At 45.7% G+C, this 115,343-nt stretch carries 110 protein-coding genes and 1 other annotated feature; of the genes, 78 read left to right on the top strand and 32 right to left on the bottom strand.

Annotated features, from left to right (window positions below; translation table 11 throughout):
- Window positions 1-15 precede the first annotated feature (15 nt).
- The 4 genes from LRL21_RS25800 (at window position 16) to LRL21_RS25785 (ending at window position 3,565) form a co-directional block, all read left to right on the top strand.
- Window positions 16-543, top strand: a complete 528-nt coding sequence (locus LRL21_RS25800; RefSeq protein WP_240418651.1) for a sigma-70 family RNA polymerase sigma factor — start codon at window positions 16-18, stop codon at window positions 541-543.
- Between the two features lie 41 nt (window positions 544-584).
- Window positions 585-1,589: a hypothetical protein gene (locus LRL21_RS25795; RefSeq protein WP_240418650.1), complete on the top strand. Its 1,005-nt coding sequence runs from the start codon at window positions 585-587 to the stop codon at window positions 1,587-1,589.
- A gap of 144 nt (window positions 1,590-1,733) precedes the next feature.
- Window positions 1,734-2,351 carry a superoxide dismutase family protein gene (locus LRL21_RS25790; protein WP_240418649.1) on the top strand — a complete coding sequence of 206 codons (618 nt, stop codon included), beginning with the start codon at window positions 1,734-1,736 and terminating at the stop codon, window positions 2,349-2,351.
- Window positions 2,352-2,488: 137 nt separating this feature from the next.
- Complete coding sequence (locus LRL21_RS25785) at window positions 2,489-3,565, top strand: DUF3900 domain-containing protein (protein ID WP_240418648.1); 1,077 nt, start codon at window positions 2,489-2,491, stop codon at window positions 3,563-3,565.
- A gap of 84 nt (window positions 3,566-3,649) precedes the next feature.
- On the opposite strand, the gene LRL21_RS25780 is transcribed toward LRL21_RS25785, so the two are convergent.
- The gene (locus tag LRL21_RS25780; protein ID WP_240418647.1) at window positions 3,650-5,008 is read right to left on the bottom strand and encodes a hypothetical protein; all 1,359 of its coding nucleotides are present in this window, start codon (window positions 5,006-5,008) and stop codon (window positions 3,650-3,652) included.
- A 192-nt stretch (window positions 5,009-5,200) separates the two neighbouring features.
- Here LRL21_RS25780 and LRL21_RS25775 point away from each other — a divergent pair, with 192 nt between their 5' ends.
- Window positions 5,201-6,595, top strand: a complete 1,395-nt coding sequence (locus LRL21_RS25775; RefSeq protein WP_240418646.1) for an MATE family efflux transporter — start codon at window positions 5,201-5,203, stop codon at window positions 6,593-6,595.
- Here LRL21_RS25775 and LRL21_RS25770 read toward each other — a convergent pair.
- Window positions 6,592-8,301: a vWA domain-containing protein gene (locus LRL21_RS25770; RefSeq protein ID WP_240418645.1), complete on the bottom strand. Its 1,710-nt coding sequence runs from the start codon at window positions 8,299-8,301 to the stop codon at window positions 6,592-6,594. The genes LRL21_RS25775 and LRL21_RS25770 overlap by 4 nt on opposite strands.
- Window positions 8,302-8,338: 37 nt before the next feature.
- A complete protein-coding gene (locus LRL21_RS25765; RefSeq protein ID WP_240418762.1) occupies window positions 8,339-9,640 on the bottom strand; it encodes an AAA family ATPase in 1,302 nt (433 codons plus the stop codon).
- Window positions 9,641-10,099: 459 nt separating this feature from the next.
- On the opposite strand from LRL21_RS25765, the gene LRL21_RS25760 reads away from it, so the two are divergent.
- The 3 genes from LRL21_RS25760 to LRL21_RS25750 all read left to right on the top strand — a co-directional run bounded on the left by LRL21_RS25760 (window position 10,100) and on the right by LRL21_RS25750 (window position 13,955).
- The gene (locus LRL21_RS25760) at window positions 10,100-11,812 is read left to right on the top strand and encodes a putative bifunctional diguanylate cyclase/phosphodiesterase (protein WP_240418644.1); all 1,713 of its coding nucleotides are present in this window, start codon (window positions 10,100-10,102) and stop codon (window positions 11,810-11,812) included.
- A gap of 265 nt (window positions 11,813-12,077) precedes the next feature.
- Entirely contained in the window at window positions 12,078-12,917 is an 840-nt protein-coding gene (larE, locus tag LRL21_RS25755; RefSeq protein ID WP_240418643.1) for an ATP-dependent sacrificial sulfur transferase LarE, read from the top strand.
- 45 nt (window positions 12,918-12,962) lie between these two features.
- Window positions 12,963-13,955 carry a 2-hydroxyacid dehydrogenase gene (locus LRL21_RS25750; RefSeq protein WP_240418642.1) on the top strand — a complete coding sequence of 331 codons (993 nt, stop codon included), beginning with the start codon at window positions 12,963-12,965 and terminating at the stop codon, window positions 13,953-13,955.
- Between the two features lie 415 nt (window positions 13,956-14,370).
- Here the strand turns inward: LRL21_RS25750 and LRL21_RS25745 are convergent, their stop codons facing one another.
- Window positions 14,371-16,524: a HelD family protein gene (locus LRL21_RS25745; protein WP_240418641.1), complete on the bottom strand. Its 2,154-nt coding sequence runs from the start codon at window positions 16,522-16,524 to the stop codon at window positions 14,371-14,373.
- Window positions 16,525-16,714: 190 nt separating this feature from the next.
- Window positions 16,715-17,563: a cytochrome P450 gene (locus LRL21_RS25740; protein ID WP_240418640.1), complete on the bottom strand. Its 849-nt coding sequence runs from the start codon at window positions 17,561-17,563 to the stop codon at window positions 16,715-16,717.
- Window positions 17,564-18,026: 463 nt separating this feature from the next.
- On the opposite strand from LRL21_RS25740, the gene LRL21_RS25735 reads away from it, so the two are divergent.
- The 5 genes from LRL21_RS25735 (at window position 18,027) to LRL21_RS25715 (ending at window position 23,535) form a co-directional block, all read left to right on the top strand.
- Window positions 18,027-18,236, top strand: a complete 210-nt coding sequence (locus LRL21_RS25735; RefSeq protein ID WP_240418639.1) for a hypothetical protein — start codon at window positions 18,027-18,029, stop codon at window positions 18,234-18,236.
- A gap of 193 nt (window positions 18,237-18,429) precedes the next feature.
- Entirely contained in the window at window positions 18,430-20,484 is a 2,055-nt protein-coding gene (locus LRL21_RS25730; RefSeq protein WP_240418638.1) for an alkaline phosphatase, read from the top strand.
- Window positions 20,485-20,521: 37 nt separating this feature from the next.
- Window positions 20,522-21,529, top strand: a complete 1,008-nt coding sequence (locus tag LRL21_RS25725) for a hypothetical protein (RefSeq protein WP_240418637.1) — start codon at window positions 20,522-20,524, stop codon at window positions 21,527-21,529.
- Window positions 21,529-22,215: an ABC transporter ATP-binding protein gene (locus LRL21_RS25720; protein WP_240418636.1), complete on the top strand. Its 687-nt coding sequence runs from the start codon at window positions 21,529-21,531 to the stop codon at window positions 22,213-22,215. The genes LRL21_RS25725 and LRL21_RS25720 overlap by 1 nt, the downstream gene beginning before the upstream one ends.
- 3 nt (window positions 22,216-22,218) lie before the next feature.
- On the top strand, window positions 22,219-23,535 hold the full coding sequence (locus tag LRL21_RS25715; protein ID WP_240418635.1) for an ABC transporter permease: 1,317 nt from the start codon (window positions 22,219-22,221) through the stop codon (window positions 23,533-23,535).
- A 130-nt stretch (window positions 23,536-23,665) separates the two neighbouring features.
- Here LRL21_RS25715 and LRL21_RS25710 read toward each other — a convergent pair whose 3' ends face one another.
- Together LRL21_RS25710 and LRL21_RS25705 are read right to left on the bottom strand one after the other, a co-directional pair.
- Window positions 23,666-24,175, bottom strand: coding sequence for a TlpA family protein disulfide reductase (locus LRL21_RS25710; RefSeq protein ID WP_240418634.1), 510 nt, complete (start codon window positions 24,173-24,175; stop codon window positions 23,666-23,668).
- A gap of 82 nt (window positions 24,176-24,257) precedes the next feature.
- A complete protein-coding gene (locus LRL21_RS25705) occupies window positions 24,258-25,067 on the bottom strand; it encodes a methyltransferase domain-containing protein (protein WP_240418633.1) in 810 nt (269 codons plus the stop codon).
- A gap of 306 nt (window positions 25,068-25,373) precedes the next feature.
- Between LRL21_RS25705 and LRL21_RS25700 the strand changes: the two genes are divergently transcribed.
- Together LRL21_RS25700 and LRL21_RS25695 are read left to right on the top strand one after the other, a co-directional pair.
- Window positions 25,374-27,938, top strand: a complete 2,565-nt coding sequence (locus LRL21_RS25700; protein WP_240418632.1) for a type IA DNA topoisomerase — start codon at window positions 25,374-25,376, stop codon at window positions 27,936-27,938.
- A 9-nt stretch (window positions 27,939-27,947) separates the two neighbouring features.
- Entirely contained in the window at window positions 27,948-28,355 is a 408-nt protein-coding gene (locus tag LRL21_RS25695; RefSeq protein ID WP_240418631.1) for a DUF4395 domain-containing protein, read from the top strand.
- Window positions 28,356-28,443: 88 nt separating this feature from the next.
- On the opposite strand, the gene LRL21_RS25690 is transcribed toward LRL21_RS25695, so the two are convergent.
- The 3 genes from LRL21_RS25690 to LRL21_RS25680 all read right to left on the bottom strand — a co-directional run bounded on the left by LRL21_RS25690 (window position 28,444) and on the right by LRL21_RS25680 (window position 31,500).
- Entirely contained in the window at window positions 28,444-29,784 is a 1,341-nt protein-coding gene (locus LRL21_RS25690; RefSeq protein WP_240418630.1) for an N-acyl-D-glucosamine 2-epimerase, read from the bottom strand.
- 156 nt (window positions 29,785-29,940) lie between these two features.
- On the bottom strand, window positions 29,941-31,149 hold the full coding sequence (locus tag LRL21_RS25685) for an MFS transporter (RefSeq protein WP_240418629.1): 1,209 nt from the start codon (window positions 31,147-31,149) through the stop codon (window positions 29,941-29,943).
- 72 nt (window positions 31,150-31,221) lie between these two features.
- Entirely contained in the window at window positions 31,222-31,500 is a 279-nt protein-coding gene (locus LRL21_RS25680; RefSeq protein ID WP_240418628.1) for an ArsR/SmtB family transcription factor, read from the bottom strand.
- A 319-nt stretch (window positions 31,501-31,819) separates the two neighbouring features.
- Between LRL21_RS25680 and LRL21_RS25675 the strand changes: the two genes are divergently transcribed.
- The 9 genes from LRL21_RS25675 to LRL21_RS25635 all read left to right on the top strand — a co-directional run bounded on the left by LRL21_RS25675 (window position 31,820) and on the right by LRL21_RS25635 (window position 39,855).
- A complete protein-coding gene (locus LRL21_RS25675; RefSeq protein WP_240418627.1) occupies window positions 31,820-32,902 on the top strand; it encodes a CobW family GTP-binding protein in 1,083 nt (360 codons plus the stop codon).
- Between the two features lie 355 nt (window positions 32,903-33,257).
- A complete protein-coding gene (locus LRL21_RS25670) occupies window positions 33,258-34,352 on the top strand; it encodes a sulfate ABC transporter substrate-binding protein (protein WP_240418626.1) in 1,095 nt (364 codons plus the stop codon).
- Window positions 34,353-34,590: 238 nt separating this feature from the next.
- The gene (gene cysT / locus LRL21_RS25665) at window positions 34,591-35,424 is read left to right on the top strand and encodes a sulfate ABC transporter permease subunit CysT (RefSeq protein ID WP_240418625.1); all 834 of its coding nucleotides are present in this window, start codon (window positions 34,591-34,593) and stop codon (window positions 35,422-35,424) included.
- Window positions 35,425-35,441: 17 nt separating this feature from the next.
- Window positions 35,442-36,326, top strand: coding sequence for a sulfate ABC transporter permease subunit CysW (gene cysW / locus LRL21_RS25660; RefSeq protein WP_240418624.1), 885 nt, complete (start codon window positions 35,442-35,444; stop codon window positions 36,324-36,326).
- A 6-nt stretch (window positions 36,327-36,332) separates the two neighbouring features.
- Window positions 36,333-37,394 (top strand): ABC transporter ATP-binding protein, encoded by a 1,062-nt coding sequence (locus LRL21_RS25655; protein WP_240418623.1) that lies wholly within the window; start codon window positions 36,333-36,335, stop codon window positions 37,392-37,394.
- Between the two features lie 115 nt (window positions 37,395-37,509).
- Complete coding sequence (locus tag LRL21_RS25650; protein ID WP_240418622.1) at window positions 37,510-38,319, top strand: alpha/beta hydrolase family protein; 810 nt, start codon at window positions 37,510-37,512, stop codon at window positions 38,317-38,319.
- Between the two features lie 57 nt (window positions 38,320-38,376).
- The gene (locus tag LRL21_RS25645) at window positions 38,377-38,589 is read left to right on the top strand and encodes a YezD family protein (RefSeq protein WP_240418621.1); all 213 of its coding nucleotides are present in this window, start codon (window positions 38,377-38,379) and stop codon (window positions 38,587-38,589) included.
- Between the two features lie 129 nt (window positions 38,590-38,718).
- Entirely contained in the window at window positions 38,719-39,306 is a 588-nt protein-coding gene (gene ssuE / locus LRL21_RS25640) for an NADPH-dependent FMN reductase (RefSeq protein ID WP_240418620.1), read from the top strand.
- Between the two features lie 222 nt (window positions 39,307-39,528).
- Window positions 39,529-39,855 carry an RNA-binding protein gene (locus LRL21_RS25635; RefSeq protein ID WP_240418619.1) on the top strand — a complete coding sequence of 109 codons (327 nt, stop codon included), beginning with the start codon at window positions 39,529-39,531 and terminating at the stop codon, window positions 39,853-39,855.
- A gap of 71 nt (window positions 39,856-39,926) precedes the next feature.
- On the opposite strand, the gene trpS is transcribed toward LRL21_RS25635, so the two are convergent.
- The 6 genes from trpS to LRL21_RS25605 form a co-directional block, all read right to left on the bottom strand.
- Window positions 39,927-40,931: a tryptophan--tRNA ligase gene (gene trpS, locus LRL21_RS25630; protein WP_240418618.1), complete on the bottom strand. Its 1,005-nt coding sequence runs from the start codon at window positions 40,929-40,931 to the stop codon at window positions 39,927-39,929.
- 11 nt (window positions 40,932-40,942) lie between these two features.
- On the bottom strand, window positions 40,943-41,125 hold the full coding sequence (locus LRL21_RS25625; RefSeq protein ID WP_240418617.1) for a hypothetical protein: 183 nt from the start codon (window positions 41,123-41,125) through the stop codon (window positions 40,943-40,945).
- Window positions 41,126-41,209: 84 nt separating this feature from the next.
- Window positions 41,210-41,473: a binding site (T-box leader), on the bottom strand.
- 70 nt (window positions 41,474-41,543) lie between these two features.
- Entirely contained in the window at window positions 41,544-42,329 is a 786-nt protein-coding gene (locus LRL21_RS25620) for an SDR family NAD(P)-dependent oxidoreductase (RefSeq protein WP_240418616.1), read from the bottom strand.
- 105 nt (window positions 42,330-42,434) lie between these two features.
- A complete protein-coding gene (locus LRL21_RS25615) occupies window positions 42,435-43,073 on the bottom strand; it encodes a TetR/AcrR family transcriptional regulator (RefSeq protein WP_240418615.1) in 639 nt (212 codons plus the stop codon).
- 18 nt (window positions 43,074-43,091) lie between these two features.
- A complete protein-coding gene (locus LRL21_RS25610) occupies window positions 43,092-43,355 on the bottom strand; it encodes a zinc-binding metallopeptidase family protein (RefSeq protein ID WP_240418614.1) in 264 nt (87 codons plus the stop codon).
- A 59-nt stretch (window positions 43,356-43,414) separates the two neighbouring features.
- Complete coding sequence (locus LRL21_RS25605) at window positions 43,415-43,606, bottom strand: hypothetical protein (protein WP_076228635.1); 192 nt, start codon at window positions 43,604-43,606, stop codon at window positions 43,415-43,417.
- Between the two features lie 392 nt (window positions 43,607-43,998).
- Here LRL21_RS25605 and LRL21_RS25600 point away from each other — a divergent pair, with 392 nt between their 5' ends.
- Complete coding sequence (locus LRL21_RS25600) at window positions 43,999-45,801, top strand: stalk domain-containing protein (RefSeq protein WP_240418613.1); 1,803 nt, start codon at window positions 43,999-44,001, stop codon at window positions 45,799-45,801.
- A gap of 26 nt (window positions 45,802-45,827) precedes the next feature.
- Complete coding sequence (locus LRL21_RS25595; protein WP_240418612.1) at window positions 45,828-47,621, top strand: copper amine oxidase N-terminal domain-containing protein; 1,794 nt, start codon at window positions 45,828-45,830, stop codon at window positions 47,619-47,621.
- Between the two features lie 70 nt (window positions 47,622-47,691).
- Here the strand turns inward: LRL21_RS25595 and LRL21_RS25590 are convergent, their stop codons facing one another.
- On the bottom strand, window positions 47,692-48,582 hold the full coding sequence (locus LRL21_RS25590) for a polysaccharide deacetylase family protein (protein ID WP_240418611.1): 891 nt from the start codon (window positions 48,580-48,582) through the stop codon (window positions 47,692-47,694).
- Between the two features lie 173 nt (window positions 48,583-48,755).
- Here LRL21_RS25590 and LRL21_RS25585 point away from each other — a divergent pair, with 173 nt between their 5' ends.
- Window positions 48,756-49,484 (top strand): phosphonate ABC transporter ATP-binding protein, encoded by a 729-nt coding sequence (locus LRL21_RS25585; protein ID WP_240418610.1) that lies wholly within the window; start codon window positions 48,756-48,758, stop codon window positions 49,482-49,484.
- A 363-nt stretch (window positions 49,485-49,847) separates the two neighbouring features.
- Here LRL21_RS25585 and LRL21_RS25580 read toward each other — a convergent pair whose 3' ends face one another.
- Window positions 49,848-50,825 carry a YpdA family putative bacillithiol disulfide reductase gene (locus LRL21_RS25580; protein WP_240418609.1) on the bottom strand — a complete coding sequence of 326 codons (978 nt, stop codon included), beginning with the start codon at window positions 50,823-50,825 and terminating at the stop codon, window positions 49,848-49,850.
- Window positions 50,826-50,990: 165 nt separating this feature from the next.
- The gene (locus LRL21_RS25575) at window positions 50,991-51,587 is read right to left on the bottom strand and encodes a class I SAM-dependent methyltransferase (RefSeq protein WP_240418608.1); all 597 of its coding nucleotides are present in this window, start codon (window positions 51,585-51,587) and stop codon (window positions 50,991-50,993) included.
- Between the two features lie 317 nt (window positions 51,588-51,904).
- Between LRL21_RS25575 and LRL21_RS25570 the strand changes: the two genes are divergently transcribed.
- The 7 genes from LRL21_RS25570 to LRL21_RS25540 all read left to right on the top strand — a co-directional run bounded on the left by LRL21_RS25570 (window position 51,905) and on the right by LRL21_RS25540 (window position 58,191).
- A complete protein-coding gene (locus LRL21_RS25570; protein ID WP_338044675.1) occupies window positions 51,905-52,132 on the top strand; it encodes a hypothetical protein in 228 nt (75 codons plus the stop codon).
- 23 nt (window positions 52,133-52,155) lie between these two features.
- Window positions 52,156-52,530 (top strand): spore coat protein, encoded by a 375-nt coding sequence (locus LRL21_RS25565; RefSeq protein ID WP_240418607.1) that lies wholly within the window; start codon window positions 52,156-52,158, stop codon window positions 52,528-52,530.
- A gap of 224 nt (window positions 52,531-52,754) precedes the next feature.
- A complete protein-coding gene (locus tag LRL21_RS25560; RefSeq protein WP_240418606.1) occupies window positions 52,755-53,570 on the top strand; it encodes a hypothetical protein in 816 nt (271 codons plus the stop codon).
- Window positions 53,571-53,723: 153 nt separating this feature from the next.
- Window positions 53,724-54,287 (top strand): NUDIX hydrolase, encoded by a 564-nt coding sequence (locus tag LRL21_RS25555; RefSeq protein WP_240418605.1) that lies wholly within the window; start codon window positions 53,724-53,726, stop codon window positions 54,285-54,287.
- Between the two features lie 155 nt (window positions 54,288-54,442).
- On the top strand, window positions 54,443-55,450 hold the full coding sequence (locus tag LRL21_RS25550; RefSeq protein ID WP_240418604.1) for a 2-oxoacid:acceptor oxidoreductase family protein: 1,008 nt from the start codon (window positions 54,443-54,445) through the stop codon (window positions 55,448-55,450).
- 57 nt (window positions 55,451-55,507) lie between these two features.
- Complete coding sequence (locus LRL21_RS25545) at window positions 55,508-57,814, top strand: thiamine pyrophosphate-dependent enzyme (protein ID WP_240418603.1); 2,307 nt, start codon at window positions 55,508-55,510, stop codon at window positions 57,812-57,814.
- 59 nt (window positions 57,815-57,873) lie between these two features.
- Complete coding sequence (locus LRL21_RS25540) at window positions 57,874-58,191, top strand: hypothetical protein (protein ID WP_240418602.1); 318 nt, start codon at window positions 57,874-57,876, stop codon at window positions 58,189-58,191.
- Here LRL21_RS25540 and udk read toward each other — a convergent pair.
- On the bottom strand, window positions 58,127-58,768 hold the full coding sequence (udk, locus tag LRL21_RS25535) for a uridine kinase (RefSeq protein ID WP_240418601.1): 642 nt from the start codon (window positions 58,766-58,768) through the stop codon (window positions 58,127-58,129). The two genes, LRL21_RS25540 and udk, sit on opposite strands and share 65 nt — an antisense overlap.
- 213 nt (window positions 58,769-58,981) lie before the next feature.
- Between udk and LRL21_RS25530 the strand changes: the two genes are divergently transcribed.
- Both LRL21_RS25530 and LRL21_RS25525 read left to right on the top strand, forming a co-directional pair.
- Entirely contained in the window at window positions 58,982-59,377 is a 396-nt protein-coding gene (locus LRL21_RS25530) for a hypothetical protein (protein ID WP_240418600.1), read from the top strand.
- Window positions 59,378-59,480: 103 nt separating this feature from the next.
- Window positions 59,481-60,764 (top strand): MFS transporter, encoded by a 1,284-nt coding sequence (locus LRL21_RS25525; RefSeq protein WP_240418760.1) that lies wholly within the window; start codon window positions 59,481-59,483, stop codon window positions 60,762-60,764.
- Window positions 60,765-60,974: 210 nt separating this feature from the next.
- On the opposite strand, the gene LRL21_RS25520 is transcribed toward LRL21_RS25525, so the two are convergent.
- Window positions 60,975-62,435: a sensor histidine kinase gene (locus LRL21_RS25520; protein WP_240418599.1), complete on the bottom strand. Its 1,461-nt coding sequence runs from the start codon at window positions 62,433-62,435 to the stop codon at window positions 60,975-60,977.
- Complete coding sequence (locus tag LRL21_RS25515) at window positions 62,432-63,115, bottom strand: response regulator transcription factor (RefSeq protein ID WP_076228654.1); 684 nt, start codon at window positions 63,113-63,115, stop codon at window positions 62,432-62,434. The genes LRL21_RS25520 and LRL21_RS25515 overlap by 4 nt, the downstream gene beginning before the upstream one ends.
- Window positions 63,116-63,573: 458 nt before the next feature.
- Between LRL21_RS25515 and LRL21_RS25510 the strand changes: the two genes are divergently transcribed.
- The 5 genes from LRL21_RS25510 (at window position 63,574) to LRL21_RS25490 (ending at window position 70,480) form a co-directional block, all read left to right on the top strand.
- A complete protein-coding gene (locus LRL21_RS25510; protein WP_240418598.1) occupies window positions 63,574-64,434 on the top strand; it encodes an FAD:protein FMN transferase in 861 nt (286 codons plus the stop codon).
- A gap of 19 nt (window positions 64,435-64,453) precedes the next feature.
- Window positions 64,454-66,148, top strand: a complete 1,695-nt coding sequence (locus LRL21_RS25505) for a permuted SH3 domain-containing protein (protein WP_240418597.1) — start codon at window positions 64,454-64,456, stop codon at window positions 66,146-66,148.
- 28 nt (window positions 66,149-66,176) lie between these two features.
- The gene (locus LRL21_RS25500; protein ID WP_275900901.1) at window positions 66,177-66,899 is read left to right on the top strand and encodes an ABC transporter ATP-binding protein; all 723 of its coding nucleotides are present in this window, start codon (window positions 66,177-66,179) and stop codon (window positions 66,897-66,899) included.
- Complete coding sequence (locus LRL21_RS25495; protein WP_240418596.1) at window positions 66,896-68,071, top strand: ABC transporter permease; 1,176 nt, start codon at window positions 66,896-66,898, stop codon at window positions 68,069-68,071. Before LRL21_RS25500 ends, LRL21_RS25495 begins: the two co-directional genes overlap by 4 nt.
- A gap of 126 nt (window positions 68,072-68,197) precedes the next feature.
- Window positions 68,198-70,480 (top strand): hypothetical protein, encoded by a 2,283-nt coding sequence (locus tag LRL21_RS25490; RefSeq protein WP_240418595.1) that lies wholly within the window; start codon window positions 68,198-68,200, stop codon window positions 70,478-70,480.
- A 183-nt stretch (window positions 70,481-70,663) separates the two neighbouring features.
- Here LRL21_RS25490 and LRL21_RS25485 read toward each other — a convergent pair whose 3' ends face one another.
- Window positions 70,664-70,918, bottom strand: coding sequence for a spore coat protein CotJB (locus LRL21_RS25485; protein ID WP_240418594.1), 255 nt, complete (start codon window positions 70,916-70,918; stop codon window positions 70,664-70,666).
- Window positions 70,919-71,103: 185 nt separating this feature from the next.
- Here LRL21_RS25485 and LRL21_RS25480 point away from each other — a divergent pair, with 185 nt between their 5' ends.
- The 3 genes from LRL21_RS25480 to LRL21_RS25470 all read left to right on the top strand — a co-directional run bounded on the left by LRL21_RS25480 (window position 71,104) and on the right by LRL21_RS25470 (window position 74,479).
- Entirely contained in the window at window positions 71,104-71,919 is an 816-nt protein-coding gene (locus LRL21_RS25480) for a metal-dependent hydrolase (protein ID WP_240418593.1), read from the top strand.
- 182 nt (window positions 71,920-72,101) lie between these two features.
- Window positions 72,102-73,268 (top strand): iron-containing alcohol dehydrogenase, encoded by a 1,167-nt coding sequence (locus tag LRL21_RS25475; protein WP_240418592.1) that lies wholly within the window; start codon window positions 72,102-72,104, stop codon window positions 73,266-73,268.
- Between the two features lie 20 nt (window positions 73,269-73,288).
- On the top strand, window positions 73,289-74,479 hold the full coding sequence (locus LRL21_RS25470; protein WP_240418591.1) for an MFS transporter: 1,191 nt from the start codon (window positions 73,289-73,291) through the stop codon (window positions 74,477-74,479).
- Between the two features lie 181 nt (window positions 74,480-74,660).
- On the opposite strand, the gene LRL21_RS25465 is transcribed toward LRL21_RS25470, so the two are convergent.
- Window positions 74,661-75,149, bottom strand: a complete 489-nt coding sequence (locus LRL21_RS25465) for a hypothetical protein (protein ID WP_240418590.1) — start codon at window positions 75,147-75,149, stop codon at window positions 74,661-74,663.
- A 137-nt stretch (window positions 75,150-75,286) separates the two neighbouring features.
- Between LRL21_RS25465 and LRL21_RS45785 the strand changes: the two genes are divergently transcribed.
- Window positions 75,287-75,421: a hypothetical protein gene (locus LRL21_RS45785; RefSeq protein WP_275900900.1), complete on the top strand. Its 135-nt coding sequence runs from the start codon at window positions 75,287-75,289 to the stop codon at window positions 75,419-75,421.
- Here the strand turns inward: LRL21_RS45785 and LRL21_RS25460 are convergent.
- Window positions 75,402-76,307 carry a DMT family transporter gene (locus tag LRL21_RS25460; protein ID WP_240418589.1) on the bottom strand — a complete coding sequence of 302 codons (906 nt, stop codon included), beginning with the start codon at window positions 76,305-76,307 and terminating at the stop codon, window positions 75,402-75,404. The two genes, LRL21_RS45785 and LRL21_RS25460, sit on opposite strands and share 20 nt — an antisense overlap.
- Window positions 76,308-76,479: 172 nt before the next feature.
- Between LRL21_RS25460 and LRL21_RS25455 the strand changes: the two genes are divergently transcribed.
- Complete coding sequence (locus tag LRL21_RS25455) at window positions 76,480-78,714, top strand: helix-turn-helix domain-containing protein (RefSeq protein ID WP_240418588.1); 2,235 nt, start codon at window positions 76,480-76,482, stop codon at window positions 78,712-78,714.
- A 21-nt stretch (window positions 78,715-78,735) separates the two neighbouring features.
- On the opposite strand, the gene LRL21_RS25450 is transcribed toward LRL21_RS25455, so the two are convergent.
- Entirely contained in the window at window positions 78,736-79,014 is a 279-nt protein-coding gene (locus tag LRL21_RS25450; RefSeq protein ID WP_240418587.1) for a hypothetical protein, read from the bottom strand.
- A 268-nt stretch (window positions 79,015-79,282) separates the two neighbouring features.
- On the opposite strand from LRL21_RS25450, the gene LRL21_RS25445 reads away from it, so the two are divergent.
- The 4 genes from LRL21_RS25445 (at window position 79,283) to LRL21_RS25430 (ending at window position 83,457) form a co-directional block, all read left to right on the top strand.
- A complete protein-coding gene (locus tag LRL21_RS25445) occupies window positions 79,283-80,167 on the top strand; it encodes an ABC transporter permease (RefSeq protein WP_240418758.1) in 885 nt (294 codons plus the stop codon).
- Between the two features lie 15 nt (window positions 80,168-80,182).
- Window positions 80,183-81,085 carry a carbohydrate ABC transporter permease gene (locus LRL21_RS25440; RefSeq protein WP_240418586.1) on the top strand — a complete coding sequence of 301 codons (903 nt, stop codon included), beginning with the start codon at window positions 80,183-80,185 and terminating at the stop codon, window positions 81,083-81,085.
- A 22-nt stretch (window positions 81,086-81,107) separates the two neighbouring features.
- Entirely contained in the window at window positions 81,108-82,739 is a 1,632-nt protein-coding gene (locus LRL21_RS25435; protein WP_240418585.1) for an ABC transporter substrate-binding protein, read from the top strand.
- Window positions 82,740-82,893: 154 nt separating this feature from the next.
- The gene (locus LRL21_RS25430; RefSeq protein ID WP_240418584.1) at window positions 82,894-83,457 is read left to right on the top strand and encodes an FAD-dependent oxidoreductase; all 564 of its coding nucleotides are present in this window, start codon (window positions 82,894-82,896) and stop codon (window positions 83,455-83,457) included.
- Between the two features lie 74 nt (window positions 83,458-83,531).
- Here the strand turns inward: LRL21_RS25430 and LRL21_RS25425 are convergent, their stop codons facing one another.
- The 4 genes from LRL21_RS25425 to LRL21_RS25410 form a co-directional block, all read right to left on the bottom strand.
- Window positions 83,532-83,852, bottom strand: coding sequence for a DUF2653 family protein (locus LRL21_RS25425; RefSeq protein ID WP_240418583.1), 321 nt, complete (start codon window positions 83,850-83,852; stop codon window positions 83,532-83,534).
- A complete protein-coding gene (locus LRL21_RS25420; protein ID WP_240418582.1) occupies window positions 83,849-84,310 on the bottom strand; it encodes a DUF2076 domain-containing protein in 462 nt (153 codons plus the stop codon). Before LRL21_RS25420 ends, LRL21_RS25425 begins: the two co-directional genes overlap by 4 nt.
- Window positions 84,311-84,484: 174 nt before the next feature.
- Window positions 84,485-84,952, bottom strand: a complete 468-nt coding sequence (locus tag LRL21_RS25415) for a type II toxin-antitoxin system VapC family toxin (protein WP_240418581.1) — start codon at window positions 84,950-84,952, stop codon at window positions 84,485-84,487.
- The gene (locus LRL21_RS25410; protein ID WP_240418580.1) at window positions 84,939-85,274 is read right to left on the bottom strand and encodes a hypothetical protein; all 336 of its coding nucleotides are present in this window, start codon (window positions 85,272-85,274) and stop codon (window positions 84,939-84,941) included. Before LRL21_RS25410 ends, LRL21_RS25415 begins: the two co-directional genes overlap by 14 nt.
- A 159-nt stretch (window positions 85,275-85,433) precedes the next feature.
- On the opposite strand from LRL21_RS25410, the gene LRL21_RS25405 reads away from it, so the two are divergent.
- Window positions 85,434-86,348: a LysR family transcriptional regulator gene (locus LRL21_RS25405; RefSeq protein ID WP_240418579.1), complete on the top strand. Its 915-nt coding sequence runs from the start codon at window positions 85,434-85,436 to the stop codon at window positions 86,346-86,348.
- 133 nt (window positions 86,349-86,481) lie between these two features.
- Window positions 86,482-86,805, top strand: a complete 324-nt coding sequence (locus LRL21_RS25400) for an LPXTG cell wall anchor domain-containing protein (RefSeq protein ID WP_240418578.1) — start codon at window positions 86,482-86,484, stop codon at window positions 86,803-86,805.
- Between the two features lie 59 nt (window positions 86,806-86,864).
- Here LRL21_RS25400 and LRL21_RS25395 read toward each other — a convergent pair whose 3' ends face one another.
- The gene (locus LRL21_RS25395; protein WP_240418577.1) at window positions 86,865-87,431 is read right to left on the bottom strand and encodes a hypothetical protein; all 567 of its coding nucleotides are present in this window, start codon (window positions 87,429-87,431) and stop codon (window positions 86,865-86,867) included.
- A gap of 216 nt (window positions 87,432-87,647) precedes the next feature.
- On the opposite strand from LRL21_RS25395, the gene LRL21_RS25390 reads away from it, so the two are divergent.
- The 25 genes from LRL21_RS25390 (at window position 87,648) to LRL21_RS25270 (ending at window position 112,585) form a co-directional block, all read left to right on the top strand.
- Complete coding sequence (locus tag LRL21_RS25390) at window positions 87,648-87,980, top strand: ArsR/SmtB family transcription factor (RefSeq protein ID WP_076228684.1); 333 nt, start codon at window positions 87,648-87,650, stop codon at window positions 87,978-87,980.
- 111 nt (window positions 87,981-88,091) lie between these two features.
- On the top strand, window positions 88,092-89,816 hold the full coding sequence (locus LRL21_RS25385) for a SulP family inorganic anion transporter (protein ID WP_240418576.1): 1,725 nt from the start codon (window positions 88,092-88,094) through the stop codon (window positions 89,814-89,816).
- 347 nt (window positions 89,817-90,163) lie between these two features.
- Window positions 90,164-91,033: a class I SAM-dependent methyltransferase gene (locus tag LRL21_RS25380; protein ID WP_240418575.1), complete on the top strand. Its 870-nt coding sequence runs from the start codon at window positions 90,164-90,166 to the stop codon at window positions 91,031-91,033.
- Between the two features lie 12 nt (window positions 91,034-91,045).
- Window positions 91,046-91,288, top strand: coding sequence for an acyl carrier protein (locus LRL21_RS25375; RefSeq protein ID WP_076228687.1), 243 nt, complete (start codon window positions 91,046-91,048; stop codon window positions 91,286-91,288).
- Window positions 91,285-92,625, top strand: coding sequence for a hypothetical protein (locus tag LRL21_RS25370; protein ID WP_240418574.1), 1,341 nt, complete (start codon window positions 91,285-91,287; stop codon window positions 92,623-92,625). The genes LRL21_RS25375 and LRL21_RS25370 overlap by 4 nt, the downstream gene beginning before the upstream one ends.
- Window positions 92,626-92,636: 11 nt before the next feature.
- On the top strand, window positions 92,637-93,797 hold the full coding sequence (locus tag LRL21_RS25365; RefSeq protein WP_240418573.1) for a glycosyltransferase: 1,161 nt from the start codon (window positions 92,637-92,639) through the stop codon (window positions 93,795-93,797).
- On the top strand, window positions 93,787-94,893 hold the full coding sequence (locus LRL21_RS25360) for a radical SAM protein (RefSeq protein ID WP_240418572.1): 1,107 nt from the start codon (window positions 93,787-93,789) through the stop codon (window positions 94,891-94,893). Before LRL21_RS25365 ends, LRL21_RS25360 begins: the two co-directional genes overlap by 11 nt.
- 23 nt (window positions 94,894-94,916) lie before the next feature.
- Entirely contained in the window at window positions 94,917-96,110 is a 1,194-nt protein-coding gene (locus LRL21_RS25355) for a radical SAM/SPASM domain-containing protein (protein WP_240418571.1), read from the top strand.
- A 79-nt stretch (window positions 96,111-96,189) separates the two neighbouring features.
- Window positions 96,190-97,197 (top strand): ABC transporter ATP-binding protein, encoded by a 1,008-nt coding sequence (locus LRL21_RS25350; protein ID WP_240418570.1) that lies wholly within the window; start codon window positions 96,190-96,192, stop codon window positions 97,195-97,197.
- Window positions 97,178-97,981 (top strand): ABC transporter permease, encoded by an 804-nt coding sequence (locus LRL21_RS25345; protein ID WP_240418569.1) that lies wholly within the window; start codon window positions 97,178-97,180, stop codon window positions 97,979-97,981. Before LRL21_RS25350 ends, LRL21_RS25345 begins: the two co-directional genes overlap by 20 nt.
- A 9-nt stretch (window positions 97,982-97,990) precedes the next feature.
- Window positions 97,991-98,791, top strand: a complete 801-nt coding sequence (locus LRL21_RS25340; protein WP_240418568.1) for an ABC transporter permease — start codon at window positions 97,991-97,993, stop codon at window positions 98,789-98,791.
- A 39-nt stretch (window positions 98,792-98,830) separates the two neighbouring features.
- A complete protein-coding gene (rfbF, locus tag LRL21_RS25335; RefSeq protein ID WP_240418567.1) occupies window positions 98,831-99,640 on the top strand; it encodes a glucose-1-phosphate cytidylyltransferase in 810 nt (269 codons plus the stop codon).
- Window positions 99,640-100,734, top strand: coding sequence for an NAD-dependent epimerase/dehydratase family protein (locus LRL21_RS25330; RefSeq protein ID WP_240418757.1), 1,095 nt, complete (start codon window positions 99,640-99,642; stop codon window positions 100,732-100,734). The genes rfbF and LRL21_RS25330 overlap by 1 nt, the downstream gene beginning before the upstream one ends.
- Complete coding sequence (locus LRL21_RS25325; RefSeq protein ID WP_240418566.1) at window positions 100,731-101,996, top strand: UDP-glucose dehydrogenase family protein; 1,266 nt, start codon at window positions 100,731-100,733, stop codon at window positions 101,994-101,996. Before LRL21_RS25330 ends, LRL21_RS25325 begins: the two co-directional genes overlap by 4 nt.
- A 20-nt stretch (window positions 101,997-102,016) precedes the next feature.
- Window positions 102,017-102,268: a phosphopantetheine-binding protein gene (locus LRL21_RS25320; RefSeq protein ID WP_240418565.1), complete on the top strand. Its 252-nt coding sequence runs from the start codon at window positions 102,017-102,019 to the stop codon at window positions 102,266-102,268.
- 5 nt (window positions 102,269-102,273) lie between these two features.
- Window positions 102,274-103,368, top strand: coding sequence for an LLM class flavin-dependent oxidoreductase (locus tag LRL21_RS25315; protein WP_240418564.1), 1,095 nt, complete (start codon window positions 102,274-102,276; stop codon window positions 103,366-103,368).
- Window positions 103,369-103,416: 48 nt separating this feature from the next.
- Window positions 103,417-104,409 (top strand): hypothetical protein, encoded by a 993-nt coding sequence (locus LRL21_RS25310; RefSeq protein ID WP_240418563.1) that lies wholly within the window; start codon window positions 103,417-103,419, stop codon window positions 104,407-104,409.
- A gap of 12 nt (window positions 104,410-104,421) precedes the next feature.
- Window positions 104,422-105,456, top strand: coding sequence for a hypothetical protein (locus LRL21_RS25305; protein WP_240418562.1), 1,035 nt, complete (start codon window positions 104,422-104,424; stop codon window positions 105,454-105,456).
- Window position 105,457: 1 nt separating this feature from the next.
- Window positions 105,458-106,456 carry a phosphotransferase enzyme family protein gene (locus tag LRL21_RS25300; protein ID WP_240418561.1) on the top strand — a complete coding sequence of 333 codons (999 nt, stop codon included), beginning with the start codon at window positions 105,458-105,460 and terminating at the stop codon, window positions 106,454-106,456.
- A 54-nt stretch (window positions 106,457-106,510) separates the two neighbouring features.
- The gene (locus LRL21_RS25295; protein ID WP_240418560.1) at window positions 106,511-106,786 is read left to right on the top strand and encodes an acyl carrier protein; all 276 of its coding nucleotides are present in this window, start codon (window positions 106,511-106,513) and stop codon (window positions 106,784-106,786) included.
- A complete protein-coding gene (locus LRL21_RS25290) occupies window positions 106,783-107,679 on the top strand; it encodes a hypothetical protein (protein ID WP_240418559.1) in 897 nt (298 codons plus the stop codon). Before LRL21_RS25295 ends, LRL21_RS25290 begins: the two co-directional genes overlap by 4 nt.
- On the top strand, window positions 107,676-109,661 hold the full coding sequence (locus tag LRL21_RS25285) for a non-ribosomal peptide synthetase (protein ID WP_240418558.1): 1,986 nt from the start codon (window positions 107,676-107,678) through the stop codon (window positions 109,659-109,661). The genes LRL21_RS25290 and LRL21_RS25285 overlap by 4 nt, the downstream gene beginning before the upstream one ends.
- A gap of 570 nt (window positions 109,662-110,231) precedes the next feature.
- On the top strand, window positions 110,232-110,657 hold the full coding sequence (locus LRL21_RS25280; protein ID WP_240418557.1) for a hypothetical protein: 426 nt from the start codon (window positions 110,232-110,234) through the stop codon (window positions 110,655-110,657).
- 86 nt (window positions 110,658-110,743) lie between these two features.
- Entirely contained in the window at window positions 110,744-112,003 is a 1,260-nt protein-coding gene (locus tag LRL21_RS25275; protein ID WP_240418556.1) for a S8 family serine peptidase, read from the top strand.
- A gap of 159 nt (window positions 112,004-112,162) precedes the next feature.
- Window positions 112,163-112,585: a protease complex subunit PrcB family protein gene (locus LRL21_RS25270; protein ID WP_240418555.1), complete on the top strand. Its 423-nt coding sequence runs from the start codon at window positions 112,163-112,165 to the stop codon at window positions 112,583-112,585.
- Window positions 112,586-113,249: 664 nt separating this feature from the next.
- Here LRL21_RS25270 and LRL21_RS25265 read toward each other — a convergent pair.
- Complete coding sequence (locus tag LRL21_RS25265; RefSeq protein WP_240418554.1) at window positions 113,250-113,846, bottom strand: transposase; 597 nt, start codon at window positions 113,844-113,846, stop codon at window positions 113,250-113,252.
- Window positions 113,847-114,182: 336 nt separating this feature from the next.
- On the opposite strand from LRL21_RS25265, the gene LRL21_RS25260 reads away from it, so the two are divergent.
- Window positions 114,183-115,166 carry a Gfo/Idh/MocA family protein gene (locus LRL21_RS25260; protein ID WP_240418553.1) on the top strand — a complete coding sequence of 328 codons (984 nt, stop codon included), beginning with the start codon at window positions 114,183-114,185 and terminating at the stop codon, window positions 115,164-115,166.
- Window positions 115,167-115,343: the final 177 nt, after the last annotated feature.

Here is a 115,343-nt window from a genome sequence, read left to right as displayed (position 1 = left end):
GAGGCTGGCCGCCCTATGACAGACCAAGAAATGTACCCATTGCTTCTCCGGATGAGCAGTGGCGACAAAGAAGCCTTTCGCACTGTGTATGAGCATACTCAGCATTCGGTTTATCGCACCGTGTACTTTTTGCTCAACAATAAGCAGGATGCCGGTGATGTCACAAGCGAGGTTTACATGGAGCTGCTGAAGTCCATCCCGAATTATGATGCCCGACAGTCCTTCCACCGTTGGCTGAACGGTCTCGCTGTTCGGCAAGTGAACAACTGGAACCGGAAGCTGTGGCGCCGTTACCGCCTGTTCAACCGCAATAAAGAGCTGATACAGGCAGAAACAGTAATCCGGACAGAAGAGCAGGCACTTCATAATGAGACAAGTGAAGAGCTGTTGGCACAAGTGTTGCAGCTGTCCTACAAGCTCCGAAGTGTAATTATCCTGCGGTATTACAATGATTACAGTTTGGAGGAAATCGCTCGGGTTCTGAATATTCCGCTCAGTACCGTCAAGTCGAGGTTACGTCTTGGTTTTAGAAAAGCTTCGTAAAAACACGGATTTAGCACTGTCCGTCAAGGAGGAGACTATTCATGTCCATTGAGCAACGTTTGACAGACGAGCTGAAGCGCCAAGGCAAATCGATCCAATGCCCCGCGGCAGTCGCTATTCGAACCGAACAGCTATTTGATCAAAGATTTGCCGGTAAGCTCTCTGCGGGTAACTCAGCTTCGTTATTTGCTCGACCAAGACGCTATTCTCAAGCTGTTATGATTGCACTATGCTTACTGCTATTCTCGGGAATTGCTTATGCGTCCACCCTGCTGTATCAGTTAAATGACGGAACCTTCAGCTTTCAGGTTTCTTCCAATACACAGAAGACCCTTGATGCTCAGCAGACACAAGTCGTACGGGAGCGTATCAATCAGGTTCGACAACAATTGGCGTCTGGTGAATCTGCAGTGGTCTATGTGCCTGAGTTGAATAAGCTTAAGCTGCCGGCGCTTGTCAAGGTCAATCAGCCGCAAAGCTATACGAGTATAGAAGGGTGGCAACAGCAGCTTGTTGGCAGTGCTGGAGCGTACAAATTACCAGATAAGCTTCCAGAGGGCTTTGCATTTACAGAAGGGAGAACCGTACTCCCTATCGGAGCTATTGACGCAGATACACTGCGCGACAATCTGGAGACGTTGAAGAAACAATCCAAGGATGGAGCTGCTGGAATCGCCTGGAAAAAGTTCGATGCGGACGGAACTCATGCACAAAGCTTTGGCGCGCAAGAAATTCCCAACTTGATTTATCAAAATGCTAAAGGGGATCAAATCCAGATTTATTATCAGCTTATACCTGAGAGTGAAAAGGAAAAAACGATGCAAGCGCAGATAACGGGCATAGAGCAAGTAGAAAAAGTGAACCTGAATGGCAAGGAGGCCTACTATTCGGTTAACAACCATGCGTTTCTGAGTCCATCTGACCTGTCCCAGGCACTCACTTGGATCGGACAGGATAATGGTCAAATCGTGCTTTATTCGGTCCTGAGTGAATCGGTGGGTGTGAGCAAGCAGGATTTGGTATTTACAGCCGAACATATGAAATAATTGATTAGACGTATGGTCATCCCGTGGAAGTTTTTGTCGAATATAACAGGTTCGAAAGAAATTTTGTGACAAAATAAGTTTAATTTTCTCTCAATAGGCCAACAATGACTAAGGAACATTGATTGAACCTTTGGAGGGAATCACATGAGTAGAAATAGAAACAGGGGATTTGCGTTACTGAGCTGTATCCTGCTCTTGTCAGGCTGTGAATGGAGCAACCAGCCGACTATGGCTGAACGCACACCGCAGCACGGTCATCAGGTAGAAAGTACAGCTGCTTCAACAGCAACCGAAATGGCCAAGGATTCTGGAACGATGATCAAACGGATTGACATCATCAACAGTAAGGGGATCAAAACAGGAACTGCTGTATTATCCTCTATTCCAGAAGGTGTCAAGATGCAAGTTGAGGTTGCCGGACTAACACCTGGCAAGCATGGCATTCACATTCATCAGTACGGTGTGTGCACAGGTCCGGATTTCAAGACAGCTGGGGAGCATCTGAATCCGGAAGGCAAGAAGCATGGCTTCAATAATCCTCAGGGACCACACGCAGGCGATCTTTTAAATCTGGAGGTTGGGGCTGATGGTAAAGGTCGTGCGGAGCTCGTTAACAAGATGGTGACGCTCGATAAGGATAAAGCCAATTCCTTGTTGAAGCAGGGCGGTACGTCTCTGGTCATCCATGAAGCGGAAGATGATTATATGACTGATCCTTCAGGAAACTCCGGCGCCCGTATTGCTTGCGGTGTTATCATGTAATTTGTTTTGGAAATGGTGAAGGATTGCTGCATCCCTTAAACGTGTGTTAAGATGTTTAAACCCGCCTTCGGGGCTTTGAGAAGCCCCTAGTGGTGGGTTTTTATTTGGACATTTATCCTCTTAAGGGAGCTGCAGGAATGAAGTTTGACATCGAATGTATATCTTTTTTTGTGATTCAGATCGAGGGGGAAGAAGAGCAAGGCGGGAAGCGGTATAAGCATTATCAGACGCTTGACGGTGACGATTATGCAGATAGCGAGCTCAGCTCCTTTCTAGGTGGAGAATTCTCCAAAATTGCCAAGCGTCATGCTGAACGCAATCCGAAAGCCGAGCAGGTACCTACAAAAATCGGTCGATTCGCTGTGGAGCCGGGCTATGATCTGGACAGCAATCCTAACTATAACTTATTTGCGCGTCTGCGCATGGCGGATACGATGGATGCCTATATCGAGCATGCCGAAGCTTTGGTGCAGGCCTATATGGATACAAGTGCTATCCGCGGCGGGGCGATGTTCGTTGCTCGTGCCAAGCTGAGTCAATTGTTTGACGAACCGTTTATATTTGTATTGAAGTGTGATTTTGAACAAAAAATCGCCCGGATCACGGATGAAAGAAGCTTGCTTAACAAGGTTGAGATGGCGATTAATGCCAAGAATATGAAGTCGATCATGTACCCGCATATGCCGGAGGAAGGAATACTCGAGCCGTGGGAGCTAAAGATCCACCAATCCTCACATGCCCGTTATTTTGAGGACTTCCTGAAATATGTAGAATATGAGAAATCGCAGCCGGAAATATTGAATGAACAGGTGCTTGGTTTTGTTCACCAATATATTGAGCAGGTTTACGAGGACAATGAGGAAGCACGCGAGAAAGAGACCCAGGAGATGGAAGTGTGGGCTTACAGCGAGAAGCGTGAGCTGCAGGAGAAATGGTCACAAGAACAGGTAATGGAGGCGTCCTCGGTACTGATTGAGCAGCAGCCGGAGCTGGAGATGAAGCTGAAGCTTGGCAATATGACGGTTAGAGCGTTATTGGCCGATTTTGGCGACCGTCTGCATATTGCGAAGCTGGGAGATCGTTACGTAGTCGTGTTGGAGGGCGAGGGCCTGATGTTCGATAAAGGCATTTTACCTGTTGAGCTGCTGCACCCTGAGCCACTAGAGCATATTGTGGATCGGATCAAGAGCAAGGCAGAGGAAGAGGCTGGCTAGTACAATAGCAATTCACGTAGAAAAAAGGAACAAGCGTTAAGAGCAGCCTGGTCCTTTTATACGTGATTGTGATGAGCTGAATGACTACAACAGTAAGTAGCTAACTAGCACGCCTGTACCTCCAAACAGCAAACCAAATCCGAGATTCCACGCTGTGATCCGATAGGGATTGACACGGAGCAAGCCACTCACGATCGTTACCGTTGAATTAAAGGTTCCCATAAAGGAAGAGCATAAGCATGAAGTGATAAGTACTATGGCGATACTTAAAGGATTCATGATCACAAGTATCGGCTGCAGCAGGAAGCCGAATAATCCCATGACGACCAAAGGATGAATACCTGCAACTGGTAATAGAAAGCAAACGAGAAAAATGACAATAAGCAGTAAGAATGGCCAATGGGAGATCGATTGAACGGAGCCCTCAACCAGGTGAAACAGCGGGCTTTTGGACACGGCGCTATTGAAAAAACCGAAGGACAGGAACAATACCAATAAATGGCGCAGTCCAACGATGCCCTCTCTCCCATGCAAACGGATGGCGGCGACAAAGCGGCCCAATCGTCGCAAAGCGATAGCCCATACAATAGAAAAAGGAAGCAATACAAACGTCATGGCCGTGAAAAAGGACAGATGTAAAGCGGATTGTAGTAAGAAAGCGAGAGTAATCAGCAGCAAGAGCGCGAACAAAAATGTAATGGTTTTGGGCCATGATGGAGCTTTGGCAGTTGTTTGTATCATGGCTTCGTCCTTGATTCGCCGGTAGCTTAAGCCCCACAGGCCACCAGCTATAAACATCAAGACAGATAAACCGAGCATCCAGGGAAGCAGTGACATATAAGAGATGCCGGTAATGACCACAGCGGTTGCCACCAAGGGTTCGACCGGACTCCATAATGCGACTATTCCGAAGCCGCGTAAGATGGCACTGGCGATGAACCGATTGGCCAAACCCTGCTCTTGATGCTGCAGATGCTTTTTCAGTACCTTATGAACCAAAGGAAGAGCGGCAAAAAACAGAAAAAGGCTTAGCAAATAACTTACAGCTAAGGATCGTACATATAAGCTGCCTAGGTTACCGGACTTCACATGGAGCCATCTGCTCAAGTGCCGATCGTAGCCGCCTATCCGGATGACTCGGTTAATGAACGGCAGCATGTACAAAAGCGAAATTAGCATGACGTTGGATGTCATCAATAAGGGGAGCTGTGAGATCGGAAGCTGCCCCCAGATCATACATGCGATGCCTGCTGCAATAAAAAGTGAGCCTGCAATTTGAAACATTCTGCGGGCGTCATGCATGGAAATGGCTAAGCACACGATCGCAAGGCTACCTTCGGCTATTAAGAGCCAGGTCGAGCCGATCAAGGTCTGCAGTACAAAGGTTAAGACTAATAAGCTGTAAAAAATGGGTCTTGTTGAATAGATCATGGTGGTAATCACGGTTGTTCTCCTGTCTGAGTAGGTATCAGTATTAATTCTTTAGGTATTATAGCATTGAACGATTTAATGAGGTATCCTTTTTATAACGCCAGAATTTATAAGTTTTCAGCAGAGCTGAATATTCTGATATTGCAAGAAAAGCTACATTTAAAACACGGATGTATTGTCACTTAATTATAAAGGAGAATATCGATGAGCTCTTCTAAACCAGCGGCGGCACGTCCCTCTTTAACAGAAGGACCTATCGCCAAAACACTTTTTTTATTTTCTTTACCGATTTTGCTCGGCAATGTGCTCCAATCCTTGAATGGATCCATCAATGCGATCTGGATTGGCAAGTTTCTTGGTGAGCAAGCACTTGCGGCAACGTCAAACGCCAACATTATTATGTTTTTGTTAATTAGTGCGATATTTGGAATTGCTATGGCCGCTGTTATTTTAATCGGACAAAATCTAGGAGCCAAGCGGGTAGACGAGGCTAAAATGGTAGTGGGCACAAGCGCGGTATTTTTTATGGTACTGTCGATTATTGTCGGAGCGATCGGCTTGATTTTTTCACCCGAAATTCTTGATTTGTTGAATACACCGGCAGATGCGAGGGAGTTTGCGATCGCCTATACACGGATTATTTTTGCAGGGGTACCTTTTATGTTTGGTTATAATCTCGTGATGGCCGTACTTCGTGGGTCGGGCGATGCCAAAACCCCGTTTTACTTTTTGCTGCTGTCGGTGGGGCTTGACGTTCTGCTGAATCCGTTATTGATCGAAGGGATGGGACCCTTTCCGCGGCTAGGCATATCCGGCTCTGCTTATGCGACCTTCTTCTCACAATTGGTCAGCTTTGTGCTGCTGCTATTGTATTTGTACAGAAAACAATATTTTCTTCGTATCACCAAGCACGATTTCCATATGCTGCGATTAAAATGGGATATTGTACGCGCTCTCATCCAAAAGGGACTTCCGATGGGTTTGAATATGGTGGTGGTTTCGTTAAGTAATCTGTTCTTGGTCCATTTGGTGAACTCATATGGCTCTGAGGCTTCAGCTGCTTTTGGTATCGCTACTCAAATTTCAAGCTACGTTCAGATGCCAGCTCTTGCGATAGGTGGTGCGGTTACTTCAATGGCAGCGCAAAATATTGGCGCAGGGAATTGGGAGCGTGTCAATCGGATAACATGGACGGGTGTGGCGTTTAATGTGGGGTTGACGGGCGTGCTGGTATCGTTCATCCATTTATTTAACCGTCAAGCCGTCAGCATGTTCCTCCCCGAAGGGAATGCGATAGATATCGGCGTGCACATTAATAATTTAACGCTCTGGTCGTTCATTATATTTGGGATCTTCAATGTGGTCGCCGGTGTTGTCAGATCCTCCGGGTCTGTTATCGTACCGCTGGTCATTTCTTTTATCGCCTTATTGCTGGTGCGGAATCCGCTTGCTTACCTCTTAGGTGGTTTGTACGGATTTGACTCCATCTGGTGGAGCTTTTCGATCAGCTTTACAGTAGCAGCGGTTTTGAACATTCTCTACTATCGATTCGGAAATTGGAAAAAAGCAAGAATGAGGCCGGCAGCTAAACCAGCCTAACGCTTGCGAAATACATCAAGTAGCAGCTCATTGCTCGATGTGGACTGTGTTTCCCAGGTTGCAGCAAAACGGACCTGATGAGAAACACCCAAAATATCGTAGCGATTGACAAGATGCTGTCGGGCATTACCGACAATGAGCGAGTGCAGCCGCACCTGCTTATGAGCACCTAACTCAGCCAGCTGCTGGCGGACGGGTGCACTGATCGTGCCTATACCGTCGGTGACCATGACGAAATCGGCATCCTTGAAGCGGGAGTTGGCTTCCACCATCTCAATTCCCCGTTTGATGGGAGCATCGAAATGGGTGCCTCCGCCAAACGCCAGCTGTGTCAACGCGTAAAATGCCGGCCAGTCCGGCTTGCGCCAGTATAACGTCTGCTCGACCAACTCACCTTGGGCACCAAACAGCAGCAGGGCAAAGTCGCGCCGCTCCAGCATACTAAAGGCGGCAAAGGTCGCGACAAAAATTTGTGCTACCCGCAGCTTGCTGCCGCGCATCGAATGGGATGTATCCAGCATACAAACAACCGGCCCTTTGTGCGGTTCTTTGGTGCGTCCGCTCACATTATAAGTCAGCAGCTTGCGGTCGAGCCACTTCACCAGAAAATACGATTCAAAATCCGGATCAGCGAGCAAACTGGCTTCACTAGGCAGCATATGGGCAATGTCGGCTGATTGCCGCAAATCGTCATAAGCTTCAGGAATATGAGGCGAGCGTTGGTTGCGGCGCTGTATCTTGAGATGCTGCAGGTTGCGGCCGACCTCCTGAAGAAAGGCGATCAGCTCCGGGTGACGCTTCAGCTTGTCCAGCCATTGGAGATAGTTGGCAAATTCCTGTCTGTGCAGCCTTCCAAGATCACTTCCCCAATAGCGATTGGCCACTCTCTGACTAGCTTGCAGCAATTCGTGAACGTCCAGACTTTCCTGCTCTTCACGCCCCAAGGCTTCCTTAAGCGAACGGTTCAGCCATTGTCCCAGCTGCTCCTCGAGCTGTTGATAGGTGTCCTTCTCCCGTTTGGTCAATCGTTCCAACTGCCGTTCTCGCTGCTCAAGCTCGGCTTCGGACTTGCGCAGCTTTAGCTTCAGCTTATCCCGTTTCACGAAATCCGTCCGCATCTCCGTTTGCAGCGTTACAATACGCTCCTTCAACTGCTGAATCTCCGATTCCACCAGTGGCCTTGAATCAAGCGATGCCTGCTTATCCTCAACATTGCGTTTCCCCTGCTGGAGCGTGTAGCCGACCAGCTTCAGTCGCTCCAGCTGTTTATCGCTCAGATGCTCGCTGATCTGAGTGTTGTCCTGCCCGAGACCCGTCTGCCTGTTCTGCAGGCCAATCCCCATCAGCGTTTCATCCTGCTTGCGCTGCTTCACCTCATCGGCATAAGTTGTTGTCAGCCACATCAACGCTTTGAGTGCGGTCTTGAACGAAGCATTTACCTGACCGATTGTGCGTGGACGAATGGAGCGATAAAAAAACTGCCTGCGCAGCTGTCCGACCAGCCAATAGTGAAAAGGTGCAGCTTCCCGGGAACGGTCGATTTCCGGCTTGGGTAAATAAAAGCACATGAAAAAATCGGCAAACAGCTCCACCGAAAACCAGGCCGTCGATCCCTTCGTCTCGCGAATCCATTCCTGCGCTGTGCGCGATGAGTGGACATATCCATCAAATACATAACGGTCTATACGGGCACATTGGATGATCAACCTCACTCACCGCCTATACGTATAATGGTGCTGCCTGCTAAAGTGTGTAGTCGTATTGGACTCCGGGGATTTCACGATCAAACAAGGTGCGGTACAAGCCTTGCAGTGTCTGCAGGATCCGTTCTCCTTGAATCCGCAAATGCGTGTACTTAACAGCGTAACGATCCGTATGGATCAGCAAAAAGTTTTGGTTGCGGATATAGCCGGGCCAATCCTTCTCCCGCTGCTGCCACTGCACCAATTTACCGCGCAGCTGTCGGGCTGTCTCTTCGAGCTCCTGCCTGCATTGCTCAAGCCGATCCTTTAACTGCTCCTGAGCTTCTTTTCCGAGTGCTCCGCCGACTTCCTTCTTGAACTGGAAGGCATGTAGCTCATCCTCCATATCGAGCCATCGTTTTGCGGTCTGATCATAGTCGTAAAGGGGCAGATCCCGCTCAGACTGCTGTTTAAGAGCTTCCTGAAAAGCGGTCTGAAACAATTCCTGCACTACCGTCACATCCTCCGGAAAATCCCACAGCATGTTAGGTGTATACACGGTGTCCCAGACATTGACTACATCACGCCCGTTCAAAGCCGCTGACGTTTTCCACAATTGCCCGATCTTGCGCCAGCGGCGGTCTGATAAGGTGAACTCTTTAGCTTCCATAGCCGTTTTCAACTGGTATAGCATATAGATAAGCGATTCCGGTATGATGACCTGTTCAGACGTCTTCCTGACAGTTTCCACATCCTTAACTGTCAAGAGGGAAGGAAGCGAGTCGGTTGGAAGCTGAAACATCTGCTCGTAGCTCGACATATGCTTCAGGAAGCCAACCCCGTAGCGAATCAGAAAACGGTCATATAAAGCGGCCAATTGCTCATTTTCTTCCGGCAGTTCGTTGGAGGCCGCCATTAGAAAGAGAAGCGGAGACTCTTCTTTGTCACGTCCATTAAAAAAGATTCGTTCATTTAATATGGATAGCAAGGCGTTGAGGATAGCACTGTTAGCTTTGAATATTTCATCGAGAAAAGCGAAGTCAGCAGCAGGCAAATACCCTTCGGTTTGCCGAATATATTGATCAAGCTTCAGCTTCTGCAGCGAGACTGGACCAAATAGCTCATCGGGTGTTGTGAAGCGGGTTAACAGGTATTCAAACCATTCTCCGCTGCCGAACAGCTGTGAGATCGCTCTTGCAAGCTGCGATTTGGCTGTGCCGGGAGGGCCGATCAGCAGTACATTCTCATTGCCCATCAAGCCGAGTACAAGTAAACGAATCAGCTCTTCACGCTCCAGAAAGCGGCTTTCCAGCAGACTGATAGCCTGCTCCAGCTGATGTTGAATTCTTTGAATTTCATTCATTTGAATGTCCGTCCGCTTGTTCAACGACCCTAATCGTTAGCGAACGGGTACCTCCCCTGCAAATATGTCATAGCTTGCCCAAGTCCAGCTTTAATTGTATCAAAATAATTTTAGATATACGAATCACGACAGGAATTCTATTAGTGAGCGTGTTCTCGAGCCGTGCTGCACCTGAGGAAGCTGAATTAACGGACGCTATTGAGAAGCTGCTGTAATAACTTCTACATATTTGGATAACGAAGGATTGTGTGTATAACGCATAATGCTTTTTTCTACAGGATTCGATTAATTTCGTCATCAATTTCCTTCATTTATGATATAATTGACGCTGAAAAGCTAAACTTTAAGTTTTGAGAGGGCTCGCATGACTTACTTCCACAGGGAAGCTCATTGTTGTCTAATAATGAGAGGGTATTTTAGCGGAATCTGCTCATACAGCAGACTGGGGAGAAGGCAATCATGGATTATTTAGAATCATCGCTGCCACTTACGCAGCAGCCCTTATTCGCGCTTAGCGGCGATGCAATTGTTCTATTGGGCCCTAATGGTAAAATTATACAATTAAATGCGGAGTGCAGCAGATTGCCGGGATTGAACTCTAAGGAATGGTTAGGTTGTTCTTTTGAATCTCTGCTGGATAAGGAGAATGGACATACGTTTGCTACACATTTTCAAGGTGCATTGCGAGGCTTGGCAAGCAACCTGGAGATTGAATTTCCTGAACGGGGCGGGCAGGTTACGGAGCTACAGTTGCGCTTAATCCCAGTGAACAGTGATGGACAATTATTTATATATGTGATTCTCAAGGATGTAACAGACCAAAAGAGGGCACTGCAGCTCATCGAGCATATGGCTTATCATGATACATTGACAGGACTTCCCAACCGTACCATGTTTCAAATCCAGTTGACACAAATGATCTCTGCCTCACTGGGCAATTCTGAGGATGATCAGTTTGCAATTTTGCTGCTGGATTTGGAAAGGTTTCAAAACGTAAATGATTTGCTTGGTCCCAATCTGGCAGATCTGCTGCTTAAGCAGGTTGGTGAACGGCTGCAGCTTCTCGTGGGGTTCGATTGTACTGTGAGCCGATTAGGTAACCATGAATTTGCCGTTTTGTTCTCCCGATTCGAGGATGCCTCAGAAATTGTGGAAAAAGCCCGGTCGATTCATGAACAACTGATGGTTCCTTTTTTGGTGCGGGATCGGGAGCTTGTAATTGTTGGGAGTATCGGATTGGCTTTCTACCCGCAAGACGGAACAGACATGAATGCGCTTCTGCTGCATGCGGCCAATGTTCAAGCCATGGAGAAGGAATACGGCGAAGGTGTGTACCGTATTCAGCAAGGGGATTTTGGAGCAAATGTACGGCTTCGCCTAGAGCTGGAGCATGATTTGCGCAAGGCGCTGGAGCGTGGAGAGTTTGAGTTATATTATCAACCACAGTACGATATACAGCATAATGAGCTGATAGGCGCAGAAGCGCTGATCCGCTGGCATCATCCTAAGCATGGCATGGTTTCTCCTGCGCAATTCATCCCGCTTGCCGAGGAAACTGGCTTAATCGTACCGATTGGTGAATGGGTGCTTCGCACCGCTTGCCAGCAAATTAAACAGTGGCATTTGGCAGGATTTCTGCATTTATCGATTTCGGTGAACCTATCGCTTCGTCAATTTCAGAAGCATAATCTGATCGGTGACATTATGCGGATTTTACGCGAAACTGAGCTGGAATCCAGGTTTTTGGAATTGGAAATCACAGAGAGCATGGCGATGGACAATGTTGAGCGCGTGATTCGCAAATTAAATGAACTGAAGGACTTGGGTATCCGGATTTCGATGGACGATTTTGGAACTGGCTACAGCTCACTTCAATATTTACGCAGACTTCCCTTACATAAGCTGAAAATCGATCAATCGTTTATTCGCGATATTAATCATGATGCCGATAGCGCGGCAATTGTAAGTACGATTATAGCGATGGCTAACCATCTCAGGCTGGAGGTTGTCGCAGAAGGAGTGGAAACGGCTCAGGATTTGCAATTTTTACTGCTTCAGGACTGCCGTCATGCACAGGGATATCATTTTAGTAAACCGCTTCCTGCAATGGAATTCGAACGTTTGTTAAACGAAGGGGGGGAACTTCTGTCGCCTTTTTATGTGCAGCCTTGAAAATTTGCTCTTTTTCTTGAGTGTAAAAAGGACTATAATAAAGCGGGATTCCAAAAGTCCCGTTTTACTTATACAGCAATACCCTAATGGCCAGGCTGACCGGAGTTCCGGAAGCTGAAATACGTTGTAATGCTTACGAAGATAGTTTTGCGAAAGCAAAACTCTAAAGCAAATGCTTACGAAGAAAGTTTTGCATTAGCAAAACTCTGAAGCAAATGCTTACGAAGATAGTTTTGCACAAGCAAAACTCTAAGGAGGGATTTCCATGCAAACGATCGAACAGAAATATGAAGAGCTGGGTCGCATTTTACGTGAGATGGATCGGGTCGTCGTCGCTTTTTCCGGCGGCGTGGATAGTGCTTTTCTATTAAAAGCAGCTTTGGAGTTTTTAGGTCCTGAGCGTGTTTTGGCGATAACTGCAGATTCCGAAACGTATCCCGTTCGGGAGAAGGAAGAGGCCATTCTGCTGGCCAAGGAGCTTAATGCGCCGCATGAGGTTATTCATACAAGTGAGTTGGATATTCCTGGATATGCCGAGAATCCGACGAACCGTTGTTATTTTTGCAAAAATTCATTATTCGAGCATTTGATTCCGATTGCAGAGAAAAAAGGCTATCATCACGTTATATTTGGTGCAATTGCCGATGATTTGGGTGAACACCGCCCTGGACTTCAAGCTGCTCATGACCAAGGGGTGCGAGCGCCGCTGCTGGAAGCGGGTATTAAAAAATCGGAAATCCGCCATCTTTCCCGTCAGTTTGGGCTGCGTACATGGGATAAGCCTTCATTTGCTTGCCTGTCTTCAAGAATACCATACGGGGAAGCGATTACAGCTTTAAAGCTGTCGATGATCGATCAGGCAGAGGATTTCCTGATTCAACTCGGATTCCGTCAAGTGCGGGTCAGACAGCATGAAAATCTCGCTCGTATCGAAGTGCCTGCCGCAGATCTGCCCGAGGTGCTGGCTGTAGCTGAAACCGTACATGCCAAGCTGAAAGAAATCGGCTACGCTTACGTGACGATGGATTTAAAGGGCTACCGCTCAGGAAGCTTGAACGAAGTACTAAGTCCCGCTCAGCAATCTGTTCATGCCGAAACCGTATAGCTTAAGTAACTGGATACCATAAAACCAATATCTGGAGGAAAGAAAATGTCAGCAAAACCAAAGGTTCTTATCACGCAAAAAGTGCCGGAAGCGGTTCAACATTATTTGAACGAGCATTGTGACTGTACTTACTGGGACAAGGAAGGCACGATGCCTCGTGCTGAAATGCTGGAAAAGATTACGGATGCAGAAGGCGTATTCCTCTCTGGAGGGGCTGTTGATACCGATCTGCTGGATCGTGCTCCCAAGCTGCGCGTAGTCAGCTCGTCTTCGGTTGGTTACAATCATTTTGATCTGGAGGCTATGAAGGCAAGAGGCGTACTTGGCACGCACACTCCATACGTTCTGGACGGAACGGTTGCGGATCTTGTGTTTGCGCTCATGCTGAGTGCAGGCAGAAGAATTGCAGAGCTTGATGCTTTTGTAAAGGCTGGTAAATGGCAAAAAGGCGCTGTAAAAGGCACCGAGCTGTTTGGAATGGACGTTCATCATGCTACTGTTGGGATTATAGGCATGGGACGGATCGGTGAGGCGATTGCTAAGCGGGCTGTGCACGGCTTTGATATGAATCTGCTGTATTATAGCCGCAGCCGCAAGCAGGAAGTTGAGGACAAGTATGGTGCTCGCTACTGCTCCTTGAATGAGCTGTTGGTCGAGTCGGATTATGTCGTCATTATTACTCCATTGACACCAGAGACGGAGCGTATGATCGGTAAAGAGCAATTTAGTCTAATGAAGCCAACAGCGTTCTTCATTAATGCATCGCGTGGTGCAACGATAGATGAGCAGGCGTTGATCGAAGCTTTGAACAACGGAACGATTCGTGGCGCGGGCCTTGATGTGTTCGAAGTGGAGCCAACTCCGATCGACAATCCGCTGCTCAAAATGCCGAACGTCGTTACCTTGCCGCATATTGGCTCTGCCACTGATAAAACGCGATATGATATGGCCATGCTGGCCGCTAAAAATCTCGTGGGTGCATTAACCGGCGGCGAAGCGTATGTTGTTCAGGAACTGCAAGGCGTAGGTAAAGTATAACCGTCATAGGCAGATATTACAGCCAATCCATACAAAAAGCCCGTCCTTGCAGTCAAGCTGCTTGGGACGGGCTTTTACACGTATTCAGGTGTTGATGACTCCTGCGGGATGTAGTTAGGCTGGGTTCACAGCTGAACTACTACAAAGGGGTTCTCGTTTATTAAAGATCGTAAGGCAGATCGACTTTTAGGTTTATGTATGAAGTGACAGCCAGCAAAAAAGGATGAATAGAGGACATGGGTGTGGGGTGGAAAGTTTACGGGCCGTCTTTGAAGTCGTGTTCCCACCTCCGAGTCTAATTAATGGAACACGACTTCAACAACGGCTGCAGCCCCATACCCATGTCCTCGCCAACGCACCAAGGTATGGGTTTAGACAAGCAATCACCATAAGATTTAGTACTGGTGAAATGGGCTTATCTTATTACAAAATCACCTTGTATCGGATCAACTAAGGGTGAAGCCGTCCCATCATACCAAATCTGCAGTGAATGCAAAGCGCGGGTGCAGCCCACATACAGCAGCTTGGCATCCTGCTCGGTAGCAGGATAATGAACATCATCTACATCAATGATCAATACGGCATCGAATTCGAGTCCTTTAGCCATAAAGGTCGGAACGATGGAAATACCACCTTCATAATGCTGTTGACCTGCCGCGATTAGATTGACTGACAAACCCGCCGCATTAAGCTTCTTATGAAGCGCTTCGCTGCGTGCCTCGGTACGCACAAGAATCGCTACCGTTGAAATTTCTCCGGTTTGCAACTTCTGGACAGCAGTGATGATGGAGGCCGTCAGCTTGGCTTCATCCACCTGAACAATTTGGACCGGGTCCCCGCTGCGGAACACGGGAATGGCTAACGCTGCAGGCTGCTCCAGACCAAGCTTTAATACCTCATTGGCAAAATATATGATTTCCATCGTAGAGCGATAGCTGCGATCCAATTGAAAATAAGCCGTTTTACCTTCTTCAAAAAGCGCCGTAAACTCATCCCATTTACGAATTCCTTGATAGGCATGAATCCCTTGGGACAGGTCTCCCAAAATCGTAAACGATTGGTTGCGGGTATGCAGATTTAACAAAGCTACCTGAAAGGGTGAAAAATCCTGGGCTTCATCAATGACCGTGTGGTCAAAGGTCAGATCTCCATGGATACCTTGAAATTTGCTGCGAATGAAGAGTAGGGCAGCCAAATCCTCGGGCTGAACACGCTTTTTCTTAAGGTGCGCTTCTGTAGAGGCCAGCAATTCCTTAGGTATTTCATTGTAAAGCTCGACGGACAAATAAGCTGGCTTACCCGTGGTTTGGAACAGCTCTTTATAGAACGTAAAGGGGGTATAGGCCGTCCAATGCTTGGCATAGTCGCGCAGCCGACTGGAAGCCTTTTTCTTATAGTCCTTTTTCAGATGAACCTCCCATACCTTCTCAAGCTCCATTTCCTGCCACCGTTTAACGCGCGCCATCACACGCTCGCGCCGTTTCATTAAAGGATCATGCTTGTATTCTACCTCATACCATTGACGCATCGTCTGCTTGCTCAGCTTGACACCGTCCCATGGGCTGTAATCTGCATGAGGCGCTGCAGACGCTTCGAATTGCTCCAGTGCCTGCTCCAGCCATTGCATGAACCTAATAGAGCCCTTCCAGCGGCCCGGAGCAGCGTCGTTCATTACAGGACGGCCTGGTCCGGTTTGAAACCAGTAGCGCAATTGTTCCGAGGTATCGATCAGCTTCACCTCATGCTCCAATAGCTCCAGCGCCCAGTCACTAAATGTAGTTTGCTGAATATCGCCGACACCAAGCTCTGGAAGCACGCCTGAAATATAATCGAGAAACATGCGGTTAGGGGCGAAAATGATCATGCGTTCAGCACGAACCTGATCGCGGTATTGATACAGCAGATAGGCGAGTCGATGCAAAGCCACCGTTGTTTTACCGCTTCCAGCGACACCCTGTATGAGCAAAGCGCTGTTCTTGACAGCACGGATAATCGAATCCTGCTCGGACTGAATCGTGGAAACGATGTCGCGCAGCTTATTATCCTTGTTTTCTCCCAATCGGTAGAGCAGGAATTCATCAGTTACTGCCATGTTGTCGCCGTTTCGATCGAATGTATCGACTACCCGCTGGAGAATTTGTTTGCGAATGACAAGATTTCGTTTTAAAAACACAAGGCCTTCCACTAGTCCATCAGGGGAATCGTATTGAGTAGCATCCAATCCTCCTGTGTACGAATAGAAAAGGGATGCAACCGGTGCACGCCAATCGACGACCATCAGCTCCAGCGTCAAATCCTTCTCAACGCCAACCTTGCCAATATAAAGAGGGATAGGCTCCTTGTGACCGCTTTCCTGAAAATCAAGCCTGCCAAAATAAGGCTCGCTCTGAGCAACAGCCAGATTACGCCGCCTTGAATCACGTATCGAATCCAGCACCTGTTCGGTGTGATCATGGCCGGTGTAGGGCGGAATACTGGCCAGTTCCTGCAGCTGTCGGTCAATTTCCGCGAACGTGTCCGCCAACCGTTTCATTTCCTCGTCATATGCGTTTTGCATGCTGATTTCCAAGTGATAACCTCCGCTCATTCCGTTCATATTGTGTTAGACAGGACGGATATCATATCACAATTTACAGCTATATTGCAATCATTGTATAAAATGTATAATCCCTGCGATTATCCAGAGAGCGGAATCATCCCAAAAAGCCTCGCGCCGTCGGCTTGCCAACGAACACGAAGCCTTTGCATGAGCCGCAGCCTTAATAATGGAACCTCAAAGGCAAGCTTTCTACTCCATGAACGATAAATCCGCGTGCCGGCCGAAGCAAATCCTGATTGATCCGCTGCAGGTTCGGAAGTCGATCCAGAATGACTCTAATTGCAACCCGGGCTTCCAGACGTGCAAGCGGTGCGCCGAGACAGAAGTGGATGCCATGGCCAAACGCAATATGCGGATTCGGATTTCGTGTGATGTCGAACGTATGGGCATTCATAAATTTTTGTTCGTCACGGTTTGCCGATCCAATCCAGGCAACGACCCGGCTGCCTGCTGCAATCGTTTGTCCACCAATCTCTAATTCCTCCTTGGCCGTACGAAACATCGCTTGAACAGGGGAGCGATAACGAAGCACCTCTTCAATCGCAGACGGAAGAAGCTGCGGGTCATTGCGAAGCTGATCCCATTGCTCAGGATGCTCCAACAAGGTAAGAACGGCATTGCCGATCAAATTGGTAGTTGTTTCATTGCCTGCGACAAGCAGCAGCGAACAAAAAGCTAAGATGTCATGCTCGGACAGCTGCTGCTGCTCCTCCTCAGCCAGCAGTAATGCGCTAACCAGATCATCCTGAGGATGAATGCGGCGTTTGGCTATGATCTCGCGGAAATAAGCGTGCATTTCCATGAGTGCTTGCTGGGACTCGGCATTAACTTCTCCAACTACGGCATTTGCTGAGGCTACGACCTCGTCGGACCAATGCTTGAACCGGTCGCGATCCTCGCTTGGTATTCCCAGCAGCTCGGCTATGACGATAACCGGCAGGTTCAGGACTTTCTCCATTGCCGTGGCCGGAAGAGAAGCGGGCTTGATCGGAAAGCACGGTCCGTACATCCTCATAGCCGAACACGGACCAGAACTTCATAGCTTCCATATAAGCAACGGGCTGTCCTGAGCGCATTTGATCATACATGGGATATGGATTTCTAAGCAGCTCCGGGGTTAATAAGATACTCACAAGCTTGATTCCTCCTCTTTTTTATAATATCAGAATTTCTAAGTTTTCAGCGGAGCTGAATATTCTGATATTGCCAGAAAAGCTACATGTAAAACACGGATGTATCTTCACCGAATAGGCTTCGATCAGAAGCTTTTCTTATCACGAATGGCAAGTCCGGGTACTAGGTAATCATATAGCGTATGGAAAGGTGTTATTATTTCCCACCTATATCTGGGCTATACCTTTGTTTACCCGGAAATGGACCTATCACAATGAAATCGTATGAAAGTTTTACGAACGATAGTTTTTTCGTTATGATGTTAACCATCTGCTTAACTAATTGGAGGTTGGGATCATATGAGAACCGAGGATCAAATTAAAAGAAAACGCAATGAGCTGGTTGTTCAGCTGAAGTCGGCAGAGGCTGATCTGGCGAATCTACAGCAGAGCAATCCAGAGAGCGAGGGGAAAATCGATAGGCTTCGTTCAAAGGCTGAGCAGTTGGAGTCCATGATTATGATGCTGGAATGGGTACTGAATGAGCCAAGCGGAGCGTATCATACTTAACTTTTGCCAGCTACAAGCAGGAGGCTCTGGAATCTGTTTACAGCTGCATTTTACATTCAGTTGATACTCTCGATTAAATTTTACATAGTGATAATGTAAGCAGGCATTCCGATAAATCTTTGATAGTTACAATTGAACATATGTCCATTTCATACATATGTTTGGCCAAAACTGTTGGAGGTGTTGAGTCAGAATGAAAACCAAGACTTTAAAACTGATTACAAGTATTGCACTGACGGGAGGATTACTGGTTAACAGTCCCGAGCTGCTTCCGGTTGGCGTTTCAACTGTACAGGCGGCTGAGCAAGCGGCGGCACCATCCGTGTACATCGCTCCAATTGATCGCGCGAAATTTATTGCCGGCGCCAAATTTGATTTCCGCGTCGAACTGAACAATTTGACGACGATGCCGGGTTCCGTGAGCATCACGGTTAACGGTAAGGATGCCGAGCAGTTTTTTGGTAAGCCTTTTGTAAAAACGAACACAAGCAAGAGCCAGGAATTTACGATTCGTGATGTGATGATTAGCGAAGCGGGTACATATGAAGTGGCAGTAAAAGCAGATGGATTATCTAAAACCGTTAAATATGAGGTTGTATTGGCTGACAATGGCGGACAAAAGGCAAAGAATGTGATTTTGTTCATCGGTGACGGAATGGCGTTTCCAGATATTACCATTTCAAGAGTCATGTCCAAAGGGATGACTGAGGGTAAATATAACGGGTTGTTGGAAATGGATAAATTTGATCAGCGTGCAGTAGTTACCACCTCAGGCATGGATTCTATTGTTACAGATTCTGCGAACAGCGCAAGTGCTTATAATACAGGTCATAAATCGGCTGTAAACGGTCTTGGCATTTATCCGGATAACACAGAAAGCTCCCTGGATGATCCGAAGGTAGAGACGCTGGCTGAGATGTTAAAGCGGAGTAAGAAAATGTCTATAGGCGTGGTATCGACTTCCGAAATTGAAGATGCTACACCTGCTGCGGTTGTTTCCCATACACGCCGTCGTGCAGACAAGCCGGAAATCGCTGAAATGCTGTACAAGCTGCAGCCGGAAGTTATTTTGGGTGGAGGCTCTGCTTACTTCTTGCCTAAATCAACACCGGGCTCCAAACGTAAAGATGATCAGGATTTATTCGATATGTTCCAGAAAAAAGGCTACACCATCGCTGAGAACGCAACTCAGCTAAAAGCTGCTAATGCACCGGATAAGCTGCTTGGCTTGTTCCATCCATCAGATATGAGTGTATATTACGACCGTTCTACGAACAATACGGCTGAATTAAAAAGCTTTACAGATCAACCGAATTTGTGGGATATGACGTCAAAGGCGATTGAAGTGCTAAGTAAAAACGAGAATGGCTTCTTCCTGATGGTAGAAGGCGCTAGCATCGATAAGCAGCTTCATCCAATGGATTGGGAACGTGCTGCTTATGACACGATTGAGATGGATAAGGCTCTTGGAGTTGCCAAGAGATTTGCCGAGAAGAATGGCGACACGATGATCGTAGTCACAGCAGACCATGCTCACTCAGTTAGCTTGGCCGGAACGTATTGGGAGGGTGACGGCAAATCGGGCAGAGAAGGCTTCCGTACGTATGAAGAGGCCAAATTCCCAACTTATGTAGATTCTAACGGGGACGGCTTCCCGGATAGCCCGGATGTTGATCGTAAGCTGGGGGTCGTATTCGGATCGGGTACTGACTACTATGAAGATTACAAATTCGATCCCATTCCAACTTCACCGGCTGTGAAAAATAAAGAAGGTCTCTACGTGGCCAACCCGGCTAAATTAGCGAACCCGGATGATCCGGATCGTGATCGTTTCTTGCGTAAAGGTATTCTTAACCCAACGACAGACAGTACAGGCGTTCATACCGCTGACGATGTTCCTTTAATGGCATATGGACCAGGCTCCAGCTATTTCAAAGGTACCATGGATAATACGGAAGTTTTCTTCGGACTGGCTAATGCATTAGGTGTTAATCTGACAGATGCTAAATCTGATGGTAAGAACTGGGTTCAGCTTTCTACTTTTGTTAATGTAATTGGCGGTACGGTTAAATATGAAGCTACCACCAGAGAAGTTACCGTAACGGTCAATGGCAGCAGTGTGGTCCTTAACCTGGCTACCGGCAAAGCGACTAAGGCGGGTAAAGAAGTAGCGCTTGACTTTAAATTTAATAATGGCACGACTTACGTATCGACCAGCTCTTTTCTGGAAGTACTTGCAAGTAAATAATCCAATACAAACTTAGCTTGATCTGGAGGGGATTTGCATGTTACTGGACAGTAAATGCAGGATCACCTTGGGTGCTTGTCTAGTGGGTATGACCCTTCTTGTTTCCGGATGCAATCAACCGGCTCCCCTACCTGTTGGGGGGGCGGTTGATTTGTCTTTTCAGCAGACAGCCGTAGGAGCAGGGAAAACCAATCAGACGAGTTCTAACCAAGGCGATACGAGTAAGAGTTCGAATACAACGGAAACCAATAATGCTCAACCAGCAAAAGCTGAAGTGAACCAGCCTGTGGCAGCTGCACAAGCGAACCCGATGGAAGCAAATCAACCGGATGCGAATAAATCAGAATCCAATCAAGCGGATTTAAAGCAATCAGAGGCGACAACCAAACAGGAAAATAAGTCCGCTGCATCAGAGGCGGATGTCAATAAGTCAGTTTCACCTGAACCTAAGACGGCATCTGGGCAGCTGCCAGCTGTATCTGTTGAGTCGGGAAAGGACGTGCCAAGGACGGCACCAGCAGCAACAGTTGAGCCAGCAGCCGAACCCGTGACTCAACCTGCTCCTTCAGAACCTGTAACTCAGCCTGCTTCAGTTCCAACCCAACCGATATCATCAGAGAAGACTCCTGCAGTAGAAAAGACCGCTGCCAATATCATAAAGGATGCAACCAAAGCAGCCACACTAACCTTCAAGGATTTATATTCAGATATGACCGTTCGGGGTGTAAAGTTCTCAGATAAGCTTACTCAGCTTGCCAATAAAAAAGTGGAAATGACGGGATTTATGGCTCCCCCATTAACCGCTAAGGTCAATTTTTTTGTGCTGACCCGCGTAGCCATGTCGATTTGTCCTTTCTGCTCAACGGACGCTGATTGGCCGATTGATATCGTAGTCGTATCCATGCCGAAAGGAAAAGAGGTTGTTCCGACTGAGCATCAGGTCAAGGTAACAGGAACTTTGAGTATTGGCTCTCAAACAGATGAGACGACAGGTTTTGTAAGTCTGATTCGAATTATTGCTGATAAGGTTGAGGTGTTGAAATAATGCTGCTGCTTGAACATGTGGACAAAAGCTATATCATCCCAGGCAGGCAGCACGTTCCTATCCTGCATATTCCGCACTTTCAAATGTCACCACAAGAAAAAGTAGCATTGGTTGGTCCGAGCGGCTCTGGCAAAAGCACGCTGCTCCATATGATAGCCGGTATTCTACGTCCGACTAGCGGTACCATTCGTCTCCTTGAAAAACAGTTGGACAGCTTGAGCGAATCAGAATTGGATCGATTTCGGGCTAAGCATATCGGTTATGTTTTTCAAAGCTTTAACCTGCTGCCGGGTTTTACAGCAATGGAGAACGTGCTGGCAGCAATGCGATTCGGTCAAGTCATCCCGCCCAAGCAGCATAAGGAACGTGCTGCCGATATGCTGGATCAAGTCGGATTGTCTCATCGGCTTCATTATAAATCGGGACAATTAAGCAACGGTGAACAGCAGCGCGTTTCCATCGCCAGAGCGCTGGTCAATAATCCGGCTCTTGTACTGGCTGATGAGCCAACGGCAAGCCTTGATTATGCAAATGCAGAGCAAGTAGCAGCTCTGCTGAATGACGCTTGTCGTAGTCATGGTGCTGCACTGCTGCTGTGCAGTCATGATCTTGAACTGGCAGGAACCATGGATCGAATCATAAATATACGTGAACTTTCCCAAACGGCAGCAGGGAGGGTGGGGTAACCTATGTCCTTACTACAAATGGCTTGGCGTAATTTGATAAACCGCCGTGTACAGACCTTGATAACAGTAATAGTTATTCTCATCGGGGTATCGATGGCATTGAGCATCATGATGCTCTCGGACGGCATCAAGCAGGGTATTGTCAAAGCTAGTGAGCCTTACGGGATGATCGTCGGTTCCAAAGGCAGCGCCAATCAGCTCGTGTTCAACACGATTTTTCTGATGGATAATCCGTTGTCCAATATTAGCCTGGATTATTATCGCTCGCTAGAAGCAGATCCAAGAGTAAACCAGGCTGTTCCTTTTGCGCTGGGGGATAATTACAAAGGCTTTCGAATCGTGGGCACAAGCGCTGAATTTTTCGCTTTAAGAGGTAAACCGGCAGATCCACCTTATTTTCATCTGGCAGCAGGGAGAATTTTTGACAAAGCCTTTGAAGCTGTTATTGGCTCCAAGGTTGCCGCAGAAACGGGTCTGACTATTGGCGATACATTTGTTTCCGGGCATGGCGTAGCGATGTCCAATGAGCAGGATGAGCACAAGGAAAACCCTTATAAGGTCGTTGGTGTATTAAACGGAGTATCAGCTCCATCCGACAAAGGCATCTATGTAACGATGGATAGCTACTGGGTCAGTCACGGACAGCATGGTCATGATGAAGAGACAGAGACAAGTCACAGTCCGGGCGAAGAGACCAAAGCTTCTGCTGCTTCCAAAACGTCACAGGGCAAACCGGGGCAAGCAGCATTATCCTGGACAACCAATCAGCTGGAAGCACCTCAGGGTGTCACGGCTGCACTGATCAAACCCAAAAGCTATATGGATTTGATGAAAATGTATCAGGAAATCAATCAGGGAGCCAGAGCGCAGGCTGTTTTTCCGGGGCAGATTATTGCCAAAATCTTCGATATGATGGGTAGCGGTGAACAGGTATTGAAATATATCAGCTATGTCGTTCTTGGGATGTCAGGACTGACCATTGTACTGGCTTTGTATGGATCGACCATGGAAAGAAGACGTACCGTATCGATATTGCGGGCTATCGGCGCGAGCCGAGGTTCGGTACTGGCCATCGTTTTGCTGGAATGTGTGCTGATTGTCGCGCTGGGGTGCATCGGGGGTATTATAGGTGGTTATTTGCTAACGGTTGCTTTGTCTATGTATATCGGCTCGCAAATATCAATTACGGTTATTCCGATGTACAACTGGGAGCTGCTGAGTGTCGTAGGAATCGTGGGTTGCATAGGGATACTGGCAGGGATCATGCCGGCATTAAGTGCTTATCGGGTAGAGGCAGCACGATATCTAAACTCACAATAATCATAGCTTTACATCGTGCATTAGCATTATCATTGCAGTTTGCTTGAGCATGTAAGTGAAAATACTACTCCGATCATTGAAGTACAAGGAAACCAAGAGAACAATGATCGGAGAGGGAGAGAGAATACGGTTAACGAAGCAACTGCTTGAATTTGAGCTCTAGCTGCGCAGGGTCAGTGGTTCCGACTAGTCTGTCAACGATGATGCCGTTCCTGTCTACAAAATATGTAGTAGGGATTGCAGCGATGTTGTAGGTTTCGGTAACCGCTGCTTTGGCGTCCAATAAAACCGGGAAAGGTATGTGGTATTTACTGACAAAGTTCTGTGCGTCATCGACTCGGTCCTTGGATGTGACATTAACAGCCAGAATCTCGATCTGATCCTTATACTGCCCATAAAGTCTGGAAAACTCAGGCGCCTCCGCCTGACAAGGCTCGCACCAGGAGGCCCAAAAGTTGATCAATACAGGCTTGCCATGCAGCGAATCCAAGGAATAGGTTTGACCGTTTAAAGCTGTGAGTGTGAAGGCTGGGGCTGTGTAGCCTTTTTTGGGAAGCTGCTTATTTGCGGTTGTCAGCTGTTGAATAACGGTTAACAGCGCCAGACACAGAACAACAGCAAGCACCCATTGTTTTTTCATGGATAGAGCACCTAATTTCGCTAGAGGTAGATGAGAGATCATAGATTTGTAACTGATGATTGTAAACAGCTGAATGGGTTGGTTATGACAGTCTCACACCCTCAACGGCTAGCATATACATCGATAAGGACCGGGCGTCTTTAAGCATCCATTCCCGATATTCATTTTCCGCGGTCACATATTCTTGTTTGGTGATATACCCGTCTCTTTCCATTTGAACGCCTCTGCTTGAAGCGGTATCTGCCCATATTCCGATTCTAGAGAGGAAATCTGGGTTTGTTCGATTCGTGACTTCATGTTGGGGAGTTACCATGATGTTATCAAAGCCAGCTGTATGAAATAGGTGAGGAAGATGATCAGCAATCGCATTATCCATACCGGCATCGGAACGCCATTTCAAATATGCGGAATAGAAAGTAAGCATGCTTGAGGGAGGTTGTGGTTCCCAGCTTATTTTCTGGTGATTATAATCTGCGATCACAACACGTCCACCGATTTTTGCGGCCGATTTCATCCTGGTTAATGCTTGTAACGGTTCAGATAACCATACCAGAACACGAGCGGAGGTGACGATGTCAAACACTCCTTCATAAGTAATATTATAAATGTCCCCTGTTTCAAAAGCTATCCCCGGTGTATTCCCGTGAGCGTGACGGGCTTTGTCGATCAGGTTTGGATTGCTATCCATGCCTATCACACAGCCAGTTGATCCTACTGCTTCTGCTATACCGCGAGTAATCGCCCCGGTTCCACAACCAACATCAAGTACCTTCATGCCTGTAGTGAGTATCTCAGCAAGCCTTGTGTGAGAGTTTGTTAACGATCTGGCATCTAACACGTTGGTCAGCTTTCCTGATAATTCCGCCCGATTATGAGCTGTATTGTTGTCCATTATGATCCCTCCTGGTATTAATGTAATTATCATATCGTTTAAAAGCGTATTGGTATAATATATAATGTACATATATTTTATAGGTTTTAACTATATAGATGCTGCTACAAATTTGGAACAAGCAAACAGCCAGCAATACGACACATGAGCATAAAGCAGCATTGCTACCAGAGAATTAGACATGGTAAACTCATAGATAAAGCTAGATAAACACCGAACCGGGTGTGTTGAAGGTTTACAACAGGTTTGTTTTTCGGGTACGATGGGCGAAGAATGGGTTTGTGTTCATTGGGAGTGAGAGAAGATTTGAAAACGCTAATTATAGCTGAAAAGCCCGATATGGGACGCAATATTGCAGCAGCCATTGATCCAAAAGCAAAAAACTTCAGGACCTATATTGAAGGTGAGCAGTATATCATTACATGGGCCATCGGGCACTTGATAGGACTTGCCGAACCCGATGCTTATGATGACAAGTATAAAAAATGGAATTTTAATGATCTTCCGATTATTCCGGACCATTTCAAGCTGATTCCGAATGCGAGGACGAAGGATCAATTAAAGCAGATCGGGGAGCTTGCCAAGCGAAGCGAAAGGCTTGTAAACGCATGTGACGCAGGGCGTGAGGGCCAGCATATTTTTTCGTTGATTCAGCGGCACTTGAAGCTAAAGCAGCCGGTAAAGCGGCTATGGATTTCCGATTTGACTCCAGAGACGATTCGTAAAGGCTTTGCCGAATTGCGTGAGGGTATTGAATACGAGAATTTGACCAAAGCAGCGCGGGTTCGCAGTGAAGCGGATTGGCTGATCGGCATGAACGGCTCAAGGGCTTTTACAACCAAGCATCAGGTGCTGTTGTCCGTCGGGCGGGTACAGACCCCGGTTTTGGCTATCCTGTATGACCGTCAAAAGGAGATCGAAGCGTTCAGCTCGAATAAGTTCTATGATGTTGAGGCTCTGTTCAAGCAACAAGAAACCGAGTATAAGGCGTTATGGCAGGGCGAACGGATTACCGATCCGGCGAAAGCCAATGCAATTGTTGAAAAAGTAAAAGGGAAAATGGGGACTATCGCCAGCTATGAGGTCAAGGACACGAAGGAGTATCCGTTTAAGCTGTATGACCTGACGCTGCTGCAGCGGGAAGCGAATGCGAAGCTTGGTTTTTCCGCCAAAAAGACGCTTGATACGGCGCAGGCGCTGTACGAGAAGCATAAGGTGATCAGCTATCCGCGGACAAATTCCAACTATGTGACCGAAGCTAATATTCCCGAGATGTATAAGGCGCTGGACCAACTGAAGGGGACCTCTTACGGCGAGCTTGCCGAACAGGCAGACAAGCGTCTTGTGCATAAAAACAACAAAAGCATATGCAACCCGACCAAGGTGGAGGATCACCATGCAATTATGCCAACGCATAAAAAGGCTGGCGGGTTATCCAATGACGAGCAGCAGGTTTACGATTTGATTGTACGGAGATTTCTGGCACAGTTTTACCCTCCCGCGGAGTACAAAATCCACACGGTGTTAACCGAGGTTGAGCGGGAAATGTTTAAGAGCACGATCAAGCAGCTGCTTTCCTTGGGCTGGAAGGTCATTTATGCGGATCAAAAAAAGGGTAAGCCGATGTCTCGCGGCAAGGCAGATAAGACGGACGAGGATGAGGTCCCGGAGGAAGAGATCACAACCCCGTTCAGCTTGCAGGCAGCTGAAGCTGTAAAATGCGCAAAAATTGCAGCTAAGGAAAAAGAAACCCAGCCGCCTAAGGCGTATACAGAAGGAACGCTGCTGAAGGCAATGGAAGGCGCAGGGAAGCAGATTGAGGATGAGGAGCTTCGGGATGCGATGAAGGATTCAGGCCTCGGAACCCCTGCTACGCGTGCTTCTGTTATTGAGCGGTTGAAGCAGGTAGACTACATCGTGATGCAGGGCAAACGAATCATCATCACGCAAAAGGGACGCACAGCGGTCGAGCTGATTCGATCCGCAGGTGTGGATCTGCTGACTTCGCCGGAGATGACGGGTCATTGGGAACGCAGGCTCAACGAAATTGCCCGCGGTGTTGCGTCTGACGAAGCTTTTATGGCGAACGTGAAGAAGTTCACGAACCTGATCATCGAGAAGGTTCGGGTGCAGTCGAAAGCAGCCAAGCAAGCTTTCGAAAGCGCAGCTGGTACGGCGAGCGCAGGCGCGAAGCGGACGACGCGCACGCGAAGCAGCGACGGCGGTGCGGAGGCGAGCGGCAGCGCAGGAGCGGCCGCAGGCGCGAAGCGGACGACGCGCACGCGAAGCGGCGACGGCGGTGCGGAGGCGAGCGGCAGCGTGGGAGCGGCCGCAGGCGCGAAGCGGACGACGCGCACGCGAAGCGGCGACGGCGGTGCGGAGGCGAGCGGAAGCGTGGGAGCGGCTGCAGGCGCGAAGCGGACGACGCGCACGCGAAGCAGCGACGGCGGTGCGGAGGCGAGCGGCAGCGCGGGGGTGGCTGGAGGCGCGAAGCGGACGACGCGCACGCGAAGCGGCGAAGGCGGTGCGGAGGCGAGCGGGAGCGCTTTGCCGAGCGCAGCGCATGCTGCCGCGGCCCGCGGCGGCATAGCGGCCTGCCCGCGCAGCGGCTGCGCGGGGCGGATCATCGCCGGCAAGCGCGGCTATGGATGCACGGCATACAAAGCCGGCTGCGGCTTTGTACTCTGGAAGGACAGCTTAGGTGCTTCGCTATCTGAAGCGGATGCCCGCTCTTTAATCGAGCGAGGCCATACAGCTGCAATCCGCAGAATCGATGAGAACGGCAATCAGACGGAAGCCAGATTGTATCTATCAGACACCAATACCGGACAGCTTGCATTAGAACCAACCATTACGACAAATCGGAGGTGACGGTTAATTATGAAGGAAATACCGATTCCATACGTACGTTCCAACCAGGTGGGTATTGTGCTGTTCGTGCTGCTGGCGATCTTGCTGCAGCAGCCAATTTTAATTATTATTTTATGGGCCCTTCAAGTGATACCGATGGTGCTGGGTCTGCGTGCAAACCTTTTTATTAAGATTGCCAAGCCCTTCTTGACCAACAAAATACAAGGAGCACAGACTGAATCGCAAGAGCTGCTTCGCTTTAATAACTCGATTGCGGTTGTGTTGTTATCGATTGCTGTCATTTGCTTTTGCTTCAGTTGGTCTTCTATCGCGGGTTATTTGTTTGCGGCAATGGTTGGGATCGCGGCCTCCATTGCAATCTGCGGCTTTTGTATCGGCTGCTTTTTATATTATCAGTGGAAAAGCAGAACCAGATAACAGCTGTTCATATTCCGTCTCATTCATATGTTGGAAAACTGAAAAGCCGCTCCGTTCGCAGCTGTTTGACTGCAAATGGAGCGGCTTTTTATGGATAAGATTCAACCTCGGCTTGGCAAGGGCTAGCCATTTCATTAGCCCGATTACTTGGAAATAACCACAGCTTCGGTGTATCCTTAAGCTTTGATACGGAAAGTATGAACGGTTCTGTGGGGAATTGCCCGCTCTGAAGCAGCACATTGCAGCCATCAACTTGTATAACCCCGATTTGTACATCGGATCTTATGCCTGCCTGAATCACCTTATAGTTATCGCTTATTGCAGCTGAAGCAGGATCGATTCTTTTTTGGAATTGCAGCAGCAGTCTATCCCTGCCTTGACGCTTAATTGCCATTAGCTTTGGTTTTTCATCGTACATATAGGCTCCGAGGTGATATTCGTATGCAGTCCAGGTCCGGTAGCCAAGTGACTGACTATGTGCCGAGAAGCTCTCCAGCCAGGCTCGGCTGCGCCGCATAGGGCGAAGCGAACCGATATCCGTCTGCAAACTAAGAGGCAGATCAGGGTGTACCGCTCGAATCCGTGCAGCAAATGGCTCATAATACTTAATGTAGTTAGCAGGCAGCCGCCAACGCATCCAATCCGGCCAATGGGTTTGAATGACGTGGATATCAGGCTTGACATAAGAGATCATCGAAGCGGCATCAAGTCCATGAAATTCCCTAACCTTATCTACAGAGTCAGCCCCGGCATTGACACCAAGCGACCAGGTCGCGATTTGGATTTCTGGCCGAGCTTCACGAACGCCCCCTCGACCATTAATTAATTCATTCAAAAAACGATTGACAGTCGCTACGCGAAATTCGATCCAGTCTCTGTAGAGCGAGGTGTTTCTTTTGTAGTACAAGGGTGAGCTTTTTTGTTTAAAATCGGGAATTTCACTGCCATATTGCTGCTTGAACGCAGCTCTGGCATAAGGCCCGACATCGCCATACACCCCGCTTGCAATCCCGTTCCACTCTGGGAAATAAGGCTCTGCTATCTCCAATCCATCAAACTCATGGGCCTTCACCAAAGCGGCCATCGTCAGCTTTTTCCACTCTACATAACGGTAGCTGTGGGGAGAGAGGCGAAAATATCCATCATTTACCGGCTTAAGCAGTGTCATCTGCCAATCGGGCCAATCCTTCGGCAAGTGATCCGTAATATAGGTTCCATTACCAAGCAGCGTAGCCCAAACCATGATACCCCGTGCCCGAAGCAGCTCAACCAGCTTGCCGTTCACCTTATTTTCATCCGTTACAAAATAATGGACCGAGCGATATCCAGCTAGCTCCAGCTCATCGACAATACTTTGTTCGGAACGACCTGTATAGTAAGGGAAAACCGGATCAATTTGGATGGAACGACCTTCCCATTTGTGCATCATAATTGCCCCTTTGGTTGACTATATAAGAAGTTATGCCATTTATTCTGCTTGCCTGAATAATTCCGGGTTGTGATGTTCGTACCAAGCTTATTCGACAAGCTGAATGGATATGCCTGCTTCTATACTAACGCATACTGGTTCTAAGGGGCAAAGTGTTTACGCGAGCTTTTGAGCTTCTGCTTTAAGCAGACTTTGCTGCAGAGCTTTCCGTCTTGAGTGTGAACGGGAAAGCCCAAGAGAAGCAACAGCGGTGCCGGCAGCTACAGCAACACCCGCGGCTCCGATCCAGCTTATCGACGAAAGTGATGCTTTTTCCACGATGACGCCCCCGATTCCTGCGCCTGCTGCCATTGCGAGCTGCAGCACCGAGCTGTTTAAGCTCAGCATAATCCCTGATGCTTCCGGAGCAAGACTGATCAAATGGTACTGCTGCGTAGGACCGGAGGACCATGCTGCGAACGACCATAACATGAGCAGAGGGAAGACAATAGCGGGGGAATGAGCGGCTAATGATAATAGGATAAGTGCCACGGTATGAAGTGTCATCCCACTGATCAAGGTACGGGGAACCCCCCATTTATCCGTACTGAAGCCTCCAAACTTGGAACCGATCAGGCTTGCGATCCCAAATGCGAACAATCCTGCGCTTACACCCTGCTCGCTCATTCCTGTTATGGTAAGCAGAAATGGAGAAATGTACGTATAGGCAATGGCGTAGCCCGAAATCCAGAAGAACGTAATGGACAACGCGACGGCAATTCGTGGCTCTTTAAGCAATGCCAGTTGTTTGCGCAGAGGTACAGGTGCCTCGCCATCTGTTCGTGGAATGACATAAGCAATAATGAGTATGGCTAGCAAACCGAGTACCCCAATCCCCCCAAAGATCATTTTCCAATTATAGACCGATGCGACAACTCTGCCTAACGGAACACCGATAATCAGCGAGGTGCTAAAACCCATAACGAGCGTGGCTATTGCGCTGCCCTGCTTCTCAGGAGGTGCCAATTTGGCTGCAACAGTCAATGCGGTAACGACAAATACTCCCGTGCTCAGCGCCAAAATAATACGTGATCCAATCAGAAAATCAAATCCGGGTATGGCGACGGCGATTCCATTGCCAATAACGAATACCGCCAGTGAATATAGCAGCAGCTTACGTCGCTCAACGCGGGCAGTAACGGCCATCAGAAAAGGTGTGCCAAACGCATACGCCAGAGAAAATACGGTAATAAGCTGGCCGGCAGCAGCTACTGATACTCCACTGTCTGCTGCCACTTTATCCAGAATGCCTGCAATAATAAACTCCGACGTTCCAACCAAAAAGCTGACAATAGCCAGCATGTAAATTTTCCATGTATTCGACATGACCCAAATGGCTCCTCTCACGTTTACAATAATTTTATATTTCTAGATATATAGAAATAACAAGCAAAAAAATTATTCAAGCAAATACGGGGCATATTTGTGCGCCATTTCGCGATTCACACTATAGAAGATATAGGTTCCGTCCTTGCGAAGGTCCAGTAAGCCGCATTCGGTTAATTGCTTCAGATGATGAGACAGCGTGGAGCCAGCGACAGATTCCAGCTTGCTTCCAATGTCGGAGCAGCACAGATTCTTTTCATCAGTAAGCAGCATAGCGATTTTGAGTCGGGTTGGCTCGCCAAGCGCTTTGTATACTTTAACTGCTTGCCGTAGGTCTGCATGTTCTTCCATCAATGTGATCGCACCCTTTTTTTGATTGTTATTTCTATATTCGTAGAAATTAAAATATCACAGCTTAACTCGAATGTAAATAGAAAAAAAGAGTACAGATAAATTTTAATTTTATTATAATAGTAATAATTACAAATAATTGACTTTTTCGAAAAAGGAAGCTACAATTCTAACATACTGCCAGCGAAAGAAGATGCATCAGCTTACGAAGTCAATTTTCTACGAAAACAAAGTGGATGCTTACGAAGTAAGTTTTCTACGAAAATAAAGTAGATGCATACGAAGTAAGTTTTCTACGAAAACTTTAAGGAGACTAATCATGATAAAAACAGTACCTGTACATATACTTTCCGGTTTTTTAGGAAGCGGGAAAACAACGTTATTAACGCAAGCTTTGGACTATTACAGGCTGAGCGGGAAGAAGCCGGCTGTGTTGATGAATGAGCTTGGTGATGTGAATTTGGACGGTATGCTCGTGGATGACGAGGTGCCAATGACAGAAATGCTGAGTGGCTGTATTTGCTGCACGATACGCGGAGATCTCGGTATGGAGCTGAGAGAGTTGATCAGGGACCATACTCCCGATGTTATTTTCGTTGAATGTACTGGCGCGGCTAATCCTATTGAAATCCTGGATGGAGTTACGGATGCCTCGTTGTTGACTGAGATGGAGCTGAAATCGCTCATTACGGTAGTTGATGCAGCGCAGCTTCTTGAGCGGCACAGTAAAGGGCATGGCAAAACCTATAAGCTGATGCAGGATCAGATTCGCTGCGCTTCCGAGCTTATTTTGAATAAAACGGATTTAATCAGCACGACCGACCTTCTCACGCTGGAGCAGGCTATTCGTGAATGGAATCCGACAGCTCCCATGACGGCAACGATCCGCTGTCAGGTTGATTTGGGGATGTTTGATCGTTTGGATGGCACTGACGAGAAGATGGCAGCCCCGACTTCAGGAGCACCTATCGAGCATGATCATCATACTTCTTGCAGCAATCCCTCCCATGACGATAATCAACACGATGAGAGCTGCGGTCATGCTGCACATTCACATAGTAACGACCAGGCTCATGAATATGAGGGGTACTCGCATCATCATTCTCACGATCATGTAATGGTATATACGCATTATTTTCAACGTCCAATTGATAGTGAACAATTCGAAAACCTGGTAAGCAAGCTGCCGGCTGAGATTTATCGGGCCAAAGGCATTTTGCGTTTCTCCGATACATCAAGCCCGTTTTTGTTTCAATATGCATATCGGGAGATGGATTTCATCAAAATTACGCCGAAGGAAGAGGTTCCAAGCGTAGCTGTATTCATTGGAGAGCATTTTTCGAAAACCAAGCTGGTAGCTGATTTAGCCAATTTGGAAAATGCCGTATCCAGTGAGAATTGAGAGATCTTGAGTCATCATATTGAATCGATATCGATTATCCATAAGAAACCGTTTCTCGCGCCGTGCATATACAGCAGAGAAGCGGTTTTTATTTGTGCAAAAGTGGTGCTGCGATCTTAAAAAAATTTCCAAAAACGCATTGACACCAATGTCTGACGATGCTAATATACTGAATATAAAACATAGTAAACACATCGGAATTATGTATCGTCTACCGGACAACCGGAGCTATATAGTAATAATTTCGAAGCAAACCGGCGCATATCATAATAGACATTCTACATAGCGGCTGGTTTTACTATCCTGTCTAGCTTATTTATAAGATATATTGATACTTAAGGGGAGAGATTAATTTATGAACAAACATTGGGGTAAGCTTACGTTAATCAGTGCCATTTCGCTGTCTTTATTAGGACTGACTGCTTGCGGAGCAGCAGCTCCAACCACGCCGGCAGCTCCAGCGCCAGCAGGTGACAACAAAGCGGCTGCAGTGACACCGGCGCCAACACCGAAACCACCCGTTGAAATTTTAAATGTATCCTACGATCCTACACGTGAGCTTTACACAGAATATAATAAAGCATTTTCCGCTTACTGGGAAAAGAAAACAGGCCAAAAAGTAACAGTAAAAGCTTCACACGGTGGCTCAGGCAAGCAAGGACGTTCGGTTATCGATGGATTGGCAGCTGATGTTGTGACATTGGCGCTCGCTTATGATATTGATGAAATTCAAGGAGCGGGCTTGATTCAAAAGGATTGGCAAAAAAAGCTGCAGCAAAACAGCACACCATATACCTCAACCATTGTATTCCTCGTGAAAAAGGGAAATCCGAAAGGGATCAAGGATTGGGACGATCTCATCAAGCCAGGTGTTGAAGTCATTACTCCTAACCCCAAAACGTCCGGGGGCGCACGCTGGAACTATATAGCAGCCTGGGGCTATGCATACCAAAAGTTTAATAAAGATGAAGCCAAAACGAAGGAATTTGTTCAAGCTCTTTTCAAGAATGTGCCAGTGTTGGATTCAGGTGCTCGTGATGCCACAAATACGTTTGTACAACGCGGCATTGGTGATGTGTTGCTGGCATGGGAGAACGAAGCTTACCTTTCTATCAATGAATTTGGTAAAGACAAATATGAAATTATTACACCATCGCTGAGTGTATTGGCAGAGCCGCCAGTAGCGGTTGTAGATAAAGTTGTCGACAAAAGAGGTACTCGTGAAGTGTCCCAAGCGTATCTGGAATACCTGTACACAGAAGAAGGTCAAAATATTGCAGCTAAAAACTACTACCGCCCTCGCTTGGAGTCCGTAGCCAAGAAATATGAGAATCAGTTTACGAAGGTAAAGCTGTTCACAATCGATGATGAGCCATTTGGCGGCTGGACCAAGACCCAGGCAACGCACTTCGCAGATAAAGGCACATTTGACCAAATCTACAAACCATAAGTCATAAACGACAATCATTCATTCCACATGTGCGGTAATCTGCAGAGGTACCGTATATGTGGGATGCTTACGATGTGAAGTTTTCCAAGGAAAACCAAGTTAATGCTTACGAAGAAAGTTTTGCTATAGCAAAACGAAGTTGACGCTTACGATGTGGAGTTTTCCAAGGAAAACTAAGTTGATGCTTACGAAGAAAGTTTTGCTAAAGCAAAACTCTTAAGTCAGAGGAGAGGAATCCATGGCAAGTAAATGGAAAGAACGAAGTGTACTGCCCGGATTCGGGCTATCAATGGGATTTACCGTACTCTATTTAAGTCTGATTGTTTTATTCCCTTTGTCAGCGATTTTTATCAAAACCTCGGGTCTCACCTGGATGCAGTTTTGGCAAACCATTAGTGATGCCAGAGTGGTCGCTTCCTACAAAATCAGCTTTGGGACTGCATTTGGGGCTGCGGTTATCAATACGATTTTTGGATTTATCGTTGCCTGGGTGCTGGTCAGATACTCGTTTCCAGGTAAACGCTTTGTCGATGCATTGGTGGACCTGCCGTTTGCACTGCCAACAGCAGTAGCCGGGATAGCGCTGACGACGATTTATTCGAAGAACGGCTGGATCGGTAGCATTCTGGAACCGCTTGGATTCAAGGTGGCTTATACGCCGATTGGTATTATGATCGCTTTGACATTTATCGGTATCCCGTTTGTGGTTCGAACCTTGCAGCCAGTAATTGAAGAATTGCAAAAAGAAACCGAGGAAGCTGCGGTTAGCCTAGGCGCTCATCGATGGAAAACCTTTATTAAGGTCATCTTTCCAGAGCTGCTGCCAGCCGCGCTAACCGGATTTACATTAGCCTTTGCCCGTGCTGTCGGTGAATATGGCTCTGTCGTATTTATCTCGGGCAACATGCCGATGAAGACAGAAATTGCTCCGCTTCTGATCATGACCAAGCTTGAGCAATATGATTATGCAGGTGCTACAGCCATTGCACTAGTCATGCTGGTGATATCGTTCTTTTTGTTGCTGGTCATTAACTTCATCCAATGGCGGGCTAACCGCTTTAATGTAACTTAGAAGCAGGAGGAAACACCATGGCCGGATATGTGGCAACCGCAAAAGCAGGTTCGGTTACTCTGGACAGACCCAGACATATTACTGAACCGGCGGTCGTAAAATGGGTTTTAATTAGTATCGCTTTGCTGTTTTTGGGATTTTTACTCGTATTGCCGTTAATTTCAGTGTTCGTTGAAGCGTTTCGTAAAGGTGCTGAAGTATATTTCAAGGCATTGACGGAACCGGATGCGGCATCAGCAATTCGTTTGACTTTAATGACTGCTGCAGTTGCGGTGCCTCTAAATTTACTGTTTGGCTTGTCCGCAGCATGGGCAATCACTAAATTTAATTTTAAAGGTAAAAACCTGCTTATTACTTTGATTGATCTGCCGTTTGCCGTATCTCCAGTCATTTCGGGTCTTATCTTTGTACTATTATTTGGCGCGAAGGGCTGGTTTGGTCCGTGGCTCGATGATCATGACATTAAAATTCTATTTGCGCTACCGGGAATAGTTCTTGCTACTGTGTTTGTGACTTTTCCTTTTATCGCCCGTGAGCTGCTCCCGATCATGCAGGCTCAGGGAGTTCAAGAGGAAGAAGCGGCGGTAACGCTCGGCGCCAAGGGCTGGCGCATTTTTTGGAAGGTGACATTGCCCAACATCAAATGGGGACTGCTGTACGGAATTATTTTGTGTAATGCGAGGGCGATGGGTGAATTCGGAGCGGTTTCTGTCGTATCCGGTCATATTCGTGGGGCTACGAATACGATGCCGCTGCATATCCAGATTCTCTACAACGAATACAATTCTGCAGGCTCTTTTGCGATGGCCTCTTTGCTGCTGATGCTGGCGGTAGTGACGCTTGCAGTTAAAAGCGTCATCGAATGGAAATTTAATGGAACTAAGCAGATAGAAGGGGAGTAGGGAAGCATGCATATTGTAGCCAAACACTTGATGAAAAGCTTTGGCAGCTTTCAGGCCACCAAGGATGTCAGTTTTGAAATCGAAAAAGGCAAGCTGATTGGTTTGCTGGGACCCAGTGGCGGTGGCAAAACAACGGTTCTCCGTATGCTAGCTGGACTCGAAGATCCGGATTCGGGAGAAATCTTGTTTCATGGCAAAAAAGTCAACGATATTCCTCCGCAGCAGCGCGGCATCGGCCTTGTATTTCAAAACTATGCTTTGTTCCGGCATATGAGTGTATATGATAATATTGCATTTGGTTTAACGGTACAAAAACGCAGCAAGCAGCAGATCAAGGAGCGCGTCACGGAGTTGGTTGAGCTTACAGGCTTGAAGGGTCTTGAAAAACGACTGCCTCATCAACTATCTGGAGGTCAGCGTCAACGAGTAGCATTTGCCAGAGCCATTGCGCCTGAGCCGCAACTGCTGCTGCTGGATGAGCCGTTTGCCGCCATTGATGCCAAGGTTCGTAAGGAATTACGGACATGGTTGAAAAGTATGATCAATCGGTTGGGTATAACGACGATTTTTGTTACACATGACCAGGAAGAAGCTGTTGAGGTTGCCGATCAGATTATGATTATTAACCAAGGCAGATTGGAACAAAAGGGGTCTCCGATAGAAATTTATCAGCACCCGCAAACTCCATTTGTCGCAGGTTTCATCGGTGAATCGAACCAGGTGAGTGATATTCATCGATTTAAAGGCTTTCATAACGTGGCAGTCAGTGAGGCAAAAGCTACGATTCGACCGGAATTTGTGGAAATTGGTTTTCCAAATGAGATCTCGATTCCTTCCGCGGCAGAAACCGGTATTGTCAACAATATTTATTTTCGCGGCACGAATTGGCAGGTTGAAGTAGAGGTTAACGGTCAAATTCTGTTTGCTTATCGCTCCCTGGAGCTGGAAACATTAAAACCTTCCGATTCTGTGCAAGTGCTGATACATCGCGTTTATTTATTTCATGAGCAGGAGCATCTGACGGTAGAAAATGCACTCAAAACCGATCCGTTGCCGGTTCATATCTAAAATAAATCGGGCTTGGACGTTTGGTAAATGAGATGTACGTGGAATACTAGTAGGAAACCAGCACAAGCTTTGTTTACCAAACATCTAGGGCTTAACACAGAAAGGGAGAGCAGCCATGGAGCATCATATTACAATAAGCAGTGACCAAGCGGAATTAGCAGCTACGCTGCACTATCCTCCATCAACAGGAGATAAAAACCCGATAATCATCATCGCACACGGTTTCGTAGGCAATCGGATTGGTGTGGATCGATTATTTCTAAAGGCCGCCAGAGAATTCAGTAAACAAGGATTTATGGTACTTCGCTTTGATTATGCAGGATGCGGCGAGAGCACAGGCAATTACGGTTCAAGTGATGTGGACGCTATGATTGCACAAACCCGACATGTAATAGATTATGCACTGCAAATCGGGTGCGTTGATCCGACACGTGTCATTCTGCTTGGACATAGCTTGGGCGGTGCAATTTCGGTCTTAACCGCAGCGAGAGACAAGAGAATCAAGTCACTTGTACTATGGTCTGCAGTCGCCTATCCTTTTAATGATATTATTAAAATTACAGGTAAAAAGGTATATGAGGATGCGGTGCAATTCGGAGCAGCTGATTATTTGGGATATTCGTTCGAGCCGCAATTTTTTGAATCGCTGTCGAAACATCAGCCTTTTGAACAATCCAGGAAATTCAATGGGGACGTATTGCTGGTGCATGGTACCAATGATGATGTCATTCCGGTTGATTATTGCTTCTTGTACCAAAAGCTGTTCTGGATGAGATCTCAGGGACAATGCGATAAAGAAGTGATTTTTCAAGCAGATCATACGTATTCATCGAATCAATCCTATTCCCAGCTCCTGTCGACAACCCAAAACTGGTTAACTTCAATAGAAAAACAAAAAAGTGATTGGCATGATTGGACTATTTAATAGTTACGCTTCAATTCCGACTATGCACATGTTATTAATATGAGTGGAGGTTATGATATGGCAAAACCGTTGGAAGTTGATGATATATGGACACAAAGAATACTTAATTCCGTAAATGGTCTGGAATATGGGACTGTGCAAATCGTGATTCATGATGGTAGAATAGTACAGATAGAAAGAACCGAGCGCAAACGCTTTGAAGCCGAAGCTGGAGCTCGCGATCGAGAGCATAGCGGAGTGAACAGACAGCAAATCCGTAAAAATAGCTAATCGCAATTATAGTTCACTGTTCATTCCTGTTCATTGACGATGGATAGGCATTACAATGGGGAGCATTGATTAATATTCATCCAGGTAACTATTGTGCATGAAACGATTTATATAAAAGGAGTGATCTCAATGGCACGTATTGCAATTATTTCTGGTAGTCCTTCTGCCACATCACGTTTAGACGGAGTTCTTCAGTTTGTAAGCAACGCAATTCTTGAGAAAGGGCTGGAGGTTCAATGGGTAAATGTAAGGGAACTGCCGCCTGAGGATTTATTTTATACTCGCTTTGACAGTCCTGCGATCACGAATGCCAATCGGATAGTTGCCGAAGCCGATGCAGTCGTTGTTGCTTCACCGATATATAAAGCATCTTATACAGGAGTATTAAAAAGCTTTCTGGACCTCATACCGCAAAAAGGTCTGGAAGGTAAGGTGGTGCTTCCGTTGGCAATTGGAGGTACGATTGCTCATCTGCTTGCTATCGACCATGCTTTCAAGCCTGTATTATCTGCATTGGGAGCACATCACATTTTGAACGGTGCATTTATATTGGATTCCCAGGTTATCCGCGCCGAGGACAACAGCTTCACGTTTGTTCAGGAAATTGAAGAGAGATTACAGGGTGTAGTGCAATCGTTCATTTCCGAAACGGTATGGCGTAAAGAAAGAACAGATGCGAATGCGATTGATTCGGTTAATGAATTACCGGTTACTTAAACTTTAAACGAACTACCAGTCTTGTCTACCTGACATCGGGAGGCTTCAAGCTGCATTTATTGCAGGGAGAAGTCTCTTTTTATAATATCAGAATTTATAAGTTTTCAGCGGAGCTGAATATTCTGATATTGTAAGAAAAGCAACCTATTGGACACGAATGTATCTTCACCGAATAGGCTTCGATCAGAAGCTTTTCTTATTAGATTTAGGAGGTGAATGACTATGAATGATGTGATAGTCCAAGACCAAACGGAAATAGAAGTAAGCGAGGCAGATGCCCTTCATTTGCCAGACATTCAGTTTGTCAATTATTGCTTTCAAACCTTTGGGCTTAATCGTGGTATTTATAATACCATTGATCAGTGGCTTTACAGCACGGGTTATCGTGAAATTACGTCAAGACGCAGTCAAATTATCAGTTTCCTCAAAGATATTCAACAAAAACATGGGAAAGACCAGAGCAGTGTGCTTCGGTTCGGCAAGGGCGGTTTAACGAAGCAGTTGTATGATTTTATACATCTGCCCAAATCTGTTTTTATGTACAGCTAATTCCGTTACGGCGGGAATTGATACGAATGTAGGCGGCCATCAAATGATGACCGCTTTTTAATGTTATATAATTAGTTTTCAGTATGCTGTGCGAAATAGGCGATTCCCATGGCTTCACGTACTTCCAGCATTGTTTCACGGGCCAGTTCTCTTGCACGCTCGGTACCGCTTATCAAAATTTCGTCAATTTGCTTAGGGTACTTGCTAAGGGCTTCACGCCGCTCATTCATCGGTTCCAGCAGCTCGTTAATTTTGACAGTAAGTCTTGTCTTGCATTCGGAGCAGCCGATGGTCCCTTGGGTGCAATTGTTGTAGATATCATCTGCCTGCGGAGCATTAAAGGCTTGATGGTAGCTATAGATCGGGCATCTGTCAGGATGGCCCGGGTCATTCTTGCGAATACGCCCAGGATCGGTTACAGCCTTCTGTATGAGCTCTTTGACCTGCTGTGGGTTCGAATCCAGGGAAATGGCATTGCCGGAGCTTTTACCCATTTTACGGCCCCCATCAAGGCCGGTTAAGCGTGGAATTTCGCCGATCAAGGCTTGAGGCTCGGGAAATACCGGTCGATAGAGGTCATGAAAACGGCGTATGATTTTTCTCGTTTGTTCGATGTGGGGGACCTGATCCTCGCCAACAGGGATGAGCGTTGCGCGGCAGATGGCTATGTCTGCTGCCTGACTGACGGGATAGCCAAGAAAGCCGTAATTCAACTGCTTGTAGCCCCGTTCAGCCGCCTCTGTCTTAATCGTCGGATTATGACGTAGAGAGTTGACCGTGACAAACATCGAAAAATAAACAGTCAGCTCGGCTATTTCCGGGATCATGGATTGAATAAATAAGGTAGAACGGTTGGGGTCTATGCCAGCCGCCAAATAGTCCATAGCTACATGACGCAGATTATCGCGCACTATTGCAGGATGATCGAAGTGTGTGGTCAATGCCTGAACATCGGCTAACAGGACAAAGCACTCATAGCTGTTTTGCAATTCAACCCGATTTTTCAAACTCCCGACGTAATGACCAAGGTGCAGCTTGCCGGTAATACGATCTCCAGTTAAAATTCTCTCTTGCATTGAAATTCCTCCTAAGAGCTTTGCGAAGCAAAGCTAGCTTCGTAAGCATCAACTGAGCTTTGCGAAGCAAAGCTGGCTTCGTAAGCATCAACTGAGCTTTGCGAAGCAAAGCTGGCTTCGTAAGCATCAACTGAGCTTTGCGAAGCAAAGCTGGCTCCGCAAGCATGAATGGGATTGCGAGCAAACCTATACATACATCCTTACGATCTGAGATACGCCAACACCAGCCATCCTCCATGGCCATCACCCCCTTTTATGAAACGCAAAAAAACCTCATCGCAAAGGACGAAGTTATCGTGGTACCACCTTTATTCATCTCCGGTATGAAGATGCACTCTCAAGTACGGACAGGCTCATCAAGAACACTATCGATACAGCCCTCATGGTAACGGAGAGGGAATCCCGGCTTTGCCTACAAACAAATACGTTCGGCCAAGCGACTCCGAAGTCCATTCACACGTCGGCCGGGGATGGTTCGCACCAAACACCATCTCTCTGAATCCCGCCTCTAACGGCTACTTACCCTTCATCATCGTCGATACGTTATGAAAGGAAGTATACGCCGGCATGAGGGAATCGTCAAGTATGAACAGAAACTTGCTCTTGGTCTGTTTAATTGCGTGGTCGGAGAGTTCGTTCAACAATTCCAAGTGTAAACTGACGAGAAAATAATCTGGAAACCTGGGCTACCCAATAATTTTGGCGTCCGGAAATAATATGGCTGCGGCCTTTTTCCAGTGCTTTCAGAGCGTTGTGTACAACGGTGCTGGGCGATTGTCTAGAACCAACGGATGCTTCATCCGAACCGACGATATCAAAAAATGAGGTTTCTGTGGCACCGGGACAAAGTGCTAGAACCTTGAGCCCGCGTTTACGATTCTCGGCCCAAAGGGCTTCACTAAAAGAGAGCACAAACGCTTTGGTTGCTCCATAAACGGCCATATAAGGATCGGGCTGAAAGGCGGCTGTGGAAGAAACATTAATTAAAACACCATCCTGATTGCGCAATAAATCGGGCATGAATGCATGCGTAATATCGACTAAAGCAGAGACATTGAGCATCACTTCCTCATGCTGTCGTACTCCTGAAACTTGTTCAAAATATCCATAGGTGGCAAAGCCTGCATTGTTAATTAAAAAATCAACCTTTAATTGTTGCTTTTGAACCTCTTGGAATAAAACTTGTGGAGCATCAGGTGCAGATAAGTCAATAGCGATTACCGTAGTCTTAACGTTGTAAGCTTCTGTAAGCTTTTCAGCTAGCACCTTTAGCTTTGAATGATTGCGAGCGACCAAAATGAGATTGCATTTTTTGGCTGCCAGGGAATAGGCAAAGGCTTCACCAATGCCTGATGATGCACCTGTGATGAGTGCTGTTTTATTTGAATATTTGAACATAATATTGAACCTCCTTGGAATCTTTGTTTTATTTAAGAAACATTGTTTCTGGTGGGCATGAATTACTGAAGCCATCTGTACCCAGACCTCAGTGTACTCACTATTTTATGATTGTCGTGAAGATTTCTTAAATGCTTGGAGCGTATTATTCAGTGTGAATGCATAGATTTCTTGGGCTATGTTTAAAGTAGAAAAATGACCGGCAAATTGAAGATGGATCACTCCATGTAAAGCAGACCAAAGCATCTGGACAACAAGTAGGGGATCATGTTCTTCAAATACACCTTGCTCAATAGCGCGAATTACGGTTTGTTTGATTCGGTAGAGGGCAGTTGCAGTACTTTCAATGCTTTGTTCATCCGGCTTAAAATCAGATAACGCCCCGCCAAACATCATTTTGTAATAACCAGTATGAAGCTGTGCAAATTGCCAATAAGCCCAACATATAGCGCTCAAATCATCAAGCACATTGGCAGTGTCCGGTACTTGTTGAAAAGATTGTGTCAATAGCCGACATCCATCCATGTACATTTCATTGGCAAGACCGTCCTTATTGCCAAAAATATTGTAAATGATTTTAGTTGAACAATTTAATTTTTGAGCAACTCTGCGGACCGTCACGGACTCAGGGCCTTCCTCTAAAAGCAGGATACATGCGGCATCAATAACATTTTTACGGAGCAATTGCTGCTGTTGAAGCTTCACTTCAGAATAGGTCTTATAGGCATTTGGTGGGTTGGTCATCGTGTAATGAAGCTCCTTTCAATCATGATCGATCATCACATCGTATGCTGTGTTGGCAAGCGCATTAGCGCCAAGCAGCATGCCTTCGAACGCTTGAGGCGTCATCGCTTGATCACGAAATTCCTCCGTATGTAGAAGCTCTCCGCCATGTGTTACCTGGATGAAGGGGGGAATAGCGGGACAATGCCGGAATACGTTCCCTAAATCAATTGAACCATGGTCGTTGCCGCTCTGAATATCCGTCTCATTGATTCCCAAATCCACCAAATTAGCTGTAAACAAAAAACCTCCAGGGCTCAATATGCTGAGCTCAGGAGGCCATGAATGTTAGAGTAGACGTTTTATTGGACTTCTTTGCGATTCGGTTCCGTGATTAATCGATTTTCTAAAGATTTTTTTATTTTGTGCATGCCTTCAATTTCAAACTGATGGTTTTCACGAAAGCGAACACCTGTCAAGGCAAGTGCTTCATTTAGAGTAAGCTCTACCGAAATCGTCTGTTCTTGTCCATTATTTTGTTGTCCGTAAGTCATTGTTCATCGCTCCTCACAAGCTGATTTATGATGCTGGATTGTGCCTAAACATATAAATTCATAGCGACAATTAGAGTGCCGGATTTGTAAGAAAAGCTTGATATTGCTTGATTTAAATATAACATAACGTGTAATGTTAAGCAAGGGCTTCTGCAAATAAAAGTCATTTATTTTCGAGGGAAAAATCGGAAAATCGGCCTCAGTTTTTAATCATAATTCAAGGAGAAACGGTTCACGCATGCTTTGGAAGAAAACGGTTACAGCAGTTTTGTTCACGATTTTAACACAGCGTTTTTTGCCGTTTCAACTGGACGGCTGCAATTCGAACATGGTACTATGCATAGGAGATCATGGTTCGAAAACAAATATTCACAAAAAAGGAGTTACCGCACATGTTTCGAATGGTTGCTGCCGCAAAAGCAACATTGCTAATGAGTACTGCCCTTGCAGTTGGAATGATGAACGTTCCCCCGGTTCATGCTGTTTCCGTATCCTCGATCCAACTTCAATTGTTTGCTGGAAATTCCGAAGCTATCGTCAATACTCAAAAGGTTAAACTGGATGAACCGCCAGCAATTATTAACGGACAATTTTATTTACCCGCCAAATGGGTTGCAGACGCACTTAAGATTCAACTTTTTTGGGATCATGAAACGCAGACTGCACAGATGTTGACTTCAAAGGCATTCATCCAATTCAATCCGTCACTAAATCAGATACAGATTAATGGCAAACCGATTCCATTCGAGACTGTCGCCGAGATCCGTAATGGGCGGCTGCTTGTAAAGCTGTCCTGGCTTGCTCCTTATACGAATATGACATATCGCTATGATTCTGCATCCCAAAGTGTAGAAATAAGTGATCTTGGGGAGCCCGCTTCCGCTTATAAAGAATCAACGCTTCACAAGGATGATACTCAGCCAAATTCAAAGCCAATTGCCAAATTCGCATTAGGGAAGGCTTCCTATCGATTAGGTGAGCCTGTGACCTATACAGATTTAAGCTATGATCCCGATTCGGAAGGACTTCCAGGCTATGACTGGAGCGGAAAGCAGGAAGTGTTTTTTAAACCGGGCACTTATACAGTAACGCTTAAAGTGAAGGATGGTAAAGGAAATGAAAGCGATCCTTTCTCCCAGACGATAACGGTGCTCGATGTTCCTTATATTAGTGAGCAAGCGTATCCATTTTATTTTAAACCGATAGGCAGTTTATTATCCAAGGAGTCAGTAGCATCCATTGCCGCCAGACAGTCCTTGGAGAACCCAATCATGTCAGTGCTGCCAAGACCATCGGAGGAACGGCGTTTGCTTCTTGGGAGCAGTACAAAGCCAATTGTTGAGAAAGGATTTTTATTCAAGGAAAATATGAATGGACGTGCCCGTCTGTACACCCAATATATCAATGGGATGAGCAGCGCCGCACAGCTCGCCATTATGATTCGCAATCAAAGCGATACACGCCCGGTCACCGTCCATACAACAGCTGTGGCTGAGTCTCAGGCCTCCGTGTATACACCCCTTCTCGGAAGTAAAACCGTTGAAAGCTTTTTGACGAATCATTCGGAGCCGAGCAGTATTACGGTTAATCCAGGTGCTGCCGTGTTGTATAAGGTGAGCCAGGAGTTAAGCTCAGGACAGGGCTTTCAAGGGATATACGATCTGGAAACAGATGGAGCTGTCGATGTATCTTATGTAATGATTTCACCCGGTGAGCAGCCTTATCAGCTTGGAGCTTATCGAGCTGTTCAATCCAAGGATGTGCGGTATACCGTATCTCCGGTTTCCGAGGTAAGCTTCCAGTTAGATACAAGATCGCTGAAGGAGCCGATTTCATTTAGTATTGGTGACGGTTCTATTGAACCGATTCCGGGTAGAGTCACTCAGGAAATGAGAGCCGACTCTGTGCAAGCAGTGACCTATGGAAGCAATGCCGGAGTCCGTTATCGGATTGGTCTGGAATTTAACGGTAAAACTGCAGTCGCTTTATATCCACGTGGTGGTTTTTTTGAAGGCTCGGTTCGCGTCAATGGCAATGTCATTTCGATGCCTGCAGCTGGATTAACCTCTAATGAAGCCTTGCTGATTCATCGTACAACAGTTTCTGAGAAGAAGATCGAGATCGAGTTGATGGCTTCGGAAAGCAATCAGCTGCCGGTAGATTTTATTGTTTATCCGCTGCCTGATAAGCAGTAGCATTTTATCATAAAGGAGTTCGTCAAGTGAGATCATCTCTATGCAAAAAGTGGTTCGCCGTGATGGGCACATTGATCCTATTCTTCAGCTGTTTGTTATCGAATTCTATGATTCCTTATGCTTCCGCAGCCGAGGCTCCGGTCCCTGAAAGTAGATCCATACTGTTGTATTATGGCAAAAGTGAAGCTTTCCTCAATGGTACCAAGCTTGCTTTGGACGCACCTGTTGTACAGATCAACAATCGCACTTATATGCCTGCTGCGATTCTTCCATCATTGCTGGGTATTCCTGTGGAGTGGGATGCTGCTTCTGGAAGTGTTCAGGTAACAACGCCAGCAGCATTTATTCAGCTTCAGCTTGCTGCCAAGCAGCTGCGTGTTAATGGGAAGACGGAAAATTTTGAGCAGGCTGCATTCATGTTGAATGACAGACTGTATGTGGAATTAACTTGGTTAAATCGTTTTATCGGATTCAAAGCGACAGTTAATGAACAACTTCAGCGATTAGAGCTGTTGTATATTAAACGGGCTGAGGCTGGCAGCTTGTTCAATGATACGATGCCGAATACAAAGCCGGTAGCCAGATTTTCCGTAAACAAGAAATCGTATCGTTTGGGTGAGCCGATTATTTATTCGAATACGAGCTACGACCCGGATGGGGATACTATTAAAAACGTCGAGTGGACAGGCAAAGCCGAAGCGATTTTTCAACCGGGTTTGTTCAAGGTTTCGCTCTCCGTTACGGATAGCAAGGGTACCGTTAGTGAGCCATTCTCCTATAACGTAGAAATTGTGGACGAGCCGTATCTGGATGAATTTGAATATAAGGTGTACCACGAGCCAGTCGGAACGTATGTCAAGGAAGAGGAAGCGACGCTTCGTTCTTACTTGCGTGGAATCCCGCAGCTGCCTAATATCGCAACGCTTGAAAAGGACCGGCCCTTGATCGTAAGCGATAGCCCGGAAACCTTTACGGAAAAGGGATTTTTGTATCAGGAAAAGGTGAATGGAAAAGCAAGGCTGTACGCGGATCATGTAAACGGCATGAAGGAAAAGGTGCAGTTCGCGATCATTGTCCGTAATCCAAGTCCCGATAAGCCAGTAACGATCAAGACTACGCGTCATGGCGAGGTGCATCCCTCGATATATGCGAATCTGATCGGAAATGAGGCCTCAATCGAATTTTTGCAAAGTGACAGCTCGCCGGAATCGATTACGGTAGCACCTTATCAAACGATGTATTACAAAAAAATGCCGGAATTTTATCCCGACCAAGGGATGAACGTGATGTATGATGTCGAAACAAGTGGAGAAGTGTATTTTTCGTTCGTTGCCATGGACGCTGGTGCTGGCATTGAATCTGTCGGTATGTACAAGCAGCTGGATTATACAGGGAATGTGCGGGGAACGTTCGATGGCTCTGATGTGTCCTGGAACGTCGATCTGACCGGACTAAAGAAGCCGTCCTCACTTGCAATTGGAGACGGTACGTCCGATCAATTCGTGACAGGGGTCGATGCCTACGTGAAGGAGCATTCACTGAATTTGGGCAACTATGGTGTTGTTTATAAAATTCATATGGATCATCCACCCAAAATGGCGCTGCTGCTTCTGCCGCGGGGAGGCGTATTTAGAGGCCCCTTCGAGATTAACGGAAGTATCGTTCAAGCGCCGCCATCCGGCATTATGATGGATTATCAAGGTTATACCATATTGGCACGCACAGACGGCACAGAGCCTTCGCTCGATATCGAATTTACACCAGCAGCCGGCTCTGCGTTTCCCGTGGATATCATTTTTTACCCATTGGAGGATAAATAAAGTAAGCTGCACATATAGAGGAGAGAGGCCGCTAACAGGCTTCTCTCCTTCAAGTTTGTGGGACAAAAGTTTACTGTGGCATGGGATTATCTACCTTGACACTGTCATTGATTTGAAACAGCTGAGGAATTGTGACCAACTCCATATGGGCTTCCTGGAGCTTTTCGATAATTCTCGGAAGTGCTTGTACAGTTCCGGCCAAATTCTCACCTTCGCCGCCAGCTCCATGCTGCAGGATCACTGCTCCTGGTACAACATGACCTAGCACATTATCTGCCACCTGATCCGCGCTGAGTCCCTTCCAGTCCAGTGAATCTACATTCCAGTTAATAATGTGGTACTGTTGACTGGCCAGCCATAATATTTGCGATTCCGTTACGTTGCCATACGGCGGACGAAAAAGCTTTGGCTTGGCGCCGGTAATCCTGGCAAGTACTTCTTCTGTTCGATGGATTTCATCCCGGAATTGTGCGTCGCTCGTTTTGGATAAATTCGGGTGCGTGTAGCTGTGGCTGCCGATGATGTGCCCTTCATCCTGGATACGGCGGATCATTTCGGGATGCGCTTCGGCACGATTGCCAACAACAAAAAATGTCGCCTTCACTCCATATTTATTGAGGATATCCAAAATTTGAGCGGTAAATGTTGTATCCGGAACATCATCGAAGGTGAGCGCCGCCTGACGCAAGCTTCTGGGTCCATTGAACAAAAAGGTACTGCGATATTTGTGATGCAGATCGGCCAATGTCAGCGGCGTATTCACGCGTTCTTTGTTCTCTTTTCCGGCCAGCAGGTGGGGAGTGGGGGATGATTCTTTTTGAACACTCAGGTTTTGCGCTATGGATTGACCTGACTGGCCTTGCTGCTCCATCTGTGCGTTATTAGCTCCACATGCACCTGTTCCGAGCAGAGATGCAGCTGCCAGCAGGAATAATCCGATCTTGGTGCCTGAGCTGTTCATAATAACTCATCCTTTCTTAATCGCGGTTTTCCTTATTTTGTGCTGAAATGCAGTTTTTATGTATGAAAACAAGGAATAGAAACACCTTTTAGTAATTAAAGTTTTTTTGTTGACGCAAGATGTTATATAATAAAGATTATTGCCGGGTCACAAGGAAAGGGAGAAGGAATCGGATGATTATTGTACGTAATTTATCTAAATCATTTCCACCAGATCACCAAATATTAGACAAGCTAAGCTTTCAAGCGGACGAGGGTGAGCTTATTGCTTTAGTTGGAAGCAGCGGCAGCGGCAAAACAACACTGTTTCGCTGTTTATCCTTGAAGCTGAATTGGGACGAAGGTCAATACATATACCAAGGGAAAGATATTTCAGGAGTGAACGGGCTGGAAAAATTCAAGCTGCGCAAGGATTGGGCCTTTCTGGAGGAAAAGCCTGATTTGAATCCGCGTAAATCTGCCTTGAAAAATGTACTTAGCGGTTTGTTCTTTCACAAAGCATGGTGGCGCATTCTTTCGGGGACGACATCCGGTGATGATCATATGACGGCGATGGACTATTTGGACAAGGTTGGTTTACTGGATAAGGCACATGATCCTGTTGAAAAGCTGAGCGGCGGGGAGAAGCAGCGTGTAGCGATAGCCAAAGCTCTGATCCGCGGGGCAAGAGTTATTTATGCAGATGAACCTATTTCCGGATTGGACCCGGAGGCGGCTTTGCGTGTTATGGAGGATCTGAAAGACATTTGTAACAAGGATAAGGTCACTATTTTTTGCAGCCTGCATCAGGTTGAAATGGCCGAGAAATTTGGCTCGCGCATATGGGGTCTGGCCGAAGGCAAGCTTGTCGTTGATATTGCCGGGAGAAGGCTGACACAGCGTGAAAAGAACCTAATCTTTTAAGGGTGAGATTGGTGAATACGTGCTGCTGCGCGGCCGTAATGTTCTTCCGATCGTTGTTGTTCACGGATTTTTTCATTTATGGGATGAACAGGTGAAAATCCGTGAACAAAGACGAACGCTTCGCTTCTACAGAACACCACGGTCGCTCCGCTTTTTATTCACCAATCTCCAAGTTGTAGGAGAGAGAACTAGCACAATCTGAATACGGATTGTGCTGGATTTGAAATTCAAATAATAAATGACAAAAAGAGCAGTTTTCTGATATTCACAGAAAATTGCTCTTTTTGTTCTGGTCTTAGATACAACCTCTTTAATAAATTCATTCTGGTACTAAATTATGTAAAAATAACGGGTAAGATTTTCCTACAAACTGCTTTCGGCAATACGGCGAGCTATCATACCGCCATGAAGTCGTCCCGATTCAATAAACACTTCGTTGGCATCGCTGCCTGAGGCGGCAACACCTGCAATGAACAGGCCGGGAATTGGGGTTTCCATGGTTTCTGGGTTATGTATGGGAGCAGTGGATGCCGGATCCATCTGTACGCCAGCGGATGCGAGCAGTCCGCGGTCAGGACGAAAACCGGTTAATGCAAGTACAAAGTCATTATCCAAAAGCTGCTCGTTATCTCCTGTCCGAACAAGAATGGTCTGATCATGGATCTGAATGATTTGTGATCCGAACAGCATTTTGATTCTGCCCTTTTTGATCATACTTTCAAATACAGGAAGAACCCAAGGCTTAATGCTTGAAGAGAAGCTATCACCCCTATAAACAATGGTGACATCTGCACCTGCTCGCATTAAATCCATGGCCGCATCGATAGCGGAGTTGCTTCCACCGATTACCGCAACCTTTGTACCACTGTAAGGGTGGGCCTCATGAAAATAGTGGGAGACTTTGGCGGATTCCTCCCCAGGAATGCCAAGCATGTTCGGATGATCAAAATATCCGGTAGCCACAATGACATAACGGGCTTTGATCATCGAAATGTTATTGAATCGATCATTGAGCTGAAGCTCAAAGGTGCCGTCATCTGTCTTCGTAATCGATTGAACAGCATGGTACGACTGAATTCGGACGTTGCTGCGCAATGCTGCATTTCGATAATAATGTAGCGCCTCGAGGCGCGATGGCTTTTCGTTGGGGGTTGTAAATGGAATGCCGCCTATTTCTAGTAAATCCGGGGTGCTGAAAAAGTGCATGTAGGTCGGGTATAAGTAAATAGAGTGGGCAATACTGTATTTCTCGATTATCAAAGGCGCATAACCCAGTTTTTGCAGCTCCAGGGCTGCAGACAATCCACAAGGGCCTGCTCCGACTATAACAATCTCTTCCAAACCGTGACACCTCATTTCTTTCAAATCAGTTACAAGCCAGCAGGCTTTGTATTCCATAGTAACCGATTCTATAAAACGATGCAAAAAGAGATATCCATCAGGAAAGACGATGATTTCGTCGTGAAACAGGCTTTGAAAAATTGCGGAAGCCGTATGATCATGAGGCTAGTGACGGTTGGTGCCAGTTGACTGTTTTTTACGGCATACATAGACAAAAGCAGGTGGAACATTGAGCATAACGAATTGTATGGCCTCAATGTCAAAATGCTTGCTTAACTGTCTCTTCATCTGGAGTGTATATTGGAAGGCGATAAAGAGACCATCCGGTTTTAATGAATTAACGATTTGCTCCACCAAATCGTTGCGTACCTGCTGCGGGAAGTTTGCAAAAGGAAGCCCGCTGATAATACAGTCAACATGTTCAAGGCCTTGCTGACGTACAACGCTGTGAATGCTTCTGGCGTCGGAATGGGTAGTAAAGCCCGGATGCTGCTGCTCCAATTGGTTCCGAAGATGGGAGTCACGTTCAAATAGCATAACCTTGGTGTCTTGCTTTAACGAACGTTGAATTGCTTGCGTAATGACACCTGTTCCTGCCCCAAGCTCGGCTACACTCGTAATTTCATTCCATTGCACAGCCGATACCATTTTGTTGGCAAGATGCCGGGAGCTGGGAGTAACGCTTCCAATTGCTTTGGGGGTTCGGATAAATTTATAGAAGAACAACATTTTTTGAAGCGCCGTTGTCTCGTTTGCGTTCATTTAAAAATCCCCTTTTCGGTTCATTAAAGCTATTTGTAAGCATAATGTTTTCAAGCTAATTTGCACACAGACCAGAGTACCGTATTGGACTGGACTAAAGTCTGGTTTTCCAAAGTCTGGGTGCATAGGCTCTACTTTTATTAGTGTCTATCATACTACGAAAATGAATTTTCGCCTAATTTTTGTTCAAATAAATTTACAATTTGTGTAATAAATAATTAATATTTACAAAAATCTTAAAAGCATGCAGTCTGAATAATATCATTGGGTTAGGGTATGATATTGTCGGTAATAAATTATCGTTCAAAGGAGAATATATGATGATGGAACCGATATCTACCAAAGAGCTGGAATATGTCACGGATTCAATGTCTAATGAGGATTTGATCATCAAACAATGTGCGACACTCGCAGCAAGCACACAACAGCATGCTACCCATTCGCTTTGTATGGACATTATCAATGCACATAATCAACATTATAACATCCTGATGCAGACTCTTCATCAGCATCTGCCAATGGCTCCTACACAAAACTTTAACTAGAAAGAGGTGACCTGAATATGAACATGAATACAGGCGTTTTACCGGAAAGAGAAATGCTGCTTACCATTCTGTGCGAGCTGAAACGGACAAGCCGTGAGTATACAACTGCTGTGATGGAATCCAATTGCAGCGCTATCAGACAAACACTTACTTCCTTATTGAGCAGTACCCTGGAATCACAGGCGAAAGTGTACGGATACATGAAACAGCACAATATGTATAAAGCATCATCTCCGGTGCTTCGCCAGGAAATTGACAAGAAAATCAGGGAGCATCAACAATCCCAGCAGGAACAAAGCCAATTTGTACAAAGCAGACTGCAAGGACGGCAGCCATACGGCGCTCCATTTCCCAATTATGGGAATACTCCCTCTCAGCATCAGTCTTTCATGATGTAGTGCCTGATAGCGCCGTGGTGATACGGCGTGTGAACGACCCAGATAAACGTCTTGCGTACGTATGATGCGCAAGGCGTTTTTATGTATCTGCTTACTGCACGCACGGACAAGCATATTTCATATTATGCTTCATAAAGTTACAATAGACATACAAACTAGCAGGATCTATCTGCTAGATTCAGAGGGTTTTAATCATTTCATTAATGAGAAGAGGTGCTCGTTCCATGCTGGAATGGAATCGTAAAGAGGAGACTGCCGGAATGATTCGATTCATCCGAGCCCGATTGCCGCTGCTGGTCATGGCTTTTTTGTTTGGGAATTTGATTGCTGTCGTTTTCACAGCACTGGAGCCCTCTGGAGCAGATCTGCGATCAGATACTTATACATATCAGAAAACAACACAAAACGGGATTAAGCTGCATGCGCTGCGCACTCGGCCTAATAATATTGCGTTGAAGCATATTCAGTCCAATGTAACGTTAACCGATGAGTTTGGGATCAATGGCGGTTTTTTTTGGAATGGAGATTTACTCAGTATTGCCGTTATTAACGATCAACCGTTAGTGGGTCAGCAGTGGGACTATGGATCGGGATGGTATAATATTGATGTTCCGAAAGGCACTTTGGTATGGGATGAAATTACGGGCAGCTTTAGCGTACAAGTCGCAATTGATGCCGAGCAGCTTCGTGTAACAGACAAAGGACATTATTGGGCACAAGGTGGAGTCAGCATGTCTTTGCAGCAAGATGATCAGTGGGTTCAGCAAGCTTTGGCAGAGGATATGCCCGCATTTGCAGAGGCACGGCTTCGTTCAGGTGCCGTTTATGACAAGTCCCAGAATCTATGGCTGCTAGTTTCGGAAACTCCTTGTACGGTAGAACAATTTCGCACAGCGGCGATAGAATGGGTTGGCCGCACTCAGGTTGTGGATGGAGTATTTCTCGATGGAGATGGTTCTTCGCAAATGCGCAGTGCACAGATTCAACTTAAAGGAGACACGAGAGAGGTGTATCAAATGCTTGCGCTCAAGAAAAAATAAAGCGTTGAACGGCTTTATTTTTTCGATAGACATATACAGCAGCTCACAAGCAAAATGGGTCTGGAAAGATAGCTGCAAACAAGCTATGATAACGAATAGCTGCCGTAATTGGCGCATACATACTGGATGCATCTGGAGAGGTGGAAGAATCGAATGGCGATTAATTTTTGTGTGGAATGCGGCCAGCCTATGGAAATGCGGACTGTAGATGGCGTAGAACGTCGTGCATGTACGAGCTGCAGCGCAGTTCATTGGGGATCTTACAGTATCGGGGTTGGAGCCCTTGTTATAAAAGACGATAAAGTGCTGCTTGTTCGCAGGGCGCAAGAGCCTGGCAAAGGGAATTGGACTAATCCTGGTGGTTATATCGAGCAGCTGGAGCCTATTGAGGAAACGGTAATCCGTGAGGTACTGGAGGAGTGTGGAGTCCAAACGAGCGTTAAAGGAATTATTGCCCTGCGTGACCAGCCGCGTGCTTCCGTACATAATTTGTATGTGGCTTTTGAAATGGATTATATAAGCGGAGAGCCTATACCCGATGGTGTCGAAGTGGATAGTGCCGGATTCTATTCAATGGAAGAAATGCAGTCGATGAAGGTGGCAAGCTTCACACAATGGCTGATCGATGCAGCATTGCGCGGTAACGGAGCTGGCTTGCAGCATGATCGAGAGCCGATTGTGCCGACAAATGGCAACGGGTTTTTTAGGGTTTTGTAAGGCGGGACAGGCCATTCTCAAGTCTTTGACTTTGGAGATGGCCTTTTTTTATAAAAATATTTTTGCAATAGAGGAATTTGTCGATCTATTCAGAATATAAATAGTATTTAGAAAACTAATCTATTTTTCAGTTTATTCTCGAAAGGGGTCTTGCAATGGTTACGCTACCAAGAACAAATGAACTGGGTTTTTTTGAAATCAGATTGGAATCAATTGGAGGACTCGGAGCTAATCTGGCTGGCAAAATGCTGGCAGAGGCTGGTGTGGTGGGTGCCGGCTTGAACGGTGTCAGCTTTTCCTCTTATGGTTCGGAGAAGAAGGGCTCTGCGGTCAAGGCGCATATCCGGTTTTGCGATATCAACACGAATATTCGGGATACCTCGCCCGTGGAGCGGCCGCATGTTGTCGGCGTATTTCATGAATCTTTGTCGAAAACGATCAATGTAATTAGTGGCATCTATGAAGATACACTGGTGCTGGTTAATTCGACGAAAACTCCGGAAGAGCTGAAGGCCAAGATGAATATGAAGGGCGGAACGATCGCTGTTATTGATGCGATTGGCATTTCTCTAGAGGAGAAAAATCGGGTTAATATGGCGATGCTGGGTGCGTTATTCCGGTTGTGTCCGTTTCTCAATCCCGATACGATGAAAAATGTTATTCGCAAATCGTTGGAGAAGAAATACCCGTTAGCTGTACAGCCGGCATTAAACACATTTGAAAGGGGTTACAACGAAGTCGTATTTCAAACCTTTGAGCTGGCTGATGGGGATCAGATGCCTTCATATATTAGGCAGGATACCCCTGTTCTTGGATACGGGACACAGGCTATGGGTGGTGTCATTACGAATCCCGGTAATAGTATATTAAAGGATCTGAGTATATCGCGGGCAGGCATGATGCCGCATTTTGAGGATGATAAATGTATTCACTGTGCAGCCTGTGACACGGTCTGTCCTGATTTTTGCTTTGTGTGGGATGAGCAAGCAGATAAAAAGGGCAGGCCGCAAATGTTCCTCCAGGGAATTGATTACCAATACTGCAAGGGCTGCTTGAAATGTGTACAGGCCTGTCCAACGGAGGCACTTTCCAGTGCCAGGGAAGCTGATGGCTATGCAGATGAGCATCGCGTTCCTCATCGGTTCGATTTGGCTGCAACCTGATTCGTGTAAATCGCATATCATAATCCATTACATGTAAATTGAAGGGTGGAGAACCAAGTGGCAATTGAGATTAATAAAGAGATTCCTCAGGGTACGGTGGAGCAGCGGATCGTATATGAATCCGGTAATGAAATGGCGGCATACGCCGCGCACCAAATCAATTATCACATTATGGGATATTTTCCGATCTCGCCTTCCACAGAGGTTGCTCAATTTCTTGATATGATGAAGGCAAATGGACAGCACGATATCAAGCTGATCCCGGCAGATGGCGAGCACGGTTCAGCAGGAATTTGCTATGGAGCGTCCACAGCCGGCGGTCGTGTATTTAATGCGACAAGTGCGAATGGGTACTTGTACATGCTGGAGCAAATGCCGGTGCAATCGGGAACCCGTTTTCCGATGGTCATGAACCTAGTCTGCCGCTCCGTATCCGGACCTTTGAATATTCACGGAGACCACTCCGATTTATATTATGCTTTGAATACCGGCTGGCCTATTGTGATGTGCCGTGATCCACAGGCTGTGTATGATATGAATATTATGGCACTCAAGCTGGCTGAGGATGCTGAAGTCCGCTTGCCTGTCATTGTTGCGTCCGATGGGTACTTCACCTCGCATCAAAAACGTCGGGTACAAACGTTTGCCAAACGCGAGGATGTACAGGCTTTTATTGGAGAACAGCCGCCAGTGGGCTTTGCCGATACGTTAGACCGCAACAACCCGATTACTGTCGGGCCTTACATGAATGAACCCGACTATATCAATAACTGCTACCAGCAGTCCATGGCGATGTACAGGGCGGAGCAAGTCTTTGACCGAATTCGTACTGAATATGCGGAGCTGACAGGACGCGATTATCCGGTTCTTGACTTGTATTGTATGGAGGATGCGGAGGTTGCTGTGTTCCTGATGAATTCAGCATCGGAAATTATTAAGGACGTAGTGGATCAGCTCCGTGCTCAGGGCATTAAAGCGGGTTCCATTGCTCCCAATTTGATTCGTCCATTCCCGCAAAAGGCGATCGCGGAAGCCTTGAAAAATGTGAAGGCAGTCACCGTAGGCGACCGTGCTGATTCTTATGGTGGTCATGGCGGCAATATGGTCAATGAAATCAAGGCTGCGCTGTTCACGCTCGGCAATCATGATACGATGGTTATTAGCCGTATTTATGGTCTGGGTGGCAAGGATTTTTATAATGAGGACGGTCATGCCTTATTCCAGTTCGCTATAGACGCGGTGGAAAAAGGCAAAGTAGAAGTACCGTTCGATTATTACGGTCATTCGGTAGGGGATCCGAATCGGACTATGAAACGTGTTCTAAACCCGATGAAATACGAAGATTTAAATACAGGGCTGATCACGGTCAAGCAGGATGAAGAGACGAAGAAGCTGAATGTTCGCATTCCGCCTTTGCGTGCTCTAACGAAGAAGCCAAAACGAATTGCTCCGGGGCATGGCGCTTGTCCGGGCTGCGGTATTTTCTCAGGTCTTGAATTGTTCTTCAAGGGGATCGAAGGCGATATCGTAGCGTTGTTCCACACAGGCTGTGCGATGGTAGTGACAACAGGGTATCCGTATTCGTCACATAAAGCGACCTATATTCACAATCTGTTCCAAAATGGTGCAGCTACCATGTCCGGTGTCGTTGAAATGTTCTGGGAGCGCAAACGCCGCGGTGAGCTGGATGCATACAATCTGCCTGCCGATTTCACGTTCGTGATGATCACTGGAGACGGTGGTATGGATATCGGGATGGGGCCAGCCATTGGTGCGGCGCTGCGAAATCATAAAATGATCATTCTGGAGTACGATAATGAAGGGTACATGAATACAGGTGCCCAGCTGTCCTATTCCACACCCATGGGCCATCGTACATCGACCTCCAATGTAGGCTCCAAGCAGGGTGGTAAGGTATTCCATCACAAGGATACTGCACAAATTATGGCAGCAACCCACATTCCTTATGTATTTACAGGCTCGGAGGCATTTTCACAGGATTTGGTTCGTAAAGGCGCCAAGGCCCAGTGGTATGCCCAAAATGAAGGATTGGTGTACGGCAAGATTTTGATCGCTTGTCCATTAAATTGGTTGTCTGAAGACGAGAATGGATCCAATATTGTTGGCGCGGCAGTAGATTCTTGTTTCTTCCCGCTGTATGAGGTGGAGCATGGGGTCACAACGATAACATACAATCCGGAGGATAAGAGCAAAAAGATTCCTTTGTCAGAGTGGCTCACTACCATGGGTAAAACGAAGCATATGACTAAACCCGAGTACGAGGATTCCTATAAAGAATTCGAGAGGGAAGTGGAGCGGCGCTGGAGTATGCTGAAGGCTAAGCATGAAAGCCCGTATCTGTAACCTCGTAGAGGCAAAAGGCATTCTCTCCGAAAGAGAAAAATGCCTTTTGTTTGTGGAAAATGGAGGAGATCAGGTTGCCTTATGTGATGAAGCATGCAATTACATCAAAGCTGTATACCTGTATGCTGGTTAACGGCTATAGGCTGCCTTATTATGGAACCAAGTATTGGGATGATGAAGAAGCTGCCCAGTTGGGCTACCATGATTTTTTGAACCTGCAGGGTGTCGCTGAGCCTGCTTCATGGGAACTGCTGGAGCTAACCGAAAATCAGTTGAAGCTGTGCAATGTGAAGCTCAAAAATGATTCGCGTTTTATCCTTCATTGGGATGAAGTGAAGCAAGCGGCGGCTGCAAGTATTTCTCCGTCAGAACCGTAAGCAGGCTGATGCCGACTTCGTTGTGCCCACCCTCGGGTATGATGATGTCGGCATATTTTTTGGAGGGTTCGATAAATGCTTCATGCATCGGTTTTACGGTGGACAAATATTGATTATAAACGGATTGAATGCTGCGGCCGCGTTCTTGAATATCCCGCAGGACGCGACGGAGAATACGTACGTCCGGATCTGTATCCACAAACACCTTGATATCGAGAATACCACGTAACAGCTCGTCCGATAAGACATGCAGTCCTTCTATAATAACGATTGGATTCGGAAGCAGCTCAATCGTTTGCTCAGAGCGTGCATGATGGGCAAAATCATAGGTGGGGGAATGCACAATTTGGTTAAGCTTTAGCAACTTTATTTGCTGGAGCAGCAGCTCGTTATCAAAAGCAAAAGGATGATCATAGTTGATCAATTCGCGTTCAGCCAATGGTAATTCGCTATGGTCGCAATAATAATTGTCCTGGGAAATGAAAGTAATTTGTTCACTGCCGAGCTTGTCGATGACGGAGCGGGCTACGGTCGTTTTGCCCGATCCGGTACCGCCTGCAATTCCGATGATAAGCATAAATAAGTAATCCTCCTGCGTGGACGCTTGGTTTAAGAGTTAATCCCGTTATTCTATCATAAACAGATAATGAAGACGAGAGCTAAAGGAAGGTTAGCTCAGTTCTATAGCGTACAAGCAAGGATTGTGGTATGCTCTTTGGCAAACGCATTTTATACTTGTCATAACCAATTATCCCATCATACGGTTTTGGGCATTGAGGAGGTACTTATCATGAATAACGATTTTATCCAGATCAAGTCCTTGCAGGGTGATTTGAAAATTTCGCACAAAAAAAGAGATTTTGGTATTACCGTGTCCACCGAGGAGCTGGTATACCAAAAGCCTCATGTTAACTATTATTTCAAGCTTGCGCACATTACAAGTATTGTTCCGTTTGATACTTTCGAGAGCAAGAAGATCACTTTTCATAATCGGCGTTCCTCGGGTAATGAGATCATCACGATGTCTAATGGCATACCGCATTATCGGTTTCATGTGAGTCAGGCTTATGTGCATAATCGCAGCGGTATATTTCAATTGGGAAATGCTCAATTTATATTGCCTATTGTGAACGATCTGCTTAAAGCGATTACCAAATATGCGGGTTTAAATGGAATTGAAATTTAAAATCTGAATACGATGAACGTGGAAGAGGAAATACAGGGAGGATTAACTATTGACTGCACACGCATCAACCGCAAGTGTCACTACCCAAAGCAAGCTGCCAGTTATGGCCAGCGTAGTTATCGCTATGCTGGTCGCTTCTATGGATACGACCATTATTAACACGACAATGCCAATTATTGCCAAGGAGCTTGGCGGGTTTGAGCTGTATGCATGGAGCTTTGCCTCGTATATGGTCGTATCAACAGTTGTCGCCCCCGTAGCAGGACGCATATCCGATCTGTACGGACGCAAAACGATATTTGCAGTAGGAATAATCATTTTCTTGTTAGGTTCTTTATTGTGTGGATTCGCTAATACGATGTTACAGTTAATACTGTATCGTGCGGTACAAGGGATCGGCGCGGGTGTGATGATGCCGTTTCCTTCGATAATTTCGGGAGACTTGTATCCACCTGAAAAAAGAGGCAAAATACAAGCATTTTTCACGGCCATGTGGGCGTTATCTGCTATTTTGGCGCCTATGCTTGGGGCATTATTCGTACAGTATACGACCTGGCGCTGGATTTTTTATATTAATATTCCCTTATGTCTGATTTCATTGATATTGCTCAGAGCTTATAAGGAAGTGTACATCCCGAAGAAATCCAAGGTGGATAGCTTGGGTGCAGTCCTGTTTGCTGCCGGAGTCAGTATGCTTCTGCTCACAACCGTTGTTGAAAACTACATATGGGCTTATGCTGCTGCTGGAGTCATTATCCTTTTTGGATTTTATTTGTATGAACGGCAGCATCCTTCACCGATTGTTCCCTTAAGCTTGCTTGCAAATCGCCCGATTTCGGGAATGAATATGAATTCATTTCTTGCATGTGCCGCATTATTTGGCGTTTCGAGCTATGTGCCGCTATTTCTTCAGGAGGAAGGTCACAGCTTATTTGTCAGCGGCTTGGCCCTGCTTGGGGTATCGTTTGGATGGATGGTCGTCGCGGTTCCGAGCGGCAAATGGACAGTAAAATGGGGCTATGGGAAGCTCATTATTATCGGCAACGTCCTGCTGATCTGTTCAGGAATAATGCTGCTTTTATTGAAGCAGGGGACAGGATTCTGGTACGTATTTTCGGCGATGGTTGTCCAGGGACTTGCCTTTGGATTAATCTTCACGGTGGCTACGATTGGGTCCCAGCAGCTGGTGGATGCCAATCAAAAAGGAGTTTCGACTTCCATGCAGTTGTTTTCGCGTAATATCGGAACGGCTGTGGGCGTGACGGTAATGGGTGCCTTTTTGACAAAGGGCTTGGATGTATACAGCGGGTTTCATGCCTTATTCATGTATGGTTTTATAGCCAGCTTGGTGGCTCTCGCTTCGTCATTAGTGCTTAGAAAGGTATAGATGCAAATTGGCAAACAAAAACTAAGGAGGCAGCTCCATGACGAAAAAGGCTCTGGTTATTAAAAGAAAAACCGGACTCCAGGCATCATGCTCGTCACCGTCAGTACGATATGAGCCATTTGCAAAGAAAGACCGGTTATATTCCACAATTTAAGCTTGAGCATGCTATTCACGAAACCATAGAATGGATGTTGAAGCAAAAAGCAATAATTATGCAGGAATCCATACCTGGAACGAACAGCCCTGGCCAAACTTGGAGGTGACATGGATCGTGCCATGATGGGATTCGACAATCGATTGAGTAATCGATAAACCGAGCCCCGCACCTCCATATTGGCGTGCCCGTGAGGAATCGCTGCGATAAAATCGATCAAATACATAGGGCAGATGAGCTTCGCTAATTCCGGGGCCATTGTCGTTAACTGACAGCAGTACGCCCTTATCTTTGCGGGTTAAGGAAATCTCGATATGACCGGTTTCAGAATCGGTGTGCTGGACGGCGTTTTGAAATAAATTCAGAATGACCTGCTTCATATTGTCTGTCACGAATTTGCAGATCATCTGAGGCTCAATCCGCAAGCTAAGCTTGCGCGTTCCCGCCAATATATGAAGCTGTGGCTCCATTTCCCGAATAACCAAATCCAACGAGCCTTCTTTTAGCAAAATTTGCGGAGTCCGATCGAGCTTAGCCAAGAGCAGCAGATCATTCACTAATTTATTCAGCCGCGCGGACTCGCTGTGCATGCTTTTGAGAGCTTTGTGCAGCTGTTCGGGATTGTTGGCTGCGCCGCGCATCAGCACCTCCAGAAAACCATGAATAGAAGTCAGTGGTGTACGAAGCTCATGAGAAGCATCTGCGATAAAACGATGCATTTGCTCCTGGGTTTCTTTTTCTGCCTGAAAGGAAGCCTCCAATCGCTCCAGCATCCCGTTGAACGATTCGGCCAGCTGATCGACCTCAAGCTGTCCTTGATGAATCGGAAAGCGATGATCCAAATTTCCTGCATTGATTTGCTCTACAGTGTTGCCCATATTGGACAGCGGCACCAGCGTCTTGCGAAGTAAGGGCAAATATCCGAGCAAACCAAACACCATGGCCGCAGCAGATAGCAGCAAGAAGGTAAGCATCTGGCGAATGAGCAATTCCTTGAGTGGGCCTGTCATCGTACTTACCTGAACTAATCCATTCATTTGACCCGGACCGGTGAACACGGGCTGCAGCACAACGAGGTACTCGACTCCGTTCTCATCCAACATTACCCGATAGTTCAGCTCAGGCTTTTTCCTGAATTTTAATGCATCGAGATATTCCTGAGTATCCAGTCGGGGGCCATTTTCTATTCCTGAACGGCTAGCCATTGCTGTGTAATTACCAGCAGCATCAATATAGGCGATAGACGTTTCCGGCATAAAGAAAAAAGGTGCTCGCGCATTGCCACCCTCGTTCGTCCTGCCGGTTTGCTGCCAGGCGTCGCGAGGCAGCGATAGAATCTGACTTTGGACACTGGTCGCTTTATTTCTGTATATAATGTCTTTCATAAATACATATTGCAGCACCCCGATCAGCACAAGCAGAGCGGCCAGTATAATCAATGAGCGGGACAATAGCTGGATTTTTAACGAGTTTGGGGCAAAAAATTGTTTCCATTTAAATCCGGTTTTGTCAATCATGAAAGATCCACCCGATACCCCGATCCCCGTAAAGTCCGAATCAATTGGCGATCCTTGTCGTTAAGCTTATCCCTCAAGGAACGAATATACACCTCAACAATGTTTTCCTCGCCACCGAAATCGTAACTCCATACCTTTTCCAAAATCATTGATTTACTAAGTACAAGACCATGATTCAATACTAGAAATTTTAACAGCTCGTATTCTGTCGGGGACAGCTCCAATACCCGGTTCTCCAAACTAATTTCTTTGCGGCGATCATCAATTCGGAAAGGGCCGATAACCACCTCACCAAATAAGTTGGGAAATTGATTGCGAATTCTTGCGTGAATGCGGGCTAACAGCTCATCGAAGCTGAAGGGCTTGACCATATAATCGTCAGCCCCAAGCGTTAGACCCTTGACACGATCGTCGACCTCATCTTTGGCGGTCAGCATAATCACGGCCACATTCTCGGTCTTTTTGAGCATCCGGCACACTTCAAAGCCGTCCATTCCCGGCATCATGACATCAAGTATGGCAACGTGTGGTTGAAACTGTTTAATTATATTAATGGCCGCGATCCCATCTTGGGCGCACCTTACTTCAAAGCCTTCATTTTGTAACCCTAATTCCAGAAATTGCAGAATATTTGGCTCATCATCGACAAGCAATATTTTAATACCTTTAAGTGGTTGCATTCTTTAATCCCCCTCAAGCAAGTGTTATGGTAATAGTATCTGTTTCTGAACTGAAATGCCACTGAAAGATAACTGAAAATACGTTGAAAATGTGTTCTTCAGCAATTTTTAAGGTATCATTCAGGTGGCACTCAGGTTACTAGGCTTTAAGAAGAGTAAAGTGAAAGAAGTGGAAAAAATTATCAAACCATAAGTGGAGGAAGGTACCTCTAATGTATCATCCAAATAGCCGGCAAGTGGTTTGATTGATATCCGTTTTTTAATGAAAAGTACAGACTGCCCCGACCACATTTGGTCGGGTTATTGGTGTTTTCTGAACGTTAGCTGAATGTTTGCTGAATGCTTGATTAGTTAATAGCCTAAATCTCTTCAGCAATCTTTCAGTCAATCATCAAGTTCATTTCAGGTATGACCTTCATAATGAACCTATCAGCAAGGCAGGGAAGAGGGGGAGGTTCATGATAGCCAACACATCAAATCACTTTTCCGAAATGTTTCATCGTTTTCATTTTCAAGCTTTGAATACGAATGTGGATATTATGATTTGGGCTGAATCTCAGGAAATCGCTGTTATAGAAAGGCTGGCGGTGGAATGGTTCAGAGACACTGAATTGCGATTTTGCCGAAACTATCCTCAAAGTGAATTAAACCATTTAAATACGCTGTCAGGGGAACGCTGCAAGGTTTCAGATCAGATGATGGAGATTTTGGCTCTCACTGAAACGTATCGGAAGGCGACCCATAATACGTACAATCCGCTGGTGAGCTCATCCTTGGATTCAGATTTGCATCTTTCGCTCGATTCGGACACCAAATCAGTACGCCTTCCCGAAGACTCGACTCTGGAACTGCAAAGTATTGTTCAGAACTGGATCTTATTACGATTGGCTGATATGTTTCAGCACCGGATGAAGCTCAAGCAGGGACTGCTTCGTGTCGGGGAATCGTACAAGGTATGGGGTCGACCCGTTGACAGCTTTGATCCCTGGGTCATTGGGATTAAGAAACCCGGACAAACAACGGGACTGCTTGCAACAGCTACCCTTTCCGAAGGAGCTATTGCTACCTGTACAACGCAGGATACCGAATCCAATTTCTGGAATCAGTGTACGGTTGCGGGTATGGACCCGGTGGAATGTGGAATCTGGGCACAGGCTATAGCGAAGCTTGGTTCGGAAAAAGGATTGTCACTAATAGCTCAGCACGCCGCCTATTGTGAAGTACTATCGATCGATGAGCATAACAAGCTTCATTATTATGGAGATAAAGCTTCAATTGGTTCCAAATGGAATGAAATGAATGTTGATTATTATCATTAGCAGTTAGGGAGGCAGCTTCATGAACAAGAAAAAAGTGATTATTATCACATTGGCGGCAATATTGGTATGCGGTGGCGGTACATACGCCTATTTGAAAAAGGATACGCTGCTCGGAACGAAGCAGGTAGCTGTGCAGCAAACAACCTACACAGTGAAAAAAGGAAATGTACGAACAGCGATTTCCGGTACGGCACAGCTGGAGCCTCAGGAGCAGCAGACGATTGTCCCTCCCAAGGAAGGTATGATCAAAACCCTCAATCTGACCAGAAATCAAACCGTGAAAAAAGGCGATTTGCTTCTGGAGGTGTCGGATTCAAGTCTGGATGAAAAGCTGGATTCAGCAAAACTTACATTAAGCGGATATGAGTCGGATATGCAAGATTTACAGACACAGGCAGGAGCATTAAAAACCTATGCACCCGCAAGCGGCAAATTAATTTTGGCCACAACGGCCAGCGAGGGAGCCGGTGTCTCCAAAACGACGAAGATTGCTACGATTGCAAGCATTGATACGTTAACAGCGGCTCTCCCTTTTCTTCAGGAGGAAGCTGCGCAAATCAAAACGGGTGATTTGATCCAGTTAACGATAGATGGTTATATGCTGACCAAGTCAGGCGTTGTAACGTCCGTATCCCAATCCGTTAAGTCGGATGCCAAAGGAAATCATCTGGTTGATGTGAACATTCGTGTGGACAACGATGGGACTATGGATGCCGGACAAAATGTTAAAGGTGACATTACGGTCGACGGCTTGAAGCTGGAATCCAAAGTGCAGGCGGCGCTGCAATATAAAACCTCAGTGAACGTGATGGCCGGCGTTTCGGGTAATATCGATCAAATGGCAATCAAAGAAAACCAAATGGTTAATAAAGGAGATCTAATTAGTACGATTGTGAGTGATACCCTGCAGAAGGATATTACCAATAAACAGAATCAAATTACCCAATCATTGAAAAGCATTAAGGATTTGGAGGACCAACTGGAAAAGCTGAAGGTTTACGCGCCTTTTGACGGCGTATTCTCAACTGATTTTGTTGATCAAAAGAAAAATGTGCTGGCATCCTACCCAGTTGGAACGACTATAGCCAGCAATGTACAGTTGGGTGCAGTAGCCAATCTGAATACACTGCAGCTCCCCGTCAAGGTCGATGAGCTGGATCTTCCCAAAATCAAGGTAGGCCAGAAAGCTGAGGTTAAGGTGGATGCCATTCCCGGCAAAGTTTTTAATGGGGAAGTTACCCAGGTATCTACCGTAGGGACAGTTACGAACGGTGTAACCTTTTACACTGCTGTTGTGACGTTGACCAATGTATCAGAGCTTAAGTACACGATGACCGCGACGGCTGATATTCTCGTAGAAGACAAGAAAGATGTGCTTGTTGTACCTGTAGAGAACGTGAAAACACGCAACGGCAAAAAGACAGTTTCGTTGAAAAAGGCAGATGGAACGATTGAGGCCGAGCATGAGGTTAAAATAGGCGCAAACAGCTCCACGCTTATTGAAATTACGGATGGTTTGGCTGCTGGCGATGTGCTTGTCAATCAGGCATCGGGTACGCAGCGCAAGCTTTCCCAAAATGAAATCGACGCTATGAGGAATCAATTCCAGCAGGGTGGACGAAATGGAAACACCGGAGGAGCTACCGGCGGCGGTGCTGGTGGTGGTTTCCCAGGGGGAGGCGGAGGATTCCCAGCTGGCGGAGGCGGCCGATGATTAATGTTCGAAGGGACGGTGATAACCAATGAAAATGATCGAACTGACGCAAATTAGGAAAACTTATTTTCGTGGAATTGAAGAGCTTCACATCTTAAAGGATATTTCACTTTCCGTCGGTATTGGTGAATTTGTGGCAATTGTTGGTCCCAGCGGATCTGGTAAATCGACATTAATGAATATGATTGGCTTACTGGATGTGCCTACCTCCGGATCGTACAATCTCGATGGAATTGCCACTGAAAAGATGAAGGACGATGAATTGGCAGGCTTACGGAACCGTAAAATCGGTTTTATCTTTCAGCAATTTAACCTGCTGCCGCGGCTGACAGCTATTGAAAATGTGGAGCTGCCAATGATTTATGCCGGGATTCCCAAAAAAGAACGTAGAGAAAAAGGGATGCAAACACTGGAATTACTTGGTATGGCACAGCGTTCTCATCACCGTCCAAGCGAATTATCCGGTGGGCAGCAGCAGCGGGTAGCCGTTGCCCGTGCCTTGGCCATTGGTCCTTCCTTGCTGCTGGCGGATGAGCCGACCGGAGCTCTGGATTCCAAGACCGGGCAAGAGGTACTTGAACTAATGCTTCAATTAAATGAAATGGGTAACACGATCGTGTTGATTACCCATGATCTGCATATTGCCGAAAATGCGAAGCGGATTGTCACGATAAGAGATGGATTAATTGTCAGTGATATGGAGAACGAGCCTGAGTTGCGACAAGTAAAGGCGCTGGAGGCAACACTATGAGAATGACGGAATTGCTGCGGATGGCGCTCAAAACCGTGAGTGCCAGCTGGATGCGAACATTGCTTACGATGCTGGGTGTTATTATAGGTGTCAGCTCTGTGGTGACACTCGTAGCGATCGGGCAAGGAACATCTGCTCAGATTGCCAAGCAGTACGAAAATATGGGTACGAACCTGCTGGTCGTAAATTTATTGAATACGGGCCGTGCCACACAGCTGGATTATCAGGAAATCATGACCTTTGAACAGTTTCCGGAGATCAGCGCTATGGCGCCAACCGTTACTTCCAGCATCAACATCAAATACAACACAACACAAGACTCTTACACGGTCATGGGGTCCAATGAAAGGTACATGACCATTTTGAAGGCTTCGCTTAAAGAAGGACGATTTATCACGGAATCGGATCTGGATCTGCGAACGAATGTAGCTGTTCTTGGCACTACAGTGGCCAAGGAGCTGTTTGGAAATGTCGATCCGTTGGATAAACAGATTAATATCAACGGCTTTCAATTTACAGTCGTAGGTGTGCTGAATGCGAAGGGCTCCACGATTGGCGGTGCTTCTGCAGACACCTCTGCAATCGTCCCGCTCACCACGGCGCAACGCCAGCTGAATCTTGGCGCTATAAGGACGACATATGTTGAAGCGACTACGAAGGATGACATTACCCAAGCACAGGCAACCTTGACTTCATTCCTGACCTATAAGTTTAAAAATGCCAACGGCTTTCGCTTTACGAATCAAGACCAGCTATTATCGGCAAGTACAGAGGCTTCGAACACGTTAACGAGCCAACTGGTCAGCGTCGCTTGTATTTCCCTCTTGGTTGGGGGTATAGGGATTATGAACATTATGCTGGTTACGGTGAGTGAGCGTACGAGAGAAATAGGTATCCGTAAATCGATTGGTGCCAAGCGACGCAACATTTTGCTGCAATTTCTTTTTGAAGCTGTTGTAATCAGCGGCTTGGGAGGATTAATCGGACTGGCATTAGGTGTTACTCTGGCTAAGATATGGCCATATTTTAACCCTAAGCAGCTAACGGTTGTTTCTTTTGATATCAGCTTGTATGCATTTTTGTTCTCGGTTCTGGTAGGTGTCGTTTTTGGCTTGTATCCTGCCAACAAGGCTTCCAAGCTCCGGCCGATAGACGCTTTACGTACCGATTAATTTATTCAAAGAAGAAAGTGTTGCTGTGCAAACTCAGATGATACTTACGAAGAAAGTTTGCTATGCAAACTCAGATGATGCTTACGAAGTTAGTTTGCTACGCAAACTCTAAGGAGGAATTACTACATGGTTGTTCAATTACCTGATGGGAAGCTGTTACATAAGGGGCGCATAGCGGTTCTTATTGTATCGATACTTTGCTTGATATTCTACTCATGGTCTACTGTGATTACTTATGCGGGTAAGGAAGGCGTGTTTATTAACAATTCAGTTTATTTTACGCTTGAGGAGGTCTCGATTTCCAAAGGTGCTGACTCACAGATGATGCGATTCAATGTGAAGCTTAACAATGATGGCGATAGTGTGGTTGATTTTAATCAATATGGAATTAAAGTGACCTCAACCGCAGGTGGAAGCTACTATGCCCAAATGAGCCAAGCGGCTAACGCCCTCGTTTCACCACACACAGTGGCAGGCTACTATTATGTTGCAACGATTCCCGGTGCGCTTCAAACAAGTGATTTAAAGGTGACTGTATTTCAGCGCAGCGGTTCCAGTACACAGGATATAGGCTCACTTTCAGTAGCGAATGCAGATTCGTTAGGTGAGCAAACTCAGCAGCTGTTGTTGAATCTGGCTGATGTAGATACCTCGTTGACTACTAGCTCTTATGTATCTATCATGACGACTAAGGCGATTACCGTTCCCCAGGATGGAAAATGGACCGTGCTAATAGACGCAGCTGTAACTCCGACAGGCTCGGAGACGATTACCCTGCCATCAGGATTAAAATATTTGCTTCGTGATGGTCAAGGCAGAATTATGGTATTGACATCGAATGCTATAGAAGGCAATTCAATTAATGCAGGTCAAACCAAGCATGTATTGTTAACCGCGACCACGGATTCTGCACCGGTTACTGATAATATGTCATTAGAGCTTTCGCTTGATAATACCGGTATTAAATCATTTGGCAAGCTATCGTTGTCTTCCATATTTCAATTAGTTAAAATGGGTGACCGCACTCCATACCTTATTCAAGGTCGGACAGGTGTTACCTTGGAGCTGCAAAAAGCTGAAGAGCAGCTAATCTCTACGAAAAAAGGTGCATTAGTTACGGCTGTTATTCACAACGATAGCAAGAGCACTTTACAAACACCTTCATTATTAGGGACGTTAATCTCCAGAGAGGCAGCGTTATCGGTAAGTGCAGAGACCGTTGTTTCGCCAGAGGCTTATATTGCACCTGGAGAATCCGGGATTTACCGGTTCGCAGTTGTGCTGCCGGAAGGGATAGCAGCTGACAAACTTCAATTCCTGGTATCCGACACTGGCAAAACTTCAGGAACGTCTGCTTCCACATCCAATAACTCGACTTCGTCCAATACAAACAATACGAGCACATCAGGTTCAACTGGAGCCGCGACAACAAATTCTACCGGGGCTGCAACGAGCACAACAACAAACAGTACCTCATCTAATAATTCATCCAGCAATTCATCCAGCTCATCGGCTTCTCAATCGAACAGCTCTTCTTCGATTACAAGCTTATTGCCAATAGCAATCGTGAGCCTGCAAGAAGGACTTGCAGCCGCTGCTAATTTGAACTCGATTCCGCAGTATGAGTTAGGGCAGCCATTCACTTTCGCAACAGGCAGCCATGTCATTGATAATAATTTGGAAGTTTCCATGGTGGAACTGAATGGACACACCAACGCGGATAATGGTTATCAGACGGTTATAGCCAAATTTAAATTTTTGAACAAGAGTAACGATACGCTGGCATTGCCAACGTTTGATACGACTTTAACTGATAGCTCGGGAACTATTTTCCCAGGAACACGACAAACGACATCTCTTACGCAGCTAATTCCTGATTCAGCTTATGTTTACAGCTATTCGTACATGCTGCCGCCATCGGCACAAGGAACCTTTAAGCTGAGTATTCTGGACAGCACTAATACATTAAAATTGAAGCTGCCTATCGCCGATTACAAGGTGGCAGTTAATCAAGCGGGTGAGGATGATCCAACTGCAGTAAGCAAGAAGCTCTCCTTCTACCCATATACTGTAAATATTGAAGAATGGAACTTGTCATCGGTATTCAGCTCCAATGCTTACACGTATAAGCTTAAGTTAAGTCTAGATATCCAAAAGGCTCCAGAGGTTATTGTTGATAATACGTTCGCTCAAATGGAATTCGAGCTTGTGGACGGCAGGGATCGAGTTTTGGGCAGTACGACTCAACAGCTTCAGGGTACAGGTAAATTGATCAACGGAACACAGACGATCACCTTTACCGATATCAAGTCTGAGCAGCTCGATTATCCATTGACTCTTCATATTTATGAGGACATTACAACCCCAACCGGAGTTGCCAAAAGGTTGATAGCTACCTTTAAACAATAAAAAAACTTCAATCATTGGCTCTTGCTGCAGATATCTGCTTCAAGGGCCTTTTTTCTTAAAAGGAATCCTCCCAATCGATCATATATCGGGATGAAGCTTGCAGGTGTATAACAGCATAAATACCCTGAGCAATGGCAATTTAACCAATAAGCTCAGGGTATTCATTGTGGGGTTAGATGTTCATTACCTTGTCCAAGGTGCTTGGCCCCATGGCCAGACCTCATTAAGGCGGGGTTCATATTTATAAACTGCACCATTCGCAATAGCCAATTGGTTGCGAATTTCTTTACGTTGTTCACACAATTCATCATGCTGGGTTAATGCATTTGCATCCTGGGGATGCGAGTCCAAATATATAATCATGTCGACTAAGGCCAAATCGACTGCTTCCAATTGCTCTAATAATTCGCTGCTGTTTGCTTTAGATGACGTTTTCATAGGATTAGCTCCTCTTTTATATTGTAATGTTCTTCTAAGAAATATATAAACCTAATCTAATAATTTAAAACAGCCTGAGAATGATTAACAACCATTTTCATTTGTTAGCTCAACTATTATCGCTCGAGTTATATGAACATGTGTTCGCCTAAATGGGAGAAGCATGTTATACTAACAAGAGCTACATGCATTACGCACATCATGATATTGAAAGGAAGCGTACGAATGTTATGACGGGACGAACCCATCTAATTGTAAGCACAGGAGTCACTATGTCCCTGATGCAGCTGATTGGTCAGGGAGTTACACTGCCGGGCTTTGCCATTGCATTGGTCAGCTCACTGCTTCCTGATATTGATGAGCCTAACAGCCTATTATTGCAAAAGACGGTTCCCAATTCCCTGATCTTAAAATTGAAGTGGCTGCTAGCAGCTATCGGGGTAGGGTGGACCCTATATGCTTACCTGCAATCCTTTTTTCTTCCTTACAGCTATGGGATCGGCGTATTGTTAATCGCGATATGTTTGGCCAACCATCGCTTGTTTCGTCAATTGCTGATGGCTGCTCTTGGTGGTCTACTGCTGTATTTGGGTGCTGATGGCGGTCCTTGGCTGGCTGCTGTCGGAGCGCTGCTTATGGTTTGCTCTGTGCTTCCGCACCGCGGCTTGACGCATTCCATTTATGGCATTTTAATTTGGGGCGGTCTGCTCTATGCTGCCTCTGTTCAGTTGGATATTCCATTGTGGATAGCCGGGGTAGTTTCTTACACACTGCATTTGCTCTGCGACATGTTAACGAAGCATGGTATACAGCCACTTCCTCCATTCAAGTGGAAGCTCAAGATTCCGATGATGAGCACAGGTAAGTTCAGTGGCTTTCTAGTGGAAAATGTATGTATCACACTCACACTGGTCTTGCTATGGAATGCGTTTGTGACTCCGTTGGGCAGCCAGGTAAGAGCGATCTGGGATTCATTATGGTTTCAATTCGGCGGGATGTAAGGTGTTGGGTGATTCTCTTGGATGCAATTAGATAAATTTGATTTTGCTATAGTTACCCTCAGGTAAGTTGATAAAGCTGCGGTCAGTTATTTTAAAATGAACATCATAAGGATATAATGATTTGGAACCAACAAAGAATATACGGATGCACAGGATGCATACATAGAAGCGGAGGCGTACTAATGAATTCCTTTCAATTTCAGAATCCAACTCGAATTATATTTGGAGCCGGTACTGTAGACAAGCTAGGCGAGCAAATGGCTGAGTATGGAAAAAGAGTATTATTGGTATATGGCGGTGGCAGCATCAAAGCCAATGGGTTATATGATCAGGTACAGCAGCAGCTGCAGCAAATCGGAGCCGTCGTGCATGAGCTATCCGGGGTAGAGCCCAATCCTCGTGTATCAACAGTTCGCAAAGGCATTGAGTTGTGCCGCGAGCATACACTTGACTTTATATTAGCCGTAGGCGGCGGAAGTGTTCTTGATGCAGCCAAAGCGGTTGCTGTGGGTGTTCCATATGAGGGGGATGTATGGGATTTTCTGATGCACAAGGCACAGATCACATCAGCTTTGCCGCTCGGAACCATTTTAACTCTTTCAGCAACAGGCTCGGAAATGAACGGTAATTCCGTTATTACCAACTGGGAAGAAAATCTAAAAAAATCATTCGGAAGTATTCATGCTTATCCGAAATTCAGTATTCTGGACCCGACCTTGACGTATTCGGTGCCTGCCAATCAAACAGTCAATGGGATTGTCGACACGATGTCTCATGTCTTCGAGCAATATTTTTCACCAACAACCAATACGCCACTTCAGGAGCGGTTGTGTGAGTCCGTTCTGCAAACCGTTATCGAGAATGGGGAAATTGCACTGAAACAGCCTGACAACTATGAGGCACGTGCGAACCTGATGCTCTGCGGAACCTATGCACTGAACGGCGGTATGATCAGTGTCGGTATGCAAAACGATTGGTCCACACACATGATCGAGCATGAAATTAGTGCCATTTATGATATTGCGCATGCAGAGGGCTTGTCAATCGTATTCCCTAACTGGATGAAATATGTATTTAACGCACGTCTTGATCGTTTCGTTCAATTTGCTGTACGTGTGTGGCAGGTTGATCCGGCAGGCAAGACCGATGAGGAAATTGCACTCGCAGGTATTCAAGCAACACGCGATTACTTCACAAGAATTGGTGCCCCTGCAACTCTTGGCGACTTGAAGATTAATGGAAATGAGCTTGAACGGATGGCCAAGGAAACTGTTCGTTTTGGTTCGGTAGGTTCGTTCAAAACCCTGGACGCGGCTGCAGTTCACGAAATTTTGGAATTGAGCTTGTAATTGCTATTAGGAGAACCAGCATGAGCACCTTAAACAGCACGACGCCCTCCAGGGCGCAGCATATTATTTTTATTATAGTTACGGTATCCTTCTGGGCATCACTGTACACGTACGTCCCAATTCTGTCTCCTTATTTAGAACACCTGGGCGCGTCTTACAGTTTCGCCGGATTGGTATTGGGAAGCTACGGTCTTGTGCAAATTGTGCTGCGCCTGCCTCTCGGAATCGCCTCTGACCGGTTGAAGGCGCGAAAGCCGTTTATGATGCTCGGGATGTTGGCGACTTCACTAAGCTGTCTTTGCTTTGCTTGGGGAGAGCATATGGGCTGGGCACTTGCCGGAAGGATCATGTCCGGTATCGGCGCTTCCACCTGGGCGGCTTTTACTGTACTATATGCAAGTTATTTCAGGCAAGAGCATATGACGAGGGCTATGGGGTTAATCAGCTTGTTGACAGCTGCCGGGCAGCTGCTGGGGATGAGTATCAGCGGTTATCTGGTTGAGAAATGGGGATGGAGCTCCACCTTCTGGGCAGGCAGCTTTATCGGTATAGCAGGCTTGCTGGTGAGTGCGGGTATTCGTGAACCGAAGCAAAGTATTGCGCTGCAGCCGATTCGTCTCAGCGGCCTGCTGCAGGTGATGAAGGAGCCTCTTCTATTGAAGGTTTCTACGCTGTCGATATTGGCGCACAGTGTGCTATTTATTACGATGTTTGGTTTTACCCCATCGCTTGCCATTGCTCTTGGAGCCAATAAGTTTGATTTAACCTTGCTCGTATTTGCCTTTATGATACCTCACGCGATGACCTCCTTCCTGTCGGGGAGAGTACTGGCACCCAGATTTGGGTCGTGGCAAGTAGTAGCGGTTGCATTTGTATGCAGTGCTTTATGTACTATAGTGATGCCATTGGTAAACAATTTTTCCATGCTGCTCATTACACAAATATTTAACGGTTTTTTTCAGGGTCTTCATTTTCCTTTATTGCTGGGGCTCGTTATTCAGCATATCCAGCCGGAGAAGCGTGCAACAGCGATGGGCTTTTATCAAGCTGTTTATGCAACCGGCATGTTTGCCGGGCCCTTTATGGCGGGATGGCTTAATGAATTTGGCGGTCTGAATAGTGGATTTTATTTTGCAGGAATTCTTGGATTCGTAGCTGCGGCTTTGACTTGGACCTGGAAGAAATCGCAGGCTGAACATGAGCTTGGTTAAGCTATGAAATACACATAACCCCCGACTCCATTTCAGGAAATCGGGGGTTATTTCTGCGCAATTATTGATTATTTCCCGGGTAAGCGCACAACTCGATAAAACAGTACGAGCTTCGACATTTTAGTGCCGGTTCGCACCAAGAATCAACAGATTAAGCAAAAATATGTTCTGGATAACGCTTTCAATCCCCAACATCGGTGATCAGGGAAATAACTTTTTGCAGACGGATGTACTCATTTTTCTCTAGACCGGATCGGAAATAGCTGTACAAATAGGCAGCCTCATCAAAGCTTAAGGCGGGATGGCAAACAATTTCCTGAACAGAAAGCGGATTATCAATCAGTATTTGCCATTCACCAGCTCGCTCGGCAAGCGGAATTGTCGCCATAATATCGGATTTAATGGATACGATCTGTCTGAGCTCATCCCAGATGTGAAGCCAGGATGGGCTGAAAACGCCGGGCTCGGGAAATAATCGCTGTCCTTTATTTAGCCAGCCTATAACCTGCTCAATCTCCGCATCCTGCATAAACTTCAGCTTGTGCTTGATCCCCTCCAATAATTGATGAAAAGCGGAATATCCGCCGTTGTGCACCATTTGCTGATAATCAGCCTGCTCCTGCTCTGACTCCGCATAAATCAAGCTTTCCCAAGCGCTAGATTTCATCATTCGTTCAACCCCTTGACGTGGATACATGCACCGTATGAATATAGATTTAGTATAATTATGAATTTGATAAAAGTCTAGAAGTCCGGTGAATAAGTCTCGCTGCGCGGCCAAATATCCTTCCGATCGCTGTTGAAATCGTGAAACTGGATGAGATTAAGGGGTTTATTCACGATTTCAAAGGCGAACGCTTACGCTTCTCCAGGATCATTTGGCCGCTGCGCTCGTTATTCACCGGACTTCTAGCGGGTATTATTATGGAGCGGACTGCCTGAGCCGCAGCTTGCCATTGGCAGCATAAATGCCTGTGAGGATCAGAGCAGCTCCTACGAAATGGTAGATGTGAATACTTTCTCCGGTAAAGGCTGTAGCAAAGATGGTACTGAATAGGGGAATGAGATTGAGGAATCCGGCGCAGCGGGCAGGTCCGATGAGCGCAATCGATTGATTCCACGCCGAGAATGCGACTAAGGAAGCGAATACCCCAATATAGACGATACCTGAGCCGATACCGAGTGAAATATGCAGTACAGGCTTAACGAGCAGTGCTTCAACAATGGAAAGAGGAATCAGCAATACAACAGAAATCATAATCGTATACACAAATAATGCTTGGGCCGGAACCTGTTTGGCAGAACGCCGCATTCCTACGGAGTATAACGCCCAGCATAAAATCGCCGCAAGCATCCATAGATCGCCTTTATTAAAGGAAAGACCAACAAGCACATCCCAACTGCCGCGAGTGATCATCCACAACACACCCAGCATGGAAAGACCAATGCCCGGTATCGTTTTCAAGCTAATTGACTCCTTCAGCATTACCCAAGAAACCATAATGATCAGAATTGGTGTAGCTGCATTCATAACCGCCGCGTTGATCGAGCTCGTGTACTGTACAGCCATATATACAAGCGTATTGAAGCCTGCAACTCCGGTCAGCGATAGGAACGTGAGCATTTTCCATTTTTCTATAATTAGGGCACGATGCTTCCAGGCTTCCTTGGCATATAGGGGTGTTATCACGATTAACGCAATACACCAGCGCAAAGTAGCTAATAGAATGGGTGGGATATCCGCCACAAGTACTTTTCCAACAACAAAATTCCCGCCCCACAGACAGGTTGCCAATATTAATAACACGTAGGGTGATCGCCAGTTCATGATTGTAGAGCTCCTTTTCTTGCCGCGTATAAGTGACATTAGTGTAAATGCAAATAGTGAGGAATTGCAAGTTATTTGTATTGTGCAACAATAGGTTCTTATTGACCATTAAATGTTCGATTTATTCGTCTTATAATTGAATTACCAATTTAACCCAAAGGTGGGGTTGCGAATGAAAAAAGTATGGTACCAGCGGATGTTATGGTCGTATATTCCGATGTTTATGATTGTTGTCTGCTTTTTATTTTTCGTATTTTTCCAGACACTGGCAGAGCAAAACAAGAAGGACCTGTCTATGGCTAACCAGGTATTTACCCGACAGGTATTATACTACATTGACGCGACACTGCAATCCATTGATTATTTGGTTATTAATGAACTGTTGAATAATGAGCTGTTCAAGCAATTTTTTGAAGAAACGGATTCTGGTGATGTGCTGTTGAACTATAAAATTGCCGATAAGATTAAAAATTTGAAGCAGATGAATCCGTTGATTGATTCGATCTATCTGGTGCGTTACCATGACCAGTTTGTGTATAACGGCAATATTTTGAATGGCAGAGAAAGCTTTACGGACGCTGCTTTTGTTGATCAAATGAAGCGGGATCCCTATCCGAATCAATGGTCAAATTTGCGTAAATTTCGCGAGTTTGTAAGGATGGATACCAAGTCGGTTGTCAGTCTGGTTCGCCATTCCCCATCAAATGTAGAAAAAGGGGTGCTTGTTGTCAATGTGAGTACGGCCCAGCTGCAGAAAAAGGTGCTGGAGCTGTATCATAACTCATTTCGGTTCGTGAGCTTGTTCGACCGGAATGGGGAGCTGCTGTTCGACGACGGCCGTAGCCGGGATTCACAAATAGAGGACAACCAGATGATCTCGGCCGAAGCCTCAACTTACACAGGCTGGGTTATACGCAGCGGCTTGATGGCGGGGACGCTGATCAGTGTGGCCTCAACAGTTTCGGGATTTTGGATCGTTCTGGGAATTATAGCTTTTACACTGGGTATGATTTCGATTTTATATGTCACACGTAAAAACTATAAGCCGATCGACGAGCTGCTCTCGCGTATTCATGCCTATTCGCATCCGATGAAACCGATTATAGGTGGAGATACAATAGATGAATTTAAGGTGATTGGCACCGCTTTGGGAAGCCTGATGGAGCAATCGAACCGGATAGCCCAGCAGTATGAGGATGAGCTGCGAGTGCGTAAGAAATTGTTTTTCCACGAATTACTGAGAGGTGCACCGAAAATTCAGCTGACTGAATGGAGCACACAAATGCGCAGACTCCAGATGAGCGATACGTTTGAGCAACAGCTCGTTATTGTCGCAGAGATTGATCGGAGCACTGAATTTATTCAGGCTTATAGCGAACACGATCAATATTTGATTAAATTCGTAATGGCAAGCGCTTTCAAGGAGGTAATGGATAGTCATAGGATATCAGTTTGGATTGAATGGACGTCAGATCACCAGCTCAGTGCCATTGTAAGCAGGCCGAATGAGGAGGAAGCGACGAGCGATCTGATTTTTCATGCCTGTGAGCAAGTTCAGACCTGGTTAAAAGCTAACCTCAAATACACCGTCACGATAGCTTTGGGTACGATAGCAGAGCAGCCCGTTGATATAGCTCATTCCTATAAAGCTGCGCTGAGATCGCTGCAATATAAGGCCGTGCTTGGTCATAATCGAATTATTCTCCAAAAGGATTTGGAGCTTCACTCCCAGGAGGATCGTCTCAAATATGTTCAGCTTTTGCTTAAAATGATTGAAAGCTTCGGTATCTATCAAGAAAAATGGCAGCAGTGCCTGGAAGCCATTTTTTGCGAAATGAAAAAAGATATGCTTTCCAGGGAATTTATATTGATCGTGTTGAATGATTTGATCTGCTCATTAAAAAAGGAGCTAAGCAAAATGCCGAAGACCGGCAGCTGGATGGAGGAAGGAGAGCTGGAGAGGCTGGAACAGGCTATGGATCAGTTCGAAACGTTGGAAGAAATCCAACAGCAGTTTACCGAGGTTCTGAATAGTTGGTATCAGCGTGTGGAGGCATTCCATAATCGTGCACAGCTTCATGATTTACTTAGGGAGCTTAAACAATATATTGAGCAGAACTTTATGAATCCAGAGCTGTCGCTTGACCATCTGGGGCAGCAGTTTCGCATGAATGGCAAATATATCAGCTATGTATTTAAAGAAGAGTTCGGGGAAAAATTTATCGATTTTCTGACCCAAATCCGGATGCGACAAGCACAGCAATGGCTGTGTGAGACCGACTGGCCTATTCAGGATATTTCCGAAAAGGTAGGGTATGTCAATTCGATCTCATTTCGCCGAGTGTTTAAAAAACATGCGGGTGTATCACCCGGGGATTATCGCAAGGTGAAAAGTGTTTACAAATGATGCTTTTCAAATTATTACGAATTAAGTATGGTCTGCGAAAATCGCTTGCAGCATCCGTTGTCCTTGCAAAAGAAAACAGTTTGCCAACAGGAAAATGGATTGTTGATCAAAGACCAAGGGACCTCTAAATTGAAAATAAGCTCTAAGACCCCAACTATTGTAAAATTTAAATGAGTAAAGGAGGCCAACTTCACCAGCGAGTCCCAAAGGGATGATGGGTCCCCGAAAATACACAGCCTCACCACCAAGCATCACGCCAAAAGTAAAATGCTGTACCAACGCTGTAGAACCAACAACCATACAGCGAGTCCCAAAGGGACGATGCGTCCCCGAAAACTGGTAGCCTCACCACCAGCATCACACCAAAAGTTAAGCGTGTCCCGTAAGGGACGGAGCGAGCCAAACCGCACACAGCCTCACCACCAGCATCACACCAAAAGTAAAGCGCGTCCCGTAAGGGACGGAGCGGTCCAAACCGCACACTGTTTCGCATACCACCAAGGGAGTCCAGAGGGCCAAGCCCTTTGGGGCCCTCCCTTAGGGGAGGGTTTGGGAGGGGGAGCTTTCCATTAAAAGACACTGGCAACTGTATCTAATCGTCATTCTTCCGCTGCTGTACCTGGTCATCTTCAAGTACATCCCCATGTTTGGCGCCCAAATTGCATTCAAGGATTACAACGTAGTCAAGGGAATGTTGGGAAGCCCGTGGGTGGGATTGAAGCACTTCGAGCAGTTTTTTCAATCACCGAATTTTCCGGTTCTGATCCAAAATACATTATTTTTAAATCTCTATGCTCTGCTAGTGGGGTTTCCAGCTCCGATTATATTGGCACTGGCACTGAATGAGCTTCGGCAGGGGCTGTTCAAAAAAACAGTTCAAATGGTCACCTATGCGCCTTATTTTATTTCTACAGTGGTCATGGTTTCCATGATTATTATCTTTTTATCTCCACGGGTCGGTTTTGCTGGCAGTGTTTTGAAAGCGTTTGATATGGAGTCCGTAAATATTCTCGGGCTGCCGGAGCTGTTCAGACACATTTATGTGTGGTCAGATGTTTGGCAGCATACCGGCTATGGGGCAATCATTTACATGGCTGCACTGGCAGGAATCAATCCGCAGTTGTATGAGGCGGCTAAGGTGGACGGGGCATCGCGCCTGCAAAAAATATTCAACATCGATATTCCCGGAATCATGCCCGCGGCGGTCATTTTACTTATTTTAAACGTGGGTCAATTAATGAATGTCGGATTTGAAAAAGTATTTCTGCTGCAAAATCCGCTGAATACCGGTACGTCCGAAGTGATATCTACTTATGTTTACAAAATCGGCTTGATCGGCGCCAACTTTAGCTTCTCCGCAGCAATCGGTTTGTTCAATTCAGTAATTAACCTGATTTTGCTGCTGTTTGTGAACTTCATCGCCCGAAAAAGTTCCGAAACCAGCCTATGGTAGAGGAGGCCTGAGAACATGTCCAAATCGAATGCAATTCGTGAATCCCATGTAGATAAGCTTTTTCTGGCTTGTATTTATGTATTCCTGGGGGCTGTGCTTATAAGCGTACTGTACCCGCTTGTATACATTGTAAGCTCCTCCTTCAGTTCACCGCAGGCGGTAGTTTCGGGAAGAGTGTGGCTGTTTCCTGTTGATTTTAGTCTGGCGGGCTACGAGGCTGCGTTCAAAAATCCGCAAATAATGATCGGCTACCGCAATTCCGCCTTGTATACGATTGCTGGCGTCTGTATTAACATTATTTTAACGGTAATGCTCGCGTATCCATTAGCAAGAAAGGATTTTAAGGGCCGGAATGTGATCATGGTGCTGCTGGTCATTACGATGCTGTTTAACGGCGGGCTGATTCCCTACTATATGACGGTGAAAAGTGTAGGGATTCTCAATACGCCATGGGCGATGCTGCTGCCGCAGGCAATGGCGGTATGGCAGGTGATTATTGCCAGGACTTTTTTTCAAACGACGATACCGGAGGAATTGTATGAGGCTGCAGAGCTTGACGGGTGCAGTGATTTGCAATTTTTGTTAAGGGTCGTACTTCCCTTATCGAAGCCGATTATCGCAGTATTGGTGCTGATGTATGCAGTGGGCCATTGGAATGCTTATTTTGACGCGCTAATTTTCCTCAAATCCTCCAATCTGTTTCCGCTGCAAATCATATTGCGCAATATTTTGATTCTTAATAACATTGACGCTTCTTCGATGATGATCGATGCCAATCAAATGGCTGTTAGAGAAGGCCTGAAGGATTTGCTAAAGTTTTCCTTGATCGTCATCTCCAGCTTGCCTGTGCTGATTTTGTATCCTTTTATTCAAAAGCATTTTGTTAAAGGTATTATGATCGGGTCTCTTAAGGGATAAATTGAAATGAGGGAGCGTTATTATGAATAAAAAAATCACGGCATGCTGTGCATGGGCTCTAAGCCTGATGCTGCTCGTTACGGCTTGCAGCGGCAATCCCGAGGGGGATAAGGAAGCGGCACCCAAGGATGGCAATGCCCCGATAACTTTGTCTGTGTTCAGTGGACAGCGGGCGGATGTGGAAAATTTGGAGACGAATACATTCAGTAAATATGTCGAGAACAAATTGAATATCAAGTTCAAATGGGAGGTTGTTCCCAATGCCGGCCTGAATGACAAAAAGCAGCTGCTGCTGGCAAGCGGGGATTATCCGGAGCTGTTTTTGGATGGGAATTTGACACAGGCTGAGCAGTTGAAGTATGGGCAGCAGGGTGTGTTTATTCCACTGAATGACCTGATCGATCAATATGCGCCCAACGTAAAAAAAGCGTTCAAGGACATCCCGTATTTACAAAAGGGGATTACGGCGCCGGACGGTAAAATATATTCGATACCGCAGATTAACGAATGCTATCATTGCTGGTATGCACAAAAGATGTGGATCAACACGAAGTGGCTGGAAAAGCTCGGCTTAAGCATGCCAACCACGACTGAGGAATACTACCAAGTATTGAAGGCCTTCAAAGAGAAGGACCCTAACGGCAATGGCAAAGCAGACGAAATTCCACTTAGCGGCGCAGGGGATCCAGCAACATGGCATGGCAATATTGACGGATTTCTGATGTCGGCATTTATTTATAACAATTCCGCAGATTATTTCACGATGAAGGATGGCAAGGTGGATTTTGCACCCAATAAGCCAGAATGGAAAAAGGGCTTGGAATATATGAATCGTCTATACAAGGAGGGTCTGATCGATCAAGCCTCATTTACACAAAATCAGGATGGCTTGAAGCAGCTGGGCAATAATCCGGATACGGCGATCCTCGGCTCATTTACGGCAGGACACATCGGGATGGTTGTCGATACGGCTCCAGGTAAAACACGACATAAGGATTATGATGCGGTTCCGCCGCTCAAAGGGCCGGATGGCGTGCAGCTGAGCGGGTATTTTGCAGGGGTTGGCAACGGGACGTTTGCTATTACCAACAAAGCTTCAAAGGAAAAAGCAATAGCAGCCATGAAGCTCGCCGATTATATGTATACGGAGGAAGCTGCTTTGTTATCGATATTTGGACCGGAAGGAAAATGGTGGTCCAAAGCCAAGCCAGAGGAGAAGGATGTTCGCGGACGTCCAGCCAAATATATAACGGCTCCGGAATTTGATTCGATTCAGCAGCAAAATGAACATTGGAGCCAGATGGGGTCGTCGCTGCGGACACGTGATTATCGGGAATCGTTTGCCGTGCCTCAGGATCCACTCGGAAATGGCGGCTATGAATACCGGCTGTATTTGGCAACGCAAAAGTATGAGAAGTACCAACCAAAAGAGATGTATCCGATAAGCATCTTCATGGACCCTCAGGATGCCGATGCAGCGAATCAGCTGCGAACAACGATCAATGCCTATGTCAAAACGTCGATGGTCGAGTTTATTATTGGCCGTAAAAATCTCAATAATGACTGGGATGCCTATGTGAAAGGACTTGATGGTCTGAATCTGCCGCAATATATGAAAATTTACCAAAAAGCCTACGACAGTGTTTATAAGTAAAGCTTCTGATCGAAGCCTATTCGGTGAAGATACATCCGTGTTTTAGCGGTGATTTTGACTTTGATCGGGGCTTTGTGTAGCATAGAAATTACCGACAAGCTATAGCTGCATCAGTGGAAATAACAGGAATAATAATTGAAGGGAGAAGTTCAGAATGTACGATATTATTGTAATTGGAGCGGGTCCTGCAGGGGCGAGTGCGGCGTTATTCGCGGCAAAAGCAGGGAAGAAAACATTGGTTATCGACAATGATCAAAGCATTACCAAACGTGCCTGGGTTGAAAATCATTATGGTGTATCGGAAATAACCGGACCGGACCTGATTGAACTCGGGAAAAAGCAGGCTGCCAAATTCGGAGCCGAATTCATTCAAGGAAAAGCGATTCAAATCGCTAAAGCCTCGGAGGGCTTTCAGGTTGGGACCGAAGGTGCACACTATGAGGGCAAGCATCTCATTCTGGCAACGGGTGTACTTACCGACCTTGCGCAGCAAATCGGGATTGAAACCAAACCGGCAACTGAACCTCGCATTAAAACGATATATGCCACTACACCAGAAGGCAAAACTTCGGTTGAAGGTATCTGGGCAGCGGGAACAGCAGCAGGTGTGAGTGTGCATACGATCATTACTGCCGGAGATGGCGCAAAGGTAGCGATTAATGTCATTAGTGAAATCAACGGTGAGCGTTATGTTGATCACGATATGATTAAATCCTGATCATTTTGTATATGTAAATTTAAGCACATTAAGAATGCTGCCGAATGAATTCGTCAGCATTCTTTTTTGTAGGGCTAATACGTTTTTTTTGTTAGTAAAAGGTTTTCGATCTCTGCTGCGAATCCGGTTTCCTCCTCATAAAATAACTGAATCACTAGTTGATTAGGGTCAAAATGATGATACTCTTCCAAGTAAAGGGCCGCACCATCTATAATGTCCTGCTCCGATAGCTGATAGTTCTTTTGATTGTTGGATGTATGCAGAGTTGCTGTAATTCCTTTTCCTTCCTCGTGATGCAATTCGGCTTGAATATTTTCAATAACCTCATGGTAGGTAATGGCACCAAATACACAGGTTGAATCGATGAGATCCTGTTCATTAAAAATAATTTTCATCTGTTTTTCTCCCTGTAATTTTTAAACCATCTATAGCCGAAGTAGATGATAACACCCCAAAAAAGAATCCCGATGAGCGAAAAACCCCCCCCTCCACCACCAAAACCAAAAGGATTCAACAAATGTCCAATGATAGCTCCAGTTGCAAGCCCTCCTAAGAAACCACCCCAGCGACTTGTTGGGCTCGCCTGTTGTCCCGATTGATTTCTTGGATTGCGTGTTACATTGCTGGAAGGGGATCTTGGTCCGGTCGTATACCCATTTCCTGGGGTAGCCCTATTACCTCCTGAAAATGATCCAGAGGGTGAACGATAGCTGCCTCTATTTCTTGATAGGGGTTGGATTTGCTCTTGATCAGACTCTTGAATCTGAATGGAAGGACTTTTGATTTCACTGGCTGAAACGGTTGACAAATGGAAACATAAAAGAAGGGTCAGACAGCCTAAATATTTCTTCATTCCAAACCTCCTTCGAATGAGCTGTTTGTAACTAAACCTATATTTCCGCATCCTTTCCCTGATTATTCACGTATATCCAGATCACAGTTATAATAGAAGAAATAGTAAATAAACCGCAGCTCCGATTAGCGGAACTCCGGTTTATTTATTAGTCAATTTGCGTCTTAACAACATCTACACTCCGCTCGGCATCACTTTGATTTCGCCATCCAGCTTCGGGAGAAAAGAATGGTTCGGATTAAAGGTGAAAATCCGTTTGACCTGATAAGAGAGCATAACGACAGCCGTTAACGCCTCACTTAATGACAGGCGAAGCTCGGGACAGCTTCCAATGAGCTGCTTGGATTCTTGCTCAAGCTCAGGGCTACCGGATATCACCTTAAGGACACCTTTGGCAACAGACTGATCGATAATATCGATAAAAAATTGCGCATGATCAAAGCTGCAGCGATTTCGCAGCCACTGATGCGTATCAAATATCACATAATTCGTTGTAATGAGCGGACGCTCCAAATCATCAAGGTCAAGAAAAAGCGCTCTTGCCCGATTGTAGTCGGTTTGTTGTTCATCCATGAGGGCTGTCAATGCGGTCTGATCCAAAAAAACAGCCTGATGGTAATTTATTTCCTCAATCCTCGGCATACGGTTCACCTCCGTAGCGGTTAAATTCCCTGCTTGTTAATTGGTCCAGATAGAGCAAGGGATTGCGCTCCAGCTGTTGAATGGTAATGATTTGCTGTGGCATGGTTTGGGCTTGCACCCAATGCTGCTGCAAAATATCATTAATCACGGCACTTACCGTTGTTTGCTGTTGTTCTGCAAGATCATGACACTTATCAAGAAGAACGGGATCGAGATCGAGAATAGTGGCTTCTTGTTTGTCCTCGGAACCGGATATGAGTTGACTGGCAGCTGTTTTCCATTGTTCCAGACGGCTATGCAGCTTTTGTTTGGCATTATCCATCAAGTAAGCACCTCCTTATTCTGTATAAGCTTCGAATAAACTTTTCTTTTTCGGGGTATATCGGATAATGAACGGTATATGTATTGACTCCATAATCTGATAATGATAATCTTTATCAATAAGAAGTAGCTTTGCAGTTTTTCTACCACATTGAGGTGTATGAATCTGAAAATATTAGAAAAGATTGAAACTTTCATTGTTCTTGCCGATTGCAGTTCGTTTACGGAAACTGCGAGACGTCTTTATTGCTCCCAGCCCACGATCAGTAATCATATCCAACAGCTGGAAGAAATGTTCAAAACGACACTGTTCCACCGTTCAGGCAAAACCGTGCAGTTAACGAAGCAGGGTGAGATTTTGCTGAATTATGCGAAGCTCATGACCGAGCTGGTTGATGAAGCGTCGATCAAGATCAAAAATGTTTCCCAACAGGAATCGATCCTGTCGGTTTATGTGAGCAATTATATTGCCGGATATTTTTTTACAGATATTTTGATGCATTTTCATGTTGCTTTTCCGAAGCAATTACTTGAAGTCTATACACATTGCTATGAGGATTTGGTGCGTTGTCTTCGTGAGGGCAGGACGAACCTTGCGTTCATGCCGATTTATGCAAAGGATGAATATATACATAATCAATACGACATTTCGGTGCTTTTTGAAGATGATTTTTTACTCATTTTACCAGCAGGTCATCCGTGGGCCCTTAGAAAGGTAATTTACTGCAGAGATTTGCAAAATCAAACGATACTGCTGCCACAAAGCCCATATTTGCAGCAGTACATTGCCGAGCAGTTGGAGAAGCATCAGGTTAAGGTGCGGTTTTTACAAATGAGTAATTTTGAAATGATCAAGAGAGCTGTAAAATCTCAGCTGGGCTTAGCTTTTCTTCCCTATACAACGGTCGCAGATGATAAGAAAATCGGTGAGCTTGAGGTCAGGAAGGTAGCTTCGTTGAATCTGAAAAGGACGAACGGTTTTGTAGTGCGCAAGCAGGCCAAGCTGACACCTGCGGAAATCGCTTTTTGCAAGGACGTGGAACGATACTTTCATGTGAAACAGAGCGCTCTTTAGAGAAAGAGCGTTTTTCATTTTGTGTCCGAATTCGTTCTATAAGAATTGTTTGATAATGAATCAGAAAATTTTATGATAGCCAATAACCGCTTATATACAGCGTTATTATCAATAATGTGGTCAGTAATATCCATTGATTGATATTCATTATCATTTGGCTTCGGTTGATCCGACCGTATGGAAAGGCAAAAACATCATTTCCTCCTGGTTGACCAAAGAGAATGGCACTACGGATCAGCTGCAGCTGGTCACGTTCAAGCAGCAGTCTGCCAATCAGACGGCAAAGGGAAATGACAGTCAGTCATCAACACACAACCATGCTAGGCATACCGGCGATTCGGATGCAGCCCAGACGGCCGGCTCGCCAGGGTTTCCCTACTTTCCTGCAGCCATTGGGGCGGTAATCGTGCTGCTTGCAGTATGGCTATTTGCTAAGAGAAAACGGAAAATGGTATAGCTTAAGCATGTTCATACAATGAGGCCCACTGTGATAAACGGATGCAGCGGGCTTTTTTCTCATGAATTCACACTGGACTCAGTATCTTTGCGGTAGCTGGCCAAAGCTTGATTAAACCGGGAAAAATCCTTTGATAACAATCGCAATTTATTTTTAATAGTGGTCTGTTTCTCAGGACTTTTCCAATAAAATAACTCGTCCAGGCAACTATCGATTTGTTCCCTCAAGTCAAGAATATAACGTTTTTGCGGATGCAGCAGGGACAAGGCATTTAAATCCTCCGCAAGCTCGTGACTCAGAAATTGAAGGTTTCGTTTGGGCAAGGCTTTGGATATAGGGAAAATATCGGGTGTGTTATCCATACGATAATTACGACCAGGGACCTGTCTCCAGAATTCAGTCCATTCCTGATAAAGCCCCGTTTCATATAGAAAAAATCCAAGAAATCCGCATAGCCATGCCGTGCAGCTTGTATTTCTAAGGGTACAGCCCCTTCCATCAGCCAGATGAACACATCCGCTGCAGCATGAACCCCCATTCATAATACATACCTTGCATACCTGTTCGGAGCCAACCCTTTGTAAAAAATCAAGGCCTTGATCAATAACAAGCTGTCTAGTGGTCATATGATTAATTCCTCATTTGTATTTAAGTATACCTGCTCGATATGTGATCTAGTTAATACTAAATATCTTGTTATTTGAATATAAGGAGTTTGCATAAAAAAAGCAAGCTATTGTTCCTGCTTAAAAAAATGTCGATTAGTGTGGATGAAAGTTGTACAGGAATCGTTTTATGATATGATAATATTTATATATTTGAATCTATGAGGAGAAATCACTATGAACCTTGAGCTCCAGCAATTTAAAGCTGATTTTTACAAAGCGTTGGCCCATCCGATGAGAATTCGCATCCTTGAAGTTCTTTGCGAGGGAGATAAGAATGTCAATGAGATACAAGCTATTATCGGCAGTGAAGGCTCAGCAGTTTCGCAGCAGCTTTCAGTATTAAGAAATAAAAATGTTGTCTATGGCAGCAAAGAGGGGACAACGGTGGTATACAGCCTACGTGATCCCTTGGTGAAGGACTTGCTGCAGGTTACCAAACAAATATTTGATAACCATCTGGTGGGCACCATTTCGCTTCTGGAAAGCATGCGAGCCTCAGAACAATAGGCTCTTTACACCGGTGTAAGGTTCTTCAGAATGAGGTATTGATTTTTTTGTTTATTAGTCTTATTATTGCTATATATTCAAATAATCAAATATATGAGAAGAAGGGTTGTTATGAAGGGGTATGGGAGATTTGAAGGCTATAATTATCAAATGCTGCGTCGAGACCTCATATCAGGATTAATAGTCGCCGTTGTTGCCATCCCTCTTGGGATGGCTTTTGCTATTGCCTCCGGGGTAAAGCCGCAGTTTGGCATTTACACGACAATTGTGGCCGGTATTCTTATCTCACTGCTTGGTGGCTCCAAATTCCAGATTGGTGGTCCGACAGGCGCGTTTATTCCGATTTTATTTGCTATTGTGATGCAGTATGGGTACGAAGATTTACTGATAGCCGGTATGATGGGAGGCATCCTTCTGGTCTTGATGGGGATATTGAGGCTTGGGGTGTTGATCAAGTACATTCCGCGACCTGTCACGATCGGATTTACTTCGGGTATCGCCGTTATTATCTTTACGGGTCAGATTGGTAATTTTCTGGGGCTGACAAACTTGGAGCGCCATGAGGGTTTTGTTTCGAACATGAAGGAATTGGTGCTGCATATATCTACGGCGAATGTGTGGACTATGCTAACAGCCCTTATCAGCTTAGGGGTTATTCTTGTTATGCCCAAACTGAGTGCTAAAATTCCGGGTTCATTAGTAGGGTTAATTGTTTCGGCAATCGTAGCGGCCTTATTATTCAGAGGTGAAGTGGCTACAATCGGATCAACCTATGGGGACATTCCAAGCACCCTGCCCAGCCTCCAGCTACCTCAGCTATCCTTCGATAAAATCATCGGGCTGCTCCCGTCCGCTTTTGTCATTGCGATGCTTGGCGGGATTGAATCCTTGTTGTCGGCTGTTGTCGCAGATGGAATGACAGGCAGCCGACACAACAGCAACAAGGAGCTGATCGGTCAAGGAATCGCGAATATGGTGACTCCTTTATTTGGGGGGATACCGGCAACAGGCGCGATTGCGCGAACAGCAACGAATATTAAAAATGGTGCCGCATCGCCTATGTCCGGTGTTGTACATGGTATTGTTGTATTATTGATCCTGATCTTATTTGCTCCGTTGGCCTCGGCCATTCCTCTAGCCAGCATGGCACCGATCCTGATGGTTGTGGCCTGGAATATGAGTGAACGTAAGCATTTTGCAGAAATACTCAAAACCAGAACCAGTGACTCTGTTGTGCTCGTCATCACGTTCCTGCTTACGGTATTTACAGATTTAACAATGGCAGTTGTAATTGGATTGATTATGGCAGTGCTTCTGTTTGTCAAACGGATGAGCGATACGCTGGGAGTAGCCAAGGTGCTTCCAGATCCGTCTCTGAAGCATGAAAAAGTAAAATCCTATATGGTGAGCGAAGGCCATGATTGCCCACAGCTGAGTATATATTCGATTGACGGTCCTTTATTTTTTGGTGTAGCGAGCACGTTTGAGCATTCAATTATGGATTCCCTCCAAGAACATCACCGAATGCTGCTGCTTCGTATGGCAAGGGTACCCTTCATGGACTCGACAGGAGCGGCGAACCTGGCCCATATTGTGAAGCATGTTACCCATGCAGGCGGGATCGTGCTCATTTCTGGTATTCAACATCAACCAAGAGCTTTCATGAAAAAGACAGGCCTTGATGTGGAAATTGGGCATGACCATTTCTTCGAGCATACAGGGGAAGCCATCAATTATGCTCTGAAAAGGCTCGATTACAACAAATGCGTGGGCTGCCAACATTTTGCCTTTCGGGAATGTGCGGCGTTATCAAGTCCTGCCCAAAAGGCGGAATAAGAATCTCATGGGTCAAGTCATCGTAACAGAATTTTTTTAAATACAAACAGGTTCCATCATAAGCAAATGTTATTCATAGATCTAATTTTCGTTCAAGCGAAGATTAGGTCTTTTTTCTATTTCCCAACTGATGGTTAACGAATGGAATTCCTCTGAAGGATAGGCTATTGGCCGCCTTGACTATAGACATATCAAGAAAAGTCCAAGTTTTTCAAAAATGTACTAATGCATGAAAAGCTTTTTTACAAAAAAGTCCAATTGATGGTTATCTGCCGCTTCTGTTAAGCTTGAGCAATCATTCAATAACCATCATTTACCATTAATATCAATTTTATGGGGGTGTGAACGTGCAGAGTGATTTGAATCATAGGGGGATCGATCATAGTATTAAGCATCATATACATACACCCGATCATCCGATATTCATCAGGCTGTTGGAAGCCGTATATTGGATCTATTTCATTGTATTGTACCCCATCTATTATGTGTGGAATAAACGTGATTTTACGAAAAACAAGCTTAAAAATCCGTTCTATGTCAGCAAGCTTGTACGATTAATCGAAAAGCATCCACGATTGTACGAATGGTCGATGTTTGTGTTGAACTTTCCCAAACCTACCTCTGTGTATGGTTTCTTGCCACCGCTTAAAGGAAGGGTGCTGCAGGTTGGCTGCGGGACCGGACTGCTTAACAAGCATGTAGGCAAGCAGCAATCAAAGCAAATCGTAAATTTGGACATTAACCCTCATTATCTGGAATATGGAGTTCGTAAGGGGAGGTATGATTCTTACCTGCTTAGTGGGATTTATGAGGTTCCCATGGACGATAAAAGCTTTGATGTGATTATATTTGCCCGCTGCTTTCACCATATTCGCCATCATAAAAAGGCTTTTGCCGAGTGTGCCCGACTGCTGCGGGATCATGGTGAGATCTGGGTCGTTGATCCGGTTATTTTGGAAGAAGCCGAATCCGGCAAGTCGATGACTGAAGGTTATATGGTGAATTCATCGATTGATGGAGTCATATGGCGGTTCACCAAAGCCGCTTTGATCAAGCATATTATTAAAGCTTTGCCCTCCCAGCTTAAGCTGATATCTGTTACGGATGCCAGACAGCTGCATATGACGAACTATAACCGGAAGTATGCCCAAACAGACATTCTGGCCGTTATTGTCAAAACCAGCGATTCGGCCATGATTCATAAATCAAACAAATAAGGAGTGAAGTTCATGCTTCAGGAAAAAATTATCGGGATTATCAGCGAAATCAAAAATGAACCGGAGCTGCTTCAAAATTTGCAGGGAAGCTCGGATGTGCTAAATGATGGAGGATTGGATTCACTGCAGCTGATTAATTTCATACTGCGGGTAGAGGATGAATTCAATATCGAAATTGATTTTGATGAATTTGACATGGTCCATTTGAATTCGATTGACACGTTCTGCTATTTTATTGAATCCCAAAGCGCATGACAGGAGCAGAACGCTTACCCCGTATTCATTGTGGAACCTTCGATGCCGAGACCTGCTGGCGAGATGAAAGATTAACCAGACTGCCGTCCATCCCTGATCTACAGACACGTAACCTGGTGAATGCTATGGATGAGCTCTTGTTTGTATTTTGCCGGGATCAGGATGTGCTGTTGACCCGCTATGCGATGGATGCAGCGCACCGTCATTATTTGCAAGATATCGGCTTCCATTTTGTCTGCAATAAAGTGGATCTGGACAATTCCGATCTTGCAGCATCCAGAGAAATGAATATATTCGAACGCTTGACGGCGACATTGCCAAATCCTCTGTTCAATCAACAACTGCCGAAGCATGCTGAATTGGAGCCCTTTGCGATTTTGAATGGCATGGATGTACTGGCTGAACAGCAGGGCTGGACGGTTCATGCACCCTCGCTTGAAATTGTGAAGCATGTGAATTCCAAAGCTTATTCAACAGAGCTGAAAGATAAGCTCGGTATTCGGAACGTAAGTCAATTTGTAAGGAGCCATGTTGAGCTGGATCGTATTGGCAAAAAACTGCTGGATGCAGGTGCGTTCTTGATTAAGGATACCTTTGGTGTATCCGGTAAAGGGAATCTGCTGATTTCTACGGAAAGCATGCTGAGCCGGGTGAGTGCCTACATTTCCAAGCAGGAAAAAACCGATAAGGAAACTCTGTTTATTGTGGAGCCGCTGCTGAATAAGGAATTGGACTTCTCGTGCCAATTTGAAATCCTGCCGAATGGTGGATTTCATTTGATTTCGGTGCAGCAGGTGCTGAATGCCGATTTTGCCTATCAAGGCTCGGTAACAACAGCGCCTCCATTGATGCGGCAGCTGGAGCGGGACGGTTATTGGGAGCTGATGCAGGACGTTGCCGTCCAACTGTACAAGAGCGGTTATTTCGGGCATGTCTGCGTCGATTCGATGATTCTTCAGGATGGCAGCATAGTTCCGCTAGTTGAAATCAATGCGAGAAAATCGATGAGTCTTATCAAGCATCAGCTTGACAACTATCTGAGTGCGCATTCGCTTGAAGGTTATTTGACCTATGTATCGATGGTGGGCTCGAACCCGATTTCTTTTGGGGATGTGCTGCATGCAATGGAGTACGAGGGGCTGTTGTACAAGGACGGACGCCGTCATGGAATCATTCCGTTAAGTGCGAATACGTTTAAGGTGAATCAACAACCAGCTGGACGTTATAAGGCGCGCATGTATGTATCGATTGTAGCTAGTGATTTGACGGAAGGGGAGCAATTAGTCAGTAGGCTGCGTTCACTGCTGTCAACGCTCGCCATCACAGTATCCAGTTAGGGGATGAGGTTTTGAAGCAAACGCTCGTAACCATTCTTTGCTCCGGTTTTGGTCTCGGCTTTTATAACCCGGGATTAATCGTCAGCTATCAATTAAGGCAGAAGCAGATCGCAACGGAGGTATTGGTTTTTGAAAGCTTTGTACAGCAGGATAAGCAGGATAAAATACTGGACAGCAAAAAGGCCTACCATGATAACTTCGCATTAGCGTTGGTGGCAACGAAGATTCCGAAGGATATTCGTGACAGTATCGATTTTGAGCAGGTTGATCAACTGCTGGAAGCATGGACTAAGGAGGGGAGGCGTGATTTTATAGCATTATCCGGACATTGGGTCTACATACTGGACCTGTACCGGGCCAAGCTGAAGGAGGGAAGTAAGGACAATAGTGAGCACGTATTGCAGGTCGATTTGCTCTATGTGGATTCCGATTTATCTCCATCGTGGAAAGGCTTGAGGAAGTTTAACCCGCTGTATAATGAGCCCTACAACGACGTATGGCTCTACCAGGCATCGAGCGGCATCATCGCCTGCTTCATTCCTGTGGGAGAAGACGCTGTCATCCCATTAAGTGACCGTCATCATCGGTATGTGATTCATGGAGGCGGCTGGGGAATGGGAACGTATCAGGGTAAGATTCCCGAGCTTCAGGAGCTTGGCTTCAAGCTCGATATTGTTGCTTATGAGCGGGAGGAGACGCTGGATCCGAGGTCGGGTGACCGTTATTTCATGAATGCCCCTTCGTGGACAGCTTGGCGGAAAGGCCCCAAAGGAGAGCACGATCTGCCGTTATTTGCTGAAATTAAGCCGATGGAACAACCCAAGTATGCAAATCTGGAATCACATCATGGTCTCTACGACGTTATCCGTCAAGCGAAAGCAATCATTAGTAAGCCCGGGGCAGGGACTCTGATGGACTCTCTAGCTTCGGCAACTCCCGTTATCATGCTGGAACCGTTTGGTTCCCATGAAAAGCGTAATGCCGAGCTATGGGCGCTTAAAGGCTTCGGTATCTCGTACGAGGATTGGAAGCAAAGCGGCTTCTCCGAGGAGATTTTGCATGAGCTTCACTATAATCTAATTCAGCAAAGATCGATTACACCAAGCTATACGGAGGTGCTTATTCAAGCTCACCACTTACAAGAACAAGGGAGGATCGTTCATGCTGATTAAAACCGAAACGATACAGCAGCAGCCGGGTCTGGATCGCGGTATTCCCAAATGGGTATTCCTCCAGCTGCTCGAATCCTGCAACCTGAGATGCAAAATGTGCTTTGAGTGGGGAGATAATGGCGCTTATAAAGAAAAACCGGAGTTGAAGAAGCTGGATCTGGCAGTAGTCAAAAAAATTATTGAGGATTGCAGTCCGGCAAGGCCCTATTATGAGCTGTACGGTGGCGAGCCATTAATTTACCCCTGGATCGACGAAGTCTTGGAATCGATTAAGTATCATCACAGCAGCGTTCATTTTCCGACGAATGGTACCCTGCTGGAGCGTCACGCGGAAATGCTGGTTGAGCATGCACCTGAACGGATATGGGTCTCACTGGATGGTCCTGAGGAAATTAATGATGCACAGCGGGGAGAGGGCGTTTTCCAGAAAGCAATGAAGGGTATCCGTAAGCTGTACGAGGTGCGTGAAAGCAAAGGCTCGATCTATCCAAAAATCGGGATCAGCACCGCGGTAACACCGATTAATCATCAGCATTTGGAACGTTTTTATTTCGAAAGCCTTGATATGTCCATGATTGACTGTATCAGTGTAGAGCTTCAGCAGTACGTTACGCAGGAGCGCTATGAGCATTATGCCACGGTGCTTAAAGAGCAGTTCGATGTCCCTTCAGCGCCTATTGCTCGAGGCTTTATCAGCAGTCCTGCGCACTTCAGCAGTATTGATGCCAAGGATTTGGCCAGACAGCTCAAGCTGATCGAGAAGTTTTGCAAGGATAGCGGCCGTTATTTCAATGCTTACCCCAAGGTTATAAGCGAAGACAATATTCGCCATTATTTTAATGCCAAATGGGAGCAGGTTACCAATATGAAAAAACGCTGCGTGTTTCCCTGGATCAGCACGGAAATCAATGCAAGAGGTGGCGTAACCTCCTGCCATAATTTTTATGATCTGACGCTCGGCAACGTTAATGAACAAGGTTTATTGGACATTTGGAATGGTCCGAAATATAAGGAGTACCGCGAATATTTGAAAAAGCAGCTTTTTTCCATATGCCCCGGCTGCTGTCTGTATTACAACGAAAAACCGAGCCATTAATTCAATATTTGGAGGGATGGACGATGCAGCCAAAAACGAGAACGAAGATGGATCAAAAATCTTTTGAAATTCTCAAACGCACGATCCGTAATATCGCAGTTCCAATCCGTGAGAAGGCTCATAATCCCAAATACAAAACAGTGCTGCCCGAGTTTGTGGCGATCAAGCTGACCAATCGTTGCAATTTACGCTGCAAGCATTGCTATCAATGGAACGAATCAGGCTATCATCACCATATGGATACCGCAGAGCAGAACCTGGACATCGATATCAAAATCATCAAGCAGCTGCTCGATGATACCAAGGCGTTACAATCGAGACTGTATTTGTGGGGCGGTGAACCCATGTTCCATCATCGCTTTGCCGAAATCCTAGATCTGCTTAAAGAAGATTCACGAGAAACAACGATTTGTACCAACGGACTGCTGACCGAGAAATTTATCGATTCGATTAATGAGATATCCGAGAATTTGGAGCTGCTCATAGCATTGGAGGGCTTTGAAGCTGACCATGATTTGATCCGTGGCAAGGGCTTGTTCAAGAAAACGATGGAAACGATAGATTTGCTGTTGAAGATGCGCGAAAAGGGGTTATTCAAAGGACGAATTTCCGTGCACAGTGTTATTAATAATGCTAATATTTATTATTTGTATGATCTGATGGAAAGCTTTGAAGCCAAAGGGATTGACCTCGTGCTGCTAACTTTCCCATGGTATATCTCGAATGAAACCTCAGTGAAAATGGACGATTATTTCAGCGATCACTTTGACTGGCTTCGCCCTCTGGATGAGCATCAACGCAACAGCTGGCACGCCTTCAAGTATAAAATCGACACCAAGCATCTGGACCCCTTGATGGAGCAGCTGAACAAAATGAATGAACGTGTATGGGAAACCCGGCTGCGTTATCAGCCAGGACTGGAATTCGATGAAATCAAAGCCTTCGTCACAGGGGACGAGATGACAAGCCGCTGTGCAACAGACTGTCTGGCGCTGGCTACAAGAATTGATGTAACACCAAACGGCAGCATCTCCGCCTGCAAGTTTTTCTCCGAGTTTTCCGTAGGCAATTTGCATGAACAAAGCTTGACGGAAATATGGAATTCGGAGGCCTACGACAAAATACGTGAAACGATCAATAGCGGAGGGCTGACACCAGCCTGCTCCAAGTGCAATGTACTGTATTTACACGGAGTCTCCTCGTTAAAGCACATTTAATTTATGTTGATAATAATTAATGATATTAATTAAAATATCACTTCCAATGGGGAGTACTCACCAAGCTAAAGGAGACCTGATGATGATTATTGAAGTGAACGGGCTGTCCAAATCATTCAGCTATTACAATAAGGAATTGGGCTTGAAAAGCTCGTTCAGCAACCTGTTTCGGAGAGAAAAGCTGATCAAGGATGCCGTATCCAATATTTCGTTTGGAATCGAGGAAGGCGAGGTTGTCGGGTTTCTTGGACCTAATGGAGCAGGCAAGACAACTACACTAAAAATGCTTTCTGGTATTTTATATCCAAGCGGCGGCAGTGCAACTGTACTTGGATATACGCCTTGGGAGCGCAAAAACGATTTTAAACGGCAGTTTTCGATTGTTATGGGTCAGAAAAACCAGCTTTGGTGGGATTTGCCAGCCAACGAATCCCTTTATTTGAACAAATGCATTTATGAAGTGGATGATAAGCAATACAACGATACCTTGGGTGAGCTTTCGGAGCTGCTCGATGTTCAGCATTTGTTAAAGGTGCAGGTACGCAGATTATCGCTCGGTGAACGCATGAAGATGGAATTGATAGCCGCTCTGATTCACAAACCAAAGGTGCTGTTTCTTGATGAACCGACGATAGGTCTCGATATTTTGTCACAGCGCAAGATTAGGGAGTTTTTCAAATATTACAATCAGGACCGGAAAACAACCATTTTGCTGACCAGCCATTACATGAATGATATTGAGGATTTGTGCAAACGAACGATTATTATTAACCATGGTAAAGTGATTTTTGATGGCAGCCTGAACGAAGTGAACAACATTCTCGGGCACAAAAAAATCATGAAGCTGGTGCTGTCCCATCCCGTTGATGCTCAGACGCTACAGCAGGTCGGCAATGTGAAGGAGGTCAAGGACCTGCTCGTCACAATCGAATTCGAAAAGCACGATATTAAGCGATTGTCACGCTGGGTGCTAGATCATCTGCCTGTTGTCGATTTTACTATTGAGGACATTCCCATTGAAGACGGTATTGCGATGCTGTATCAAAGAGGCGGTGAACTGCATGCTCATGCCGAGCAAATATCTTAAGAGCTTTTCGCTTGGTGTGCAAAAGGTTCTGGAATACCGCACGAACTTTTTCCTGAGCCTGTTCAGCTGCATATTCCCGATTATTATTCAATTTTTCTTTTGGAAAGCCGTGTTCGCAAGCTCTAATCAATCGATGGTGTTCGGTTATTCCTACAATCAGTTGATTGCTTACTCTATTCTAGCGATACTGATGACCAAGCTGATCGGGACTGGCTTTCAGTTCGAAATTGCCCGGGATATCAAGGATGGTGGATTGAACAAATATTTGATTAAGCCCATTGGTTACTTTGCTTATCGGATCTGCTGCTTTCTGGGCGAGAAATCGATTGAGATGCTGGCCATCTTGTCGATTTCTATGGTGGTGGTATGGGTATTGAATCTGTGGCTCGGGTTCCCGGTCCACAGTCAGCAGGTACTGCTGTTCTTCTGCGTGGTGCCCTTTTCGCTGCTGCTGAATTTTTTCATTTATTACAGTCTGAGTGCGATAGCGTTCTGGTTTATCGAATCCAACGGAGCGTTCAAAACCTTCGGACTGCTGGCTACGATTGCGAGCGGGGGATTATTTCCGCTTGATGTGTACAGTCCGGGCATGCAAAAAATATTGCTGATGCTGCCATTCAATTATGTGGTGTATTTTCCGATTCAACTGCTTAGCGGCAAGCTTTCCATGGAGCAGATCGGTCAAGGATTGGTTATGCAGATCATGTGGATTGCCGTATTTGCACTGTTATCGAGTATTCTGTGGAACACTGGAATGAAAAAGTATGTTGCCGTAGGAGGGTAGACCTGACTCATGAAAACGTTGAAAAAATACGGGTACATCTACCTGATTTTCGTAAAAAATTGCTTTATTGCACAGATGGAATATCGGATCAATTTCCTTTTCGCCAATACGATCGAGATTGCTTACCTGTGTATCAAGCTGATTTATGTGCTGGTTGCGTTCCGGGTAGGCGTCGTCATTAATGGGTACACCCCGGATGCACTGCTGATGTATGTAGGCTCATTTACGATGATGACCGGGTTTTACTGCTTATTCTTTTATTCCAATTTTATGATGCTGAGCAACCATATTCGCGACGGTACGCTGGATATGCTGATCACCAAGCCGGTCTCGCTGCAATTCATTGCTACGCTGCGCAGAATCGATTTTGGGTACTCGTTTACAAATGTAGTGGCCGGCATAGCGATGATCGTGATCGGCTGGAGCCGAATGGGGATTCCGGTAACGCCTGTTAAGGTGTTCGGGTTTATCGCTTTTATATTCGTGGGTGTGGTGCTCAAATACGCGATTTTCCTGATTCCCTCGCTGATATCTTTCTGGACGGTCAACACCAATGCGGTTAATCAGATGTCGACGGCCATTTGGGATATGAATCATGTACCGATGAACATCTATGGACGTTCGATCCAGCAGGCGGGCATGTTCCTGTTTCCGGTGTTTATCATCACCAACTTTTCACCCTTGTACGCCATGGATAAGCTGGATATCTCCTATATGGTTTGGTTTATTGCGGCTCCGATTGTGTTTTTGTTCATTTCCCGTAAGCTCTGGAACGTGGCCATTCGTAGTTATACCAGTGCAAGCGGTTAATTAGCGATTATCTGATAGAAGAAGCGGGGTGGACCCATAATGACCAAAATCGTATTATTCGCAGGCGGCCTGGGTACCCGATTGGGGGAAGAAACTGTGCTTAAGCCCAAGCCGATGGTAGAGATCGGGGGCTTGCCGATTTTATGCCACATCATGCAGGGGTATGCGGCTTACGGATTCAAGGAATTTATCGTCGCACTTGGCTACAAGGCTGAGGTGATCAAGCAGTATTTTTTGAATTATGTGTATCTGCAAAATGATTTTTCGATCCATATGTCCAGCTCTGCTGTTGAGGTGAAGAAGCAACCGGAGAGGGATTGGATTGTTCATCTTGTGGATACCGGACTTCACAGCATGACGGGTGGACGCTTGTATCGGTTAAGAGATCAGTTGAACACGGAGACCTTTATGGTGACGTACGGTGATGGCGTGAGTGATGTGGATATGACGCGTCTGATGGATTTCCACCGTTCGCATGGCAGACTGGCAACCTTGACACTGGTACGGCCGCGAGCGCGATTTGGTACCGTTGATCTGCAGGGAGATCAGGTCATGCGCTTTAAGGAAAAGCTGGATACAGAGAGCTGGATTAATGGCGGTTTTTTTGTATTTGAGCCGGGTGTGCTTGATTATTTGAGCAGCGATGAAGAGGTGCTGGAGAGCGACGTGTTGACTCGCTTGGCTGAAGATGGGCAATTGATGGCTTATCGGCATAGCGGTTTCTGGGAGTGCATGGACACGATGAGAGATAAACAGCATTTGGAAAGCTTGTGGGCCTCCGGTAATGTGCCTTGGAAAACCAGTCGTATGGCTGGAGATCAGAATACTGAAAAGGAGCGGTGCCTTTGATGACCGGAAACGGTATTATGCTTGAGGATCTGGCTTATATATTTGGGCAAACAGAGAAAGCGGGCCGATTTGCAGGGAAAACGATTGTGATCACTGGCTGCGGCGGATTTATCGGCTTTTATTTAACGCATTACTTCGTCTACTTGAAACAGCAGGGAATCCAATATCGATCACTTATCCTGCTGGATACGTTCCGTTCGGGCAGACCAGCATGGCTGGAGGAGCTTTCGCGTAATGAAGCCGATATCGAGGTATACAGCTTTGATATTGCCGTCGATAAGCTGGACTCGATACCTGCAGCACATCGGGCGGACTATGTCATTCATATGGCGTCAATCGCATCTCCTACCTATTATCGCCAGTTTCCGATTGAAACGATTCATGCGAATGTACTGGGACTGAACAATCTGTTGGAATTTTACCGTCATCGCCCGCTGGAGGGATTGTTGTTTTTCTCCAGCAGCGAGGTGTATGGTGATCCTGTGCAGGAAAGCATTCCAACAGCGGAAACCTATCTGGGCAACGTGAGTTCACTCGGTCCGCGTGCCTGCTACGACGAGTCGAAGCGTATGGGTGAAACGCTGTGTTATGTGTATCATCAGACGTACCAGATGCCAATACGGATCGTCAGACCGTTCAATAACTTCGGACCGGGTATGGCGGTTGGGGATAAAAGAGTACCTGCGGATTTCGCCCAGGCGGTGCTGTCGCATGAGGATTTGGTGATCCATTCAGATGGGACGCCTACCCGTACCTTTTGTTATATTGCTGATGCGATTGCGGGTTACATTAAGGTATTGACCTATGAACAATTCGATTGCTTCAATATCGGGATGGATCGACCGGAGATTACAGTGCTGCAGCTGGCCGGTATTTTTCGCAAACAGGCGTTAGAGCTATGGGGTTATTCAGGTGCAATCCGCTATCGGCCATCGTTGGAAAAGGATTATTTAACCGGCAATCCATCACGCAGATGTCCCGATATATCCAAGGCGAGACAACTGCTCGGCTTTCAGCCCGGAATCGATGTCGAGCAGGGAGTAAGACGGTATTTGTCCTTTCTCGCACAGGAAAGAGAAGAGGTTCATTCATGATCGCGGTAATGGGCTTGGGGTTCGTAGGACTGACCACGGGGTTGGGGCTGGCTCATCGTTCGGGTCAGCAAGTATTTGCCTATGATGCGGATGTGCGTAAGCGGGAGCTGTACAAGGGCAAACGGATTTCTTTTCATGAGCCACACCTTCAGGAGCAGCTGGAGCGATACGGCGGAGACCGATTTATCGTATGCGATACGATGGCAGAGGCTGTAGCTGAAGCCGATACCATTTTTATATGTGTTGGAACGCCCAGTTCATTGAGCGGTGAAACCGATTTGGGTGATCTGCAGCGTGCAGTCCGTGCATGTCTGGATGCATTGGAGCAGCTATCACAGCCCAAGCCTTACCCTGTTATCGTGATCAAATCGACGGTTCCAGCGTCCACGACAACGGATGTTGTCCAATTGCTTTTGGAAAATCAGGGCTATCGGATCGGGGAAAATATAGGCTTGGCCCATAACCCGGAATTTCTGCGTGAGGGCTCGGCATGGAATGATTTTGTGCAACCGGATCGCATTATCATTGGAGAGGTTGATCCTATAGGAGCACAGCGGGTACGTGAGCTTTATGCGAATTTTGGAGTTCCCATCCATGTTGTATCCGCGCATACCGCCGAATTTGTCAAATATGCCTCCAATGCACTGCTGGCTACCATGATCAGCTTTGCTAACGAATTGTCGATGATCGCAGCCCGGATTGACCATATAAATATTACGCAGGTGTTTCACCTGCTCCATGAAGACAAGCGATGGCAGGGACATCCCGCAAAAATGACAGACTACGTATTTCCTGGCTGCGGTTTCGGCGGTTATTGTTTGCCCAAGGACACGTTATCCTTATATACACATGCAGGCCATTACGGACATGAGGCCGTGATGCTGAAAGCGGTGCTGCAGGTCAATGAGGATATTAAAAGGCATATTGTCGAGCAGATTGCTGCGGCCGTTCAACCTGAGGATACGATTGGCATCCTCGGATTGTCGTTCAAACCGGAAAGCGATGATGTCCGAGGTGCGGTATCCAGGGATATTATTGGACTGCTGCTGGACCGCGGCTATAGTCGAATTGTAGCTTATGATCCAATGGCCATGGAAAATTTCCGCAAATCCTTCGGATTACCCATTAAGTATGCGGACTCTGTAGAGGAGGTTGTGAATCGCAGCGAGGTACTTACTATTATTACGGCATGGAGGGATTTTAAAGATAAGCAAAACCTGTATCAAGGAAAAAAGATCATCGATGGACGGCATTATTTATAAGAGAGGTGTTAACCATAACCATGCCAAGGACAACTCACGATACGGAGCTTTTGGATATATTGGAACGGGTGCTTAAGCAAGAGCGTGAAGTGCTGGAATCGATTGGACCTGATGATGATTTGATCGAATACAATCTGAACTCGATCCTTGTCGTTGAATTGGTGGTCGAGCTGGAAATCGTCTATGGCATCGAAATTGATGATGATGATTTGTTAACTGAGAATGTATCCACGCTTCGCCGAATTCAGGAACTGGTCGGCAAATATCAATAAATCAAATGAATCGGCGGGTGACGCATATGGAATTTTGCTGGATGCTGCCGGAAGGTAATTTGGAGACGATTCTACAGCAGACACAGCTTGCGGAGGCAGGCGGGTTTCAATCGGTACTGCTGATTAACGCCAACTCTTATATGGACCCCTGGATTATAGCTACGGTGTTAACGCAGGAAACAGAGCGAATCCGTATTCTCGTTGCGCAGAACACGAGCTATTGTTTGCCGACGACGACTGCCAAAGCTTTTAACACATTAAGCTTGATTTCAGCTGGACGCATTGATTTGAATATGGTTACAGGCAGCTCACAGGTCGAGCTTGGAAAGATGACCCGGGCCGGTGACCACGCCTCACGTTATAAGCGAACCAAAGAATTCATCGATCTTTACCTCCGTTTGCAGCAGGGCGGGATTACTCATTATCATGGAGACTGCTTCGATGTGCAAAATGCGGAGCTATTTCCTAAACGGGACGCACCGACTGGCAGGCTGTTCATGGCTGGCAGCTCGCAGGAAGCGATGGCTATTGCGGCTGAATTTGCTGATGGTTATCTGGTATTCGGACATGAGCTGGATGAGATTGAGCAGCATTTTACAAGCTTTCGTGAATTGGTACCTGAGCTTCGTACGAATCTGGAGCTGAATCCAAATCCGCATTGTGGAATCATGATCGACATTATTGCGCGGGAAACGACGGAAGAAGCGTGGGAGGCTGCCTATCATTTTTTGGAGAGTGCCAGCCCGTTTGAAAAAAGGATGAACCGTCTGTTTCGCAACAACAGTGACTCGGTCGGTATTTCCAAATATCATAATTATTATTCGCAATCCAAACATGCACCATCCAATTATGCACAAGCAGAAGGCAGTCCTTCGTCCACACTATGGCCAGGTTTGTCACAGCTGAATACTTCGAATGGCTTTTCCATTGTCGGATCTTACGAGGAGGTACGGCACACCATAAGCCGATTTCATACGATTGGCGTGAATTATTTTATACTATCCGGCTTGATTAGCACGCAGGAGCTGGAGCGGATCAGCAAGCATATTGTCCTTCCCTTCCAGTCCAGACATCTACCTATCGGTAATGTCAGCAAGTGAGCGTAAAGGGTGGAAAGGAGTCGTTAGGCCAGCATGTCAATGTGCATTGTGAATGATTTTACAATTCAGTCCGGACATCATTGCTTGTTTTCGGGATTGCGTCACCTGTTGATCAGAGAACGTCCCGAATTGGACATGGAGGTTGCGGAGGCAGACATTTATTTTCAAAGTGACGGCATGAATCTCGCATACAACGGAAATTTGAGCACGATGTGGCTTGCATCTCAGGAGACAATCCTCCAACAGTTTGCCGCTTGCTACGGGCTGTGTGTCCAATTTACGTTTGAGGTCGGTGCTGCGGTGCTGGACATCTTTCGCGAGATTTTACAGGAAAATCGGGTAATCCTGATTTTTATGCGCAGTCCTTATTTGGATTATCATGCTGTTTTTCGTGACGGTGAAGAGCGTAATCATATTTTACTTTTATTTGGAATCGACGAAATCAATCAAGTCGTACAGGTGGCGGATACCTCCTTTCTGGATGGTTCCGGACAAACGTTATCGTACACAGGTCCGTTATCGCTGTCACAGCTGCTTGCTGGAGTATGGGGATACACCTGGTTTGAGGTCAATCCTTTTCAAAAACCCGCTTTGAATGCCGATGAACGGTATCACAGGGCAATCGCGAGCATCAAACGCTTTAATCGAAGACATCATTTGCCTGAAGGATGTTATCAAGGGCTAGAGGCCTATAGAGCCTATGTGGCTGATTGGTCGCGGTTAATTGACATGAAGCCTGCGGAGTTTACGGACACCTGCAAAAACATGTATTACTGCCTGCGAATCGGTGGCATCATGCATCAATTGGATTACTTCGAACAATTTATCGGGAAGCATAGGGACCGAGTCGGAGATTCGGAAGGGATGCTGTTGCAGCTTCATAACAACCGCAATGAATGGAAAAAAAGTTTATACCAGCTGTACAAAATCGGATTGTCCATACAGCCGCATAAGCTGCAGCCGCTCCAGGAACGATATATGTCGCTGCTTCAGACGCATGAGAAATGGCTGGAGGACTTTATGGACAGAGCTGTCCAATGAAAGGAGATCGCGATGATAACAGATAACCGTGTGGTTAACCTCCCACTGGAGGTTCCTATTATCGATGTGCATTCGTTTCACGCATTTTCTCAAGCCATCATTCTTACACGCAAGGACAAATCGCTGCCGTGGATAGTTACCAACTATATTCATATATTCGGCGTTCCGCATTTTGATAAGGGCAATTTCATTCACCTGGCTACTTCCTCTCATTTTCACAGCCTGCCTTACACTTATGTCTCCAAATTACACACCGATCAGTTGCGGTCATGGTTCACTGACAGTATCGAATTGTTCATGGATTGTCTGAACAAGCAGCAGTATTTGGCGATCGCGCTGGATGAATTTTATATTCCTGGCATGCACGCTTATCTTAAATACCATCTTGTCCATCATGTATTGGTACATGGGTATGATTGGGAGCAAAGGCTGTTCCGAATTGCCGGATTTTTTGGCGATCCACCTGTATTTACCACCAACCGGACGCTCAGCTTTGAGCTCTTTCAAGAAGCGCTTGCCCATGCGGGTCCGGTAACTCAGCGTGCCAGCCAAACACTGGAAATTATCCAGTTTCCGTATCAGGCTCTGAACACGCCCATATTCGAATTTGACATCAAATTAATTATAAGATCGTTGGGAGAGCACCTGTTATCCAAGCCGGTAACGGAAAGGAATCCCAAACGAATCGATTTCTGGTTCGGCTTAAGAGCCTATGACTTACTGATTCAATTTTTGGAGTTGGAACGCGATAGCGACAAACCAATCATCCACATGAAAGCTTTACAAACATTGGTGAATCATAAAAAACTGATGATAGAGCGAATGAAATATTTATTTGCCAACTGTTATATGACCGATGACAGGTTTATCGCGATGGCGGAGCAGGTATTAAGAAAAACGATGATCGTTCACCAGCTTTGTGTCAAGCAGCGTATTGTGCAAGACCCTCGCAATATCGCCAGAGCGATTCATGGGATTGAAGAGCTTAAAGCCTATGAGAAGGATTTTCTGGAACAACTGCTCGACCATCTGGAGAACGCGAACTGATATGGGGACAACCAACAATCAAATCGACGAGAAAGTGTTGCTTGATGCCGGCAGCAGGTTCGCTGAGTCAAATACCCGATTTATACCATTGGAAAGCTTTGAGAGCAGCGTATATGCCTGGGCTGATCGAGGAAAACGGTATGTACTCAAAATCATAGACCAGCAGCGCCGGACAGAAGCCGACATTCTGGGGGAAATCGATTTTGTCCACTTTGCGGCGGAGCTTGGCGTACCGGTGGCAAGGGCGATTGTCTCGTTAAACGGCAGTTATGTAGAGTCAATCGGCGGTCATTCAAAGGATGGTTATTGGGCATACGCATTGGAATGGGCCGCTGGGCAGCCCGCGAATCCGGAGGTATGGGGACCGGAGCTGTTCAAGCAGTGGGGGCAACTGCTCGGCAAGCTGCATCAGGTTACCTCACAGTATAAACCGTTCAGACCGGAGTGGAAACGGCATCGATGGGATGAGGATGAATTATATCATGCTGCGTTGTTGAAGGTTGCTGCTGATCCGTTGCTTGGCAAAGCCTTGAACCCCTGCCTGCTAAGGCTTAAGCAGCTGCCTGAGCACCCGGACCAGTTTGGATTGATCCATAATGATCTGCATCATCGCAACTTTCATGTTCATGAAGGTAGGATGATCGTTTTTGATTTTGATGGGATGGCCTATCATCATTATGCCAGTGATATCGCTGTCGCCATGTATTACGCTATCGATGGTGATCGCTCTGCAGCAGATAAAGCGTCGTTTGCGAAACTGTTTATGCATCATGTATTAGAGGGCTATTCTCACCATCAAACCGTAAACAAGGCACTGGTGCAAAGCGTACCGGATTGGATGCTGCTGCGCCATCTGCTTTTGTATACAACGTTTCTGCGCAAGTGGGAGGGAATGAATCGCAATACGATGCAAAGATGGACATTAAATCGGTATCGAACAGATCTCAGCATGGGTAAACTGTTTGGTGGTATTGAGCTTGATCATACTAACTGGATATAAATGTAAAATAATATTGAGCATATAATTGATATAGGAAAAGAGAGGGATCATAGAATGAGCCAAACGATTGTAAACAAGGACTCGGTTATGGATTTCGTCTGCAGCAAGGTGCAGGAGGTATTGCAAACGGATGAAGCCCTGACTTTGGATCAGGATCTGGCCAGTCTCGGGATGGATTCATTTAATTCCATGAACCTTGTCATCGAATTTGAAACAAGATTTGAGCTTGTTTTTGATGATGAAGAGCTATTATTCGAAAATTTTGCCACTGTGCGGAATATGGTTGATCGGATCTGCGCCAAATTAGACGTGGATTCTTTGGAGCCATGAAGCAGCAATGGGTGGATTGCTTTATCGACAAACTGCTGGCTTTATATCCGCAGGTGCATGCTTATGCAGCGATGATTGACCGATGGGCTTTTATACCTGAATGGTCGGAAGTGGATGTGGACTTTGACTTGACGCGTGTATTGGCGACGGAGCGGCAGCTGTTTGAGCTGTATGGGATTCGACGGCAGTACAATAGCGGCTGGATCGACGACGCGCTGCGGAGCGGCCTTCAGGTGCTGCTTCCCTGTGATTTATTTTATTTGCCTCATGCCAAGGTTTTTTACGGTCAAGAGCATGCCGGACATTACATATGGGTGCAGCAGCTGCTGCCCAATGGTGAGTACCGAATTTACGATGATCATCCCGCCTTCCAGGGTGCGATGGCTGGCAAAGCTTTGCGACAGGCGCATGAAGCGATGAAACTGCCTTATCAAGCTCTTGAGCCGAGGTGCAGCGAGATTTCGGAGGAGCAGGCACTGATGTATATGGGCCGGATGCTGCAGACGGATACTTTTCACCTCGGTTCCTTCGCCAACCAACTGATCGCTTCGGATTTGCCACCGATCCGCAAGTGCGAAATTCTCAAAGGAACCCGACATATGCAGCATCGGTTAAGTGGTTTGATCCGCATATTTGATATGACCCCACTTCCACCCGGCCCTAACGATGAGATGGTTGCTGTCCGTCAGGCAGTGTCAAGTTATATGGATGGCTGGCGGGCCACAGTCAATCTCGCCTTAAAAGGTTTGCTGCTTCCCGTAGACAAGGTCTGGGGTCGACTGGAAGAGCGGCTTGTTAAGCATACCGAGGGAGACCAAGTATTAGCGGATACAGTGATTCAATTTAAGGGAAAGCTTACCTCTGTTTATCAACAAGGAGGGGGATTGCGATGATGTTCTCTTATTTACATATGGCTTGGGGTATTGTGCTGATGAAATATCATGATCCCGATCAGCTTCAGCTGTTCATCCACACAACACATGACATGCCTGTATGGACCTGTAAAAACACAGGGTTTGCAGGAGAGACTATCACAAGTATAGACATACCGGTTTGTGTAGAGGATACGTTCAAGGAGTGGAAAGAGAAGCTGCGTGAAGCTCTAGCTCCCAATGAAGCAGCAAGTGGTGTATCTATTACTTTCGCACGGAACACCGAAGCTATCTCGGCTTCAGAATTGGAGGTTTCCTGGAAGAGTGAGCTTGAGATCATCATGGACATCGATAGGCAGCAGAACTCGTATTTGCATAACGAAATATCAGCCGATCGTTTTAAGGGGCATTTGATGAAGGTTTATGAAGCCCTGCTTCGTGATGAAGAGACACCAATTAAGGATATAGATATGGTTGTGCCCGAAGAGCGTTTACAACTGCTCTATGCTTTTAATCAAACCCAAACTGATTATCCGGAGGATCAAACGATTCACTGTCGTTTTGGGATGCAGGCGGCTGCTTATCCTGAACAGATTGCGGTTGTATGCAACAAAGAGAGCATCAGCTATGCGGAGCTGGATCGGAAATCGACACAATTGGCAATTAAGCTTCAAAGTAGGGGGGCAGGACGGGGCAGCATTGTGGCCATTACAGCAGATCGTACGTTGGAGATGATCATTGGGCTGCTGGCGATATTGAAATCGGGTGCAGCGTATTTGCCTATTGACGTTCGGTCACCAGAAGCCCTTACCCGTATGATATTGGCAGATAGTGGAGCCTGCATCGCTGTGACGCAATCCTTGTCTAATTCTATCGGTGTCGAGCTGCTTAATCCTTACGATCCGTTGTCTTATGAAATTGAAAATAGTAATGGATCCAACCTTTTAGAGAAAGGCTTCGCGACTGATCTGGCTTATGTCATCTACACTTCAGGAACGACAGGCACCCCCAAAGGAGTCATGGTAGGGCATCAGGGAGTTGTTAACTTCTGCTGCTGGTTGGGTGCGAAATACCACATCGCGCGGAATACTCGAATGCTTCAGTCTGCCAACCTGACGTTTGACGCTTCGGTGGAATCCATATTCGGACCTTTACTTAACGGTGGAACCGTAATTCTTATAAGAAGCGAATTGCTGCTCCATAAGGCAGCTTTTCGCAATTTTATCGATAAGCACCAAGTACACATCTTACCGCTCGTGCCTACCTTGCTGCCACTGATTGCAGACGATGATCAACTGGAAAGCGTTCGAGTCGTCATTACAGGTGGAGATATTTTGGAACGGGAGCTTAAGGACCGCATCCTTCAAAGGGGATATAAGCTGTACAATCATTATGGACCGACAGAGGCGACAGTGGACGCTCTGGCCACGGATGTTGAGGAAGACAGAGTGACTTTGGGCAGGCCGATTGCCAATACGAGGATCTATGTGTTGAATCGGTGGCAGCAGCTTTGCCCGGTTGGTGTATGGGGTGAAATTTGCGTAGCAGGGGACGGATTGGCTGCAGGATACCTGAACCGTGAGGAGCTGACGCAAGAGAGGTTCGTCGTGAATCCGTATGAATCCGGTCAACTTCTGTACCGAACAGGAGACATAGGAAGATGGCTGGAGGATGGAAGAGTCGATTATGGCGGCAGAATTGATGATCAGCTTAAAATCAACGGTATTCTGGTGCACCCCGAAACCATTCGCAAGCACCTGATGACGCATTCCTCTATTCATGATGCCTGTGTGCTGGGTATAGGTAATAGTGGCAGTAACAGAAAATTATTCGCCTACTATACGACAACGGAGCCTGTCACCGCCACACAGCTCAGAGAACATCTAATGCTGTACATTTCCCCAGGTATTCTTCCCAGCAAATTCATTGAGATTACTCAATTCCCTGTTAATCTGAGTGGCAAGATCAACAAGCAGGCATTAGTTGAAATGATAGGAAAATGATAGTTTGTACGAATGGGATAGCCTTGAGGTTATCGGCTTTACCCACAATTTAAGTTTTGATGCGGTCAAGGTACTAGTTACAGAACCATGGGTAAGACCTGTCTGATGAGATTCCCACACAAACAAAAGTAGCCAACCAGTAAAAATTGGCTGACCTCATAGATTTATTAACCCTGTTCGGACCTTGCAATGAACCTCCTCCCATACACAGCTCTGTTAGCCATTCTTGCTGGGAGTACCAGCGCTCTGCGTAATCTTTGGTTCCACCAGTCTACTACTTTAATTTCCCGATAGTTTGAAAAATATGTAAATATATGGTGTTTATAATCCGCGTACCCCTGTCTATTAAATATTCTTTTGAGTGTCGAAATATAAGCCATATTACCCATTATTGGCCTATATTACATAAATAATGTATTTTTATATTGAAGAATTAAGGAAGAATTGTCGAAACAATAGTTCTTTGATAACTAAATAAATGTATAAATATGTTATATATTATATTTATAGTTAAATATATAATATTATTGTTATGTATTTAGTTAAATAAAAATTGGGAGATGATAAACCGTGCCAACTCGCAAGATATTTGTTGGATTATTATCACTGTCATTAATTTTAAGTAGTTCTTCTGCATTCGCTAAAGAATTAGGTGATCAGAAAACTAAAGTTACGCCGAGCGATATTAAAATCGCGAAAAAGGAAGTTATTGACTTAAACCAGATTGTTAAAAAAAAGGAAGACTACACTAGATTAGAACCACTTAAAACACGAAAGAATAATAACGCTTCAACATTACAGGATCTTACATTTAAAGGTAAGCATATAGGGGTTATTGGGGAGAAGTTTAATAAGGGAAATGCAACTGATCTCGTACCTGTTCGATTCGAAATTTTAGAGAATGTTAACGAAGTAGAATTCGAGAAAAAAATTAGTCAGGTGGAAATCTTGAAGACACAAATTTTAAAAGGACAAAATATCATACTTATGAACTGATAGTAAATAAAATTCAATACCAATATTTAGATACTCTAAAGGAAATTGAACTAATAGGATTGCCAGACTCGGACGCTAGAATAGCATTGGAGGATGCGACGCACTTTACTGGAGCTACCCAGGCCAGAAATGATTTTGGAGTTACAGGCGACTTAAATGGAAATCCAAATTTGTATAATACCAGTGATATCGTTGTCGCCGTTGTTGATACAGGAATAGATGCTAACCATGTGGATTTAGATGGAGGCAAAGTTATAGCATTTTTTGATGCAGTAAATAACAATACAACCAACAGCTATGATGATAATGGCCACGGAACTCATGTAGCAGGAATTATTGCAGGTACAGGAGATGGAAATTCAAACAATCGCGGATTTGCTCCTGGAGCTGCTCTAGTAAGTGTAAAAGTATGTGGAGCAACCGCAGCAGCTGGCTGCCAAACAAATGATATTATTCAAGGTCTTAATTGGTTGTTAGCAAATCGCAATACATTCGATATCGTAAATATAAGCATAGAAACTTTTGGAACCCAAGCTCAGTCTCAAAATGTAATTGATCTAATTAATCAGCTAAATAACACAGGGAAGACTGTGTTTGTTGCTGCAGGAAACAATGGACAAGCGGGATATAATACTTTGAGCACTTATGCAAAGCATACTCCCTACTCTGTAGGTAATGTAAGAGATCCAGATGAGGGAGGATGGGGTTTAAGTGTGAGTTCATCTCGCGGTACTGGATCAACTGGACCATGGGTAGTTGCACCTGGGCATAACATTCTGGCGCCACTAGCGAACAGCAATAATGGGTATACCGAAAAGACAGGCACATCAATGGCCACACCTGCTGTTGCAGGAATTCATGCATTGATGCTTGACGCATTTTATACTACTGGTGTAAATAATGGGGGAAGTTTGATATTAGGTACTAGAAATCTTGGAGTGCCAGGTTTTGATAAAAATTATGGGAATGGTGAAGTGCTTGCTTATGAATCCATTCAAGCATCCCTTGGACAACAAGTTACTAATTTCAACGACAATCGGCTTTACTCCGTTGTGCAAGGAGCTGCTACGGCTGGACAATGGGATTTGTATACATTTACGCTTCCGTCGGGTCAACCATCACTTAATCTCAATTTACTAATTACTGATGAAGGGCAACAAGATTTAGATTTGTTTCTCTGGATTCCGGGTACAACACTTAATGATGCTCCTCAAACTTCTAGTGTACTTCCAGGCTCTATCCCACAAGATTTCATAAACTGGTCGAACCCTGCTGGGGGGGAATATATCGTTGGCGTAAGGTCTATAATGCAAGCAGCAAACTATTCTCTAGAAATTTCCTATTAAGATCGAAAAAATTATAACAATAAGCCAGTAAGGATGTCCTTATTGGCTTTTTTATAGGTATTGATTTGATTCCATTCCCCATTATAAAAAGTCCTTGCTACTTAACTAAAACTAAATAATGACTTACGATAGAGAAGAATACATAAAAGGAGTTGAAAAATGAAGATGATGAAAATTAGTTTAATTTTCTTTTTGTGCCTAGTGAGCTGCTCACCAATAGATTCAACGAAAAACGAAAAATACGAAATAGTTAGTACTCCTATTTTTAAAAATTGGTTCAAAGAAAATTGTGATCAATGCTTTGACTTAGAAAATCAATATACCAATCCTGGAAACTTTAGAGGAGTAAAGAAATTTGAGTACCATGAGAAGACCTATGTTTTAGTAAACAGTGGAATGAAACCTAACGGTGGATATTCTATCCAAATTAATAATATTAAAGAAGAAGCAGATGCAGTGATAATAGAAGCTGAAGATATCTCCCCATCTAATAACAGTAGTAGTTTAGCTGTTGAGACGAATCCAACGGTTCTGATCATTTTTAATTCTACAAAAAAAGATGTGCAAGTGAAATGGAGGTAAGGGTGATTATTGGTGGTGGGAAATGAAGATTCAATAGTTATATGACCAGTTTCTTGTCGCTGTCGGGAGACAAGAACATAGTCTGAAGAGTGGAGGTAATAGTGATTTAAAGGACTTCGTTACTAAGACATAACAATACTGATAATCAAAAAATTTACCCACCTTTACGCCTTTATCAAGCAAGTAATGGTATACATCAGCGGCGGCATCTACAGTGAACCCGAATGATGATTGGATTGCTCCATTTGGAAATGTGGTCCTCTGTAAATAACTTTAAATACAAAATGTTTTCCATACCAATCTATAGACTGTTGAAAGTTGCTGATGGGGTGGTCAAATATGCCATTTAAGCGTTATTCCCATAAGAGTTTCCCCTTTCTCCTTTTTGCTATATACAAGATTTGTCCGGTGTGAAAATGAATCTCTCTCACCTGGGCTATCATTAAGTTAAGTACTGTTGTCTGGTTGTTTACTGGAGGGGTAGGAATGGAATACAAAATTCAATTTTCGATTTTTCTGCAAAATCGCATAGAAAGGTTGACTTTTGGAGCGCACGCAAGTACCGTCAACACCGTTTATGCAGTCCGAAAAGCCTTATCACAAACTAAAACGCCTTTACCCACAATTTAAAAGTTGATGGGGTACTAGCGTTGCATAAAACCCATCAACAGTAGTAGTTGGAATATTCTGAAGAACAGTTTGACTCCGTATACCAAAAAGTTGATCTCCTCTGAGAGGTATTCTGTCCATTTGATATATTATGTAATATATATAAAATGAAGGTATTGCTTCGTCTTCCTGCCGATGAACGAAGGGGCTTGTAATGTATGCGTGTTACCCATTCCTGTTCGGATTTCCAGAGCAACACTTTAAGCCAACGACATTGATTCAACAGGCTATGTTTCGTACCCGTCTCTATCTTCATTAATACGAGCAGACAAAAGGCGATAAGTGCCATCCATACTCGGCTCAATACCGCCCGTTCGCTCGTTCCGTAAAAGTTCTTGATCCGAGCATGCTGCTTCATCCACTTAAAAAAAGTCTCTATCGCCCATCGTTCGCGGTAAATCTGCCCGATTTCATCCGTACTCAGATCGAATCGATTCATTAGAATAGCCACGGGATTCCCTTCCGAGTCTACCCTGTGGATCAGGCGCAATATGTTCACCATTCGCTTCTGTGGCGTTCCGATGACGACCATTTCGACGGTGAGTACACCGCTATCTGCGGGTAGCGCGAAGGATTCATTCGGGCGGATCAATGCGTTTTTCTTCGTTCAAGTGACAAGGAGAATGCCGCGGTCACAGTAGTCGTGGACAGGTACTACCTGACCATTCCATTGTAAAGGATTTTTTTTATGCATGAATTTGTAAAAGACAGAAGATTATGAACATTCAGAGAAAATTGATGCAACGCTAGTGTTGTTTCATACATCGTATTTTATTTGAACGCTTATTAAATTGTTATATTGTGCTTAAAATTAATATGGACTATAATTAATTTAATCTTTAAGCTAACTACTCAAATTATTTACTATCAGGATCGCTTACAGAATAGGTTGAAGCATGACTAATTTTATAAAACGAGGTGTTTATCCATGAATCAAAAGATCAGATGGGGGATTCTTGGTCCGGGCCGTATCGCAAATGCATTTGCCAAAGATTTGGCGCATCTTCCGGAAGCGCAGATTGTCGCTGTCGGTTCACGATCCGAGGAACGAGCAGCTGAATTCGCGGCGAAGCACAACATCCCGAATGCTCATGGCAGCTATGAAGCACTTGTTCAGGACCCGAATGTGGACATTATCTATGTGGCTAGTCCGCACTCGGAGCACAGAGAGAACGTGTTAGCTTGCCTATTGGCAGGTAAAGCTGTAATTTGCGAGAAGTCGTTCACAGTGAATGCAGCCGAATTGGAGGAGCTGATCCAAGTTGCCCGCGAGAAGCAGGTATTCCTTATGGAGGCTATGTGGACGCGGTTTTTACCGACGATTCATAAAGTGAGGGAATGGCTGGCAAGCGGTGCAATCGGGGACGTACGTATGGTTGACGTAAGATTCGGTAATCGTGCTGAATGGATACCGGAAAGCAGACTGTTTAACCCGAAGCTCGCCGGAGGGACTTTATTGGATGTTGGCATTTATTGTGTATCTTTTATCTCGATGATTTATGGCACGCAGCCATCAACCATTCAAAGTCTGGCTCATATCGGGACAACCGGCGTGGATGAAGAATTTTCAGCTTTATTTGGCTATGAGGGAAGACAAACAGCCAACCTGATGGCGGCACTTCGAATAAAAACAAAGCATGAAACCATTATTTCCGGAACGGAAGGCGAAATTCGAGTGCCGTCATTCTGGAATGCCAAAACTGCGGAATTGTCCGTGTACGGAAAACAGGTAGAGCGCTTTGAGGATTGTGGTGCACCGATAGGCTACATGTACGAAGCAGCCGAAGCGATGCGTTGTCTTCGAGAAGGAAAAATTGAAAGCGATATTATGCCGCTTGATGAATCGTTAGGCATTATGAGAACGATGGATGCGCTTCGCGGTGGATGGAGAATGAAATATCCGTCTGAATAAATGATTGGAGTCGTTATCGGATTTAATGGAGAAGCCCCTGGTATCATTGCGAGGCCACTGAAAAAGTCCATCTTTAAGAAAAAGGTACAGTTCTTCAAGAAAGTTGAAGAGCCTGTACCTTTTTTGCCGTATAATTGAGTCATCTTAAAAAAGCGTGGGTGAGAGCGGATGATTCGG

The sequence above is a fragment of the Paenibacillus periandrae genome (assembly GCF_022458865.1).
Taxonomy (GTDB): Bacteria; Bacillota; Bacilli; order Paenibacillales; family NBRC-103111; genus Paenibacillus_S; species Paenibacillus_S periandrae.
The sequence above is the reverse complement of the archived record's forward strand: the minus strand, read 5'-3'. Positions and strand labels throughout refer to the sequence as shown.

Coding starts and splice junctions, on each gene's coding strand:
- LRL21_RS25800 (WP_240418651.1), top strand. CDS start 16: ATGACAGACCAAGAAATGTACCCATTGCTTCTCCGGATGAGCAGTGGC.
- LRL21_RS25795 (WP_240418650.1), top strand. CDS start 585: ATGTCCATTGAGCAACGTTTGACAGACGAGCTGAAGCGCCAAGGCAAA.
- LRL21_RS25790 (WP_240418649.1), top strand. CDS start 1,734: ATGAGTAGAAATAGAAACAGGGGATTTGCGTTACTGAGCTGTATCCTG.
- LRL21_RS25785 (WP_240418648.1), top strand. CDS start 2,489: ATGAAGTTTGACATCGAATGTATATCTTTTTTTGTGATTCAGATCGAG.
- LRL21_RS25775 (WP_240418646.1), top strand. CDS start 5,201: ATGAGCTCTTCTAAACCAGCGGCGGCACGTCCCTCTTTAACAGAAGGA.
- LRL21_RS25765 (WP_240418762.1), bottom strand. CDS start 9,640: ATGAATGAAATTCAAAGAATTCAACATCAGCTGGAGCAGGCTATCAGT.
- LRL21_RS25760 (WP_240418644.1), top strand. CDS start 10,100: ATGGATTATTTAGAATCATCGCTGCCACTTACGCAGCAGCCCTTATTC.
- larE (WP_240418643.1), top strand. CDS start 12,078: ATGCAAACGATCGAACAGAAATATGAAGAGCTGGGTCGCATTTTACGT.
- LRL21_RS25750 (WP_240418642.1), top strand. CDS start 12,963: ATGTCAGCAAAACCAAAGGTTCTTATCACGCAAAAAGTGCCGGAAGCG.
- LRL21_RS25740 (WP_240418640.1), bottom strand. CDS start 17,563: ATGTACGGACCGTGCTTTCCGATCAAGCCCGCTTCTCTTCCGGCCACG.
- LRL21_RS25735 (WP_240418639.1), top strand. CDS start 18,027: ATGAGAACCGAGGATCAAATTAAAAGAAAACGCAATGAGCTGGTTGTT.
- LRL21_RS25730 (WP_240418638.1), top strand. CDS start 18,430: ATGAAAACCAAGACTTTAAAACTGATTACAAGTATTGCACTGACGGGA.
- LRL21_RS25725 (WP_240418637.1), top strand. CDS start 20,522: ATGTTACTGGACAGTAAATGCAGGATCACCTTGGGTGCTTGTCTAGTG.
- LRL21_RS25720 (WP_240418636.1), top strand. CDS start 21,529: ATGCTGCTGCTTGAACATGTGGACAAAAGCTATATCATCCCAGGCAGG.
- LRL21_RS25715 (WP_240418635.1), top strand. CDS start 22,219: ATGTCCTTACTACAAATGGCTTGGCGTAATTTGATAAACCGCCGTGTA.
- LRL21_RS25710 (WP_240418634.1), bottom strand. CDS start 24,175: ATGAAAAAACAATGGGTGCTTGCTGTTGTTCTGTGTCTGGCGCTGTTA.
- LRL21_RS25705 (WP_240418633.1), bottom strand. CDS start 25,067: ATGGACAACAATACAGCTCATAATCGGGCGGAATTATCAGGAAAGCTG.
- LRL21_RS25695 (WP_240418631.1), top strand. CDS start 27,948: ATGAAGGAAATACCGATTCCATACGTACGTTCCAACCAGGTGGGTATT.
- LRL21_RS25690 (WP_240418630.1), bottom strand. CDS start 29,784: ATGATGCACAAATGGGAAGGTCGTTCCATCCAAATTGATCCGGTTTTC.
- LRL21_RS25685 (WP_240418629.1), bottom strand. CDS start 31,149: ATGTCGAATACATGGAAAATTTACATGCTGGCTATTGTCAGCTTTTTG.
- LRL21_RS25680 (WP_240418628.1), bottom strand. CDS start 31,500: ATGGAAGAACATGCAGACCTACGGCAAGCAGTTAAAGTATACAAAGCG.
- LRL21_RS25675 (WP_240418627.1), top strand. CDS start 31,820: ATGATAAAAACAGTACCTGTACATATACTTTCCGGTTTTTTAGGAAGC.
- LRL21_RS25670 (WP_240418626.1), top strand. CDS start 33,258: ATGAACAAACATTGGGGTAAGCTTACGTTAATCAGTGCCATTTCGCTG.
- cysT (WP_240418625.1), top strand. CDS start 34,591: ATGGCAAGTAAATGGAAAGAACGAAGTGTACTGCCCGGATTCGGGCTA.
- cysW (WP_240418624.1), top strand. CDS start 35,442: ATGGCCGGATATGTGGCAACCGCAAAAGCAGGTTCGGTTACTCTGGAC.
- LRL21_RS25655 (WP_240418623.1), top strand. CDS start 36,333: ATGCATATTGTAGCCAAACACTTGATGAAAAGCTTTGGCAGCTTTCAG.
- LRL21_RS25650 (WP_240418622.1), top strand. CDS start 37,510: ATGGAGCATCATATTACAATAAGCAGTGACCAAGCGGAATTAGCAGCT.
- LRL21_RS25645 (WP_240418621.1), top strand. CDS start 38,377: ATGGCAAAACCGTTGGAAGTTGATGATATATGGACACAAAGAATACTT.
- ssuE (WP_240418620.1), top strand. CDS start 38,719: ATGGCACGTATTGCAATTATTTCTGGTAGTCCTTCTGCCACATCACGT.
- LRL21_RS25635 (WP_240418619.1), top strand. CDS start 39,529: ATGAATGATGTGATAGTCCAAGACCAAACGGAAATAGAAGTAAGCGAG.
- trpS (WP_240418618.1), bottom strand. CDS start 40,931: ATGCAAGAGAGAATTTTAACTGGAGATCGTATTACCGGCAAGCTGCAC.
- LRL21_RS25625 (WP_240418617.1), bottom strand. CDS start 41,125: ATGTATAGGTTTGCTCGCAATCCCATTCATGCTTGCGGAGCCAGCTTT.
- LRL21_RS25620 (WP_240418616.1), bottom strand. CDS start 42,329: ATGTTCAAATATTCAAATAAAACAGCACTCATCACAGGTGCATCATCA.
- LRL21_RS25615 (WP_240418615.1), bottom strand. CDS start 43,073: ATGACCAACCCACCAAATGCCTATAAGACCTATTCTGAAGTGAAGCTT.
- LRL21_RS25605 (WP_076228635.1), bottom strand. CDS start 43,606: ATGACTTACGGACAACAAAATAATGGACAAGAACAGACGATTTCGGTA.
- LRL21_RS25600 (WP_240418613.1), top strand. CDS start 43,999: ATGTTTCGAATGGTTGCTGCCGCAAAAGCAACATTGCTAATGAGTACT.
- LRL21_RS25590 (WP_240418611.1), bottom strand. CDS start 48,582: ATGAACAGCTCAGGCACCAAGATCGGATTATTCCTGCTGGCAGCTGCA.
- LRL21_RS25585 (WP_240418610.1), top strand. CDS start 48,756: ATGATTATTGTACGTAATTTATCTAAATCATTTCCACCAGATCACCAA.
- LRL21_RS25575 (WP_240418608.1), bottom strand. CDS start 51,587: ATGAACGCAAACGAGACAACGGCGCTTCAAAAAATGTTGTTCTTCTAT.
- LRL21_RS25570 (WP_338044675.1), top strand. CDS start 51,905: ATGATGATGGAACCGATATCTACCAAAGAGCTGGAATATGTCACGGAT.
- LRL21_RS25565 (WP_240418607.1), top strand. CDS start 52,156: ATGAATACAGGCGTTTTACCGGAAAGAGAAATGCTGCTTACCATTCTG.
- LRL21_RS25560 (WP_240418606.1), top strand. CDS start 52,755: ATGCTGGAATGGAATCGTAAAGAGGAGACTGCCGGAATGATTCGATTC.
- LRL21_RS25555 (WP_240418605.1), top strand. CDS start 53,724: ATGGCGATTAATTTTTGTGTGGAATGCGGCCAGCCTATGGAAATGCGG.
- LRL21_RS25550 (WP_240418604.1), top strand. CDS start 54,443: ATGGTTACGCTACCAAGAACAAATGAACTGGGTTTTTTTGAAATCAGA.
- LRL21_RS25540 (WP_240418602.1), top strand. CDS start 57,874: ATGGAGGAGATCAGGTTGCCTTATGTGATGAAGCATGCAATTACATCA.
- udk (WP_240418601.1), bottom strand. CDS start 58,768: ATGCTTATCATCGGAATTGCAGGCGGTACCGGATCGGGCAAAACGACC.
- LRL21_RS25530 (WP_240418600.1), top strand. CDS start 58,982: ATGAATAACGATTTTATCCAGATCAAGTCCTTGCAGGGTGATTTGAAA.
- LRL21_RS25525 (WP_240418760.1), top strand. CDS start 59,481: ATGGCCAGCGTAGTTATCGCTATGCTGGTCGCTTCTATGGATACGACC.
- LRL21_RS25520 (WP_240418599.1), bottom strand. CDS start 62,435: ATGATTGACAAAACCGGATTTAAATGGAAACAATTTTTTGCCCCAAAC.
- LRL21_RS25515 (WP_076228654.1), bottom strand. CDS start 63,115: ATGCAACCACTTAAAGGTATTAAAATATTGCTTGTCGATGATGAGCCA.
- LRL21_RS25510 (WP_240418598.1), top strand. CDS start 63,574: ATGATAGCCAACACATCAAATCACTTTTCCGAAATGTTTCATCGTTTT.
- LRL21_RS25505 (WP_240418597.1), top strand. CDS start 64,454: ATGAACAAGAAAAAAGTGATTATTATCACATTGGCGGCAATATTGGTA.
- LRL21_RS25500 (WP_275900901.1), top strand. CDS start 66,177: ATGAAAATGATCGAACTGACGCAAATTAGGAAAACTTATTTTCGTGGA.
- LRL21_RS25495 (WP_240418596.1), top strand. CDS start 66,896: ATGAGAATGACGGAATTGCTGCGGATGGCGCTCAAAACCGTGAGTGCC.
- LRL21_RS25490 (WP_240418595.1), top strand. CDS start 68,198: ATGGTTGTTCAATTACCTGATGGGAAGCTGTTACATAAGGGGCGCATA.
- LRL21_RS25485 (WP_240418594.1), bottom strand. CDS start 70,918: ATGAAAACGTCATCTAAAGCAAACAGCAGCGAATTATTAGAGCAATTG.
- LRL21_RS25480 (WP_240418593.1), top strand. CDS start 71,104: ATGCATTACGCACATCATGATATTGAAAGGAAGCGTACGAATGTTATG.
- LRL21_RS25475 (WP_240418592.1), top strand. CDS start 72,102: ATGAATTCCTTTCAATTTCAGAATCCAACTCGAATTATATTTGGAGCC.
- LRL21_RS25470 (WP_240418591.1), top strand. CDS start 73,289: ATGAGCACCTTAAACAGCACGACGCCCTCCAGGGCGCAGCATATTATT.
- LRL21_RS25465 (WP_240418590.1), bottom strand. CDS start 75,149: ATGATGAAATCTAGCGCTTGGGAAAGCTTGATTTATGCGGAGTCAGAG.
- LRL21_RS25460 (WP_240418589.1), bottom strand. CDS start 76,307: ATGAACTGGCGATCACCCTACGTGTTATTAATATTGGCAACCTGTCTG.
- LRL21_RS25455 (WP_240418588.1), top strand. CDS start 76,480: ATGAAAAAAGTATGGTACCAGCGGATGTTATGGTCGTATATTCCGATG.
- LRL21_RS25450 (WP_240418587.1), bottom strand. CDS start 79,014: ATGGTTGTTGGTTCTACAGCGTTGGTACAGCATTTTACTTTTGGCGTG.
- LRL21_RS25440 (WP_240418586.1), top strand. CDS start 80,183: ATGTCCAAATCGAATGCAATTCGTGAATCCCATGTAGATAAGCTTTTT.
- LRL21_RS25435 (WP_240418585.1), top strand. CDS start 81,108: ATGAATAAAAAAATCACGGCATGCTGTGCATGGGCTCTAAGCCTGATG.
- LRL21_RS25430 (WP_240418584.1), top strand. CDS start 82,894: ATGTACGATATTATTGTAATTGGAGCGGGTCCTGCAGGGGCGAGTGCG.
- LRL21_RS25425 (WP_240418583.1), bottom strand. CDS start 83,852: ATGAAAATTATTTTTAATGAACAGGATCTCATCGATTCAACCTGTGTA.
- LRL21_RS25420 (WP_240418582.1), bottom strand. CDS start 84,310: ATGAAGAAATATTTAGGCTGTCTGACCCTTCTTTTATGTTTCCATTTG.
- LRL21_RS25415 (WP_240418581.1), bottom strand. CDS start 84,952: ATGCCGAGGATTGAGGAAATAAATTACCATCAGGCTGTTTTTTTGGAT.
- LRL21_RS25410 (WP_240418580.1), bottom strand. CDS start 85,274: ATGGATAATGCCAAACAAAAGCTGCATAGCCGTCTGGAACAATGGAAA.
- LRL21_RS25405 (WP_240418579.1), top strand. CDS start 85,434: ATGAATCTGAAAATATTAGAAAAGATTGAAACTTTCATTGTTCTTGCC.
- LRL21_RS25395 (WP_240418577.1), bottom strand. CDS start 87,431: ATGACCACTAGACAGCTTGTTATTGATCAAGGCCTTGATTTTTTACAA.
- LRL21_RS25390 (WP_076228684.1), top strand. CDS start 87,648: ATGAACCTTGAGCTCCAGCAATTTAAAGCTGATTTTTACAAAGCGTTG.
- LRL21_RS25385 (WP_240418576.1), top strand. CDS start 88,092: ATGAAGGGGTATGGGAGATTTGAAGGCTATAATTATCAAATGCTGCGT.
- LRL21_RS25375 (WP_076228687.1), top strand. CDS start 91,046: ATGCTTCAGGAAAAAATTATCGGGATTATCAGCGAAATCAAAAATGAA.
- LRL21_RS25370 (WP_240418574.1), top strand. CDS start 91,285: ATGACAGGAGCAGAACGCTTACCCCGTATTCATTGTGGAACCTTCGAT.
- LRL21_RS25360 (WP_240418572.1), top strand. CDS start 93,787: ATGCTGATTAAAACCGAAACGATACAGCAGCAGCCGGGTCTGGATCGC.
- LRL21_RS25355 (WP_240418571.1), top strand. CDS start 94,917: ATGCAGCCAAAAACGAGAACGAAGATGGATCAAAAATCTTTTGAAATT.
- LRL21_RS25350 (WP_240418570.1), top strand. CDS start 96,190: ATGATGATTATTGAAGTGAACGGGCTGTCCAAATCATTCAGCTATTAC.
- LRL21_RS25345 (WP_240418569.1), top strand. CDS start 97,178: ATGCCGAGCAAATATCTTAAGAGCTTTTCGCTTGGTGTGCAAAAGGTT.
- LRL21_RS25340 (WP_240418568.1), top strand. CDS start 97,991: ATGAAAACGTTGAAAAAATACGGGTACATCTACCTGATTTTCGTAAAA.
- rfbF (WP_240418567.1), top strand. CDS start 98,831: ATGACCAAAATCGTATTATTCGCAGGCGGCCTGGGTACCCGATTGGGG.
- LRL21_RS25330 (WP_240418757.1), top strand. CDS start 99,640: ATGACCGGAAACGGTATTATGCTTGAGGATCTGGCTTATATATTTGGG.
- LRL21_RS25325 (WP_240418566.1), top strand. CDS start 100,731: ATGATCGCGGTAATGGGCTTGGGGTTCGTAGGACTGACCACGGGGTTG.
- LRL21_RS25320 (WP_240418565.1), top strand. CDS start 102,017: ATGCCAAGGACAACTCACGATACGGAGCTTTTGGATATATTGGAACGG.
- LRL21_RS25315 (WP_240418564.1), top strand. CDS start 102,274: ATGAATCGGCGGGTGACGCATATGGAATTTTGCTGGATGCTGCCGGAA.
- LRL21_RS25305 (WP_240418562.1), top strand. CDS start 104,422: ATGATAACAGATAACCGTGTGGTTAACCTCCCACTGGAGGTTCCTATT.
- LRL21_RS25300 (WP_240418561.1), top strand. CDS start 105,458: ATGGGGACAACCAACAATCAAATCGACGAGAAAGTGTTGCTTGATGCC.
- LRL21_RS25295 (WP_240418560.1), top strand. CDS start 106,511: ATGAGCCAAACGATTGTAAACAAGGACTCGGTTATGGATTTCGTCTGC.
- LRL21_RS25290 (WP_240418559.1), top strand. CDS start 106,783: ATGAAGCAGCAATGGGTGGATTGCTTTATCGACAAACTGCTGGCTTTA.
- LRL21_RS25285 (WP_240418558.1), top strand. CDS start 107,676: ATGATGTTCTCTTATTTACATATGGCTTGGGGTATTGTGCTGATGAAA.
- LRL21_RS25270 (WP_240418555.1), top strand. CDS start 112,163: ATGAAGATGATGAAAATTAGTTTAATTTTCTTTTTGTGCCTAGTGAGC.
- LRL21_RS25260 (WP_240418553.1), top strand. CDS start 114,183: ATGAATCAAAAGATCAGATGGGGGATTCTTGGTCCGGGCCGTATCGCA.